The organism is Aeromonas sp. sif2416, from assembly GCF_019218665.1.
In the GTDB taxonomy this organism is placed as follows: Bacteria; Pseudomonadota; Gammaproteobacteria; order Enterobacterales; family Aeromonadaceae; genus Aeromonas; species Aeromonas encheleia.
In genome coordinates this window covers 1-115,343 of the sequence record NZ_JAHUXC010000004.1, presented here as the reverse complement: position 1 = coordinate 115,343, position 115,343 = coordinate 1, and the positions used below count along the sequence as shown (strand labels likewise).

The window sequence follows — 115,343 nt, the reverse complement described above, 5'->3', positions numbered from 1 at the left end:
TCACAGGCCTGCTCGGCGATGCGAGCGAGGTGATCGGGGCTGAAATAGAGGTGGAAGAAGCGAAACTCCTCGCGCACCAGCCACTCGGATCTGTGGTGATCCGGCATGATGCACACCTTGCCGGTGCCACCGTGGCCGCCGGGCCCGTCCAGCCGCTCGGTCTGCTCGCCCCCCTGCAGGTAGACGCTGACAGTATGATGGCCAGGTTTGTGGTAGCGGGTCTGATCGTAACAGTTGCGCCAGCTGGCGACCCCGAGCCCGGGCTCCAGCCAGCAGGAATCCTCCAGCCTTGCCCCCGTGCTGACCAGTGCATCGAATACTCCCGCCTGTCTCATCTGCTGCAACCCGCCTGTGCCTTGCGCCTCATCCTGCCCCATCTTACCCCTCCCCCTTGCCGCGCACAGCGGTCACGCCAAAAAAACCGCAAGATGCTGTAAGCCAGCGCACGCCGTCCGGCCCATGCTGATCCCCATGTCGTTTCCCTTTTCTGACCGGATCCCTTATGAACTTACTGCTGTATATTTCCACCGTCCTCATCTGGGGCAGCACCTGGATCGCCATCGCCTGGCAGCTGGGGCCCATCCCCATCGAGGTCTCCGTACTTTATCGCTTCGCGCTGGCGGCCCTGGCGCTGTTTGCCCTGCTCACCCTCAGTGGCAAGTTCCCGCGCCTGCCCTGGCAGGGCCAGCGTTACGCCGCCCTGCTCGGCGCCCTGCTGTTCTCCACCAATTTCCTCTGCTTCTACCACGCCACCCTCTACATCCCGAGCGGCCTGTCGGCGGTGATCTTCGCCAGCGCCAGCATCTTCAACGGCCTCAACCTCTGGCTGTTCGAGGGTAAAAAGCCGAGTCTGCGCTGGCTGCAGGGTTCCCTGTTGGGGCTGCTCGGCACCCTGTTGCTGTTCTGGCCGGTGCTGGCGGATGCGCAACTGGGTGCAAACGGCTGGAAGGGACTGCTGTTCGCCTCTGCGGGGACGCTCTGCTTCTCCCTGGGCAATCTGGTGTCGGCCCGCGGTCAGCGCCAGGGCTACCAGGTGCTGCAGATGGTGCCCTGGGGCATGGTGTACGGGGTGGCACTGCTGCTGGGCTGGGTCCTGCTGCTCGGCCAATCCCTGGTCCTGCCGACCGAGCCCCGCTACCTCGCGGCCATGGTCTATCTGGCCATCTTCGGCTCCGTCATCGCCTTCACCGCCTACCTCACCCTGGTGGGGCGCATCGGCGCCAGCAAGGCCGCCTACGCCACAGTGCTGTTCCCCCTGGTGGCGCTCAGCCTCTCCACCCTGTATGAGGGTTTCGTCTGGCAGACGGTGTCTGTGGTGGGGGTGGTGATCAGCCTGCTCGGCAACCTGGTGATCTTCGCCCCGCCCCTGAAGTCCTGGCGCTGGCCGCATCCCAAGGCGGCAGACGGCACTTGCCCCTGAGTCCACCAGCCCCTAAGGTAACCCCTTCCAACAGGTAGGATGGGAGGGGATATGTTACTGGAAGGGCTGGAGACACTCAGCTTGCTGGCGAGCGAGGGCACCATGGCCAAGGTGGCCAGCCGCCTCTACATCAGCCAGTCGGCGGTGAGCAAGCGCATCAATCAGCTGGAGTCGCGCCTCGGCAAGAAGCTGATCGAGCCGGATGGCCGCCAGATCCGGCTCACCCCCCAGGCTCTGGAGCTGCTCGCCCGGCTGGCTCCGAGCCTGGCGGAGATGAAGGGGGTGCTGGCGGACAGCCAGACCCTCACCGACAGTACCCCCCTGCCCGTCGCCTGCTCCGAGACCCTGCTGGCGGGCTACCTCGCCCGCTTCATGCACGACTACCTCAGCCAGGATCCCTGCCTCGCCCTCTCCACCCACCACACCCCCGTCATACTGGCGCGGGTGCGCGGGGGCGATGCCCTGCTCGGCATCTGTGCCGGTCGGCTGCCCCCCGGTCACGGCCTGTGCGCCGAGTTGCTGCTGGAGGAGCCCTTCTATCTGGTGGGCGACGCGGATCAAGGGGCGCGGCTATCTCATGATCAGGGGCAACCCATACTGACCATGGATCTGGATAATCCCTCCAACCGCTACCTGCGCGAGCCGCTGGCGGCGCTCGGGCTGGTGCCCAGCATGGAGCTGGACTCCTATCTGGCGCTGATCGAGCTGGCCAAGGCGGGCATAGGCCCGGTGCTGCTGCCGGCAGGCCTGCTGGCCCTGGTGGGCGAGCAGGGGGAACGGGCGCGTCCCCTGCCGGGGCTGGGGCGGCCGCTGCACCTGGTCTATCGCCAGAGCAGCCTGAAGCGGGAGCGCATCGGCCGGCTGGTCGAGGGGATCAGGGCCCACTTCGCCCGGCCAAGTTGAGCCCGAGGGTAACTGAAATGACAAGGCCGCGATCACGCGGCCTTGTCATCTGCAACGAAAGAGGTCTTTTAGCTGATCCAGCTAAACAGCTCGGGGTACTGGCTCCACACCAGCTTGGCCGACATCAGCAGGGAGACGGTGACCAGCAGCGGCTTGATCAGCTTCACACCCTTCTTCAATACCAGCTTGGAGCCGAAGCGGGCGCCGATGAACTGGCCGAGGGCCATGCAGAAACCGACGCTCCACACCACCTTGCCGCCGAGGGCGAAGAACAGCAGGGAGGCGATGTTGGAGGTGAAGTTGAGCAGCTTGGTATGGGCCGTGGCCCGCGCCATGCCAAAGCCCGCCAGCGCCACGAAGCCGATGGCGAAGAAGGACCCGGTGCCCGGCCCGAAGAAACCGTCATAGAAGCCGACCCCGCCACCCACCAGCAGGGCGAACAGCATGGGAGTGAGACGGCGAGCGCTCTCGGCATCGCTCACCCTGGGGGAGAAGAAGAAGTAGCAGGCAAAGGCCATCAGCAGGAAGGGCAGCAGCCGCTCCAGGATGGCGGCGTCTATGGTCTGCACCGCCAGGGTGCCGATGGCCGCGCCGATGAAGGTGCAGATCACCGCGGGCCAGATCATGGCCCACTCCAGCAGCCCCTTGCGGGCATAGAACCAGGTGGCGGAGAAGGAGCCGAAGCTGCTCTGCAGCTTGTTGGTGCCGAGCACCAGCGCCGGCGGCATGCCGGTCGCCAGCAGGGCTGGCACCGTCAACAGGCCGCCGCCCCCGGCGATGGCGTCGATAAAGCCGGCGATAAGGGCGACCCCGAACAGGGCGACCAGGGTAAGCAGTTCCAATTCCATCCATAGACCTCGTGTGATTGTGGTGCCCCGCGGCGACGCCAGGCGGGCACAGATGAGTAACGCTGGTCGCTATCCTAGCGGGCGCAGGCTCATGAGGCTAACGAAACAATGGCAGCCAATTGATTCCTGGTTTTCATCAATAGACGACCCCAGGCACAGACTCGTACAGCGAGCGAAACAGGGGCAGACGGTGGATCCGCTCCCCTATGTTCGTTGATCACCGGCGCAGCGGTTCAGGCGATCAGCCTGGCCGGCGCTGTCTCTCCCCTGCCCTTTATCGCGGGCCATTCTTGCCCCGAAGACTTCATCTTCGCCATGCAGCTGCCGAGCTGACGGTTAGGTGGCAACGCTGGGCTCGCCCGTCTCCACGGCAGGTTCGGCGACTCCCCCGTTGATCTCGTCAAGGGCCTGCAACAGCGGTGACTCGTCCTCGCCGGGAGCCCGGCTCACGCGGCCGGCCATATAGCGGCTGCTGAACAGATTAAACCAGAGCTGCAATGCCTGACCCGCCGCCAGCTCGCCGGCCACCTCCAGCACACAGGCCGCCACCTCGGCGGTGCAGAGGTGCTCGTCACAATTGGCCACCCGCATGCCATAAGTAGAGAGCGCATCCGGCCGCACCGACAGCACGGGGAAGCCATCCAGATAGGGGCTCATGTTGAACATCTTGCGCGCCTCGGGCCAGGTGCCATCCAGCAGGATGAAGAGCGGCTTCTTGCCAGGGGCCAGGGCCACCCGTTCGGTCACCCGCGCCGGGTTCTTCTCGCAGGCGGGGAACACCACATAGGGCTGCCAGGCGGGATCCGCCAGCAGGGCCAGCAAGTCGGGGTGGGGCTCGGTACGCTTCCAGAGGAAGGCCCAGGTCGTGTCAGGCAAGACGTCCGCGATGAGGCGGCCGGTGTTGGAGGGCTTCATCGGCTCGCTGTCGTACATCAGCAGGCAGAAACCGGCCTCGGCCTTGAGCTCGGGCCGCCATTCGCAGGCACACCAGGCATGGCGCAGCTGGCAGGCTTCACAGCGGGGCACGCTGCCGCCGCGGGCGAGAAAGGGTCGGGTCGAGATGCTCTTGCGCCAGATGCGCAGGCGGTTGACGGCGTGATCGGGGATTGGCTTCATGGCGGGCTCGGCGGCACAGTCTGGGGTGCGGTTTGCAGTACAAAAGGGGGCAGATTGTAGCGAGCGGGTCTGCGGGCCGCAAGCTGCGCGGCCCTCCCCGGTCAGACTCGCGAGCCCAATGAGTCGCTCTATACTTGGTCGTCACCCCATCATCCCACACCCGGGAAGGTCGATGGGACACAGGAGGAGAAGATGGCAGAACAAGACATGGCCAGGGAGCATGCCCTGGCCGAAGGCAAGACCTTCACCTGGCACGAGCTCTATGTGCCCGATGGTGAGGCCGGGGTCCGCTTCTACACCGAGGTGCTCGGCTGGCAGACTGAGCTCATGGAGATGGAGGGCGGCAACTACCCCATGCTGGTCGCCAATGGCCGACCGGTGGCCGGGGTGCAGGCCACCCGCGACAATCCGCAGATGGCCGGCGTGCCGCCCCACTGGGCGACCTACATAGCGGTGGATGACGTCGATGCCAGGCTGGCCAAGGTGACGGCCCATGGGGGCAGCGTGGTGGTGCCCGCCATGGACATCCCCACCGTCGGGCGCATGGCCCTGATCGCCGATCCCTAGGGCGCGCACATCTGGCTGTTCACCTCGGCACCTATGTGAGTTGTCGCGCCGGATATGACAGAGGGGCCAACCGGCCCCTCTTCATTTCACCACTGCCGCCTCTCAGGCGGGCTTGCGCAGGATCTGCTCGAGGAAGCGGGCGAAGCTGTGACCGTGATGCTCCAGCAGTTTCGGGAACATGGAGATGGAGGTCATGCCGGGGAAGGTGTTGATCTCGTTGAGCAGTATCTCCCCCTCCTCGGTCAGGAAGAAGTCGATACGCGACAGATGGGTCAACTTCAGCTGACGGAATGCCTTGAGGGCATAGGCCTGGATGGCATCAGACTGAGCCAGGGTCAAACCTTCCGCATGCAAGGCGGTCTCGGTGTGGCTGGCGCTGCTGTATTTCTCTTCGTAGGTGTAGAACTTGTCGGTCGGCACGCAGATCTCGCCCGGATAGGTCGCCACCAGCTCGTCACCGTATTGGTAGACCGCCACTTCCAGCTCGCGCGGCTTGACAGCCTTCTCGATCAGCACCTGCTCGGAGTAACCGAAGGCGTCCTTGATGCCCTGCACCAGCTCGGCTTCGTTGCTGGCGGAGTAGCAGCCAACGGAGGAGCCCTGAGAGGCGGCCTTGATGAACACCTTGCCCCACTTGGCGAGGGCGGCTTTCGCCTCGGCGATCCCCGCCTCATCCTGCTCGGTCAGGAACAGATAGGGGGTGTTGGGGATACCGAGGGCGGAGAACCACAGCTTGGTGCTGATCTTGTTGAAGCAGATCTTGCTCGCCTCGGCGTCGCAACCCAGATAAGGCAGGCCCGCCAGCTCGAGGAAGGATTGCAGATCGCCGGTCTCGCCAGGATAGCCGTGGATGCAGGGCACCACGTAATCCACCGGGCGGGCCACGCTGTCGAAGGAGAGCAGCTTGTCCAGCCCCAGCTTGCACTCGCGGCCGTCGGCACTGAGCCAGCGATCGGCAAACATCTCGACCCGGGTCACTTCGACATTGGGCAGGAGGGCGAGTTGTTGCTCGAGGAAATTGGCACTACGCAGAGAGACTTCGTGTTCGGCGCCACCGCCGCCGCACAGCAGCAAAACATGCATGTTCTTCATTAGATATGATCCCTTGGGAGAAGCGGCTTCGTCATGATCCGTGATGAACCACCGCACGAAAAAAAACCGGACGAAGCCAGATACGAACATTGAGTGCGGCCAGTGTAGCAAGGGAGGCAAAGCCTTGTCAGCCGATGGAAGCCCTCTTCCCCCGCTTGGGGCCACAAAGGCCTCGATTGTGGCAACCCCTGTGTCAGAAAAGGTCTCGCGGTTTCAATCAGCGAGACGGATCGACCCGGCCGACGCCGTTGCCGTTGACCCTGAACCAGCCGGCGATGCTGTAACGCTCCTGGCTCGCTGGCAACACCTCGTGGGGAAACTCCTCGGACAGGAACAGCACCAACCGTCCCCCCTTGGGTGAGACATCCATCAGAAACTGCTCGTCGTTGTCGTAGACGCGCAGCACTCCGCCCGCCTCCGGTTGCCAGCCGTTGTTGAGGTAGAACACCGAGGTGAGGCGGCGATTGGAGCGACCGGCGAAGGCGTCCCTGTGGGTGGCATAGAAGTCACCGCTGCGATAACGGGCGAAGTGCGCCTCGTAGTCGAACAGCCCCAGCATCAGGCTGCGATTGGCGGCCAGGCGCAGGGACTCCATGCGCGCAAGGTAATCCACCACAGGCGCACCGAGATCAGCCTCGAGCCAGTGGATCTGATCACGGCGGATATCGGGGTTGCCCTGATGCAGCGCTTCCCGCCCGATCCCTGCCGGTTGCCAGTCCCCCGGCAGGCAGGCACGCAGCGCCTCCACCTCGGCGGCGGTTAAAAAATCATCCACTATCACCCATCCTCGGGTGTAAATGGCATCCATGACGGCTTGATAGTCCAAGATGGGCTCGCAACGAGTGGAGAGAGTGCGCTTTGTAGCGACTTAGTCCCCCTGGCACAAACCGGATTGCTTCTCCTGAGAAGTCCCACCATCAATACGCACAAGGGCGCAGGCGCCCGCCCCCGATTTCCCCTTGCCCCACCGCCCCTAGCCAGCTAACGTGCCCATAGAGCCCGATAGTGGCCTCAACCTTTGACCCTGTCACCCCTTCAGGAGCTCGCCATGTCCCTTCCCTCCCTCACTCTGCAACGGCTCGATGGCAGCGACTTTCCCCTGGACGCCCTGCAGGGCCAGGTCATTCTGGTGGTCAACGTGGCCAGTCGCTGCGGTTTCACCCCCCAATACCAGGGGCTGGAGGCGCTCCATCGCCAATTTGGCCCGACCGGGCTGGTGATCCTGGGCTTCCCCTGCGATCAGTTCGGCCATCAGGAACCCGGCGATGCCGAGGAGATAGCCCGCTTCTGCTCGGTGGATTACCCAGTCAGCTTCCCGCTCATGGCCAAGTGCGAGGTCAACGGCGAGCAGGCCCACCCCTTCTACCGCTGGCTCAAGCAGCAGAAGCCGGGTCTGCTCGGGAGCGAGGCCATCAAGTGGAACTTCACCAAGTTCCTGATCGACCGCGAGGGCCGGGTGGTGGACAGAGCCGCCCCCCAGACCAAGCCCGAGGAGCTGACCGACAAGATCCGGGCGCTGCTGCCAGCCTGAAGAGGCTGCGCCGCAGCTTTCACAGGCCGGGATCCCCTCTCCCCTTGGCGAGCGCGGCAGGATGCGGGGCTTGCGGCGCGAGGCCCGGCCCCGTAAAGCACTCGTTGCCCACAGGATTACTGCGTGCTCGCCGCAGTTCTGCTATATTACGCGCCCATAATCTTTTCCATGTCGTGACGGGCCCTCTGGCTGCCGTCACCCGTTGAGCCCAAGGCTCGGAGTTTCTCTCGAACATGTCATTCAATGAACTGGGTCTGTCACCGCACATACTGCGGGCCGTCAAGGAGTTGGGTTACGAACAGCCAACCCCCATCCAGCAGCAAGCCATCCCGGCCATTCTGGCAGGACAGGACGTGCTGGGCGGCGCCCAGACAGGCACAGGCAAGACGGCCGGTTTCACCCTGCCCATGTTGCATCGTCTGATGGCCAACCACGGCCGCGGCGGCCGTCGCCAGGTCCGCGCCCTGGTGCTGACCCCGACTCGCGAGCTGGCCGCCCAGGTGGGTGAAAGCATCATCAAATACGCCCACCACCTGCCGTTCCGCACCCTGATCGCCTACGGCGGCGTCAGCATCAAGCCGAACCTGGACGCCATCAAACTCGGGGTCGACATCCTGGTCGCCACCCCGGGCCGCCTGCTGGATCTGCTGACCCAGCGCGCCCTCACCCTGACCGAGCTGGAAGTGCTGGTGCTGGATGAAGCGGATCGCATGCTCGACATGGGCTTCATCACCGACATTCGCCGCATCATGAAGGCGCTGCCGGAAGAGCGGCAGACCCTGCTGTTCTCCGCCACCTTCTCGGACGAGATCAAGGCACTGGCCGACGATCTGCTGAAAAATCCGGCCCTCATCGAGGTGAGCCCGAGCAACAGCACCGCCGAGCAGGTCAACCAGCGCATCATCAAGGTCGATCGCGAGCGCAAGCGCGAGCTGCTCTCCCACATGATCGGCCGCCATAACTGGCAGCGGGTGCTGGTGTTCGTGCGCACCAAGCAGATCGCCGACCGCCTCGCTCACCAGATGGTGAAAGATGGCCTGGATACCGTCGCCATTCACGGCGACAAGACTCAGGGGGCCCGCAACCGGGCGCTGGCCGACTTCCGGGAAGGCAAGGTCCGGGTGCTGGTCGCCACCGACATCGCCGCCCGTGGTCTGGACATCGATCATCTGCCCCACGTGATCAACTTCGAGCTGCCCCAGGTGGCCGAGGATTATATCCACCGCATCGGCCGTACCGGTCGGGCCGGCCGTGGCGGTGAGGCCATCTCCCTGGTCAGCCTGGATGAACAGGATCAGCTCAAGGCCATCGAAGCGCTGATCGGTCTGAGCATTCCGAGCGAGATCATGGAAGGCTACGAGCCGAGCGGCAAGCCGACCCGTCAGACCCTGCCGGGCAGCAAGCCGGTGCAGAACCCGCCGCGCGACCGTGGCCACGCCAACGCCAAGCACAATGCCAAGTCCGCCAGCGAAAAATCCGGCGCCAAGGGCAAAGGCAAGCCCGCGGCCAGGGGCGATGCCGCCAGGAAGCCAGCCCCGGCGCGCAAGCGCGAGGTCGTGGGTGAAGACATCGGCTTCACCCCCATGCGCCGTCTGCCCAAGACCCAGCGTGACAGCTATCAGGACGACTCCGCCGAGGAGTAAGACGCCGGTGCCTGAAGCCAGGTGCCCGCAATGAAAAAACCGCCCTCGGGCGGTTTTTTGTTTTTCGACGGCCTCAACCGGCGGCGAGCACCATGTGCAGCAACGGATAGGGCTTGCCCTGGCCATCCAGCGGCGAGCGCCCCGTCACTACAAAGCCCATGCGTCGATAGAAGCCGAGCGCCTGCTCGTTCTGCTCGTTGACGTCCACCCGGGTCGCACCTTGCCTGCTGATGGCATCGGCCACCAGCAGGCTGCCGACCCCGCGCCCTCGCGCCCTGGGGTCGACGAACAGCATCTCGATGTTGCCATCATGCACCCCGCAAAAGCCGGCGATCCCCTGCTCGTCTCGGGCATGGGTCAGCGTCACGGCGGCAAAGTAGTGCTCCAGAATGAGCGGCCTGAGGGCAACAATCTCTTCCTCTGGCAAGAAGTGATGAGTGGTGCGCACCGACGCCTCCCAGATGGCGATCAGGGTCTGATAATCCCCGGGTTGCGCTTGTTCAATTTTCATTCTTTGTTGACTCCGTCTATTGGTTGGCGGGCTTAATGCCCTGCACGATCGGCCTGCCAGCACCTCGGCATCGACTTGCCTGATGACAACCCAAGCCGATGCCTGACCATCCGTACAATCGGCGGGTGGCCTTGTGCCCTCCCCGGTGTCTGGCCCTAGGCCTGACGCGGCGCAAACATGATGATGGCCATGCCAAGCAGGGCTACCCCGGCACCGACCAGATCCCAGAGCGTGGGCCTGATGCCATCCACGGCCCAGAGCCAGAGAATGGCCACGAAGATATAGACGCCGCCATAGGCGGCATAGACCCGGCCGGCCGCGGTGGGATGCAGCGACAACAGCCAGGCAAACAGCATGAGGCTTAAGGCCGCGGGCAGCAGCAACCAGGCGCTCTTGCCCTGGGTCAGCCACAGATAGGGCAGATAGCAGCCCAGGATCTCGGCGACCGCCGTCACCAGAAACAGGGCTATGGTTTTGAGTTCAATCATGTGAGGTGCAGTGATCCTTGCCGATGAGGGCGCTTCTTTTGGCAAATCATACTGTTATATCGGCGCGCTTCAATCCGCTTCTCATGCTGTCCATGGGAAGGTGGCAGGATCGCGGCAGCCCTTGAGGAGGCGCAAGCAATGCGGGGATGGCTGCGAGGCACAAATAACAGGCCCTCCCCCAGGAATGGGGAGGGCCCAGGGGATCAGCGGGTCTTGACCGCCTGCAGCAGGGCCGAGACGTCCGGGCCGAAGGTGCGACGACGAATGGCGTCCTGGATGTCGAGCTCGCCGTAGCGGCTGGCCGGGTAGACCACCACGCAGGAGGTGTCGCCGGGCCTGAGGAAGTGAGTCTCGCCGAAGGGGGTGTAGCGGGTGGCGCCTATGCTGATCAGCGCATGGGCCGGGCGGCCCGCCTGGGACAGCAGCCCCTGGATGTGCTCGGCCGGGCCCTCGTCCTGCTGATGGTTGAACTTGTCGATGGCCCAGGCCAGCAACTGCTGATGGAAATAGCTGTAATCCACCGCCGCGCTGTCGACCCCGTAGCCATGCAGCTCACCATCGCGCTCCAGGTAGCAGGCGATGCGATAGTCATCGAGCTCGCAACCGGCGGCAAATGCACTGAGCGGTAGCAGGTTCTCGGCCAAGCCCTTGCTCTCGGGGCCCCAGTTCTTCTTCTCGCTGATCTTCCTGGCGTTGGGGCGACGGATGGAGCAGTCGTTGTAGGCGCCGAAGGCGCGGGGATGGATGGCCACCACCTGCTCCCCCGCGTACTCCAGCTCGCACCAGAGCGCCACCTCAGGCTCGATCTGCACCTTCTCATCGCCGCTCACCGCCGCCTCTGGCAGGAAGATGGCATCGCCGCTGAGCGGGAAGACACCGAGCTGGCCCGGATGGGACGGCACATAGAAGGGGAACAGCGCCTTGGGGGCGACCTTGTCCGTGACCTTGACGGCGACAAAATCGGCCGCCTCACCCGCCTGCTCCAGGTGGCCCGCGAAGTTGCCCGCCACCCCCAATCCGATAAAGTTGCTCAATTGCGTGATCTGCATCTATGGCTCCACTCGCGTCGGCCCATTCACCGCCGCTGTCGTTGTTCATGGGCGGCACCCTACCGCCAAAGAGGGAGCTTATTAGAGCACAACCCCGCCACGGCGCCCAGTCACCCTGCCACGGGCTGTGCGCCAGCCCAACTTTTCAGGTGCCGACTGCGCACAAAGACGGCGATCGCTCCCAAGCTGTGATCCAGGCGCTTGGGCAAGCCCCGCACTTTTGCTAGTCTGCACTATTCATTTGCCGTTTGAGCGCCAAGTGCACCTCATGAGTACACATTTTCAGGGTCGTTTCGAGGTGGAATTCAAATACCGCCTGACGGATCGCGCCGCCTTCCTCACCGCCCTCAAAGCCCTCAATCCCGAGGTGATGGTGGAGGATAATCATGAGCGGGACTGCTACTTCGACACGCCGCAGCGGCTCCTGGCCGAGCAGGGAAAGAGCCTGGTGATCCGCACCATGCAGCCCTCCGGCATCCGGCTCTGGATCGTCAAGGGACCGGGAGCCGATCGCTGCGAGGCCGTCAACATCACCGATGCCGACAAGGCCATCAGCATGCTGCACAACCTGGGTTATCAGCAGGTGCTGACCCTCACCAAGCGGCGCAGCATCTATTTCGTCGGCCCCTTTCACCTGACCCTGGATCATCTGGACGGGCTCGGCGACTTTGCCGAGCTGGCCATCATGACCGACGAGGAGGCCAAACTGCCTGGCTATCGCCAGCAGTTGCAGGGGCTGGCGGCGCAACTCGCGCTCTCGGCCGACCAGCTGGAGACCCGCTCCTATCGCACCCTGTGCGAGCAGCAGAGCGCATTTTGACAAGAGGAACTTGCCCCATGATCGATAAACTCGCCTGGCTGAGCTTCAAGGATGGGCAGCTGCTGTGCGCCCGCTCCCACGGCAAGGCCATCTACTACATTCCCGGCGGCAAGCGCGAGCCGGGTGAGAGCGACGAGGCCGCGCTGCGGCGGGAGATTGAGGAGGAGCTGGCCGTCGCCCTGCAGCCTGAGACGCTGCGCTTTGCCTGCGAATTCAGCGCCCAGGCCGATGGCAAGCCAGAAGGGGTACTGGTCAACTTGCGCTGCTACACCGGCGAGGCCAGCGGCACCCCCGTGGCCTCGGCGGAGATCGCCGAGCTGCGCTGGCTGGACAGCCGCCATCTGGACCAGGTGTCCCCGGTCTCCCGCCTGCTGTTTCACTGGTTGGCCGAGCAAGACCTGATCCGTTAATACCCGATGTGAGTAGCAAGAGAGATGAGTCATAGACGATGAGGAGTTTCAATGGAGATCATTGAGGTCGATAGCACCAGAGGCATCAAACCGGCGCTGATCACCCTGTTGCAGGACTGCGTGGCCAGTGGCGCATCTGTGGGCTTCCTGCCACCACTGCCAGAAGAGCTGGGGCTGGAATATTGGCAGGGTATAGAAGCAGATCTGGCCGACGGGGTACGCAGGCTCTGGGTGGCCTTCGATCAGCACCACCTGGTCGGGGCGCTGCAACTGGCGCTCTGCACCAAGGCGAACGGCGGTCATAGAGCCGAGGTGGAGAAGCTGATGGTACACAGCGAGGCCCGCGGCAAGGGGGTCGGTCGCGCCCTGATGAACGCCATGGAGCAAGGCGCCCGCGACGCCAAACGCACCCTGCTGGTGCTGGACTCCCGGGTCGGCGACGTGGCCTCCACCCTCTATCGCCAGCTGGGTTATCAGGAGGCGGGCCAGATCCCGGACTTCGCTCGCAATGGCGACGGCTCCCTGGCGGCGACCCAGTTCTTCTACAAGCAGCTCTGAATCAGAGGCGGCGTACGGCCAGACGCTCGCAATAAACAAGGCCAGCCGCGAGGCTGGCCTTGTTTATTGGCGCATTCATTGCTGAAATGGCCCCTCCATGGAGACAGGCAAGGAGCCAGCATGATATTGGAAGTCGCCCCACTGCAGATCATCCCGGGTCAGAGCGCCGCCTTCGAGCTGGCCTTCGCCCAGGCCCAGCACATCATCGGCGCCATGCCCGGCTATGGCGGCCACCAGCTGCAGCGTTCATTGACCGACCCCCATCGCTACCTGCTGCTGGTCAACTGGCGGCGGCTCGAGGATCACACCCGGGGTTTTCGGGGCTCCCCCCAGTACCAGCAGTGGAAGGCGCTGCTGCATCACTTCTACGATCCCTTCCCCACCGTCGAGCATTTTCAGGCCGTCACAGTGGGCGGACCGGCGGTCAGCTGATCAACCGCCGACAAGGCTAGCTGATCACGCCATCCCTCAGGCCAGCCGCTCTGCACGATGTTCAACCTTAGGCTCGGCGAAGGCGGCCTGCGCCGCGATCAGCTGCAACTCGTAGGCATCCGCCTGCCAGGTGCACAGCAGCACCGCATCCACCGCCGCATTGGTGCGCTCGAAGGCCGCCACGGCATCAAAGCCGGCCTGCAGGTTCGCCAGCATCAGGGCGCTGATGAGATCCCCCACCCCGACTGGTTGGCGGGCAAATTCGTAGAGCGGCCGGGCGATCAGGTAATCCCCCTCGGCCGTGGCCAGCAGCATCTCGAAACGGCCAGGCTGGCTGGCGGCGCGGCCCAGGTGCTTGACCAGCACCATCTTGACGCCCCTGGCCAGCAGCCGATGAGCGGCCTCGCGGGTCTGGCTCAAGTCGGCCAGGTGAGTGTCGCACAGGGTCTCCAGCTCCAGCAGGTTAGGCGCCATGATGTCGGCCACCGGCAGCGCCTGTTCGGTCAGGAAGCGGGTCACGCCGGGGGCGACGATGCAGCCCTTCTCCGGGTGACCCATCACGGGATCGCAGAAATAGATGGCCTCGGGGTTGGCCGCCTTGACGGCCGCGACCACCGCCAGGATCTCGTCCCCCTGCTCGGCCGAGCCCAGATAGCCGCTCAGCACCGCATCGCACTGCCCCAGCACCTCTATCTCCATCAGCCCCTTGCAGAGGGCGCCGATGTGACCGGCCGGCATCGCCATCCCCTGCCATCCCGCCTCGTACTGGGTATGGTTGGAGAACTGCACAGTGTTGATGGGCCACACTTCCATGCCTAGACGGCGCATGGGGAACACGGCGGCGCTGTTACCGGCACAACCAAAAACCACGTGGGACTGGATAGAGAGAATGCGTTTCATGGAAACCACCACAGAAGAAGCATGAGGAAAGCAGGCAATATATCGGATGAAGAGAGCCCTCTTCCAGCGATTCGCGGCGCCTACCGCCATTTGAGCCGAAATAACTGCGGCCCCATGACGGATTTTCCACCCTGCTTCCCGCGCAGCTGACCCCTCTGCCTTGCCGCTTGGCCGGCTGGCACCTCGTCTGCCGGGTGTCTTATGGTGTCTCAATCTTCTTGTTTGATGGCATATGAGAACGATATTTCAACACCCAGGCCGGATTGGGCATTGAGGCAAGGGGGAACAGACGAGGAGAAAAGACAGGGGCTGCCAGCGAGGGAATGCGGCAGCCCGTGTTGAAGGCTTAGTTCGAAGGCTCAGTCCCGGACGAAGTGATAGACCCAGCCTTCGTCCAGCGGGAAATCGGCGGGAGCCGAGACCAGCGGCGGCAGAGCCGAGACGCCTCCCCTGGCGGCATACTGCAGCGCCATCAGGGCGCAGAGGGCGGCATCATAGCGATCCGTCCCCGCCATGACATCCGCCGGCAAACTGGCCGCGATCTCGTCTCTGGCCAGGGAGGCTCTGCCACCGGCCTTGGCCAGCGCCGGATAGACCTCCAGCACGGCGCGATCGGCCAGTAGCACCTGTCTTGGCACCGGTTGCAAGTCCGCTAGCCGCGGCAGCATGGCGATCGCCAGGGTGGCGTTGTTGCCCAACCTGTCGAAGGTGGCCGAGAGCGGCTTCTTGCCATATTGCCGGTGTAGCCAGCGCTCGCAGTCGCGGTAGGCGTAAGGGTTGTCTATCTCCCGCTGCGGCACGGCGCACTCGCCTCCCCTGCCCGCCAGCAGATCGGCGAACGCCCGTGGGAAGGCGAGCGGCGCATCTATCCCCAGGGCCAGCTGCGGACAGGCCAGCACCTGCATCAGGCTCATCTCGTCTTGCAACGCCGGGCGCAGCAGTGCGTCAAGATCCGGGGCAACCCGGGAGCTCAGTCGAAACAGGGGGGAGACGCCAAACCAGTGCAGCCGCTGTTCGCGGGCCTGCCAGCCCACCACGGCCACCGCCTGGGCGTTGCCCTGCCAGCCTCTCACATCCCAGCCGATACCGATGGCATCCATATGCTCAGTTGTCATCTCAAGATCACTTCTCTGCACTGTCGATGCTGCACAGGGTAATGGTTGCCTTCGCTAATGCAAGGCTGGGCCGCGCCTTAGAAGGATTTCTTGAAGTTGATGAGCGGCAAGATGGGGAAGATGCCGTTCTCGGCGTAGTTCGCCAGACCGATCTGCAAGCCATCGAGATGCTTGGTGGCGTTGACGAAGCCAATCTGGAAAGTAGTGCGTTCGGCATAGTTGACGAAGCCGACGTTGGCCAGGGCGTTGCCCTGGGCGATGTTGACCGCGCCCCAGTTCAGCCCCCGCACGTTGTTGGTCAGGTTGACGAAGCCCAGGTTGAGCCCGGTGTCCTGCCCGCCATGCCAGTTGACGGCGTTGATGGCGACCCCGCCAAACTGGTGACGCACCCGAGCCGCACCGAAGAAGATGCCGAGCTGCAAGCCGGTGAACTGATCCACGTCAGAGAGGGCGAAGACGGGCAAGTCTATTCCCTTCACCTGGCCGGTCCGGCCGTACAGGAAGGAGGCGCGCGCCCCCTCGACCTGATGAGACGCCGGCAGGTTGATGCCGGGCAGCGAGATCTGGACCGGGGTACTGGCCTGGGCGGCGCCACAGAGGGCCAGCGTGCCGCTGCCAAGCAGCAGGGTGAGCGATTTCATCGGGGATTCCTTGAGGATCTGAGCATCGGGGCAGCCTACCAGTGCCCGGCCCGGGGTTCGAGGCCGCACCGGCGGCGCTGCGTCACAGCTCGTCTGAATCCACTCTCACCAAAGACAGCCAATAAATACAGATGAAATTAAAATTCAAACTGAAATTAACATTTCTGTTATTTACATCAAACCACATCTTGTAACAATATAGTTAAACGTGTGTTTGAACAGAGCAAGCAACACGTGACCATGGATGACAAGTTGTACCCACTCAGGGCCAGTTGGCTCATAACAATACAGTTCTGCCGAAATGGAGACGCATGATGAATATGGACATACTCAAGAGCTTTACCGAGCAGATGCAAGGCTTTGCCTCCCCCCTCACCCGCTACAACCAGTTGCTGGCCAGCAATATTGAACAGCTGACCCGTCTGCAACTGGCCTCCGCCAACGCCTATGCCGAGCTGGGCCTGAACCAGTTGCAGGCGGCGGGCAAGGTGCAGGATGCCCAGAGCCTGGCCGCCCTCGGCACTGTGCAGCTGGAAACCGCCAGCCAACTCTCCCGCCAGATGCTGGATGACATCCAGAAGCTCAACGCGCTCGGTCAGCAGTTCAAGGAAGAACTGGACGTGCTGACCGCTGATGGCATCAAGAAGACCACGGGCAAGGCCTGATAACCCTGGCTGCCCGCTCGGGCAGCCACATCTCCCCATGACTCGATATGACGGGCTAGTCCCGCCACGGGCGTGGGTGAAGGAGAGAACATGAGCCAATCATCGTACGGCCCGCTGTTCGAGGCCCTGTCCCACTATAACGACAAGCTGCTGACCATGGCCAAGGCCCAGACCGAGCGCACGGCCCAGGCCCTGCTGCAGACCAATCTGGACGATCTGGGCAAGGTGCTTGAGCAGACCAGCCAGCAGCCCGGACAGCTGATCCATGCCCAGATGAACTGGTGGCAGGATCAGCTCAAACTGGTGCAGCACACCCTGCTCAAGAGCGCGGGTCAGGAGAGCGAACCGGTGATCCAGCCGGAACAAGGGGATCGCCGCTTCAAGGCCGAGGCCTGGAGCGAGCAGCCCATCTACGACTATCTCAAACAATCTTATCTGCTGACGGCCAAGCACCTGCTGGCGTCGGTCGACGCGCTGGAAGGCGTGCCCCAGAAGAGCCGGGAGCGGCTGCGTTTCTTCACCCGCCAATACCTCAATGCCATGGCCCCCAGCAACTTCCTGGCGACCAACCCTGAGCTGCTCAAGCTGACCCTGGAGTCCGACGGTCAGAACCTGGTGCGCGGGCTGGCGCTCTTGGCCGAGGATCTGGAGCGCAGCGCCGATCAGCTCAACATCCGGCTGACCGATGAGGCGGCCTTCGAGCTAGGGCGGGATCTGGCCCTGACGCCGGGCAGGGTGGTGCAGCGCACCGAGCTCTACGAGCTGATCCAGTACAGCCCGAGCACAGAGACCGTGGCCAAGACCCCGGTGCTGATCGTGCCCCCCTTCATCAACAAGTACTACATCATGGACATGCGTCCCCAGAACTCGCTGGTCGCCTGGCTGGTCGCCCAGGGACAGACGGTGTTCATGATCTCCTGGCGCAACCCGGGGCCGGCCCAGGCCAACATCGATCTCGACGACTATGTGGTCGACGGTGTGCTGGCCGCCCTGGATGGCATAGAGGCGGCGACCGGTGAGCGGGAGGTGCACGGCATCGGCTACTGCATCGGTGGCACCGCCCTGTCCCTGGCCATGGGCTGGCTGGCGGCGCGCCGTCAGAAGCAACGGGTGCGCACCGCCACCCTGTTCACCACCCTGCTGGACTTCTCCCAGCCGGGCGAGCTCGGCATCTTCATCCACGAGCCCATCATAGCGGCGCTGGAGGCCCAAAATGAGGCCAAGGGCATCATGGATGGCCGGCAACTGGCGGTCTCGTTCAGCCTGCTGCGCGAGAACAACCTCTACTGGAACTACTACATCGACAGCTACCTCAAGGGCAAGAGCCCGGTGGCCTTCGATCTGCTGCACTGGAACGGCGACAGCACCAACGTGGCGGGCAAGACCCACAACAGCCTGCTGCGCCGTCTCTACCTCGAGAACCAGCTGGTGAAGGGGGAACTCAAGATCCGCCAGACCCGGATCGATCTCTCCAAGGTGAAGACGCCGGTGCTGCTGGTGTCGGCCATCGACGACCACATTGCGCTCTGGCAAGGCACCTGGCAGGGCATGAAGCTGTTCGGTGGCGAGCAGCGCTTCATCCTGGCCGAGTCGGGCCACATCGCCGGCATCATCAACCCACCGGCCGCCAACAAGTACGGCTTCTGGCAAAACGATGCCCCCTGCGAGAGTCCGGAGGCCTGGCACGCTGGTGCGACCCACCAGGGCGGCTCCTGGTGGCCCGAGATGACCACCTTCATCAAGGCACGGGACGAGGCGTCGGAGCCCATCCCGGCACGCGAGCCCGGCGAAGGCCTGGCGGCGGCCCCCGGCAGCTACGTCAAGGAGCGCCTCAACCCCATCTTTACCAAGGCAGCAGAAGAGGTAACAACATGAGTGCAGCAACAACCCCCCTGTTCGTCGGCCAGAAGGCCAGCCTGAGCAAGCCGTTCGGGCCGGCAGAGGTCGGCGCCTTCGCCGGCTTGTCGGAGGATTTCAATCCGCTGCACCTGGACCCGGTGTTTGCCGCCAGCACCCCGTTCGAGCGCCCCATAGTGCACGGCATGTTGTTGGTCAGCCTGTTCTCCGGGCTGTTGGGCCAGCAGTTGCCGGGGAAAGGGAGCGTCTACCTGGGGCAGACCCTCTCCTTCAAGCAGCCGGTATTTGTCGGGGAGGAGGTGCTGGCGGAGGTCGAAGTGATCGCCATTCGCGATGACAAACCCATAGTCACCCTGGCCACCCGCATCTTCACCCAGAGCGGCGCCCTCGCCGTGACGGGAGAAGCCGTGGTGAAGTTCGGCTGAGATAGGCTCGACATCGCGTAATAATTCAGCCCGGCCCTCGCCGGGCTGAATTATTTGCCTTGCGCCGAATGTTCCCTTTTTCTGCCCAATCCGGACCTAACCCTTTCCCTGCCGGCCCTAACTGCCTAAAATGGCCGCCCTGCCACGTCAGGCATTCATTTAAGCAAGAGGATTTTCCATGGAGACGTTTCTGCTCGAAGGCCACCCCTTCGTTGCCTTGTGTGACCTGATCAAGCATCAGGGTTGGGCCGATTGCGGCGGCGCGGCCAAGGCACTGGTCGCCGAGGGACTGGTGGAAGTGGATGGTCAGATCGAGACCCGCAAGCGCTGCAAAATCGTCGCCGAGCAGGTGGTCAACTTCAACGGCATGAAGGTCGTGGTGAAGGAAGGGGTGAGCCCGGAGATCCTCTGAGCCCGGCTTGAATAAGGGCGCCGACGCGCCCGTTAGCATTCAGCTGGCCTTGATCGACAGGGTCAGCACGAAGCGCGCCATCGCCTCATCCCCGTTGAGCGACGGACAGGTGGCCACCACCTGGATGGGGCGGTTGATGCGCTGCCCCGTCGCCAGCGATTCGTCGATCATGGCATCGATCGCCTCCCCCGCGGCGCAGTCAAACTGCACATCCGCCTCGGGTCGCTTCAGAAACTCCCCCTGTACATCCTTGAAGGCGAAGTGCACCTTCTTGCGCCTCGTCCGTCCCTTCTCCATCACCAGCAGGCCCCCCACCAGATCGGCGCCGGTCGCCAGCGCGCCGAAATACATGCTGCCGAGGTGGTTGCGGGTGCGCCAGCCGAGCGGGATGCGAATGCGCAGCGCCTTGGCATCCATGCTCTCGATGACGGGGGAACAGAATCCGATGACAGGAATATAGCGCCAGGCAAACAGGCGCAGCGCCAGATTGGCTTTGAAGCGTTGCAAGTCCATATGCAAACTGATCCGATGAGTGAGCGTGACGGAAATGTTGCCAGCATCACACCCCATAGGCAAGCACCCTTTTCACACCCTGCGCCTCCCGTCAGGTGGTTTTCGAGCCAGAGGGGCGCCCGTTACCCCGCCCTGGCCGTCTCTCGCCAAGGTACTTTTTCCCAGATGAAGGAGGGATCTCATCTATGTGGAAAATCGTAAAACGGGGCGCCATGACCCCGATGGCGAGCATGGTCAGCCCCTCTCTTCCCTTATTTTTAAAGCTTGGCGCCACTGTGTCAGCCAGATGACAACCCTAGCCGAATGAAAGCTAAGGACTAATCCTGCCCTCGCCGGCGCTAGTCGGCGCTCCTCAGGTCGCCACTGACATAAGTCACAGTAACTATCCGTCTCATCCCTCACTAGGTTGTTCTGGCCCGCGAATGGCCGTACGGCAACGGGCCACCTTTTCACACAACTGAGCACAAGGATAAAGAGATGGGTAACAATCAACAGTTGTTCAACGGCGGCGAGAGCGCCGGCACCTTCCAGCTCAATTTCAACAACAACCGCGCTTATGAGCTGTTTGGCCGGGAGTACCTCAAGTGCTACGCCAACCTGGCGGTCAAGGGCAAGATGAGCAAGCCGCTGCCCTCAGGCCAGCTCAGCTACGCCGTCGACTTCGCCATGGATTGCGGTTGCAGCTCGGTGCTGATCGATTTCAATCTCGCCTACAAGAAGACCTTCAGCAACCAGACACAGGCCCCGCTGTGGCGCGAGTCCGATTACGAGGCCGAGATAGTGCTCTGCCACCTGGTGCGCGAAGCCCCCGCCAGCCGTCTGAACAACCGGGATCAGTTCGCCGAGGCCGAGGCCTTCTTCAACGACGTCAACCTGCCCACCACCGCCAGGAATGTGGCAAACGATCCCTATGCCGACAAGGATGGCCTGGTGGAGTTCATCGTGGCCAACGAGCTGCTCGATGATCCCGCCGTGATGGCCAGGCTGGCCGAGCAGAAGGCCTATCTCATCGCCATCACCTCCGTGGTCACCGCCTATATCAACCGCTACGCCGAAGCCTATGGCGAGCAGTACAAGACGGATGCGGATCTCTGGGCCAGGGCCCTCGCCAAGATCCCCCTGATGGGGCCGAGCAAGATCGATCAGCAGAGCTACAGCCGCCACATCAAGGGGCTCAGCATCGCCACCGACTTCATCAACTTCATCATGGACGTGGTGGTGAGCCAGGGCACCACGGCGCTGGCCAGCTTCAACAAGTTCCTGCAAAAGCAGGGGGATGCCATCCGCTTCGGGGTGGAGAACAACAAGGACTTCTACAAGACCATCACGGTGGGCATCACGGTCGAGGTGTTCAAGGTGGGCAGCGAGCTGGTCTATGTGCCCAAGATCAAGCAGTACCGCATCAACTTCGACCGCCAGAACAGCAAGTTCACCTCTGCCTGTGCCAGCGCCGAATTTGTCGACATCTACTTCAACTATCTCTATGCCGCCAACGTGTTCGACTACGAGGCGTTGAAGGATCCGGAGATCAAGCGCGACTTCGACAACTTCATCCAGAAGCAGCGCAAGGCGCAGATCGACGAGGCGGACACCTTCTTCAACGATGACTTCCCGCCCCTGCAACCCAAGCAGATCGCACGGGGCAAGGCCACGGTCTGATCCTCCCACACAACAGAGACAACACAGCCGGCATCTGCCGGCTGTTTTTTTATGGGGAGCGGGCTCAGGCCCGCTTCTCTTCCAGCCAGGCGCCCTGGCTCTGCATCTCGAACAGCTGGGCGTAGTGGCCCCCCAGCGCCATCAGCTCGGCGTGGGTGCCGCGCTCGTTCACCTGACCGCGGGAGAGCAGCAGGATCTCGTCGGCATCGACTATGGTCGAGAGCCGGTGGGCGATGGCGATGGTGGTGCGGCCACGGCGGGCCGCCGAGAGCGCCTGGGAGAGCGCGAACTCGGTCTGGGAGTCCACGCTGGCGGTCGCCTCATCCAGGATGAGGATGCGCGGATCCCCGACCAGAGCCCGGGCAAACGAGAGCAGCTGGCGCTGACCGGCGGAGAGGTTCTTGCCCCCCTCCTCCATCAGGGTGCCCAGCCCGTCGGGCAGGCTCTGCACGAACTCGGCCAGCTGCACCTCGGTCAGTGCCTGCCACAGCCTGGCCTCGTCGATGCCGGCGCGGCCGAGGCGCAGGTTCTCGGCCAGGGTGCCGACGAAGATGAAGGGATCCTGCTGCACCAGGCCGATGCTGCGCCGCACAGCCGCCAGGGAGAGTTCCCCCAGGGGGTGATCGTCGAAGCGGATCTGCCCGCTCGCCAGCGGATAGAAGCCCATCAGCAGGCTGATGATGGTGGACTTGCCGCTGCCGGTGTGGCCCACCAGCGCCAGCATCTGGCCGGGACGGGCGTTGAAGCTCACCTCCCGCAGCACGGGTTGCTGACCATCGTAGGAGAAGCTCACCCGATCGAAGCTGACCCGCCCCTGCAATGCGGGGCTCTCCCCCCCGGTGCTCTCGCGGGTCTCGTCGAGCAGGGCAAACACCCGCTCCCCCGCCACCATGGCCTGTTGCAGCTGGTTGAGCTGGTTGGTCATCTCGATGAGCGGCTCTATCATCCGTCCCAGATAGCTGATGAAGGCGTACAGCACCCCCACCTGGATGGCGCCATTGGCGCTCAGCCCTTCCTGGGCAAAGAGCGTAAGCAGGCCGATGAGCACCATCATGTAGAACAGATCGATGAGCGGACGCAGCAGTATGCCGTTGATCTTGAGGCTCTTGAGCCGCGCCGACCAGTGCTGCTGGTTGATGTCGGCGAAGGCGTTGGCAAAATGGCGCTCCTGCACCATGGCCTGGATCACCGGCATGCCCTGCAGCGACTCGTTGAGCCGGCTGTTGATATCGGACAGCAGGCTGCGGGTCGTCCGCACCACAGGCACGCTCAGGCGCTGGTAGAGCCACATCACGGCGCCCACCGTCGGCAACAGGGTCGCGCACACCAGCATCAGCCGCAGATCCAGCAGCGCCATGGAGATGAGGATGCCGCACAAGAGCACCACCTTCTGCACCAAGAGCCCTATCACCTGCACATAGAGGTTCATGATCGCCTCGGTGTCGTTGGTGATGCGGGAGATGAGGGATCCCGAGCGATGCTTGTCGAAATAGCGGGCCGGCAGCCGGATGGCGGTGGCGAATACCTGCTCGCGCAGGGTCTGCACCACCGCCTGGGCGATACGGTTGAAACGCAGGGACTGCAGGTAGAAACCGGCGGCCGACAGCAGTTGCAGACCGAGATAACCCGCCCCGAGCGCCGCGATGGCCGGCCACACCAGCTGGCGCGGTGCCAGGTAGTCATCGATGAACAGCTTGATCAGCAGCGGTCCCGCCACCTCGGCGCCGGTGGCCAGCAGCAGACAGATGCCCGCCTGGATCAGCCAGCGGGGGTAGCGAGCGCAATAGGCCAGCAGGCGTTTAATGGTTGGATTCACAGACTTGCCTCCAGCGCAGCGTTCCCAAGGAATTGACACTCTTTGCTCCCTTCTCCCCTCGTGGGAGAAGGGTTGGGGATGAGGGGAACCACTCGTCTCATCATCACGCTCACAGGCTCTCCTCCACATCTTGCTCCAGCCGTTGGTAACGCACCATGTCCGCGTACCAGCCGTTGTGGGCCATCAGGGCACCGTGACGACCCCGCTCACTGACGCGGCCCTGCTCCAGCACCAGGATCTCGTCCGCCTGCTCCACCGCCGTCATGCGGTGGCTGACCAGGATCAGGGTGCGTCTATGGGCCTTGAGCGCCTGCAGGATCTGTTGCTCGGTATGGGCATCCACCGCCGACAGCGCATCGTCCAGCACCAGGATAGGGGCCGGCAGCAGCAGGGCCCGGGCGATGGCGAGGCGCTGTTTCTGGCCGCCGGAGAGGGTCACCCCCTTCTCGCCCACCTCGGTGGCATAGCCCATGGGGAAGCGGCTGATGTCATCGTGCACGCAGGCGATGCGGGCCACCCGCTCGATCTCCTCCTGGCTGGCCTCGGGCCGGCCGAGGGCGATGTTGGCGGCTATGGTGGTGGAGAACAGGAACGGCTCCTGGGGCACATAGGCGAACTGGCTGCGCAGATCGGCCAGCGCCAGTTGCTGGATGGGCACGCCGCCCATGGTGATCTGGCCGGCGCTGGGGTTGGCCAGGCGCATCAGCAGCTTGAGCAGCGAGCTCTTGCCCGCCCCCGTGCGCCCCACCACCCCGAGCATGCCGCCCTGCTGCAGGCTGAAATCTATCCCCTGCAGCAGGGTGCGTTGCTCCAACCGGTAATCCACCCCCTTCATGCAGAGGGGGAAGCTGGCAGTGAGGGGCTGCGGCGCCGCGGGATCCTGAATGTCGCTGCGCTCGGCCAGCAGGCTCTCGATGCGGGAATAGGCGGCGCTGCCGCGCTCTATGATGTTGAACAGCCAGGCGATGGCGAACATGGGCCAGATGAGCTGCCCCAGGTACATGGTGAAGCTGGTGAGCTCCCCCAGGGTCAGCTTGTCTTGCAGCACCAGGGCGCTGCCGCCCGCCACCGCCAGGAAATAGGAGCAACCTATGCAGAGGTAGATCACGGGATCGAACTTGGCATCGATGCGGGCCACCGCCATGTTGCACTCCCCCGCCTGCCGGGTCAGTTCGGCAAAGCCCTGATCCTCGAGGGATTCGACCGCATAGGACTTGAGCACCCGCACCCCGGAGAGGGCCTCCTGGGTCTTGTTGTTGAGCCTGGAGAAGGCCCCCTGCGCCGCCTTGAACTCCTTGTAGATCTGGGTCCCGAAGCGGTTCATGAAGAACGCCATCACCGGCAACGGCAACAGAGAGAGCAGGGTCAGCTGCCAGGAGTACTGGCTGCACATGATGGAGAGCACCAGGATCCCGACGATGAAGGAGTCCACCAGGGTCAACACCCCCTCGCCGGCTGTCATCTCCACTGCCTGGATGTCGTTGGTGGCGTGGGCCATCAGATCGCCGGTACGGTGACGCTGGTAAAAGTCGGGGCTCATGCGGGTGAAGTGGTGGAACAGCCGGTTGCGCAGCACATAGGCGAGCCGATAGGAGGCGCCAAACAGCATGACCCGCCACACGTAACGCAGCAGGTAGATGAGCAGGCCAAGGCCAAACAGCCCCGCCAGATAGCCCATCAGGGTGCCATGATCGAGCTCGCCCTTGGCGACCCCGTCCACCACCCAGCCCACCACCTTGGGCGGGATCACGGTCAGCAGCGCCACCATCATCAGCAAGGCGATGGCGGTCAGATAACGCCGCCACTGCTCCTTGAAAAACCAGCCAAGCCGTAGAAATACGCTCACATCAACATCCTTTCTCGCGGCGCCCAGGGGGCCGCCGTTGGTCATAGTTGGTCATAAGAGAAGCTCAATACAATCGCCCCCGAGGCGGGGGCGATGCAAATGGGGCCATCATAGCCTGAAAGCGGCCAGCTTGAGAACGATGGCTATCCGCCCCGCGTCACAGCCGCTCATCCCGCGGCTCGAACAGTATGCCGGCGGACTCCTGCTGCTCGCCGGTCAGCAGGAAATGGGACACCTGCTCCCGGGTCTGATTGAAGACTTGCTGCAACTGGATAAGCTCGCTCTCGCCCAGCTCCTCTTTCAGCCGCAACCGCCATTCCAGCTCACCGGCCAGCAGTTGCAGGCGGGAGGCGGAGATGTTGGCCGACACCCCCTTCAGGGTGTGCAGCAGGCGGCAAGCCACCTCGGGTTGCTGACGGCGCAGGGCGGAGCGGATCTCCCAGAGATCGTCCTTGTGCTCGGACAGGAACAGTTTGAACAGGATCTGCAACGCCTCCCTGTCCTGCTCCAGCCGGCGCAGCGCATCCTCCAGATCCAGCACTCCCATCAGAGCCGGCGGCTTCACCTCGAGCGGTGCCCGTCGCTCGCCGTTGGCGTTCTTCACCCACTGCAGCAGGTTGTTGTAGAGATCCAGCTTGCTGACCGGCTTGGTGACATAGCCGTTCATGCCGACGCCGAGGCAGCGCTCCTTGTCCCCCGGCATGGCGCTGGCGGTCAGCGCTATGATGGGCACATCGTGTTTGTCCACCATCTTGCGGATCTGGCGCGTCGCGTCCAGGCCATCGAGTACCGGCATCTGCAGGTCCATCAAAATAACATCGAAAGGCTGCTCCGCCACCTGCTCCACCGCCTCGCGGCCATTGTCGACCACGGTGACCACCGCCTCCACCCGGCGCAGGTACTCCATGATGAGCTGCTGGTTGACCCTGTTGTCTTCCGCCAGCAGTACCCGGGTGCCGTGCAGCAGATCGCGAAAGTGCTGCTGATCCCCCTGCGCCTCGGCCTGACGCACGTTGCGATCATGGGAGCTGCCATTGAGCAGCTCATCCACCTTGGCCAGCAGCGCATTCTCGGTCATCGGCTTGGCCAGGAAGTGGGTCAGCCCCATGCTCTCCATACGCCCGTGCAGCCCCTCCCTGGCCCAGGCGCTGGTCATCAGGACCGGCAACCGCCGCCACTGGCTGTGCTGGTACATCTCGAGGGCAAGATCCAGGCCATCCTCCTGACCCATGCGCCAGTCGAGGATCGCCAGCCGGATATGGTGGCCCTCCTCCCGCAGCACCTGGCGGGCGCGGGAGATGCTGTTCACCGTCATCACGGTGGCGCCGGCCCGGCTCAGGATGTCCTTGGCCAGCTCCAGCACCAGCTCGTTATCGTCCATCATCAGGATCAGGGGCTGCTGCTCGAAGAAGACCCGCCGCCCGGAGACCCCATAGACGGCCTGGGACAGGGGGATCTCGAACTGGAAGGTCGAGCCCACCCCGGGTTTGCTCTGCACGCCTATCTCGCCTCCCATCAAGCCCACCAGCCGCTGTGAGATGTTGAGGCCGAGGCCGGAGCCGCCGTATTTGCGGGTGTTGCCCGCCTCCAGCTGGGTGAACGGCTGGAACAGCTGCGCCTGCTTCTCTGGCGCTATGCCGATGCCGGTGTCGCGCACGCTGAAGCGCACCCGCATCGGATGTTGGTTGACCAGGGTGATGGCCACCTCCACCTCCCCCCGCTCGGTAAACTTGATGGCGTTGTTGACCAGGTTGACCAGCACCTGGCCGAGCCGGAGCGGATCGCCGCGCAAGAAGTCAGGTACCGCCGGTGACTTGTTGATGATCACCTCGATCTGCTTGCGCTCGGCCAGATCGGCGAACATGGCCGCCAGCGAGTCAAGCTGCTCGCTCAGGTCGAAGTCGATCTCCTCCAGGGTCAGCTTGCCGGACTCCACCTTGGTCAGGTCCAGAATGTCGTTGATGAGCAGCAGCAGGGTGTCCGACGAGGATTTGATCTTGTTGAGATAGTCCCGCTGCTGCTGACTGAGATCCGTCTGCAGCGCCAGGGCGCTGAAGCCGATGATCGCATTCATGGGGGTGCGGATCTCGTGGCTCATGTTGGCCAGAAAGTCGCTCTTGGCCTGGGCCAGCAGCCCGGTATGACGGGACAGCTCGCTCAGCTTCTGGTTGCGGCGCCACAGGGTGGCGGCCACCAGCGAGAAGCTGAGCAGGGCGCCGCCCAGCACCATCAGGTAGAACCGGCTCTTGAGGGAGGAGGCCAGATCCAGCTTGCTCTGCTTCCACAGCGGCAGCGAGTTCAACTCTTTCATCTCGATGATCTGGTTGCGCAGGCGGTGATACTCCATCACCTGGCGATTGAGCTCCTGGCTGAGCTGATTGATCGCCATGACCTGGGGCTGCTGCCCATAGCTCTCCTTGATGCGCTGCTGCAGTTGTTGCAGCTGGCGCTGATCACTCATGTCCCAGCTGCGTCTGAGATAGTGGCTGAGCCTGACCAGATCGGTGAGATCGTTGTGCAGCGCCGTCTCCCGCGGCATGGTCGCCGTCAGCGACTTGAGCTGGCTCTGGAAGCGGGGCTCCAGGTATTCGATGGTCATCTCCATGGTATAGAGCTTGGCCAGATCGAGCAGGTAGCCATCGATGTCCCGCTGCAACGCCTGGGACTTGGGATCATCGGCCGAGTCCGGATCCTCGCGCACCCGGCTCACGAAGTTGTCGAGGCTGCTGGACAGCTGGCTGAGCCGCAGCTGCACGCTGCCATCGCTGGCCTTCTCGCGGCCCAGCAGATAGACGGTGTCGGTATTGATGCGGTTCAAGACCAGCTCCGCGGCCACACTCAGCTCGGAGGCGCGTTGTTGCTGGCTGAGCAGTTGCCAGCAATAGGTCGAAAACGCCAGCAGCGATATGATGATAAGGCTCAGGACAACGCGATTGACGCGTGCAACACTCTTCATCCCGTCTCGATTCTCATGTCATGGCCGGCCACCCGGTGATGGATGCCACCGCAGAAAGCCAACTGTGAAAAATAACTGACGGCTATGTTACCGTTAGTCAGTTCTATATATGCAATAAAGATGTTGCCGGGCCTTATGGAGGAATCAATTATGTCACTTATCACCACCTATTGTAGCCACTGCTTTACCCGCAACCGCCTGCCCAGCGATAAATTGGATTCAAATGCTAACTGCGGTCGCTGCCGCGCCGCGCTGTTCGGCGTCACCCCCCTGGTGGGGCGCACGGCGCAGTTCGACATCCTGATCGGCTCCGACATCCCGGTCGTGGTCGATTTCTGGGCCAGCTGGTGCGGCCCCTGCCTGCAGTTTTCCCCTGTCTTTCAGCAAGTTGCCAAGGAGCTCGAGCCGCGTATCCGCTTCGTGAAGGTCGACACCGAACAGGAGACAGCCATCGCCAGCCGCTATGCCATTCGCAGCATTCCCACCCTGATGGTCTTCAAGCGAGGCGAGATCCTGGCCCAGCGCAGCGGCTCCCTGCCCCCCAGCCTGTTGCGGGAGTGGCTGCTCTCCCTGACCAATAGGGATGAATGATAAATAATTGTTTAATTTATGTTTACGATTAGATCCATTTTCACTTGACTCTGTGAGTCGCGACATGGTTTGACGACTTCCCCCTGTTTCAAACGGGGGGATAAATGTAACCTCGGCAACACAACAACAACCATAAATTAACCGAGAGAACAACATGCATACCTCTGCAGTCCCTTCCGCCCCCTCACGCTGGCTGGACATCAAGGCCGGGATCGTCATTCTCGACGTCCTGCTGCTCTGTGCCATGCTCGCCTGGCTCCCCTTTGACCCCATGGTCAACAAGGGGCTCGGCATCCTGATCTTCATCGCCATTCTCTGGCTGACCGAGGCGGTGAACATCACCATCACCGCCCTCACCATCCCGGTACTCGCCACCCTGCTCGGGGTGTTCGACATGAGCAAGTCGCTGACCGACTTCGCCAACCCTGTCCTGTTCCTCTTCTTCGGTGGCTTCGCACTGGCCGCCGCCCTGTCCAAACAGGGCCTCGACACCCAGATCGCCGCCAAGGTGATGCAGCTCGCCAAGGGCCACCTCGGCTGGGGGGCCATCGTGCTCTTCACCATCACGGCAGCGCTCTCCATGTGGATCAGCAACACTGCCACCGCAGCCATGATGATGCCGCTCGCCCTCGGCATGCTCAAGGGGCTCGATATCCACAAGGAGCGCCGCACCCTGGTCTTCGTCCTGCTGGGCGTGGCCTACAGCGCCAGCATAGGCGGGATTGGCACCCTGGTCGGCAGCCCCCCCAATGCCATCGCCGCCGCCCAGATGGGCCTCGGCTTCACCGACTGGCTGAAGTTCGGCATCCCGGTGGTGCTGATCTTCATGCCGGTGGGAATTGGTCTGCTCTATTGGGTGACGCGCCCCAACCTCTCCCATCGCGTCAGCACCGAGAAGGTCACCATCCAGTGGACCGGCCAGCGCAAGGTGACCCTGCTCATCTTCCTGGCAACAGTGCTGTTGTGGATTGGTTCGCAGCCCATCGCCGCGGCGCTGGGCGGTATTCCCCAGTTTGATACCCTGATCGCCATGGCCGCCATCCTGGCCATCGCCGTCAGCCGGGTCGCCAACTGGGACGATATCAACCAGAACACCGACTGGGGTGTGCTGCTGTTGTTCGGGGGTGGCCTGACCCTGAGCTCCATCCTCAAGCAGACCGGTGCCAATGCCTTCCTGGCGGAACACCTGTCCGGCGCTCTCTCCACCATGCCGATCTTCATCATCCTGTTGTGCCTTGCCGCCTTCGTGGTGTTCCTGACCGAGCTGGTGTCCAACACCGCCACCGCCGCCCTGCTGGTGCCGCTGTTCGCCGGTGTGGCCGAGGCGCTGGGCGTCTCCCCCATAGTGGTATCGGTGCTGATCGCCGTCGGCGCCTCCTGTGCCTTCATGCTGCCGGTGGCCACGCCGCCGAATGCCATCGTCTTCGCCAGCGGCCACATCCAGCAGCGCGAGATGATGCGGGCCGGTCTGGTGCTGAACCTGGTGTTCACCGTCATCCTGACCCTGCTGGCCTATTTCTTCGGCGATATACTGCACTGAGAGGAGAAAATACCCTCCCGCTCGACAAGGCCCCTGACGGGGCCTTTTTTATCTCTGCTATCTCCTGCCCCTCTGCCCCATAGACCGCCTTCCACTCAAGCTCGCCCTCACCCGCCATGGGTGGAGCTGGTGCGCTCGGTCGCGTCAACGCAACCTGTTATCGGTCTGGCCTCTCCTGCCCCTGACCCTGCCTCCGCTGGCCGCCTTCGACTCAAAACCGCCGCCAGCGGCCATGGCGGGGAGCACACTAGTTTGCGTTCGGTGCGCAACGGGCACAAAAAAACCCCGCGATGCGGGGTTCTTTCATATCGGGCGTTTATCAGCCCACGTTGCAGCTCTGCAGGCTCCAGATCTTGTCCACGTAATCCTGGATGGAGCGGTCGGAGTTGAACTTGCCCATGGTGGCCGAGTTGATGATCGCCTTCCTGGCCCAGAGCGCCGGATCCCGATACCAGGTATCGATCAGCTTGTGCGCGTCCGAGTAGGCGGCAAAATCGGCCAGGGTCAGGTAGGGATCGCCCCCTTCCAGCAAGGAGCGCTTGATGGCGGAGAGCTCGCCCGGACGACCCGGCGTGAAGTAATCGGTATCGAACCAGTCCAGCACGGCCTTGAGCTCGGAGTTGGCATAGTAGAAGTCGTACGGGTTGTAACCGCGCGCCTTCAACGCCTTCACCTCGTCCACGTTCAGGCCGAAGATGGCGCAGTTCTCGACCCCCGCCTCCTCCGCGATCTCGATGTTGGCCCCGTCCAGGGTGCCTATGGTGATGGCGCCGTTCAGTGCCATCTTCATGTTGCCGGTACCGGATGCCTCGTAACCGGCGGTGGAGATCTGCTCTGAGACATCGGCGGCCGGGATCAGCTTCTCGGCCAGGCTGACGCGGTAGTTCGGCATGAACACCACCTTCAGCTTGCCCTGGATGCGGGCGTCGTTGTTGACCCGCTCGGCCAGCTTGTTGATGGCGTAGATGATGTCCTTGGCCAGCTTGTAACCGGGCGCCGCCTTGGAGCCGAAGATGAACACCCGCGGGTGCATGTCATAGTCGGGGTTCGCCAGCAGGCGACGGTAAAGCGCCATGATGTGGATGAGGTTCAGCTGCTGGCGCTTGTACTCGTGCAGGCGCTTGATCTGCACGTCAAAGATCGCCTCGGCGCTGACATCGATGCCGGTCTCGCCCTTGATGACCTTGACCAGCTTCTCCTTGTTGTGGCGCTTGATGCGCATGAACTGCTGCTGGAATGCCTGATCGTCGGCAAATTTGGTGACGGCACGCAGCTTGTCCAGCTGCAGCGGCCACTCTTTACCCACCACTTCGTTATAAAGTTCGGCCAACTCGGGGTTGCAGGCCAGCAGCCAGCGCCGGGGGGTCACGCCGTTGGTGACGTTGCACATCTTCTGGGGCCACAGCTCGGCATACTCGGGGAAGAGATCCTCCTTCACCAGCTTGGAGTGGATCTCGGCCACGCCGTTGACTTTGGAGGAGCCGATCACGCACAGGTTACCCATGCGCACCTTGCGCACGTCCCCTTCTTCGATGATGGAGAGCTTGGCCTTGATGGCATCGTTGCCCGGCCACTTGGGTTCGACCAGCTCATCCAGGAAGCGGGCGTTGATCTCGTAGATGATCTCGAGATGACGGGGCAGCACCTTCTCGAACAGGCTGACGCTCCACTTCTCCAGCGCCTCCGGCAGCAGGGTGTGGTTGGTATAGGAGAAGACCCGGTAGCAGATGCCCCAGGCGGTATCCCAGTTCAGGTCTTCTTCGTCCACCAGCACCCGCATCAGCTCGGGGATCGCCACGGTCGGGTGGGTGTCGTTGAGCTGAATGGCGATCTGGGCGGCAAAGTTGTCGAAGTTGCTGCCATGAGCCCGCTTGTAGCGGCGCATGATGTCCTTGATGGAGCAAGCGCAGAAGAAGTACTGCTGGATCAGGCGCAGCTCCTTGCCCGCATCTGTCTCGTCATTCGGATAGAGCACCTTGGAGATGGTCTCGGCCTGGGCCTTCTCCGCCTGGGAGTCGATATAGCCGCCGGCGTTGAACACATCCCAATCGAAGAACTCGGAGGCGCGGGACTCCCACAGCCGCAGGATGTTGACGGTGTGACCGCCAAAACCCACCACAGGGATATCCCAGGGCACCCCTTTGATCTTGCGACCGGCGTGCCACACCTTCTTCAGACCGCCGTTGTCACCAAACACCGTCTCGACGTAACCGTACAGCGGGATCTCCTGCACGGATTCCGGGCGGCAGATCTCCCAGGGGTTGCCATATTCGCGCCAGGAGTCCGGGCGCTCGATCTGGCGGCCATCCTGGATCTCCTGGCGGAACAGGCCGTGTTCGTAATGAATGCCATAGCCCACCGCCGGGTAGTTCAGGGTGGCCAGGGAGTCGATGAAGCAGGCGGCCAGGCGACCCAGGCCACCGTTGCCGAGCGCCATGTCGGGCTCTTGTTCACACAGGTCGGTCAGTTCCAGACCGAGTTCGCCAAGAGCCTCTTCGCAGACCTTGTACAGGGAGAGGTTATGCAGGTTGTTGGAGGTCAGGCGCCCCATCAGGAATTCAGCAGAGAGATAGTGAATGGCACGAGTATCTTTCTTGAAGTGAGTCTGCTGAGTGCGGGTCAGGCGCTCGTACACCTGTTCGTTGACGGCGGCCGCGGTCGCTTTCCACCACGCTTCTGGCGAGGCTTTCTGTTCGCTTGTCCCCAAGGTAGAACGCAGGTGACGCACGATACTCGCCTTGAGCTGATCTTTATCCAGTTGGAGATCCTGGTCTGTCTTCTTCTTGGTAGCCATAAACCATTTTCCTTCGTTACAAATAAAAAAATGTTATCCCATTCGGGACCGGCGCTGTTGTTATCTCAGAATATGTTCCGGCGTGGGCATACTAGCTAAAGCCGATGGTTCAAACGTTAACATGAGTCACACTTTAACGCATGAAAATGACAGTTCAAGCATGAAAACCCTTTCCTTAAACTTGCCTGAATGAAATAAAAATAACGATAAAAATCATCAAGTTGCTTATTAATGAAAAATATACATCCATGAATAGGTTTTCAATGATTGCCAGTGGCTGAAAATACGTGAAAATAACCCCAAGGACGGCGCTCGTTGAAACCGGTTTCAATAATCGACGGGGCCATGCATCAATTAAGAGAAGGTGCCCCGGTTGGGACACCCTCCGTGACCGAATTAGCCATGAGCCTTGAACTGATTGCTCATGGGATCATAGTGATAGCCAATCTGCTGCAGGCGCGTGGCCAACTGATCCTCTGTCATGTCGTAGTAGGCCAACAACTCTTCCAGACCATCGCACTCCAGCCGCAGCTTCTCGTTGATGATCCCGAGCAGAATATTGGCGTCCAGCCGTTGCAAGGTGCTGACATCCATCTTGGTCTCTCCTCTTCCCATACATACTGTATAACCATGGGCGCCTGCCCTGGCTTTGTCCATAGCGCAAAAAACACCCAATTCGGTTTGAATGTAAATTTCCTTTTTATTCAATCAACTAGCTCATCGCGTTGTTAATCCGCTCACATTTTTGACCATAAATGACTTGTCACTGGCACGAGTTACAACTACTGTATGTGCATACAGCATGGTTATTCATACAGGACAAACATATGAGCCAGCCCCTGAGTCACCGCCCCCTCGTTTCTACCGTCGGCCTGATCACCCCCTGGCCCACCCGCCATCAGGGCAAGGGAGAGCACGATCACCGGCTGGCGACCCATGCTCATGAAACCCAGCTGCTCGACGAACTGGGGCGACTGAGTCAGGACAAGGGTGGCTGGATCCTGCTCATAGCCCCGCCGGGCTTACCCGCCGCCGAGCAGTTGCAGGCACAGGGGATCGATCCCGCCCGGGTGCTGGTGGTGCACGGCGCCAAGATCAAGAACTGGCAACGCATGCTGGAGCAGAGCCTAGGCAACGGCCACTGCGCCGCCGTGCTGACCTGGTTGCCCGAGCAGATCGCCCTGGATCGCGCCAGATTGAACAAGCTGGGGCAACGCTTCGGGGTGCTGACCCGCTTCTTCGAACCCAAGGGAGCCCTGCCCGCCCAGAGCGGCCCCCTCTGCTACGGCGGGCAGGATGTCTACCTCAATCACTGAGAGTCGACAGAGCGCGATGGGCGACGTCTAGGAACTGGTTATCCCGCCCTTCCTCACATCCTGCGGACACGAAAAAGGCGACCCTGGGGTCGCCTCTTGTCACATCGGTTTTTATCACAGCGGGGCTTGCCACGAGGCGTGCACCCGCACAGGGTCATCACCGAGCGGACGACCCTCGCCATGCCGGATCAGGAGAGCTTGACATCCAGCTCGGCGATCCTGGCCGACCAGTAGGCCGGGCCGGTTTCATGGATGTTGTTGCCCTGGGAGTCGACGGCCACTGTCACCGGCATGTCCTCCACCTCGAACTCGTAGATGGCCTCCATGCCCAGATCGGCGAAGGCCACGACCCGTGCCTTCTTGATAGCTTTCGCCACCAGGTAAGCGGCGCCACCGACGGCCATCAGGTAGACGGCCTGGTGCTCCTTGATGCTCTGCACCGTCTTGGGGCCCCGCTCGGACTTGCCGATCATTCCGATGAGGCCGGTCTCGCCCAGCATCATGTCGGTGAACTTGTCCATTCGGGTCGAGGTGGTGGGGCCTGCCGGGCCGACCACCTCGTCACGCACCGCATCGACCGGGCCCACGTAATAGATGAAGCGGTTGGTGAAGTCGACCCCTTCTGGCAGCCCCTCACCCTTCTTGAGCATGTCGGCGATGCGTTTGTGGGCCGCGTCGCGACCGGTCAGGATCTTGCCGGAGAGCAGCACGGTATCGCCGCTCTTCCAGCTGGCGAGCTCGGCCTTGGTGATGCCATCGACGTTGACCCGGCGCACATTGCCACCCGCTTCGCGGGTGATCTCCGGCCAATCGCTCAGCTTCGGCGGCGTCAGCTCGGCCGGGCCAGAACCATCCAGCTCGAAGTGGACGTGGCGGGTGGCGGCGCAGTTGGGGATCATCACCACCGGCTTGGAGGCGGCGTGGGTCGGGGCAGACTTGACCTTCACGTCCAGCACTGTGGTGAGGCCTCCCAGCCCCTGGGCACCGATCCCCAGCTTGTTGACCTTGTCGTAGAGCTCGACCCGCAGCTTCTCTTCGGTGGTCTCGGGACCACGGGCGATCAGCTCCTGAATGTCGATGTGCTCCATCAGGGCTTCCTTGGCAAGCACCGCGGCCTTCTCGGCGGTACCGCCGATGCCGATACCCAGCATGCCGGGCGGGCACCAGCCGGCCCCCATGGTCGGCACCGTCTTCAGCACCCACTCGACCACGTCATCGGAGGGGTTGAGCATCACCATCTTGGATTTGTTCTCGGAGCCGCCGCCCTTGGCCGCGATGCTCACCTCTACCTTGTTGCCTTGGATCATGTCGATGTGCACCACGGCCGGGGCGTTGTCCTTGGTGTTCTTGCGGCTGCCGGCCGGATCGGCCAGCACGCTGGCACGCAGGGGGTTGTCCGGATTGGTGTAGGCGCGGCGCGTCCCCTCATCCACCATCTCCTGCACCGTCATGTCACTGTCCCACTGCACCTGCATGCCGATCTTGACGAAGCAGGTGACGATGCCGGTGTCCTGGCACAGGGGACGGTGCCCTTCGGCTGACATGCGGGAGTTGATCAGGATCTGGGCCAGGGCATCCTTGGCGGCCGGGTTGATCTCGCGGTCATAGGCGGCCTTGGCGGCCTGGACGAAGTCGAGGGGGTGGTAGAAGGAGATGTACTGCAGGGCGTCGGCAATGGAATCGATAAAGTCCTGTTTTCTAATGATGCTCATATCATCCTCACTGGTCCTTGTCTTCGCAAACGCGAGCAAGGGCTTCCATATGAGCCGGGCTCTCGGCCTGCGAAAAGCGTCCGCGGGACCGAGAGACAACGGCGTGTTTTTTCTAAAAATTCCGGCGGCTATGATACGCTTGAGCTCCCATACCGGCTAGGGAGCTGGGTGCAAACTGTTGCCTGTGTAACAAAAAATGAAACCAAGACTGCATATCCACCATTTCGACCCGCAAAGATCGCTCCACGAGCTGTTTGGCCAGTTGCAACCGCAACCCTGGGCCATCTTGCTGGAGTCAGCCGGTGCCCAGGGCGCCGACAACCGCTTCGACATCCTCAGCGCCGATCCCCTCGCCACCCTGGAAACCCGCGGTGCCAGCACCTGTCTGCGCCGTGGCAACACCGTCGAGCAACATGATGGCGATCCCCTCAGCCTGCTCGCCAGCACCCAGCGCGCCTTGCTGGGGGAGCTGACGCAGGAGGCCTGTGCACTGCCCTTTATCGGCGGTGCCCTCGGGCTCTTTGGCTATGATCTGGGGCGGCGGTTCGAGCGTCTGCCAACGCAGGCCCGCGCCGACATCCGGGTGCCGGACATGGCGGTGGGGATCTACGACTGGGCACTGCTGCGGGAGGTGGCGAACGGCGCCTGGCAGCTGGTGCATTGGGGGGACGAAACGGGGCTCGCCAGCCGGCTGCAATGGCTAGAGGCGCAGCTGGCGCAAACGGCGCCCCCCTGTGCCTCGCGAGAGGCCTTCTCGTTGCAAGGGCCCTGGCAGAGCAACATGAGTCGGGCCGAATACGGTGAGAAATTTGCCCGCATCCAGGCCTATCTGGCGGCGGGGGATTGCTATCAGATCAACCTCACCCAGCGCTTCAGCGCCCCCTATCGAGGGGATGAGTGGTCCGCCTATCTCAGCCTCAGCGCGGCCAACAGGGCCCCCTTCTCTGCCTTCATCCGGCTGGAAGAGAGTGCCATCTTGAGCCTGTCGCCGGAGCGCTTCCTGCTGCTCGACGGCCGCCATATCGAGACCAAGCCCATCAAGGGGACCCGCCCACGGCTTGCCGATCCGCAGCAAGATCAGGCCAGTGCCCTCGAGCTGGCCAGCGCCGACAAGGACAGATCGGAGAACCTGATGATCGTGGATCTGCTGCGCAACGACATCGGCAGGGTGAGCCGCCCCGGCAGCGTCAGCGTGCCGCACCTGTTTGCGGTGGAGTCCTTCCCCGCCGTGCATCACCTGGTCTCCACCATTCATGGCGAACTGGATGCCCGTTGGCAGGGGGTGGATCTGCTGCGCGCCTGCTTCCCCGGCGGCTCCATCACGGGGGCGCCCAAGATCCGGGCGATGGAGATCATCGAGGAGCTGGAGCCCCAGCGGCGCAATGCCTATTGCGGCAGCATCGGCTACCTGAGCCAGCACGGCCGGATGGACACCAGCATCTGCATCCGTACCCTGATCGCCGAGGCCGGACGGCTCCATTGCTGGGCGGGGGGTGGCATCATCGCCGACTCGGACGCAGACAGCGAGTATCAGGAGACCTACGACAAGGTCGCCCGTATCTTGCCGCTGCTGGCTGCCCTGCGCCAGTGACGGCCCCTTGCACCGCCCACGGGGAGGGAAACATCAAGATGGACAGTGCCGAACTGCTGACCCGGTTTCTGCTGCAGCGCCCTGCCCCTGCACATCGGCTGATGCTGGCCGGGCTCAAGCCGGCGGCCGTGCTGCTCCCCCTGGTGGAGCGCCCCACCGGGCTGCAGCTGCTGCTGACCCGTCGCAGCGCGCAGCTGCGCCACCACCCGGGGCAGATCAGCTTCCCCGGTGGGCGTCAGGATCCGGAGGACGAGAGCCTGATCCACACCGCGCTGCGAGAAACCCGGGAGGAGCTGGGGATCCCCTCATCCAAGATCCACGTCATCGGCAGCCTCACCCCGCTCAACACCATCTCCCTCTACGACGTGTTGCCGGTGCTGGCCATGGTCGACGCCGATTACCAGCTCACGCTGAGCCCCGATGAGGTGGAGCAGGCTTTCGAGGTGCCGCTCAACCATGTGCTGGATCTGGCGCACCACATCGCCCTGACCATCCCCAGGGCCGGCAAGCACCACACCATCTACTGGATCCCCTGGCAGCAATCTTTCATCTGGGGGGCGACCGCCAGCATGATCCGCCAACTCTCCGCGCACCTGTCAAAATAACATCCCAATAACCTCGTCGGATGAAAAATTATCCAATTAACACTCAACTAACATTGAATATGATAAAGAGATTTTGATTTTTTATTCTTTTGATCACATTTTTATAAGAAAGTACGGGGTTGCGCCTCATAAAGGTGAATCTGATCAACATTTTTGATTAAAAAAAAAGTATTCTTGCGCCGACTCAATCAAAACTACACATTCGGGGTAAGACACATGTCTAATACTGTCACCGGCGCACAAGACGTCGCGGCCACACAGGAGCAAGGTACCCGCTCCCTGCAATCTCGCAGTTGGAACAAGCAGGACACCACCTGGGTGATCAGCCTGTTCGGTACCGCCGTCGGGGCCGGTATCCTGTTCCTGCCCATCAACGCCGGCATGGGTGGCTTCTGGCCACTGGTGGTGATGGCCCTGCTGGTGGGTCCCATGACCTACCTCGCCCACCGTGGGCTGGCCCGCTTCGTGCTCTCCTCCAAGAACCCCAATGCCGACATCACCCAGGTGGTGGAAGAGCATTTCGGCGTCGGTGCCGGTAAATTAATCACCCTGCTCTACTTCTTCGCCATCTACCCGATCGTGCTGATCTACGGGGTGGGCATCACCAACACGGTGGAAAGCTTCTTGGTCAACCAGTTGCAGATGACGGCACCTCCGCGCTGGATCCTCTCCATCGTGCTGATCATGGGGATGATGTCGGTCATGCTGGCCGGTGAGAAACTGATGCTGAAGGTCACCGAGATGCTGGTGTACCCGCTCATCGCCATCCTGGCGGGCATCTCCCTCTATCTGATCCCGGACTGGACCGGTGCCGCCCTGGCCCAAGTGCCTTCCACCAAGGACTTCGCGACCACCCTGTGGCTGACCATCCCGGTGCTGGTGTTCTCCTTCAACCACAGCCCGGCCATCTCCAGCTTCGCCCTGGCCCAGCGCCGCGACTACGGTGACAATGCCGTCGCCAAGTCCGATGCCATCCTCAAGCGTACCGCAGCCATCCTACTGGGCTTCGTGATGTTCTTCGTCTTCTCCTGCGTGATGAGCCTGACCCCGGCCCAGCTGGCGGAAGCCAAGTCCCAGAACATCGCCGTGCTCTCCTACCTGGCTAACCAGCACTCTAGCCCGATCATCTCCTACTTCGGTCCGCTGGTCGCCTTCGTTGCCATCGTCTCCTCCTTCTTCGGCCACTATCTGGGTGCCCGTGAAGGTCTGCGCGGCATGATCAACCAGCAGATGCGCAGCGCCGGCAAGACGGGTACAACCTCCAAGAAGGTTGAGCTGTTCATCATCGCCTTCTTCATCCTGACCCTGTGGGGCGTGGCCGTGATCAACCCCTCCATCCTCGGCATGATCGAGTCACTGGGCGGCCCCATCATCGCCACCATCCTGTTCCTCATGCCGATGTACGCCATCAAGCGTGTGCCGGCCATGGCGAAGTATCAGGGTCATATCAGCAACCTGTTCGTCACCATCATGGGGCTGATTGCCATCTCCGCCATCCTGTATCAGCTGTTCGGCTAATCCTCTCGGCCTAGCCAACAAGCAAATGCCCGCCAGTGATGGCGGGCATTTTTTATTGCCTGTCTTAGCACCATGGCCTGCGTGCTCTGGATTGGCGATCGTTCCCTGATCGCGACACTCCTACGCCCCCCGCTCTGCTATTGGGATCCTGGCAGCCCTTCTTTAAGCGCCAGTCGCCGAACCCTGGCCCCATACCCTAAAGCACCCGACATCCGAGAGGGACAAGGGATGTCATCGAGAACATGGAAAGGGCGGGGCGCTTGGCACCATAAGTGACAGAAGAGCCATATCCTCTCCCCCACAGCCAGCGCCCCTAAGACCTGTCGCAGCCCATCTCCATGCGCAGTGCTGGTGCGAGTCCCCGGCTCGAAACCCATAGAGCCCCAGTCGAGATGGGATGTCAGCGGGGCACTCGTGCCACTGAGCCGCTTGCGGTTAGCTGCCCCCCAAGACCCCAGCTGGTGGCATCTAGGCCCACCTAAGTGACGGGTTCAAGGCAAGGCGAACAACGAACAGCCACCGGCTAGCCTGCCAGGGCAAATCCCCCATCCCCTCGCCCTCTTTTGCGGCCATAAAAAAACGCCCTCCGGAGAGGGCGTTTCTGGCGGTTTGACGCGCGCTTATCAGGCTTCGCGGCGAGAGAGCGGCGCTGCATCCAGCAGGGTCTCATCCTCGGCCATACAGGCGGCCGCGGTAAACAGCACGTCGGTGGAGCTGTTGAGCGCGGTCTCGGCGGAATCTTGCAGCACCCCGATGATGAAGCCGACGGCCACGACCTGCATGGCGATGTCATTGCTGATGCCAAACAGGCTGCACGCCAGCGGGATCAGCAGCAGGGAGCCACCGGCCACGCCGGAAGCGCCGCAGGCACTGATGGTCGCGACCACGGAGAGCAGAACGGCGGTCGCCAGATCCACTTCCATCCCCAGGGTGTGCACCGCCGCCATGGAGAGCACAGTGATGGTGATGGCGGCACCGGCCATGTTGATGGTCGCCCCCAGCGGAATGGAGACCGCATAGGTATCTTCCGGCAGACGCAGTTTTTCACACAGCGCCATGTTGACCGGAATGTTGGCGGCAGAGCTGCGGGTGAAGAAGGCGGTCACACCGCTCTCTTTCAGGCAGGTCAGCACCAGCGGATAGGGGTTGCGCTTGATCTTCCAGAACACGATGAGCGGGTTGACCACCAAGGCGATGAACAGCATGCAGCCAATCAGCACCACCAGCAGCTGGGCATAGCCGAGCAGGGCACCGAAGCCGGTCTCGGCCAGGGTGGATGCCACCAGACCCAGGATACCGAGCGGCGCGCAGCGGATCACTGCCCTGACGATGGTGGAGACCCCGTGGGACAGATCGGAGATCAGTACCTTGGTGCTCTCGTTGGCGTGACGCATGGCGATGCCCAGACCGATGGCCCAGGCCAGGATGCCGATGTAGTTGGCGTCCATCAGCGCCTTCACCGGGTTGGTGACCACGTTGAACAGCAGGGTCTGCAGCACTTCGGTGATGCCACCCGGCGGGGTGATATCGGCGCTGTTGGCGACCAGATGCAGGTTGGAGGGGAACAGGAAGCTGGCAACCACGGCCACCACGGCGGCGGCGAAGGTGCCAAACAGATAGAGGGCGAGCAGCGGGCGAATGCTGGTCTTCTGACCCTGTTTGTGGCCGAGGATCGCCGCCATCACCAGCACGAAGACCAGCAGCGGGGCGACCGCCTTCAGGGCACCGACGAACAGGCTGCCAAGCAGACCCGCCGCCTTGGCCCATTCCGGCATGAACATAGCAAGTAGGATACCGAGTACCAGACCGACCAGGATCTGGCTAACCAGACTGGTGCTGTTGACCAGTCGTATGAGGGGGTGTTGTTGTGTCATCAAATAGTCCCTGTGCACTCAAGGTGCGTGAATCAATAGTCCTGTTGGCAACCTGCCACACGCCGGGATGCCGGCACACTGACGGCGATCCCTCTTGGCAGATCTTCTTCTGGATCCGTCCAAATACGCGCGGGGCTGCGGACAAGGAATATCCCATCTGCCACCGTTTTTTTCCACATAATCACTGAAAAATATCAGGGTCACCTCACAAAAAATCTACAACAAGGTGATAACACAATATCAACTACGGTCAAATAATAGCCATTCCAGTCCGTTCATCGGCCGAGCCGACGCCAACGTGCTATCATGCCGCTCTTTGTGCTGGAGCCCTGCCATGATCCCCACCCTGTTGACCCGACACTTCGGCTTCGATCAATTGCGACCCGGCCAGGAAGCGGTGATCAGCCGCCTGCTGGCTGGCAAGAGTGCGGCGGCCATCTTCCCCACCGGCTCCGGCAAGTCCCTCTGCTATCAGCTGCCGGCACTGGCATTGCCTCATCTGACCCTGGTCATCTCCCCGCTGATCGCACTGATGCATGATCAGCTCGCCTTCTTGCGCGGCAAGGGCATTGCCGCCGCGACCCTGGACTCCAGCCAGACCGTGGAGGAGAGCCGCCGCGTGATGCAGCAGGCCAGTGACGGTCAGCTCAAGATCCTGATGATCTCGGTGGAGCGGCTCAAGAACGAGCGCTTTCGCCGCTTCATCGCCCAGGTGCCACTCTCCTTGCTGGTGGTGGACGAGGCGCACTGTATCTCCGAGTGGGGCCACAATTTTCGCCCCGACTACCTGAAGCTGCCGGATCATCGCCGCGAGCTGAATATTCCTCAGGTGTTGTTGCTCACCGCCACCGCCACCCCGGCGGTCATGGCAGACATGCAGGCCAAGTTCGCCATCGAGGAAGAGGATCTGGTGGTGACAGGTTTCTATCGCGCCAACCTGGATCTCGCCGTCATCCCCCTGGCTGGCCCGGCGCGCGATGGCTGGTTGCGCGACGAACTGCAACGAGACCCCAAGTCCCCCACCATCGTCTACGTCACCCTGCAACACAGCGCGCAGCAGTGTGCCGAGCAGCTGCAGGCCATCGGCATCCGCGCCAGCGCCTATCACGCAGGGCTGGATCCTGCCATTCGCAGCCAGATCCAGCATGACTTCATGGCGGGTCGACTGGATTGCATCGTCGCCACCATTGCCTTTGGCATGGGCATCGACAAGGCCGATATCCGCCGGGTCATCCACTACGACTTGCCCAAGTCCATCGAGAACTACAGCCAGGAGATCGGCCGTGCCGGGCGGGATGGTCACCCCTCCCGCTGCACCGTGCTGGCCAGCCGCGCCCAGTTGCCGGTGCTGGAGAACTTCGTCTACGGGGATACGCCGGACAGGACCGCCATCCTGGCCTTGCTCGAGATCCTGCGCGAGAGCGGCGGCGAGTGGGAGTTTGGCCTGCTGCGCCTCTCCAACGAGACCAACATCCGCCAGTTGCCGCTCAAGACCCTGCTGGTCTACCTGGAGATGGCGGGGATCATTACCCCGGCCTACAGCTATTTCGCCGAATATCGCTTCAAGTTCGTGCTGGACAAACAAGAGATCCTGGCCCGCTTCAATCCGGATCGGCGCCAGTTCCTGGAGCAGCTGTTTGCCTGCGCCCCCCAGGCGCGCAGCTGGTGCACCATGGATTTCGATGCGCTCTGGCAGGGTTATCAGGGGGAGCGGCAGCGCGGTGCGGCAGCGCTGGATTATTTGCAGCAGCAAGGCTGGATCGAGCTGGAGAGCAAGCAGATGACGGATGTCTATCGGGTATTGCGCCAGGAGCTGGACATAGCGCCGCTGGCCGATCAGCTGCATGCCCTGTTCGAGCAAAAGGAGCGAAGTGAACTGGCCCGGCTGCAGGCCCTGCTGGCCTTCTTTACCTCGACCCGTTGCCTGAGCCATGAACTGGCCCACTACTTTGCCGATGAGCAGGCGCCGAGCCACTGCGGCCACTGCTCCGTTTGCCGGGGCGAGATTGCCATCCTGCCCCAGCTGCCGACCCTGGGCTTGCCCAACGAGTCCGGCTTGCGCGCCTGGTGCGATCCCCTGGTGGCCCTGTGCCAAACCCAAGATCCCCGGGTCCTGACCCGCTTCCTGTGCGGCATCGCTACCCCGCTGACCACCAAGGCCAAGGCAAAAAGTCTGGCCGGTTTCGGCCGGTTGGCCGCGCATCCCTTCGCCGAGGTGCTGACGGCGGTCTCCCGCCTGTACCCCACCGCGCCTTGATGGCGCAAGTTTGCCGGACGCCGAAAAAATAAGACCCTCGCGGATGCGAGGGTCAAGCCAACGGAAACGTGCTTAAACAGAGCTTAGTATCTGCACAGCCACCCACTCTCTTGCTAAAGCGATGACTGCTCGACACAGGGCCAATCTAGTGCAGCCAGAATGTAGCGTCAATGTAAAAATTAGAGCTTAAACACAAAACAGAACACATTACGTTAACGTAAACGAAAATCAAATATCTCTACTTCCCCCTGTCAGCCTTGTCCCGCCTGACATTCCGTAAATCAGAAGCGAACGCCGCCGCTTTCCCTGCCTGCCACACAAACATTTATTTTTTATGTCTTTGACATTTACATCACTGTCGTGGCAAAAATAATTTAACAGTCAGTAACATAGGTATGTCATTGACTGCACCTTCCCGCACAAGGATCGGGAAGCCCCGTGCAAACTTAAACCAATGATGGCGATGGATTACTGGGGGCTGTTGACTAGGCTTAAGAGGAAAACAGAACAAAAGTAGTGATCCACTCTTTTTCAGGGTAAGCGACTATAACGAGGGCTAAGTTATGGGCATCTTCGAGCACTATCAACAGCGGTATGAGAAAGCCAGAGAGGAGGAGTACAGCATCCAGGAGTTCCTGGACATGTGCAAACAGGATAAATCCTGCTATGCCTCCGCCGCCGAGCGTCTGCTGGTTGCCATCGGCGAACCGGAAATGGTCGATACCTCGGTCAATCCGCGCCTCAGCCGCCTTTTCTCCAACCGCGTCGTCGCACGCTATCCCGCTTTCAAAGACTTCTATGGCATGGAGGAGGCCATCGAGCAGATCGTCTCCTACCTCAAACACTCCGCCCAGGGGCTGGAAGAGAAGAAACAGATCCTCTACCTGCTGGGGCCTGTCGGTGGCGGCAAGTCATCGCTGGCCGAAAAACTCAAATCCCTGATGCAGAAGGTGCCTATCTATCGCATCAAGGGTTCACCGGTCAACGATCACCCCTTCTGCCTGTTCGACATCGAGGAAGATGGCGAGATCTTGGAGAAAGAGTACGGCATCCCGCACCGCTACCTGCGCCCCATCATGTCGCCCTGGGCGGCCAAGCGGCTGCACGAATTCGGCGGTGATATTTCCAAGTTCAAGGTGGAGAAGGTCAACCCCTCCATCCTGGATCAGATCGCCATCGCCAAGACCGAACCCGGCGATGACAACAACCAGGACATCTCCTCCCTGGTCGGCAAGGTCGATATCCGCATGCTGGAGCACTATGCCCAGGATGACGCCGATGCTTATTCCTACTCAGGCGCGCTGTGCAAGGCGAACCAGGGGATGATGGAGTTCGTGGAGATGTTCAAGGCTCCCATCAAGGTGCTGCACCCCTTGCTGACCGCGACTCAGGAGGGGAACTACAACGGCACCGAGGGTCTCTCCGCCCTGCCCTTCGACGGCATCCTGCTGGCTCACTCCAACGAGTCGGAATGGCAGCAGTTCCGCAACAACAAGAATAACGAGGCCTTCCTCGACCGGGTGTACATCGTCAAGGTGCCCTACTGCCTGCGCGTCTCGGAAGAGGTGAAGATCTACGAAAAACTGCTGATCAACAGCGAACTGACCGATGCCAAGTGTGCCCCTGGCACCCTGGAGCTGCTGGGTCAGTTCTCCGTGCTCTCCCGCCTGAAGGAGCCGGAAAACTCCAGCCTCTACTCCAAGATGCGGGTCTATGACGGCGAGAGCCTGAAAGACACGGATCCCAAAGCCAAGAGCTATCAGGAGTATCGCGACTATGCCGGCGTGGATGAGGGCATGAACGGCCTGTCGACCCGCTTCGCGTTCAAGATCCTCTCCCGGGTATTCAACTTCGATCACGCGGAAGTGGCCGCCAACCCGGTGCACCTCTTCTACGTGCTGGAGCAGCAGATTGAGCGGGAACAGTTCGCGCAAGAGCTGCACGATCGCTACCTGGAGTTCATCAAGGGCTACCTGACCCCGCGCTACGTGGAGTTCATCGGCAAGGAGATCCAGACCGCATACCTCGAGTCCTATTCGGAGTACGGTCAGAACATCTTCGACCGCTACGTCACCTATGCCGATTTCTGGATCCAGGATCAGGAATACCGCGACCCGGAGACCGGCCAGCTGTTTGATCGGTCGTCGCTAAACAGCGAGCTGGAGAAGATCGAAAAACCGGCGGGGATCAGCAATCCGAAAGATTTCCGCAACGAAATCGTCAACTTCGTGCTGCGTGCACGGGCCAACAATGCAGGTCGTAACCCCAACTGGACCAGTTACGAGAAGCTGCGCACCGTGATCGAGAAGAAGATGTTCTCCAACACGGAAGAGCTGCTGCCGGTTATCTCCTTCAACAGCAAAACCTCGGCCGAGGAGCAGAAGAAGCACGATAACTTTGTCGAACGGATGATGGAGAAGGGCTACACCCGCAAACAGGTGCGCCTGCTCTCCGAATGGTATCTCAGGGTACGCAAGTCATCCTGACCCTGATCGGTTCAAGGGGGAGTTATGGCGCATTTTATCGACCGCAGGCTCAACGGCAAAAACAAAAGCGCTGTCAATCGGCAGCGCTTCATCCGCCGTTACAAGAAGCAGATCAAACAAGCGGTCTCGGATGCTGTCTCCAAACGCAGCATTCAGGACGTGGACAAGGGCGAGAGCATCAGCATCCCGACCAAGGACATCGGTGAGCCCCATTTCCATCAGGGGCAAGGCGGTAAGCGGGAGATGGTGCATCCCGGCAACGACCAGTTCGTCTCCGGCGACAAGATTGACCGGCCCAAGGGAGGGGGCAGCGGTCAGGGTGGCGGAGAAGGCCAGGCCTCGGATCAGGGCGAAGGGGCGGATGACTTCGTGTTCCAGATCTCCAAAGACGAGTATCTGGATCTGCTGTTTGAAGACTTGGAGCTACCCCGCCTGCAGAAAACCCAGCTCAACCAGCTGATGGAGATGAAAACCTATCGGGCGGGCTACACCTCCAACGGGGTGCCGGCCAACATCAACGTGGTGCGCTCCCTGCAAAACTCGCTGGCGCGGCGCATGGCGCTGCAGGCGGGAAAGAAACGCCAACTGCGCGAACTGGAGGAGAGACTCGCACAGCTCACCAGCGCACCCAACGATCACTTTGCCGAAATCGCCCAGCTCGAGAAGGAGATCCGCGAGCTGAAACGGCGGATCGAGGCCGTGCCCTTCATCGATACCTTCGATCTCAAGTTCAATAACTTCGTCAAACGCCCGGTGCCGTCCAGCCAGGCGGTGATGTTCTGCCTGATGGACGTGTCGGGCTCCATGGATCAGGCGACCAAGGAGATGGCCAAACGCTTCTACATCCTGCTCTACCTGTTCCTTAGCCGGACTTACAAGAACGTGGAGGTGGTCTACATCCGCCACCACACCCAGGCCAAGGAGGTGGACGAGCACGAGTTCTTCTACTCCCAGGAGACCGGCGGCACCATAGTCTCCAGCGCCCTCAAGATGATGAACGACATCATCAACGAGCGTTATCCCGCCAATCAGTGGAACATCTATGCGGCGCAGGCATCGGATGGGGATAACTGGGCGGATGACTCGCCCCAGTGCCGGGAGATCCTGATGCGCGACATCATGCCGCGGGTGCGTTATTACTCCTACATCGAGATCACCACCCGTGCCCACCAGACCCTGTGGCACGAATACGAATCTGTGGCTGGCCAATTCCCCCACTTCGCGATGGAGCACATCCGCAAGGTGGAGGATATCTATCCGGTCTTCCGTGAGCTGTTCAAGAAGCAAGCGGCTTGAGGGACGTCATATGGTAGAAACCGCGAGAAAAATAGCGCCGCTGGACGATGGTCCTGACTGGAACTTTGATTTGCTGGAGATCTATCACCAGGAAATTGCCCGGGTCGCCAGGTTTTATCGGCTGGATACTTATCCCAACCAGATCGAGGTGATCACCGCCGAACAGATGATGGATGCCTACTCCAGTGTGGGCATGCCCATCGGCTACCAGCACTGGTCGTTTGGCAAGCGCTTCATTCACACCGAGCGCAACTACAAGCGCGGCCAAATGGGGCTGGCGTATGAGATCGTCATCAACTCGGATCCCTGCATCGCCTACCTGATGGAGGAGAACACCATGCCGATGCAGGCACTGGTGATGGCCCATGCCTGTTATGGCCACAACTCTTTCTTCAAGAACAATTACCTGTTCAAGGCCTGGAGCGATGCCTCCTCCATCATCGACTACCTGCTGTTTGCCAAGAACTACATCACCGAATGCGAAGAGAAGCACGGCATCGATGCCGTCGAGCGCTTGCTCGACTCCTGCCATGCCCTGATGAACTTCGGGGTGGATCGCTACAAGCGCCCCCAGAAGATCTCTCTGGCCGAAGAGAAGCGACGTCAGAAGGCGCGGGAAGATTACCTGCAGACCCAGGTCAACGAGCTCTGGCGTACCCTGCCCAAGCAGCACAAGGCCTCCGGGGTCGAGGACAGGCGCTACCCGCCCGAGCCGCAGGAGAACATCCTCTACTTCATCGAGAAGAATGCCCCCCTGCTGGAGCCCTGGCAGCGCGAGATTGTGCGGATAGTGCGCAAGATCAGCCAGTACTTCTATCCGCAGAAACAGACCCAGGTGATGAACGAGGGCTGGGCCACCTTCTGGCACTACAGCATCCTCAACCATCTGTATGACGAGGGGAAGATCAGCGATCGCTTCATGATAGAGGTGCTGCACAGCCACACCAACGTGGTCTATCAGCCCCCCTACAACAGCCGTTACTATTCCGGCATCAACCCCTATGCCCTGGGCTTTGCCATGTTCACCGATCTGCGCCGCATCTGTGAACACCCCACCGAGGAGGACAGATACTGGTTCCCCGACTACGCCGGCACCGACTGGGTCGAGACCCTGCACTTCGCCATGCAGAACTTCAAGGACGAGAGCTTCATCAGCCAGTTCCTGAGCCCCAAGGTGATGCGCGACATGAAGTTGTTCGCCATCGACGATGACGATCTGAAGAACTACCTCAAGGTGTCCGCCATCCACAACGAGGAGGGCTATCGCCTGGTGCGCAATACCCTGTCGGCCCAATACAATCTGAGCAATCTGGAGCCCAACATTCAGGTCTACAACGTGGCGGTGAAGGGCGATCGATCGCTCACCCTGCGCTATGTGCCCCACAACAGGATCCCGCTCGGCGAGTCGCGCCACGAGGTGCTCAGGCATTTGCATCAGCTGTGGGGATTTGATGTGGTGCTGGAGCAAGATAACGGAGAACTGCCTGCCGACATCATAGGGCGTTGCCCGGAACGCAAGGGGGTCACCTGACATCGAGGCATAAAAAAACGCGCCAGTTGGCGCGTTTTTTCTTGGCAGCAAGGGATCAGTTATCGCACAGGTTGCTCGGCATATCCTGACGAAGACGAGTCCACAGCTTGCCGGACTCGATGCCGTACTGGCGCACCGTCATAAACACGGCTTCGTGATTCTTGGTCTCGGCCAGCCCCAGCAGGGTCTTGTAATAGGCATCCGCCGTCTCACGCGCCTGCTTGTCGGAGAAGTAATAACGCCCGACCCGGCTGTACAACCCTTTGAAGCCATTGAGGATCAAGGCGTAGATAGGGTTGCCGGAAGCAAATGAGAGCTGATGGTGCATACGGTAGTCAAACTCGGCATACGCCTCAGGGGAGTTGTCAACCCCATCGGCGCCACGCAAGATCTCGGCCGCCTGCTCGGGATTATTCCGGATGGCGCCACGAATGAAGATGGTGCAGATGTTGGTGCGGGCCGACAGCAACTGAGCCACCAGGTCCGGTACCTTGTCCTGATCCAGCCGAGCCAGGGTCTCCAGGATGTTCAGACCAGAGGTCTCCCAGAAGTTGTTGACCTTGGTGGGTTTACCATGCTGGATGGTGAGCCAGCCATCACGGGCAAGACGCTGCAGCACTTCACGCAAGGTAGTGCGAGTCACACCTATCAATTCGGACAGCTCGCGCTCCGCCGGCAGAATGGATCCTGGAGGAAAGCGATTGTTCCAGATGGACTCGATGATGTATTCCTCGGCAAACCCTGCGGGGCTCTGCGCTTTTATGACCATGTAGTGACTCTTGTAGTGCGTAAAAAGGCTCACGAATAATAGCAAAGCCGGACATGCTGGCAAGCAGAAGGTCGGTCCTCTGCTCACATTAACCCGATCTTTTTGTTAAAAAAATGTATATGGAATCCAGATAGGTGTCAGTCAACACCAAAGGGGGGTGATAAACCGGCAACGCGTCTGGGCAAGCGCCACCCCGTTATTTATAGTTAGCGCTCCTTTGATTAAAATCATGTGCAATTAATTTGATAAAGGTGAATATCCGGAAGCTCGACTGCATTGACGCAGATACCAATCAACAGAACAGAGAACCATCATTATGCCAATCAGCCTAGGGCGCGCGTTTGCAAAGAATTTTTTGGGCAATGCCCCCCGGTGGTACAAGCTTGCCATCGTCTCATTCCTGCTGATCAATCCTATCGTCTTCCACTATGATCCCTTCCTGGCAGGCTGGTTGCTGGTCGTTGAGTTCATCTTCACCCTGGCCATGGCGCTCAAGTGCTACCCGCTGCAGCCAGGTGGCCTGCTGGCCATAGAGGCGGTGCTGATCGGCATGACCTCGGCCAACCAGGTCAAGCACGAGCTGGTTGCCAATATCGAGGTGCTGCTGCTGCTGGTGTTCATGGTGGCCGGCATCTACTTCATGAAGCAGCTGCTGCTCTATGTCTTCACCAAGATGCTGATCCGCATCCACTCCAAGACGCTCCTCTCCCTCGCGTTCTGCCTGGTATCGGCCTTTCTGTCCGCCTTCCTCGATGCCCTGACCGTGATCGCCGTGGTGATCAGCGTCGCCACCGGTTTCTACGCCATCTACCACAAGGTGTCATCGAGTGATGAGTCCGGTAACTTGCACAATGACGAGGGGATCGACGAGCTGACCCGCCAGCATCTGAATGAGTTTCGCGGCTTCCTGCGCAGCCTGATGATGCATGCCGCCATCGGGACGGCGCTCGGGGGTGTCTGCACCCTGGTGGGCGAGCCACAGAACCTCATCATCGGGGAACAGGCGGGCTGGCATTTTGGCGAGTTCGCCATTCGCATGGCCCCGGTGACCATCCCGGTCTTCCTCTGTGGCCTGCTCACCTGCATCCTGGTGGAGAAGTGCCGCTGGTTTGGCTATGGCACCAAGCTGCCCGAACCCGTGCGCCGCATCATGGAAGCCTACGGGCGTGACGAAGATGCCCAGCGCTCCCCGCAAGAGAAGGCCAAGCTGGTCGTCCAGGCCCTGATCGCGCTCTGGCTGATCACCGGGCTGGCCCTGCACCTGGCCGCCGTCGGCCTGATCGGCCTGACCGTCATCGTCCTGGCCACCTCCTTCACCGGCGTCACCGAGGAACATGCCCTCGGCAAGGCCTTCCATGAGGCACTGCCCTTCACCGCCCTGCTCACCGTCTTCTTCAGCGTGGTGGCGGTGATCATCGATCAGCAGCTGTTCAAGCCGGTGATCCAGTGGGTGCTGGCCGCCAAGCCGGAGGATCAGCTCGCCCTCTTCTATCTGGCTAACGGCCTGCTCTCCATGGTGAGCGACAACGTCTTCGTCGGCACCGTCTATATCAACGAGGTGAAGACGGCGCTGCTCAATGGCGCCATCAGCCGCGAACATTTCGATCTGCTGGCGGTCGCCATCAACACCGGCACCAACCTGCCTTCCGTCGCCACCCCCAACGGCCAGGCCGCCTTCCTGTTCATGCTGACCTCGGCCATTGCCCCCTTGCTGCGACTCTCTTACGGTCGCATGGTCTGGATGGCGCTGCCCTACACCATTGTGCTGGGGCTGGTGGGGTTCTTCGCAGTGGAGCAGCTCCTCGCACCGGCCACCGAATGGTTCTACCAGGCCGGCTGGCTGACGCAGGGCGCCGCCATGCCGGCCCTGGCACCGGCGTCACATTGATGATGGAAGGGCCCATGGGGGCCCTTTCCTTTTAGAGCCTGCTCTGCTCTAATTCAGCCACTATTTTTATCAGTGAGATCAATCAGATGATCGGATTTCTGCGTCGTATTGCCAGCCATCGTCTGGCCTGGGGGTTGCTGGCCGCCTCCGCCCTCAGCTTCGAGCTATGCGCCCTCTTCTTCCAGCATGTGCTGGGTCTGCATCCCTGCGTCATGTGTATCTATGAGCGGATCGCCATTCTCGGGGTGTTCGCGGCCGGCCTGCTCGGCATGGTGGCGCCAGAGAAGTGGTATCTGCGCTGGAGCGCCCTCTTGTTGTGGGGCTATAGCGCCTTCTGGGGCCTGAAACTGGCACTCAAGCATGTGGATTACCAGATAAACCCCTCCCCCTTCAATGTGTGCGAAGGCTTTGTTGACTTTCCAAGCTGGGCCCCGCTCGATCAGTGGATTCCCTGGCTGTTCTTCCCGGATGGCGACTGCAGCGAGATCACCTGGCAGTTCCTCAGCTTCTCCATGCCTCAGTGGCTGGTCGTCATCTTCGCCGCCTACCTGCTGGTGTTCGTGGTGGTGGCGGTCGGCAATCTGGTCAAGGGCCGCTGCTGCAGCTGAATCCTACACCGCCATACAAGAAAGGGAGCCACTGGCTCCCTTTTTACATTTCACATGATGGTCGACAGCGATCTCAGCCCTTAGCAGACGCAAGAGCCAGCCTCTCCATGCCGCTCCTCATCGGGCTGGTTGCCATCCTCACCGCCCATCTGCGGGTGTTCCTGATGGTGGCGGTTGGCAACCTGGTCAAGGGCCGCTGCTGCGGCTGAGTCACACGCCGCAATATAAAAAGGGGAGCCAGTGGCTCCCCTTTTTCATGCTTGATGATCGGCTCAGGAGGCGGTCTTGCCCCTGCTGCGCCTCGCCTTCACCATGCCGACGATCATCGGCAGCAGCGAGACGGCTATGATGCCGAAGATGAGCAGGGTGAAGTTATGGCGCACCACCGGCAGGTTGCCGAAGAAGTGGCCCGCATAGACGAAGGAGAGGACCCACAGCAGGCCGCCCACCAGGTTGAATGCCAGGAAGCGCGGATAGGTCATGGCCCCCATCCCGGCCACGAAGGGCGCGAAAGTGCGCACTATGGGCAGGAAGCGGGTGATGATGATGGTCTTGCCACCGTGCTTGGCATAGAAGGCGTGGGTCTTGTCCAGATAGTCACGGCGGAAGATTTTCGAGTCCGGATTGCGGAACAGCTGCTCCCCGAAGAAGTGGCCTATGGTGTAGTTCACCACGTTGCCGAGCACCGCGGCCACGATCAGCACGGCCGCCAGGGTGTGCACATCCAGCACGCTGCCGACGGTGAGTGCACCAGCGGCAAACAGCAGGGAATCGCCGGGCAGGAAGGGCGTCACCACCAGGCCGGTCTCACAGAAGATGATGAGGAACAGGATGGCGTAAACCCAGACGCCATAGTGCTCAAAAAGCTCTTTCAGATGCACGTCGACGTGCAGAATAAAATCAATCGCAAACAGGATCAGATCCATTTTTTCCATACCCATGAAGTGAACCGCGTGGAGTCTACGCCAATGGCTTGCGCGCCACAATCAGCGCCGCCGGTCGCCCTAGGGGAAAGCCCAACCCCTAGTGGTGGCGACGTCAATTCCCGCCATCGGCAGAGGCATCCGGGTGACAAGGCCCGCCTATTCCAGGGCATCCAGCCCCTGCCTGACCGCCGCCGGCAGGCAGGACTCCCAGCCCCAGAGCAGCAACAACAGCAGGCTGATGTCATCGAACCAGCCAAAGATCGGCACCAGGTCCGGGATGAGATCCACCGGACTGATGCCATAGAGCAGGATCAGGATCACCAGCCCCTTGGCCCACCAGGGGGTCGCGGGGTGGCGAAAGCCGAAGTAGAGGCGGCGCAGACGCCGCCAGAGGAGCCAGCGCTTGCCGCTCGGCTTCTTGCCAAACCCGGCACTCAACTCTCGATCAACTCGCTGCGCAGCCGCTGGATCTGATCCCGCATGGCGGCCGCCTGCTCGAACTCCAGATCCCGCGCATGCTGGAACATCTGCTCTTCCATCCGTTTGATCTCCTTGGCGATCTCGCTGGCGGAGCGGGCGTGGTACTCCCCTTGCGGCTCGGCCGCCTTGCGACCGCCCCTGCCCGCCTTGCCAGCCGTGCGGCTGCCGCCCATGTCCATCGCGTCCCCCACCGACTTGTTGAGGCCCCTGGGGGTGATGCCGTGTGCGAGGTTGTGGGCATGCTGCAGGGCGCGGCGTCGATCCGTCTCTTCGATGGCGACCCTCATGGAGTTGGTGATGGTATCGCCGTACAGGATCACCCTGCCGTTGAGGTTGCGGGCGGCGCGGCCTATGGTCTGGATGAGGGAGCGGGTGGAGCGCAGGAAGCCCTCCTTGTCCGCATCCAGGATGGCCACCAGGGAGACCTCCGGCATGTCGAGCCCTTCCCGCAGCAGGTTGATACCCACCAGCACATCGAACTTGCCGAGCCGCAGATCGCGGATGATCTCCACCCGCTCGACGGTGTCGATGTCCGAGTGCAGGTAGCGCACCCGCACGTCGTGATCCGCCAGATATTCGGTCAAGTCTTCCGCCATCCGCTTGGTGAGGGTGGTGACCAGCACCCGCTCCTCCACCGCGACCCGCAACCGGATCTCGGACAGCAGGTCGTCTACCTGAGTGGTGACCGGACGCACCTCGATCTGTGGATCGAGCAGGCCGGTGGGGCGCACCACCTGCTGCACCACATCCTCACCGGACTTCTCCAGCTCGTAGGGGCCCGGGGTGGCCGAGACGAACACCGTCTGCGGCATCAGCGCCTCGAATTCGTCGAACTTCAGGGGTCTGTTGTCCAGCGCCGAGGGCAGACGGAAGCCGTACTCCACCAGCGTCTCCTTGCGGGATCTGTCCCCTTTGAACATGGCGCCGATCTGCGGCACGGTGACGTGGGACTCGTCGATGATGAGCAGGCCATCCCCCGGCAGGTAGTCGAACAGGGTGGGCGGCGGCTCGCCGGGGGCGCGCCCCGACAGATAGCGGCTGTAGTTTTCGATGCCCGAGCAGTAACCCAGCTCCTGCATCATCTCGATGTCGAACTGGGTGCGCTGGCTGATCCTTTGCTCCTCCACCAGCTTGCCCAGGCTCAGCAGCTGCTCACGGCGCCCCTTGAGCTCCTCCTTGATGTGGTCGATGGCACCCAGGATGGTTTCGCGCGGCGTGGCGTAGTGGGTCTTGGGATAGATGGTGTAGCGCACCACAGTCTGCTCTATGGCCCCGGTCAGGGGATCGAACTGGGAGAGCCGCTCCACCTCCTCGTCGAACAGCTCCACCCGCAGGGCCAGCTTGTCCGATTCGGCGGGGTAGATGTCGATCACCTCCCCGCGCACCCGGAAGGTGCCGCGGCCAAACGCCACGTCGTTGCGGGTGTATTGCAGCTCGGCGAGGCGGCGCAGGATGTCCCGCTGGTTGATGATGTCCCCCACCTTGAGGTGCAGCATCATGCTGAGGTAGGCCTGGGGATCCCCCAGACCATAGATGGCGGAGACGGAGGCGACGATCACCACGTCGCGCCGCTCCAGCAGCGCCTTGGTGGCCGACAGCCGCATCTGCTCTATGTGATCGTTGATGGAGGCATCCTTCTCGATGAAGGTGTCCGTGGTCGGCACATAGGCTTCCGGCTGGTAATAGTCGTAGTAGGAGACGAAATACTCCACCGAGTTCTCAGGGAAGAACTCCTTCATCTCGCCATAGAGCTGGGCCGCCAGGGTCTTGTTCGGCGCCAATATCATGGTGGGCCTGTTGAGGGTGGCGATCACGTTGGCCATGGTGAAGGTCTTGCCCGAGCCGGTCACCCCGAGCAGGGTCTGGTGGGCAAGCCCGGACTCGATGCCATCGAGCAGCCGGGCGATCGCCTCTGGCTGATCCCCCGCGGGTTGAAACTGGCTGGCCAGCTTGAAAGGCTTATTCATGACGACTCCGGACAAAAAACAGCAAGAGAGAAGTGTACTCCGACTTGGGGTGACCTGGGTATCCACTCCATATGGCCAAGCGGCTATTGACCCCGAAAAGCGAGCTCTGTATAGTGCGTCTCCTTGCCTGATGTTCCCCCGTAGTTCAGTCGGTAGAACGGCGGACTGTTAATCCGTATGTCACTGGTTCAAGTCCAGTCGGGGGAGCCAATTCCTCACCATCTCGGTGCAAGTTATCCACTTTAGTGCTTTCCTCTGCCGATTTTAATGCACAAGCCGCGCCTCGCGGTGACACTCCCATTTGATCCCCTCCCCCCGACCAGCAGCGTTTTGTTCTGCTGCGTATAACTATATGATTTTTATAGAAACATTTTTCTTTCGGTATTTTTTGAACAGTGCTTGCATCCCAGTATTGGCGCGGCCTGCAGGCTGATCGCCAAGTTTCATGAACAGGGTTATCCACAGTTTCTGTGGGTAAGTCGACCAAAGCCAGTCGCGGCCTAGGTTGGCAGCCTGTCCCGCCGACCGGGCACCGGTTGCGCCCTTCTTCCCCATTTTCTGCTGTTTTTGCCACCCCCCCTAAATGGGTCGAATGCTGACATTCCGGCCCCTTGGTCCTGTGCTTTTTTCGCCATGCCTCATGGCATGGGTCACCATCCGGGTCATGGCCGGGAACGGTGTCGGACAGCCCCCGGCTCCCCTCAGTCAAATATGCTGAAAAGCGTGCTCAGATGTGCCACTTGCAGCAGGTAATAAATTGTCCACAGGGGCCAAGCCCTCTCCCCCGTTGATAGCAGAAATCACTAATTGACAACGGGATCGGCAGTGCGAAAGAGAGGGTTTTCGCCCCCGATACCCCCCTCTCCTATTCCCTGACAGGAGGGGAGCCACTTAACTGTCTATTAATCCGCTTTGACGCTTCTTTCTTGGTGAGGGATACGGCACAATATCGGCCCCACTTTTTTCCTCGGTTTTTCCGGGCATGACCATAGATTTCGTGACTCTGCTACACCAAAGCGACTCCCTGCTGCTGTTCGTGGTACTGGCCTTCGGCCTGCTGCTGGGCAAGGTACGTCTCGGCAACTTCCAGATTGGCAACACCATAGGCGTACTGTTCACCGCCCTGCTGTTCGGCCAGATGGGCTTCGAATTCACCGCCACCACGGAGAATGTCGGCTTTATGCTGTTCATCTTCTGCGTCGGTATAGAGGCGGGGCCCCACTTCTTCAGCGTCTTCCTGCGCGATGGCATCCACTACATCACCCTTACCCTGGTGATCCTGCTGACGGCCCTGCTGCTGACGGTGGGGCTGGCCAAGTTCTTCAACCTGGGACCCGGCATGGCGGCCGGGATCCTGGCGGGCTCGCTTACCTCGACCCCGGCGCTGGTCGGGGCCCAGGATGCCCTGCGCAGCGGCCTGCTCAACCTGCCCCATCAGACCGACATGCAGTCCGTGCTCGACAACATGGGGATCGGCTATGCGCTGACCTACCTGGTGGGTCTGGTGGGGCTGATGCTGGTGGTGCGCTACCTGCCGTCTCTGGCCCGGCTGGATCTGAACACCGAGGCCCAGAAGATCGCCCGCGAGCGGGGGCTGTCCGATAACGAGAGCCGCAAGACCTATCTGCCCATCATCCGTGCCTATAGAGTCGGCCCCGAGCTCGCGGCCTGGATCGGTGGTCGCACCCTGCGCGAGACCGGCATCTATCCCCACACCGGCTGCTATGTGGAGCGGATCCGCCGCAACGGCATACTGGCGAGCCCGGATGGCGATGCCGTCATCCAGGAGGGAGACGAGATCGCCCTGGTCGGCTATCCGGAGAGCCACGAGAAGCTGGACGTCAACTACCGCAACGGCAAGGAGGTGTTCGACCGCAACCTGCTGGATCTGCAGATCGTCACCGAGGAGATAGTGGTGAAGAACGATGCGGTGGTGGGTCGCCATCTGGTGGAGCTCAACCTCACCGAGAAGGGCTGCTTCCTCAACCGGGTGGTGCGCTCCCAGATCGAGATGCCGTTCGATCGCAACATCATGCTGCAGAAGGGTGACGTGCTGCAGATCAGCGGCGAGAAGCAGCGGGTCAAGCTGCTGGCCAACAAGATAGGCTTCATCAGCATCCACAGCCAGACCACGGATCTGGTGGCCTTCACCACCTTCTTCGTGCTGGGCCTGCTGATCGGCTCCGTCTCCCTGGTGTTCGGCCAGATCGAGTTCGGCCTCGGCAACGCGGTCGGCCTGCTGCTGGCGGGGATCCTGATGGGCTACCTGCGGGCCAACCACCCCACCGTCGGCTATGTGCCGCCCGGCGCCCTGCGCCTGGCCAAGGATCTGGGTCTGGCGGTGTTCATGGTGAGCACCGGCCTCAAGGCCGGTGGCGGCATCCTGGATCACCTCAGCGAGGTGGGGGTGGTGGTGCTCTTCTCCGGCATGCTGGTGACCACCCTGCCGGTGCTGGTGGGCTACCTGTTCGGGGTCTGGGTACTGAAGATGAACCCGGCGCTGCTGCTCGGCGCCATCACGGGGGCCCGAACCTGCGCCCCGGCCATGGACGTGGTGAACGAGGCGGCCAACAGCTCCATCCCGGCGCTCGGCTATGCGGGTACCTATGCGGTGGCCAACGTCATGCTGACCCTGGCGGGCTCCTTCATCATCGGCTTCTGGTTCTAACCCGGGCCGACGCACATCGACAGAGGGAGCCTGCAGGCTCCCTCTTCATTTGGAGGATGGTCCACTCTCCTCCCATCCCATCAGACGACCCACCCCCATTTGATAGTGAGAATCGTGCTATCGGCTTCTCGCGATCAAACCCAATGAGCTAAAGCGCCCTCGGCCCGCCGCTTACACTCAATGAAATGAGTGAGGTGATCGTCATGAAATACTTATGGATTGTCATGATCTGGGTACTGGGTTCCCTGCCGGCCTGGAGTGCCGACGCCGACAAGACAACGACCAAGGAGAATGAGGAAGAAGATCGCAGCGCCCTGATCTTCGCCAGCGAGGATCTGGCCAAACCCATGCTGGGGGATCTCGATGCCATGCTGGAGCGACGCACCATCAGGGTGCTGACCACCTACAACAAGACCGGCTACTTCATCCACAAGGGGGTGCAACGGGGGATCACCTACGACGCCTTCATGCAGGTAGAGAAACGCTTCAACGAGCAGCTGCGCAAGGACAAGGCCATCAAGCGCCACCTCAAGCTGAACTTCGTCTTCATCCCGGTCGCCCGCGAGGCCCTGCTCCAGGCCCTCATGGAGGGCAAGGGTGATATCGCCGCCGCCAACCTCACCATCACGGACAAACGCAGGCAACAGGGGGTGGAATTCACCGCCCCCCTGCTGGAGAACGTGCGCGAGCTGCTGATCTCGGGGCCGGACTCCCCCAAGGTGGAGAGCGCCGCCGATCTCGGGGGCAAGAGCGTCTATGTCAGGCCCTCCTCCAGCTACTTCGAGAGCCTGGTCGCCTATAACCAGGCGCGCAAGGAGGCGGGCGAACCGCTCATCGACATCCAGCCGGCCTCGGAGGTGCTGGAGGATGAAGATCTGGTGGAGATGGTCAACGCGGGCTTGCTGCCCTTCATCGTCATGGATGAACACAAGGCCCGCTTCTGGCAGAAGATCTTCCCGGCTATCCAGATCCACGAAGAGCCGGTATTCCGCGACGGCGGTATCATCGCCTGGGCGGTGCGCAAGGAGAGCCCCCAACTGCTCGCCATGCTCAACGAGCAGATAGCCGCGCTGCGGGGCAAGTCGACGGGAGAAGCGCTCCTGGCCCGCTATCTCAAGCAGAACAAGTTCATCAAGAGCGCCGCCGCCGAGGCCGAGCGCAAGAAATTCCTGCAGGTGGTGGAGCTGTTTCGCCAGTATGGGGAGCGCTTCGACGTGGACTGGCTGCTGATCGCGGCCCAGGGCTATCAGGAGTCGGCGCTCAATCAGAAGGCCCGCAGCCGGGTCGGCGCCATCGGCATCATGCAGATCATGCCCGCCACCGGGAAGGGGCTGAAGGTGGGTGACATCCGTCAGCTCGAGCCGAACATCCACGGCGGCGTCAAATACATGCGCTGGATGATCGACCACTACTATGCGGACGAGCCCATGACCGCCCTCGACAAGGCCTTGTTCTCGTTTGCCTCTTACAACGCCGGCCCCGCCCGGGTGGCACGGCTGCGCGCCGAGGCCAAGAAGCGGGGGCTGGATCCCAACGTCTGGTTCCATAACGTCGAGTACGTGGCGGCGGAGAAGATAGGCCCCGAGACCGTGACCTATGTGGGCAACATCTACAAGTACTACATCGCCTACAAGCTGGTGATGGAGCAGGTCACCCTCAAGCAGAAAGCCACCGACGCCATCAAGCAGCAGGAAGCGGCGGACAAGCCGGTCTCAGGGGCAGAGAAATCCTAGCCAGGACCCAGTGACACCAGGCCGGGCTCTCCTCTGTTCAAGAGAAGAGCCCGGCTCCGTTAAAGATGGACAGCGGCTCGCGCCGAGCCGGTCAATGGCAGCAAGCAGACCAGTGCAGGCAGGCAGGCAGGAAGGCAGGAAGCGTCTTTGCAACCCGAGTCTCATGCCTCCTTGTCACCTCGCAGCAGGTCCAGCAGCAGGCTGCCGTCGCGCAGGGCCTTGTGCACCTGCACCGAGGTGGGCTTGGTGGGGTCTTCGTAGAAGTGGGTGGACTCGATCTGCAGGCGCACCAAGTACTCGGCCGGCAGCTGACTGGCGAGCGACTGATGCAACATGGGGAACAGCAGCCGATCGGCGCGGGTGATCTCCCCCCCCAGCAGCAGCTTGCCCGGGTTGAGCAGGCAGATGAGGTTGGAGAGCACCCGGGAGAGCCGGCCGGCGGCCTGATGCAAGATGTCCTGGCACAGGCTGTTGCCCGCCAGCGCCAGCTCGCACAGCTCGCGGATATTGACGCTCGCCGGCAGATCGTGCTCCTGCATGCGCTCGCGCAGATCCCGGTATTGCGCCTCCAGCGCCTGGTTGGTCACCAGCGTGCAGGCACAGCCAAAGCCGCCGCAATAGCAGCGCTGGCCGTAGGGCTCGAGCTGCAGATGGCTGAGATCGCCGAGCAGGGCCGACTCGCTCTCGATGAGCTGGCCGTTGACCACCATGCCGACCCCGATGTCGTTGTGCACGAACACCAGCACCGCATCGGCGCAGTTCTTGGCGGCGCCCCATTCGCGCTCGGCCTGGATCCAGGTGCGCACGTCGCCGCTCACCAACACCGGCACCTCGAATGCCTGCTGCAGGGTGGGGCCCAGGGGCCAGTTGCGCAGATCGTAGAAGGGGAAGTGTTTCACCATGCCGGAGTGGCGCTCCACCTGCCCCGGCAGGCAGAGGGCGATGCAGGCCAGCCGCAGGGACTTCTTCGGCAGGAAACCGTCGATGGCCCGCACCAGGCTGGCCAGCAGATCGGCGCGCTCCGCCTCGCTGAACAGGTGGCGATGGCGCGCCAGGGAGCGGCCCGCCAGATCGAACAGGGCCATGTCCACATAACCACGGCCGAGGCGCATGGAGAGAAACTGGAAACGGCGCTCGTTGATGCGCAGCAGGGTCTGGCGCCGGCCACGGCCCACCGAGCTCTCGCCACAGGTCACCACCAGGCCGCCATCGAGCAGCTCACGGGTGATCTTGGTGATACTGGCCGGCGAGAGGCCAGTCAAACGGGACAGATCGGTACGGGACAGCTCCTTGTGCTCCTCCAGGCTGGCATAGACCAGGCCATAGTTGAGCTGACGGATCAAATCGATACTGCCTTTCACGATCTCATTCATAGGGTATGGGTTAACGAAAAGAGCGGATGCCCAGATTTTCCCACATTCTGCGCCGATCCCCAAATTTGCTGGCGGGAAATCCCCACCTGACGGCAAAAACGTGACGGCTAACGAGAGGGGGAGCCAGGCCGGCGCAATTTATCGCCCATGCCGGCCAAGTCGCCCCGTGGCAGGGCGGTCAGGCCGGCAAACCGGCGCTGAGCACTGGCCGAGCGGGGGCCCCTTTCGCTACAATCCCGTCCTCCTCACTCTTGACCCTATGAGCTGACTCATGAGCACCTGTCCCTGCGGTTCTTCCCTCTCACTCGCGCTGTGCTGCGGCCCACTCCATGACGGTCAGCCGGCCGCCAGCGCGGAACAGTTGATGCGCTCGCGCTACAGCGCCTTCGTGCTGGGGCTCGGCGACTACCTGGTTCATAGCTGGCATCCTGATCACCTCGGTGGTCTGACGGCGGATCAGCTCTCCCACACCGATACCCGATGGGACGGGCTGGAGATCCTCGCCGCCCGGGGCGGCCCCGCGGACGACACCGGCATGGTGGAGTTCAGGGCCTGGTTCAAGGAGGAGGATGAGCGTCACTGCCTGCATGAGCGCTCCCGCTTCGTGCGCCATCAGGGGCGCTGGGTCTACGCCGATGGCGAGCAGGATCCGGCGCCGCTCAAGATCGGCCGCAACGACCCCTGCCCCTGTGGCAGCGGCAAGAAGCACAAGAAATGCTGCGGCTGAGCTGAGCCGCACGCCATGTGACGAGGGGCCCCAGGGCCCCTCTCTTGTTGGGCTGTCAGGTGTTGGGCTGTTAGGTCGATGTGACAAAAGTCACAATTTGCTCATTCACTCGCCTTTTGTGAGCGTTTGCGAACATTAACTTGGCCCATATCAAACATTTTTGCCGCAAGAGGCGCCACACTGGCCCCATCTGGACGAGATGAGACGGGCAAGAATGAAAAGAATAACCACACAAGTCGTCATCATAGGCGGCGGCGCCACCGGCGCCGGCATCATGCGCGACTGTGCGCTGCGCGGCATCGACTGCATCCTGCTGGAGCGGGATGACATCGCCGCCGGCACCACCGGCCGCAACCACGGTCTGCTCCACTCGGGCGCCCGCTACGCGGTGACGGATCCGGAATCCGCCCGCGAGTGCATTGCGGAGAACCGCATCCTCAAGCGGATCGCCAGCCACTGCGTCGAGGACACCGGCGGCCTCTTCGTCACCCTGCCGGAAGATGACATCCATTTTCAAACCACCTTCATGGCCGCCTGCGCCCAGGCGGGCATCGACACCCGCCAGCTTGATCCCCGCGAAGCGCTGCTGCTCGAACCCAACGCTAACCCGGCGATGATCGGCGCCATCCATGTGCCGGATGGCACGGTCGATCCGTTCCGCCTCGCCGCCGCAAACGTCTTGGATGCCAAAGAACATGGCGCGCGTATCTTCACCCACAGCAAGGTGCTGGGGCTGCTGCGCAGTCAGGATCGGGTACACGGGGTCAAAGCGATCAACACCCGTACCGGCGAAGCGTTCGAGGTGGAGTGTCAGGAGGTGATCAACGCCGCCGGCATCTGGGGCCAGCAGATCTGCGAATACGCGGATCTCGGCATCCGCATGTTCCCGGCCAAGGGCTCCCTGCTCATCATGGATTACCGCATCAACCAGCTGGTGCTCAACCGCGCCCGCAAGCCGGCGGATGCGGACATCCTGGTGCCGGGCGATACCATCTCCCTCATCGGCACCACCTCGAGTCGCATCGACTACCACAAGATCGACCAGCTCAGCGTGGATCCGCAAGAGGTGGAGGTGCTGCTGCGCGAGGGGATCAAGCTCTCCCCCATCATGGCCCGCACCCGCTTGCTGCGCGCCTACGCCGGAGTGCGCCCGCTGGTGGCGGTGGACGGTGACGAGACCGGCCGCAACATCAGCCGCGGCATAGTGCTGCTCGATCACGGCGAGCGCGACGGCCTGCAGGGCTTCAACACCATCACCGGCGGCAAGCTGATGACCTACCGGCTGATGGCGGAGATGGCCACCGACCTCATCGCCAAGAAGATCGGCAACAAGGCCCCCTGCCTCACCGCCGAGCTCAGCCTGCCCGGCTCGCGGGAGCCGGAGAAGGTCTCGGCCCCCGGCCTGTCGGCCCCGGTCGAGGGCTCGGCCCAGTATCGCCACGGCGAGCGGGTCATCGCCTTCTTCCGCGACAACCCCAAGGCCAACGCCCTCATCTGCGAGTGCGAGATGGTGACCGCGGGCGAGATCGAATACGCCCTGCGCGAGCTGGACGTGGACAACCTGGTGGATCTGCGCCGCCGCACCCGCCTCGGCATGGGCCCCTGCCAGGGTGAGCTGTGCGCCTATCGCGCCGCCGGCCTGATGCAGGAGTACGGCAAGGCGGATGGCCGCCAGGCCTGCGTCATGCTGCGCCAGTTCCTGGAGGAGCGCTACAAGGGCACCCGCCCCGTGCTCTGGGGGGACGCCCTGCGGGAGGCGGAGTTTACCTACTGGATCTACGAAGGGCTGTTTGGCCTGGGAGAGTGGACAGCGCCCCATCTGGTGGCCGAGCCCCCCTTCCCGCTCGACACGGCGGCCAAGAGTGCCAAAGAGGACGCTAGCCAGGCCTTATCGACTCAAGGAGAGCCATCATGAAATTCGACAGTATCGTTATCGGCGGCGGCATGGCGGGCCTGTCGGCGGCGCTGCGCCTGGCCGAAGCGGGTCAGAAGACGCTGCTGATGGCCTCCGGCCAGAGCGCCCTGCACTTCTCCTCCGGCTCCATCGATCTGCTGGAGAGCGACGGGGATCCCCGCGCCGCCCTGCCCGCCTTCCTAGCCGCGCACCCGGAGCATCCCTACGGCAAGGTGGGGCTCGCCAACATAGAGGCGAGCCTCGCGGATCTGCAGCGCCACTGCGCGGAAGAGGGCCTGCCGCTGTTTCGCCAGGAGCGCAATCACCAGCGGCTGACTCCCATCGGCACCCTCAAGTCCACCTGGCTCTCGCCCGCGACCTGCGCCTGCCTGACCGATGCCCCGGCCCCCGCGGCCATCCTGCTGGCCACCCTGGCCGGCTTTCGCGACTTCCACCCGGCGCTGGCGGCGGCCAATCTCGCGGCCCAGCCACGTTTCGCCCATTGCCGCATCCTGACGGGCGAAATTCGCCTGCCCCAGCTGGCGGAGTTCAGCCGCAATCCCCACGAGTTTCGCTCCGCCGACATAGCGCGGTTGTTCGATAAACAGCAGCACGACAAACAGGATCTGCTGGCGGATCTGGCCCGCGAGATCGGCCGCATGGTGCAGGAGTGTGGCGAACCGGGCTGCCGTCATATCGTGCTGCCCGCCTGCCTCTCCCTCGGCCTGGTCGGCCCGCACCTGGCGGAGCTGGAGCAGCGCACCGGCTGCACCATCAAGGAGGTGGCCACCATGCCGCCCTCCCTCATCGGCATGCGGATGCAGGAGGCGCTCAAGCGCCGCTTCATGGCGCTCGGCGGCACCTTCCTCACCAGCGAGCGGGTGCTGGGCGCTCGCTTCGACGACGACAAGGTGATCGGGGTTCATAGCCAGAACGGCGACGATCAGCTGTTCGAGGCGGACCACTTCGTGCTCGCCTCCGGCAGTTTCTTCAGCCGTGGCCTGGAATCCCGCCTCGGCGGCATTCGCGAGCCCATCTTCGATGCCGACGTGCTGAGCCTCCCCGAGCGCGACGCCTGGGCCGGCCGCCGCCTGTTCGACCATCACCCCTTCATGGGCTTCGGGGTCAAGACGGACGCGCAGTTGCGAGTGCTGCGCGGCGGCAAGCCCCTCGTCAACCTCTATGGCGCCGGCAGCGTGCTGGCCCATTACGACCCCGTGCGAGAGGGGTCAGGATCCGGGGTCGCCGTCGCCACCGGCTGGCAGGCTGCCGGCCATATTCTGGCAGGGGTGTGAGATGCCCACCCTGCATTTCCTGACTGCGGGCAGCCCGCTGCCTGCTCGACAATCCCATTGCCGCGTCCCTTGCGCTTTCAATCCGGCCCGGGAGGAGTAAATCATGCTACTGGATCACGCCAATCAAACCTTCGATCAGTGCATCAAATGCACCGTCTGCACCGCCTACTGCCCGGTGGCCAAGGCCAATCCCGCCTACCCGGGCCCGAAACAGGCCGGTCCCGACGGGGAGCGACTGCGGATCAAGAGCCCTGAGCTGTTCGACAGCGCCCTCAAGCACTGCACCAACTGCAAACGCTGTGAGGTGGCCTGCCCGAGCGGGGTGCGCATCGGCGACATCATCGCCAAGGCCAAGGACAAGTACAGCGGCTTCAAGCCGGGGATCCGCGAGTTCGTGCTCTCCCACACCGATCTGATGGGCGGCATGTCCACCCTGATGGCGCCCCTGGTCAACTTCACCACCGGCCTCAAGCCCATGAAGCTGGTGCTGGACAAGGCGCTCGGCGTCTCCTCCCACCGCGATCTGCCCAAGTACTCCCAGGGCACCTTCCGTGGCTGGTACAAGAAGCAGAAGGCCACCCAGGCCAGCTACAGGCGCCAGATAGCCTACTTCCACGGCTGCTACGTCAACTACAACCACCCGCAGCTCGGCAAGGAGCTGGTGCAGGTGCTCAACGCCATGAACATAGGCGTGCAACTTCTGGATCGGGAGAAGTGCTGCGGCGTGCCGCTCATCGCCAACGGCTTCATGGACAAGGCCAAGCGCCAGGCCGCCTTCAACATCCAGCAGCTGGAGAACACCCTGCTCGGCAACGAGATGCCGCTGTTGGCCACCTCCTCCACCTGCGGCTTCACCCTGCGCGACGAATACCCCCACCTGCTGGAGCAGGACAACCACAAGGTGCGGGATCGCATCTCGCTGGTGACCCGCTTCCTGTGGAACGAGTTTTACCGGGGCAACAAGCCGGCCATGAAGCCGCTCAATCTGCACATCGCTTACCACACCCCCTGCCACATGGAGAAGATGGGGGGCGTCATCTACACGCTCGAATTGCTGCGCGCCATTCCTGGGGTCAGGGTGACGGTACTGGAGTCCCAGTGCTGCGGCATCGCCGGCACCTATGGCTTCAAGTCGGAGAACTACCAGACCAGCCAGGCCATAGGCGAAGGGCTCTTCGATCAGATAAACCGCCTCAAGCCTGATCTCGTCATCACCGACTGCGAGACCTGCAAGTGGCAGATAGAGATGAGCACCGCCTTCCGTTGCGAGCATCCCATCCATCTGCTGGCGCAGGCGTTGGTGTGAGGGCTGGCATGGCAACAGGCGAATCGAGATGAGCACGCCGATTTACCGCTGCGGGCATTCCATCCACCTGCTGGCCCAGGCGCTGATATGAGGGCTGGTATAGCAACAGGCGAATCGAGATGAGCACGCCGATTTACCGCTGCGAACACCCCACCCATCTGCTGGCGCAGGCGCTGGAGTGAGAGCTGGCATGGCAACAAGCGAATCAAGATGAGCACGCCGATTTACCGCTGCGAACACCCCACCCATCTGTTGGCGCAGGCGCTGGAGTGAGAGCTGGCATGACAGGTTGTTTGGAGGCATAGGCAGAGAGATAGCAAGACCAGCACGCCAAGGTATCGCCGTGCTGGTCTCACCGACTCGAGGGCCAGGTGCAGGCCCGACGAAAGAAGCAAAACAACGCATCCACGCAGAAAAACAAAAGAGCCGGCAAGTGCCGGCTCTTTTCATACTCACTGATGCATCAGGGATGCTGGATGATCAGGCTGTGGTTATCCAGCATGGACTGCAGGATGTCGTGGGAGGAGGAACCGCTCAGGTTCCAGCTGTTGAGATCCACATCCTTCAGGGTGATCTGCTGGGTCACCTGGCCATCCCCCGCCGGTGAGACCGACAGGCTCACGTCGCTCAGCCCGCCACTGCCGGTGGCCACGCTGGCGGAGAGGTGATTGAGCAAGCCATCCACGCTGTTGTCGGTCACCCCTTGCAGCAGATCCGCCAGGTCGATCTTGTCCCCCTCTTCCGGGTGGAAGTCGGTGATGGTGTCGATGGCCGGTTGCCCCGTCGTCCCCTCATCGCCACTGCCCCACACGAAGAGATCGCTGCCGGCGCCGCCGGTCAGGATATCGTTGCCATGGCCGCCCCTGAGCACGTCATCCCCCAGGCCGCCCAGAATCCGATCGTCGCCGCTGGAGCCAAACAGCCAGTCATTCTGATCCGAGCCCAGCAGATCGTGACCGCTCTGGCTGTGGACCGTGACCGTATCCGGCGTCGAGCTGAGGGTCGAGCCACCCGCGCTCGACTCGGCGCTCAGGGTCAGGGCGTGATCCCCCATCGGCAGATCCTTGAGATAGATAGGCACGGACTGATCCATCGGCAGCAACCAGTCACCGTTGCTGTCGGCATGACCCACGCTCTGGCCATGCTCGTCCACCACCTGGGCACCGCCCAGATTCTGGATCCGCACCGAGAGCTCACCCGGCGCCGGGTTGGCCACGCTGGCACTCAGGTTGAGCGGCACCCAGGCCCCCTGCAGGGCGTGGATATCGTGGGTACCCAGGCTAAGCTGCGGATCGTCCGCCTCGGCGGTCACCTGGATGCCGACCTGGGTGCTGTCGGTCAGCGCCCCACCCGACCCACTGTTGCCCTGATCCGAGGTGGTGATGGTCAGGTTGTCCTGTCCCCAGAAGTCCTTGGCCGGCTCGTAATGCAGGCTGCCATTGATCAGGCTGTTCAGGTCGCTCAGTGAGCCCACCAGGGTGATCTCGCCGGTGCCCGCCCCCTGCACCGAGACGGCGCCCGCCGCCCCCAGCAGGGTCAGCACGCCGTGCTCGACCCGCAGCACCATGGAGAGCGGCGCACTGCCCGCGTCCACGTCCTTCACGCTGATGCCGGACAGCGACAGCGAACCATCCTCCTTCACCGACATGGCCGCCGGTACCTGGTTGATCGGCGCATCGTTGACCGGTTGCACCTCGATGGGCAGCACGTCGCTGTCGCCGAGGGCGCCACCGCTGCCGGTGTTGCCCAGATCGTCGGTGACCATGGTGAGCGCATCCTGGCCATTGAAGTCCTGCTCACCCTGATAGGTCACGCCACCCGCCAACAGGGCGTTGATGTTCGCCTGGGAGCCACTCAACACCAGGGTGTCGCTGCCGCCCCCCGTCACCGTCACGCCGCTGCCCGCCGGCAACTCCAGGATGCCGTGCATGACCGACAGGGTCACCTTGATGGGGCTGCCGCCCGCATCCACGTCGTTCACCTGCAGTCCCTGGATGCGGAAAGGCGTGTCCTCCTGCGCTATCTGGGGTTCGGTGGGCAACAGGTTGACCGGGGCGTCGTTGACCGGTTGCACCTCGATGGGCAGCACGTCGCTGTCGCTCAGGGCGCCGCCGCTACCGGTGTTGCCCAGATCGTTGGTGGTCATGGTCAGGGCATCGTCGCCATGGAAGTTGGCGCTGCCTTTATAGTCGATGCCGCCATTGAGCAGGGCATTGATCTGGGCCAGGGTGCCGTTGAGCACCAAGGAACCGCTGCCGTCGCCGCTCACCGCCACCCCGGCGGCATTGAGCACGGTCAGGGTGCCATGGTTCACCGAGAGGCGTACCTCTATGTTGCCGCTGCCCGCATCCACGTCCTTGACCTGCAAACCCTGGATGGTGAAGGGCTTGTCCTCCTGGGCCACCTGGGGATCGCTGGGCAGCAGGTTGATGGGCGCATCGTTGACCGCGCTCACCTCCACCTGGATGTGGCCATTGACCTCGGGGCCGAGGGCGCCGTTGTCCAGGCTCTGGGCCGTCACCTTGAGGTCCAGCACCCCGTTGGCATCGTTGGTCACCAGTTCGATGGCGTCCAGCTTGCCGCCATCCGTGGTGATCTGCCAGCGGCCGCCGCCGAGATCCACGACACTGCCGTCCACCCCGCTGGGCAGACGGATCTCGGCGCCGTCGGGTACCCCTTCCAGGGTGACTCGCACCTGTTCGGGGCCATTCTCATGGACGTTGCCGGCACTGCCGCCGGTGGCCTGGGTATCCCGGGTCTCCAGCCCAAGGTTCAGGGTGATCACATCCCCCTCGGTGCCGCTCGCCTTGTCCTGCATGTCGGCGATGATGGCATCCCCCACCGGATTGACGGTGACGGTAAAGTTCCCGCTGGTCTCGAGGGGCACGGTGAGCCCCTTGTCCAGGGTGAAGACGCTCAGGCCGAGATCCAGGCTGCCACTGAAGTTCGCCGGCGGGATCAGGCTCAGCTTGGCGAAGTCGGTGCCGACAGGCACCTGCCATACGCCGCCAACGTTGTTGACCGCGGGAGCCGACAGGGTGAAGCCATCCGGCACCCCCTTGATCTGCAACGCCACTATCTGCTCGGAGCCGTCGTTGTCGATCAGGCTGGCGCCGAAGCCGGCCAGGCTGACGCGGCCATCTTCGTTGCCGTTCACGTCGTGCACGCTGATATTGGCCGGATCATTGACCGGCTTGACCTCGAAGCCCACCTGGCCGCTCCAGCTGCCGCGATCCTCGCCTGTGGTGGCGGTGTCGAGGATATCGACCTTGATATCGAGGGGCACCTGGCCGCTGAAGTGCTCCCTGGGCACGAACACCAGATCCTTGAGCGCCGCCGGATCCTTCACCACCAGGCTGTTGGTCGGCTGGCCGTTGCCATCGAGGAAATGGCCGTACTTGGCATCGACGGTCAGGGTGACCGACTCCACCGTTTCCAGACCACCGTCGGCCACCGTGGGGCTGATGTCCGCCAGCTTGACCGAGAGATCGAGGTGGATCTCGGTGTCTTCCAGGTTGTCAGGCTGGCCGTCGCCATTCACATCCTTGATCTGCAGTTGCAGCTCGGGCAGGCCATCGGCACCGCCGTTGATGTCGACCTCGGGGGTGATGGAGAGGGAAACATCCTTCTCCACCACCTTGGTATCCCCGCTCACCGTGTCGGTGTTGACCAGCCGCACGTTGAAGTCCAGGTCGTTGCCGGCATAGTCCTCTGGCAGGGAGAGGGTCAGCTTGTCGAGGTCGTCCAGTCCACCCGGCAGCTTGATGAGGTACTCGCCGTTGGCGAAGTCAAAGGTCAGCCCCTGCACGCTCACGCCCTGCGGCAAGCCGGTGATGACGATGCTGAGTTCGTCATCGCCGCCGTCTACCGAGCCCAGGGTCACCATGCTCTTGAGCTGGCTGCCGAAGTTGACGCCGTGATCCTCCACCCCTGTGATGGGGGCACTGTTGTCGAAATCGATATCGGCGGCCTTCTGATCCGGGGTGGTCACGGGACCGAAGTCGGCACTGGCATTGAGATCCTTGCGCACCGAGGCGCTGACGTCGCCGTCATCGCTGAGATCATGCACCAGGGCACTCACCTTGAACTCGACCTTGCCGGTAAAGCCATTGGGAGCATGCAGGGCATAGCTGCCCAGGGCACCATTGGGCACGGTCCAGTTGCCCTTGCCGTCGCTGATCCCCCCCACCACCACGAAACCGGGCGGCAGATCGCTGATGACCAGATAGTCGATGGTCTCGACGCTGCTCGGATCCAGATCCTGGAATTCAAACACCCCGCCCAGCGGGATATCGTGACCATCCGGGCTCTCCAGTGTCCCGCCGGTCTGCACCAGGTTGCCATCCGGCTCGACCACCGCCTGGATATCCACATGCAGCTGGCCGTCGATCACCTTATCGACCACCACGCTGGAATCCACGTCGTGCTGGGTCACGGTCACATGACTCTGGATATTGGTGTCCTTGTCACTGTCTTGTGGCGCCTTCACCAACAGCTTTCCGCCGTTAAGCAGGCTCTGCAGATCCACATCGCTCAGGTCGACGGCACCACCGTTCAGGTTGAGCTGATGGGTACCCTTGGCATCCGTTACCCAGATCTCATAGCCGGGTTCGATGCCGGAGAGACTGAGGTGGGTCACCTGCTCGGCGCCGTCGGTCAGATCTGGATGCCAGTCGAGCACGACAAACTGATCCTCCAGACCATGGCTGCTCTTGTCATAGTTGCCGGCATCGATCTCGGGCTCCACCTTGATGGTGAGCGGCACATCGAAGCCCTTGCTGTCGCCGTCGTTCTCGGTCACCACCACGTGGGCGATGAGGTGGATATCGGCGGTGCTGTTGGCCGGCGGCTGGATCTGCAGGTTGCCCAGATCCGATACATCGACCTGGTAGGTCGGCTTGCCTTGGGCGTCGAGCCCGGCGAAGGTCAGGGTGAGCTCGTTGCCGTTGCCATCGAACACCTTGGCCCCCTCCGGCAAGCCTTCCAGCACCAGGTTGAGGCTCTCGGAGTTATCCAGCGGAGTATCTGTCTTCTCCCCCGATTCGAGCCTGAAGTCGAGCGGCGCCCGACCATCCTCCTGGATGGTGGTCGTGTAACCATTGCCCTCGGCCGTCCAGCCGGTGGTGCCGAGATCGAAGTGAGGCTGATCCACCACCCCGATGAGATCCACGTGCAGGCTCTGGGAGCCGGTCTCCTTCTCGCTGACCACGATATGGGTCTGGCCATTGGCATCGGTCAGGGTCGCCGAGTCTTTCACCACCCCCTTGATGGTGAGATCGAAGTCGACGTTGCTGTTCTTCGGCGGCTGCAGTTTGAGCTCGCCGATGCGATCGTAGGGCACCTCGTAGTAACCCTTGGCATCCTGACTCACCACCACGCCACCGAGCAGCAAAGTGGCACCGGCGGGCAGGCCTTCGATACGCACGAAGAGTTTCTCGGAGCCATCGCTCAGATCCCCGAGGTGGGCGAGCGAGATCTTGCTGCCCAGATCGAGTTGGCTGTCTTCCTTGCCCTGGATATCACGGATGCTGAGCTTGGCGTCATCCGCCTGCGGATTGACGTTGATCACCAGCTCGATGGGATCGCCGAGCGCCTTGTCCTGACCGCTGACAACCGGCGCCTTTTCGGTACTGACCGGCGTCACCGTGAGCTTGATGTCGCCGCTGTAATCCTTGTCGGGCACCACTGTGATCTTGTTGATGTCGCCCGCCTTGACGGTGTAAAGCCCATTGCTGCCGGGTTGGAGCACTTGACCGTTCAGGGTCAGGCTGCCATGACCGGACTCCCAGTGGATCTGGTAGCTCAGGGTCTCGGATCCATCAGTGTCAGTCAGCTCGGCCTTCACATTGAGCGCTATGCCGTTGCCGTCTTCGTTGATGCTGTAATGCTGATCGGTACTGCCAGAGACCCAGACCGGCTTGTCGGCGATGCCCTGCACCGTGATGGCGAGATCGCCGTTCACGGCGGGCGGCGGCGTCCCTTCGGTCACCCCGACCTGCACCTGCACCTGGAAGTGCAGCGGTTGCTTGTTGTTGCTCCAGCTCGACCAGTCATCCGCCGGCACGAAGCTGAGACCCGAGGTGCTGTAGTTGACCTTGTCCGTGGTCACCATGGCTTCGGGCGGCACGATAAACCACTTGCCATCGGCCGTGGTGGTGAGCGCCACCCCGTTGTAGTAGAAGGTACCGTGAGCGTTGGCCGGGGCCTGGATCAGCAGCTGATCCACGTGCTCGCCTCGGTCGAAGTCGCCGATATCCAGGTTCATGTGGATGGCAATGCCCTGACTCGGATCCTGCGCTCCCTGATCTTCCTGGCCCGTAGCCCCGTTCACGGTGAAGCGCACCGCCTCATCCTGCAGGTTGAGGGTCAGGGTGCTCTTGGCGGTGTCGCCATCGCCATCGACGATCTGGGCGGTGATGCGCTGGCTGAGGCTGGCATCATCGTGATCAAATCCTGGCCTTGGCGTGAAGCTGTAGTTGCCATCCTGGCCTATGGTCAGCGACCCCATCACCTGCTTGCCATCCGGGCTCATCACCTCCAGGGTCAGGCTGCCGTTGATGTCATGGACCTGACCGTTGACGGTGACCGAGGCCACCCTGGCACCATCTGCCCCCTCGTTGGCCGGCGGCAACAGATCGCCGCTCACGACGCTGCCGGCCTCGCTCAGGTTGTGAGCCAGCTCGGTGCCGATGGGCATGTCATCCTGCACCGTCACCTCGACCGTCACATTGGGGCTGCGATCCCCATCAAAGTCGGTCACGAACAGCGGCAGCTCGATGCCAAGCTCGTCCTTGCCTTGGGAGCCATGATCGAGCTGACCCACCAGATGGAAGCTGTAGTTGCCGTTGACGTCGAGATGCACCCAGAACACCGGCTTGCCGCCTTCGGCACTGGCCAGATACCAACCCGGGCTATGGGCCGCCAGGGTGACCTCCTTGCCCTCCGAGGTGAGGTGGTTGGCCTGGTTGAAGGCCGCCACGTCCAGCTCGAGGGAGGCAATCCTGTCCGAGCCAGCGCCGATGGTCACCTTGCCACCGGCAGCCTCCCCATTCTCGGCTGGCGTGGTGCCCGGATGCTGGGAACCGCTCGCATCCAGATCCGCTTCTTCGACCCGAACGGAGTCGATGGCCGAGATCAGAGGATCGGCCGCATCGGTGATCACCACTGTGGTGTCGCCGCTGATCACAGAACCATCGCTGTCGGTCACCTGCAGCGGCAGGGTCAGCTCAAGGTTGTCGCTCGCGCCGTGATCCAGGTTGGTGTGGACTGTGACCTCGTAGTCGAGGGTCGCCGAGTTGTGGGCTTCGATGCGACCCGGCACGCTCGGCAGGGTCACCGTCAGCACCAGGGTGCCGCTGGCGGTCAGCCCCTGGAAGCTATGGCCGTTGCTGCCCGGCACTTCCTGCCAGGTCAGAGTCTCACCGTTGTGGGTGATGGGCTGGCCGCTCGCATCGACCACCTGACCGCTCAGGGTCAGCCGCACATCCACCACGGGATCCGAGTCGGCGGTGATGGTCAGGGTGCCGGTGGCATGCTCATCATCACCGGTCGCACCGTGGGCGGCGCCATCGAAGCGCCCTTCATTCAGGGTCACCCCGGTCAGGGTGATGACGGGCTTGTTCCCCTCGCCGATGCTGACGTTGAGGGTGCCTGTGGTGCTGTCGTTGTTGCCAGCCCCCTTGTCGCTGTCGACGATATTGAGCTTGAACGGCAGCTCTGTGCTGCTGCCGTTGGCCTGGTGCACCCCTTCAAACAGGGTCACCTTGTAGTCGAAGTCATTGCTGGCGGCACCCTTGAGGTCGCCGCTGATCTCGACCTGCAGCACCTCGACCCGCTGGCCGTTGACCTCGACGTAGCCTTTGAGGATCTGGTTACCAGGGATACTGGGGTCGCCATCGACCAGCTCGTACTTGACCTGCTGGCCCAGCGCGGTCAGCGCCGGTTGCTCCGCGACCTCGGCGAACGACACCTCGCTCACCCGATCCGAGCCGGCGTTGACGCTGAAGTGACCGGTGCCGGTCAGGGCATTGCTGCCATCGAGGTTGCCCTCATCCAGGCTCACCCCGCTGCCCGCCACGAAGCCGGGCGCATTGCCATCCTTGATGACCAGCGGCAAGGTGGTGGACGCGCTGTCCCCGTCCTTGTCGGTCAGGGTCACGTTGAGCGGCAGATCGAGGGATTCGTTGCCTTGGTGATCCAGCTCGCCACTCAGGGTCACCTTGGCCATGACGCTCCAGTTGCCGTTGTTATCCACCAGGCTCAGCTCGGCGCGCAGCACCTCACGGCCGTCGGCGCTGGTGCCCACCAGGGAGCCATCGGCATCCAGGCTGAAGGTGATCGGGCTGCCGTGGCTGCTGAACTTGCCATCCAGGCTCTGCTGGATGGCGCCGAGGTCAAACCTGAGGCTGTCGGGTGCCAGGGCATCGGAGCCGTGGCTCACGGTGAAGCTCATGTTGCCCACCACGGCGCCATCGCCCTGATCCGCCTCGGTCAGGCTGGTGCCGGTCACGGCGCTGATCACCGGGTTGGCACCATCGCCGACAGACACGCTCAGGGAGGAGGAGACCTTGTCGCCATCCGAATCGGTGAGGGTGAAGCCCGCCAAAAGCCGACTGTCGGCACTGCCCTGATCCAGCGGCTGGTTGAGGGTGAAGACGTAGTGGCCTTGTTGATCCAGGGTCAGGGTGAAGACATTCTGGCCGTTGACGCTGCCGCTGATGCTGTTGCCGCTGACGCTGATCAGCACAGGCGCACCGCCGCTGGTGAGCCCCTGCAGGCCCGGCTGGCTGGCGTCGAAGCTGATATTGGCGAGCGGATCCGTGCCGGCGCTGATGTTGAGATCGCCGGAGAGGGTCTGACCCGCGCTCCAATCGCTGTCTTCCACCAGGTTCAGTGAGACCGCATCCACGCCCGGCAGGGCGCCGTCGGTGATGGCGATATTCAAGGTGCCGAGGTTGCTCTGATCACCGTCGAAGTCGGTGCCCTGCACCTGCAGCCCCAGGTTGACGCTGTCGGTATTGACCGGTTGATCCAGCACGCCATTAAGCTGCACATGGTACTTGCCATCCAGATCCAGGGTGACGGTCAAGATGGTCTTGCCGCCGGCATCCAGCAGGGTGATCTGATTGCCGTTCACCTGATAAGTGGTCGGTTTGCCGCCGCTGGTCAGATCGTCCAGACCGGGCTGGCTCGCCTCAAAGTTCAAAGAGACCAGACGATCGCTGCCGACATGGACCGGCAGCTGACCATCCAGGCTCTGGCTAGGGCCGCCTTCCTGCAGGCTGATGCCGGCATCGATACCAAGGCTGGGATCGGCGGCATCGGTGATCACCACTGTGGTGTCGCCGTTGATCAGGGTGCCGTCGCTGTCGGTCACCTGCAGCGGCAAGGTCAGCTCAAGGTTGTCGCTCGCGCCGTGATCCAGGTTGGTGTGGACTGTGATGTCGTAGTCGAGGGTCGCCGAGCTGTGAGCCTCGATGCGACCCGGCACGCTCGGCAGGGTCACCGTCAGCACCAGGGTGCCGCTCGCGGTCAACCCCTGGAAGCTATGACCGTTGTTGCCCGGCACTTCTTGCCAGGTCAAGGTCTCGCCGTTGTGGGTGATGGGCTGGCCGCCGGCATCGACCACCTGACCACTCAGGGTCAGCCGCACGTCCACCACGGGATCCGAGTCGGCGGTGATGGTCAGGGTGCCGGTGGCGTGCTGATCATCCGCAGTCACGCCGCTGGCGGCGCCGTCGAAGCGCCCTTCACTTAAGTTAACCCCGGTCAGGGAGATGATCGGCTTGTCCCCTTCCCCGATGCTGACGTTGAGGGTGCCTGTGGTGCTGTCGTTGTTGCCAGCCCCCTTGTCGCTGTCGACGATATTGAGCTTGAACGGCAGTTCTGTCGTGCTGCTGCCATTGGCCTGGTGCACCCCTTCAAACAGGGTCACCTTGTAATCGAAGTCGTTGCTGGCGGCGCCCTTGAGGTCGCCGCTGATCTCGACCTCCAGCACCTCGATGCGCTGGCCATTGACCTCGACGTAGCCTTTGAGGATCTGGTTACCAGGGATGCTGGGGTCGCCATCGACCAGCTCGTACTTGACCTGCTGCCCCAGCGCGGTCAGCGCCGGTTGCTCCGCGACCTCGGCAAACGACACCTCGCTCACCCTATCCGAGCCGGCGTTGACGCTGAAGTGGCCGGTGCCGGTCAGGGCATTGCTGCCATCGAGGTTGCCCTCATCCAGGCTCACCCCGCTGCCCGCCACGAAGCCGGGCGCATTGCCATCCTTGATGACCAGCGGCAAGGTGGTGGACGCGCTGTCCCCGTCCTTGTCGGTCAGGGTCACGTTGAGCGGCAAATCCAGGGATTCGTTGCCCTGATGATCCAACTCGCCACTCAGGGTCACCTTGGCCGTGACGCTCCAGTTGCCGTTGTTATCCACCAGGCTCAGCTCGGCGCGCAGCACCTCACGGCCGTCGGCGCTGGTGCCCACCAGGGAGCCATCGGCATCCAGGCTGAAAGTGATCGGGCTGCCGTGACTGCTGAACTTGCCGTCCAGGCTCTGCTGGATGGCGCCGAGGTCAAACCTGAGGCTGTCGGGTGCCAGGGCATCGGAGCCGTGGCTCACGGTGAAGCTCATGTTGCCCACCACGGCGCCATCGCCCTGATCCGCCTCGGTCAGGCTGGTGCCGGTCACGGCGCTGATCACCGGGTTGGCACCATCGCCGACAGACACGCTCAGGGAAGAGGAGACCTTGTCACCATCCGAATCGGTCAGGGTGAAGCCCGCCAAAAGCCGACTGTCGGCACTGCCCTGATCCAGCGGCTGGTTGAGGGTGAAGACGTAGTGGCCTTGTTGATCCAGGATCAGGGTGAAGACATTCTGGCCGTTGACGCTGCCGCTGATGCTGTTGCCGCTGACGCTGATCAGCACAGGCGCACCGCCGCTGGTGAGCCCCTGCAGGCCCGGCTGGCTGGCGTCGAAGCTGATATTGGCGAGCGGATCGGTGCCGGCGCTGATGTTGAGATCGCCGGAGAGGGTCTGACCCGCGCTCCAATCGCTGTCTTCCACCAGGTTCAGTGAGACCGCATCCACGCCCGGCAGGGCGCCGTCGGTGATGGCGATATTCAAGGTGCCGAGGTTGCTCTGATCACCGTCAAAATCGGTGCCCTGCACCTGCAGCCCCAAGTTGACGCTGTTGGTATTGACCGGCTGATCCAGCACCCCGTCGAGGGTGAGATGGTATTTACCATCCAGATCCAGGGTCACGGTCAAGACGGTCTTGCCGCCGGCATCCAGCAGGGTGATCTGATTGCCGTTCACCTGATAAGTGGTCGGTTTGCCGCCGCTGGTCAGATCGTCCAGACCAGGCTGGCTCGCCTCAAAGTTCAAAGAGACCAGACGATCGCTGCCCACATGGACCGGCAACTGGCCGTCCAGGCTCTGGCTAGGGCCGCCTTCCTGCAGGCTGATGCCGGCGTCGAGGCCGAGGCTGGGATCTATGCCGTCATCTATGGTCACAACGAGATCGGCGCGGGTCTCGTCGCCGTCGATCTCCTTGGCACAGACGGAGAGCCCCAACGAGAGCTCATCGCTACCCTGGTGATCGAGCGGGGCAGTGAGGGAGACGGTGACCTTCCCCTCGATGTCGCTGCCCGACTGGCTGGCGCTCAGCTCGGCCTTCAGCACCTCCACCCGGTTGCCGTTGTCATCCAGGTAATAACCGGTCAGCAGGCGATCGCCGCTGAATTCGAAGCTGAGCGCATGACCGTCGCTACGCAGATCACTGCCATTGAGGCGCGCCAGGGTGCCCGCCTGATCGGCGAAGGCGACGGAGTCCGCCAGCAGGGGATCGGCCTGATGGCCGACCAGGAACTGGCTCTGCCCGACCACGGCCCCCTGATCGGTGAAGGCATCCTCGGTCAGGGTGATGGGCGTCAGCGTGAAGTCGGGCGGGGTGCTGTCCACCAGCTTGATATCGAGGTTGGCATTGACCAGGTCCCCGTCGCTGTCGCGATACTCCAGCGAGAACGGCAGGCTCAGGCTGTCCTGGCCGTGATCCAGACTCTGGTTCCAGACGATGCGGTAGCTGCCGTCATTGGCCAGGGTCAGGGTGAACACGGTCGCGCCGCCGGCGGTGGCGGTGAGGGTCTGGCCGCTTAGCTGATAGCTCAGGGCCGAGCCCTGGCTGGTGAGGCCCAGATCCTGGAGCGCGCCTTGATCCGCGGCGAAGCCCACCTGCAGATTGCCATCCATGCCGGCGCCGGTATGCAGGGAGCCGGTGGCGCTGACGGGGCCGTCGGCCAGGTCGGCCTCGGACAGGGTCAGGGTGTCGCTCTGACCAATCAGCGGGGCACCGTCGATCACCCGGTTGCCCGCGAGATCGGTCACCTCGGCCCGCACCTCATAGGGGCCTGAGAGGCTGGAGAGGTCCAGCCCGTTCAGCTGCCAGCGGCCGTCGCTGCCCACCAGGGCAGCGCCGCTGTAGAGCGTCTGGCCGTTCTGGCCAATCAGGGTGATGGTGACGCTCTGGCCCGCCTCCACCTGGGTGGTGCTGCCACTCAGGGTGACGTTGTCGTGACCCAGGATGTTCTGGGTGTCGAGATCGTCGATGTCGATACCGGCCCGGGTATCGACGGTCACGGTCAGGATGTCGCTGGCCCGGTTGCCCGCGATGTCGACCGAGTCGACGCGAAAATCATAGGCACCGTCGGCCATGTCACTGGGGATCTGATATTGCCAGTTGCCGTTGCCATCGACGGTGAGCACGGTCAGAACCTTGCCCCCCAGGCTCAGGGTGACGGTGGCGCCGGGCTCCCCCTTGCCTTGCAGCAGCGGGGTGGTGTCGCGGGTCAGGTCGTCCACCTGGCTGGCGCCGGTGTCGCTCTCGTCGCTCAGGTCGAGGGTGATGGTGGTGATGGTGTCGAGCAGGGTCTGGCCGAGATCGCTGGCCCGGTTGCCTGCCGCATCCTGGGTATCGGCCTGGATGCTGAGGGGGCCGTCCACCAGCTTACCGGTGACGTCACCGAAATCGGCCTCCCAGACGAAGCCGGGCAGCACCACAGTGGTGGTGGTGAGGCGATTGCCATCCTGATCGATCAGGGTAACGGTGACGGTCTGGCCCACCTCGACGTCTTCGACCGTGCCGCGGATGATGACCCCGGTGGCCTCGTCGGCATTGATGATGTTGTCCAGGGTCTGGGGTTCGGTGATGGTGATCTCGGCGACCTGATCCTGATCTTCCACGTAAGGATCGTCATTGCCCTGAGGCAGGAGCTGGTGGTCGGTATCAAACCCGGCCTCGGCCAAGGTGGCATCGTTGGCTCTGTCCACCACCACGAAGCCGCCGGCACTGGAGCCGACGACACCGCCACCGGTGGCGGCGGCCGCGTTGCCGGCCGCGGTCTCTTCAAACACCGCGGTCGGGTCGGCCCCCTGGCGGATGGCCTCCTGCAGGCTGGCCAGCTCGGGATCCACCGCGGCGGTCTGCGCCCCCGGTACCGGGTCGGGTTGAGCAAGTTCATGAGTCTCGCCGGCGGGATCGGCCAGCTCGAATCGCCCATCGGATTCGGCGAGCAGACGCTCGCCAGGCTGCAACTGCATCCCCAGGGTGGCACGGCGCGTGGAGCCGTCGGCATCCATGACAAGCACGGTGCCCTCCAGTTGCGTGATAAGGGTCGGTTTCTCGATTCGCAGCTCAGCCATATATCCTCCAACTCATGAACACGGACTCCTTCGTCTTGATATGAAGGAAGGCGTGGTAAATAGACGGCTATTTTACCGTCTCGAGCCGCAGAGATCCCTTCGACATTTTCGAAAATATCGAAAGAAAACCCCCTCTAACGTCCTATTTAATTCAGCAAAACGTTCGCGTCAGCGCAAAATAACCCTGGAGTGATTAATTTAGCCGCTATTGGCACCGAACATGGCTCTCTTGGCACCCATTTATACGACAACTACTGACATCGAGCTCATTCGGAGATGGTTCTCCATTATTTCAACAGCCTGACTGGAGCCCCTGCCAAGCGGCATGGAAAGTGAATTTAAATTCAAACAGGCCTGACGATTCAGAGAGGCGAACACAGCCCGCACGCCCCTGGCCTCCATCGGCAGCGCCTGCGTCCCTCCTCTACCTGCACGTCTCTCATTGCGGCGCGACATTCGGCACTAAAGCCTCAATACAGTTAAAGAATTAAACCTGGATCTCATTTCTGGCATTTGCCTGCATCGGCAATTGATCTAGCGCAAAGGCGCCGGTGATTAATCATCATCCATATTACCCATTTGGTATCATCCCCCTCGAGCAATCGTATAAAAAGCATTGTTTATGCATCAATAACAATTAATCGACCTGCCATGCCCATCGCCGATGAGCACAGATGTCCACGCAACAAGATGGAACGGTCAGGTCCGGCAATGATATTTATCTGGGAGTGATGACCGTGGGTTCACACAACAAGCTATTCAGGCCGGGCCTCGCCGCCCTGCTACTGACCACCCTGCTGAGCACCGGCAGTTGGGCACAGGCCGATGAGGCCAAGGGCAAGATCGAGGCGCGCAGCGAGCTGTTTGCCAAGGATCACGCCGATCAGTTCAACAGCTGGGAGTCGACCAGCGAGAGCCGGGAGCGCACCGACGCCCTGGCCGAAGATCCCCAGATGGTGGTGCTCTGGGCCGGCTACCCCTTCTCCAAGGATTACAACAAGCCGCGCGGTCACTTCTACGCCCTGACCGACGTGCGGGAGAGCCTGCGCACCGGTGCCCCCAAGACCGCCGAGGATGGCCCGCTGCCCATGGCGTGCTGGAGCTGCAAGGGACCGGACGTCGCCCGCGTCATCGATGAGAAGGGCGAGGATGGCTACTTCAAGGGGATGTGGGCCAAGGGTGGCCCCGAGATCGTCAACACCATCGGCTGCGCCGACTGCCATGACACCGCCTCGAAGGAGTTCAAGGAGGGCAAACCCGCCCTGCACCTCTCCCGTCCCTATGCCGACAGAGCCATGACCGCCATCGACAAGCCGTTCAAGCAGCAGGGTCGCTTCGATCAGCAGTCCCAGGTGTGCGGCCAGTGCCACGTGGAGTACTACTTCAACGGCCCCACCAAGGCGGTGAAATTCCCCTGGGACAAGGGCACCACGGTCGAGCAGATGGAAGAGTACTACGACGAGATCGGTTTCTCCGACTGGGTCCATGCCCTCTCCAAGACCCCCATGCTCAAGGCACAGCACCCCGAATACGAGACCTGGCGCGCCGGGATCCACGGCCAGAACAACGTCGCCTGCGTCGACTGCCACATGCCCAAGGTGCAGAACGAGCAGGGCAAGGTCTACACGGATCACAAGGTGGGTAACCCCTTCGATCGCTTCGAGCAGACCTGCCGCAACTGCCACACCCAGAGCAAGGAGATGCTGCAAGGGGTCGTCAAGCAGCGCAAGGATGCGGTGACCGAGATCAAGCTCAAGGTCGAGAAGCAGCTGGTGCACGCCCACTTCGAGGCCAAGGCGGCCTGGGATGCCGGTGCCACCGAGGCCGAGATGAAGGACATCCTGCAGGACATCCGTCACGCCCAATGGCGCTGGGACTTCTCCATCGCCTCCCACGGGGTGCAGATGCACGCCCCGGAAGTGGCGCTGCGCATGCTGGGCACCGCCCTGGACAAGGCCGCCGATGCCCGCACCAAGCTGGCTCGCCTGCTGGCCGCCAAGGGGATCAGCCACGAGATCGCCATTCCTGACATCTCCACCAAGGAGAAGGCCCAGGCCGCCCTCGGCATGGACATGAAGCAGATGAATGCCGACAAGGCCCAGTTCCTCAAGACCACAGTCCCTGCCTGGGAAGCCGAGGCCAAGGCGGCCGGACGGCTCGCACAGTAACGAGGCCTGCGGGCCCGCAAGCCGGGCCCGCAGCTGGATGGAGGCTTCCTATGGGTGATTTAACGATGGATTTCTTACGATTGATGCTGATGGCAGCCATGCTGCTCACCAGCCTGCAGGGCCAGGCCGCGGACAGCGCCGCCGCCCCGGCCGCACTGCCCCAGACACATGAAGTGGAGTTCTTGCGCAACCCCGACAAGGCCTGCACCGACTGCCACAAGGAGCAGCAGGAGGGCATGCACGGCAAGCATGGCCAGGCGACCAACCCCAACAACCTGGCGCCTGTGACCTGCACCAACTGTCACGGCAACCCCTCCCCCCAGCACCGGGAAGGGGTCAAGGATGTGATGCGCTTCAGCGACAGCTTCAATGAGAAGCAAGGTGACAATGGCTATCCCATCGCGGAGCAGAACGGGGTCTGCATGAGCTGCCACGAGCCCAAACCGCTGCGCGAGGCGCTCTGGGCCCACGATGTGCACGCCAGCAAACTCAGCTGCACCAGCTGTCATGCTCTGCACCCGGCCAAGGAGCCCATGGTGGGCATCCCGGAAAAATCCCGCATCAAGCTCTGCGTCGACTGCCACAGCAAGCAGCATGAAGCCAAGGCGGCCGGCCTGCAGGTCAATGCGGGCAAGGAGGCACCATGAGCTGCTCTCGCCGTCAGTTTATGGCTGGCATGGGAGCGGGTGCGCTGATCATGATGACGGGCCCTGCTCGCGCCAACGCCGGCACCCTCGCCCACAGCCAGACCATAGACGGGGTGCGTTACGGCATGCTGCACGACGAGACGGCCTGCATCGGCTGCACCGCCTGCATGGATGCCTGCCGGGAGGTGAACCAGGTGCCACAGGGGGTCTCGCGCCTCGAGATCCTCCGCACCGGCCCCGTCGGCGAGTTCCCCAACGCCGACTACCACTTCTTTCGCAAGTCCTGCCAGCACTGTGACAACGCCCCCTGCGTGCACGTCTGCCCGACCGGCGCCTCCCACATTCGTGCGGAGGACGGCATCGTCGACGTGAACCCGGATCTCTGCGTCGGCTGCATGTATTGCCTGGCGGCCTGCCCCTATCAGGTGCGCTTCATCAACCCGGTAACCCGGGTCGCCGACAAGTGCGACTTCTGCCGCAAGACCAACCTGGCCCAGGGCAAGGAGCCCGCCTGCGTGGCCTCCTGCCCCACCAGGGCGCTGGTGTTCGGCAATCTGGATGATCCGGGCAGCCCGATTGCAAAACGGCTGGTGAAGGAGACCACCTATCGCTACAAGCAGGCGCTCGGCACTTCGCCCAAGATGTACCGCGTGCCCAAAGGGGAGATCAAGTCATGACGATGCAAGCCGCATTTCACTTCCCTTCACTAGTCTGGGACTGGCCAATCGCCATCTACCTGTTCCTGCTCGGCATCTCCGCCGGGGCCACCAGCCTCTCGGTGCTGCTGCGCAGGAAAGGGGCCGGCAGCGAGAGCGGCATCATCAAGGCGACCGCCCTGTTGGCGCCGCTGTGCGTGATGCTGGGGCTGTTGATCCTCATCTTCCACCTGGCCCGCCCCTGGACCTTCTGGAAGCTGATGTTCCACTACCAGTTCGATTCTGTGATGTCGATGGGGGTCATGCTGTTCCAGCTCTATATGGCGGTGCTGTTCGCCTGGCTAGGGGTGGTGTTCAGGGCCGAGATCGAGGCGCTGCGCAGCCGCTTGTTCAAGCAGAAGTTCGCCTTCGTGGACGGCCTGATAGGCCTGCTGGCCCGGGTCGAGCGGTTGATGGCGCCGCTGCTGTTGTTGCTGGCGGTGCTGCTCGGTGCCTACACCGGCTTCCTGCTCTCGGCGCTGAAGACCTATCCGCTGCTGAACAACCCCGTGTTGCCGGTGCTGTTCCTGGTGTCCGGCATCGGCTCGGGGATAGCCGCCACCATCCTGCTGGCGGTAACGCTCTTTAAAGAGGATCACCACAGTGCGGGGGTGCACTTCGTGCATCGCTTCGAGCGCCCGCTGCTGGCGGTGGAGATACTGCTGCTGATCTGCTTCTTCACCGGCCTCTATTTTGGCGGCGGTCAGAAGGAGGTGGCCATGTGGGCCGCCATCGGCGGCGGCTTCTGGTCCCAGGTGTTCTGGGTCGGGGTGGTCGGCATCGGCATGCTGTTGCCCCAGTTGCTCGGCCTGCTCACCCCGGCCCCATTGCGGGAGAGGCGCGGCCACCTGGTGCTGGTCTGCAGCCTGACCCTGCTCGGCGTCTTGCTGTTGCGTTACTTCGTGCTCTATGCCGGCCAGATGACGGTGGTATAAGGAAAAACCACAAGCGCCAGTCGCCCCGGGCGGCTGGCGCTTGTCCATTGTTGAAGCCCCGCGGTTTCTGGTCATGCCACAGCCTCTGTCACCTCAGACGGCGGATGCGGCATGACCTGATTGGATTCTGGATGTTGGAGGTTGTGTGCTGGCCGAGCTGGGCTATCTCTCACTGTTGTTGGCGACGGCGCTGTCTCTGGTGCAAGGCACCCTGCCCTGGCTGGGGCTGAGACTCGCCTCGCGCCCGCTGCTCGGCTGCGCCAAACCGCTGGCGCTGCTCAATGCCGCCCTGCTCGGGGCGGCGCTGGGGCTGCTCGCCATCGGTTTTGGTCAAAACGACTTCACCCTGGTGTATGTGGCCCAGCACGCCAACAGCGCCCTGCCCATGGGCTTCAAGCTCGCGGCCGTGTGGGGCGGCCACGAGGGCTCCATGCTGTTCTTCGTGTTTGCGCTGGCGCTTTGGGGCGCCTTGGTGGCGCTCTGCTCGGCGCGGGTTGATCCGCTGATCAGCGTGCGGGTGCTGGCCATCATGGGGCTCATCGTCGGGCTGTTCGGCCTCTACACCCTCGCCTTCTCCAGCCCGTTTGACCGGCAGTTCCCGGGGCCGCTGGAGGGCCGCGATCTCAATCCCATGCTGCAGGACATCGGCCTCATCATCCATCCGCCCCTGCTCTACCTCGGGTACGTGGGTTTCGCGGTCAACTTCGCCTTCGCCATGGCGGCGCTGCACTCGGGCCGGCTGGATGGCGCCGTCGCCCACTGGAGCCGCCCCTGGGCACTCGGCTCCTGGGTGTTTCTCACCGCCGGCATCGTGCTTGGCTCCTGGTGGGCCTATTACGAGCTCGGCTGGGGCGGCTGGTGGTTCTGGGATCCGGTGGAGAATGCCTCCCTGCTGCCCTGGCTGCTGGGAGCCGCCCTCTTGCACGCCCTCGTCGTCTGCGAGAAGCGCGGCGCCTACGGCCACGGTGTGCTGCTGCTCTCCATCTTCACCTTCTCCCTGAGCCTGCTCGGCACCTTCGTGGTGCGCTCCGGGGTGCTCACCTCGGTGCATGCCTTCGCGGTGGATCCCAACCGCGGCCTGACCCTGCTGTTGCTGCTCGGCCTGCTGCTCACCACGGCGCTCACCCTGTTTGCGCTGCGGGCCGATACCCGCGCCCCCTACGCCCGCTTCGGTTTCTGGTCAAAGGAGGGGCTGCTCGGCGCCGCCGTCCTGCTGCTCTGCGTGGCCTGTGCCAGCGTGCTGCTCGGCACCTTCTACCCCATGGTGTTCAAGTCGCTGCACCTGGGCTCGCTCTCGGTGGGCGCCCCCTATTTCAATGCCATCTTCGTGCCGCTGGCGCTGGTGCTGATGACGCTGATGACCCAGATCCCGCGCCTGCGCTGGCAGGGACTGAAGGCCAGCTCCCCCATCAAGACCTTGCTGCCACTGCTGCTGGGCATGCTGGGGGGCGGCCTGCTCAGCCTCGGTTATCGCGAGCAGGGAGCGCTCAGCTGGACTAGCCTCGCCGCCAATGTGGTCAGCCTCTGGCTGCTGGCGAGCCTGCTGCTCAACTTCCCTTTCAAGTCGGGCGCCCTGAGTGCCGTCCGGCTGGGGAGCCTGCTGGCCCACCTCGGGGTGGCGGTGTGCGCCCTCGGCATCAATCAGGTGAGCCACCACAGCCAGGAGGGGGGCACGGTGCTCAAGCCGGGCAGCCCTTACTCGCTCGGTGCCTATGAGTTTCGTTATGAGGGGAGCGAGCCGCTGCTCGGCCCCAACTACACCGCCGAGCGCATCACCCTCAGCGTGCACCGGGAGGGCAAGGAGGTGGCCCGGCTGCAGCCGGAGCGACGCCACTACAGCGTGCGCACCATGAACATGAACGAGCCCGGCATCGCCTGGGGCCTGTTTGGCGATCTCTACGTGGTGCTGGGGGAGAAGATGGGGCCGGACGCTTATGCCATGCGCCTGCACCACAAACCGCTGGTGCGCTGGATCTGGCTGGGGGGCCTGCTGATGATGACGGGCGGCGCCCTGCGTTTGCTGGGTCGCCGCCCGCTGCTGGCGGCCCAATGTCCCTCCGCCAGTCAGGCATGCAATATCTCGCCGGGCCAAACCCGCCAACCCGAGGAGGCACAATGAGCCGGCTACGCCTCTTTATCCCTCTGCTACTGACCCTGGGCCTCGGCACCCTGCTCTGGCTCGGGCTGGGCAACGATCCCTACGGCCAGGACGAGGCGACCCTGGGCCGCGGCCTGCCCGACTGGCAGAGCGCGGATCTGTTTGACGGTGATCCCATCCACACCCAGGCCCTCAAGGGGGAACCCTTCGTGCTCAACGTCTGGGCCAGCTGGTGCCCCAACTGCCGCGCCGAACACCCGCTGCTGGCCGAGCTGGCGGGCACAGTGCCGCTCTATGGCCTCAACTACAGAGACAAGGGGGACGCGGCCCGTGCCTGGCTGAAGGCGGCAGGCAACCCCTATAACGCCGTGCTGGCGGATCCGGACGGCAAGTTGGCGCTGGAGCTCGGCGTCTATGGCACCCCTGAGACCTATCTGTTCGATGCGGACGGCACCCTGCTCAGCCGTCACACCGGCGAGCTGACCTGGGAGATCTGGCAGCGCCAGTTTGTACCGCTGTTGGCTCAAGCCCAGGCCAAGGCCCGCACCTGGGCTCAACGCCGGACCAACCCAGCGGAGGCTACCCCATGAGACGCGGCGCCATCCCCCGCTTCCTCGGCGCCTGGCTGGGCCCCCTCTCTCTGACCGCCCTGCTCCTTGGCATCAGCCTGACGGCCCTGGCCAGCGGGGTCGATACCTATCAATTCCGCCACCCCGAATTGCAGAGCCGCGCCCAGGAGCTGGCCCGCGCCCTGCGCTGCCCCCAATGCCAGAACCAGAACCTGGTGGAGTCCAACTCCCCCATCGCCCGGGATCTGCGGCTCGAGGTCTACCGCTGGGTGGACGAGGGGCAGAGCGACGAGCAGGTGATCGCCCACATGACGGCCCGCTTCGGCGACTTCGTGCGCTACGATCCCCCCCTCAAGGCCGGCACGGCGCTGCTCTGGGCCGGCCCGCTGCTGCTGTTGCTGCTGGCACTGCTGCTCCTGCGCCGCAGCCTGCAGCGCAGGTACCAGGCGCGGGCCCCCTTGCTCGGCTACCAGCCGCAGGGGGCTCCCGCCCAGGATCCCAGGGCCGAGCTCAATCGGCTGATCATGGTGGAGCAGCAGGCCGGACTGGCCCCGCACTCGCGCCTCCATCGGGAGCTGGAGCAGGCACGGCTCGCCAATGCCACCCCAGCTGCCGAGCAAGCCTTGCGGGCCAGACTCGCAGACTCGGGCCCCCTCAGGCCCCTGCCCTGGCTGCTGCTGGGCATGGTGCTGCTGGCGCTGGTCATCGGTTTCTATGCCAGCACAGGCCGCTATCAGGTCTGGCAGGCCTATCAGTCGCGCCCCGATCCCCTGGCGGGGCTGAGCCCCCGGGATCTGCAGGACAAGGAGCTCGGCGCTCTGCATCGGCGGCTGCAAGACAACCCCCGGGATCTCGATGGCTGGGCCGAGCTCGGTCAGCTCTATCTCTATCGGGACGAATACGAGGACGCCTGGCTCGCCTATCAGCGGCTCGCCCTGTTGGAAGGGGGTGCCAGCGCCGCCACCCTGGCCGCCCAGGCCACGGTGCGCTACTACCAGGCGGGCCAGCGGCTCACCCCGGAGGCCAGCCGCCTGCTCGATGCCTCGCTCGCGCTCGACAGCGGCGAAGTGAGCGCCCTGATGTTGCAGGCCTCCGATCACTTCCTGCACGGCCGCTACGGCGACGCCATCGCCCTGTGGCAGCGGCTGCTCGATGGCGAGCGCCAACGCATCAACCGCGCCGCCCTGATCCAGGCCATCCAGACCGCCCGCATCATGGGGGGATAATCGAATTGGGAGATGCGGATGCAGAAGATGGCGCAAGCGCATCGATCAAATCCATAATGCACACCCTGATTGAGCAACCCCAAGGTGCCCACATGATCCCCATTCGCTGTCATGCCGTTGCCGGTGTGGCGCTATCTGAAATCGATGGCCAGACCAAGATGCTGCTGATGAACAGGGTCAAGGGCGGCTTCTGGTGCCATGTGGCGGGTACGGTCGAGGCGGGGGAAACCGGCTGGCAGACCATAGTGCGCGAATTTGGCGAGGAGACCGGCATCGCGGTCTCCGAGCTGTATAACGGCGAATATCTGGAGCAGTTTTACGAGGCGGCCTCGAATACTGTGATGGTGGTGCCGGTCTTCGTGGTCTATTGCCCACCCAACCAGCGGGTGCGGCTCAACGACGAGCACACCGAGTATCGCTGGTGCACCCTGACCGAGGCCAAGACGCTGGTAAGCTTTCCCGGCCAGAAGGCGCTCTACGACCACGTCTGGCACTACTTCGTGGCCAGCCGCCCCTCGGCGCTGATGAAGGTCAATATCGACCCATAGCCCCGAGCGCCAGCGGCCATGCCTGCCCTGTGCGGCATCTCTCGCTCCATCTCCTCGAGGCAAGGATATGCCTCCCGCCAGGGACTATGGGCGTGTCATCTTGCCACGGTTTTTTCAATCCCGAGTGACATTCAGGGACCTGGCTGGGGATGAGGCGACAAGGGGCGTAAAGTGGTAACGGATGGCCATAACAGGCATAAAGATAGTGCACCGCCATGGCGGTGAAAACCCGGGGTCATCAGACCCATCCATGGCCCTGTATTGCCGCATGGGATGGCGCCGTAGTCGCCAGGCGGCTTATTTCAAGACGCGCCACCCCATAAAAATGAAAAAAGGGAACTTTTGGCATTGTGAAGCGTCAGTTCCCGTCATATAACTTAGCCAAATATCCCTGTGAGTCGTAGTAGAGCCCAATCATGAACCTTCGCCCTTTTCTTCCTGTGCTGCTCGGTGCCTTCCTACTTCCCGTCAGCATGGAAAGCGCCCATGCCAATCCATTTTCTGCGACCTCCTCCTCCACCAACAGCCTGATCCAGACACGCAACAACCTCTCATTGAGTTCGGATGCGTTCGTGGTTGCCAACTCCCGCACCGGCGAGATCCTGGCCGAGCGCAACGCCGACCGGGTGATGCCGATCGCCTCCATCACCAAGCTGATGACGGCGCTGGTGGTGCTGGATGGCAATCAACGCCTCGCCGACCCCATCACCGTCACCATGGACGATGTGGACAGGATCAAGGGCACCGGCTCGCGCCTGGCCATCGGTTCGCGCCTGAGCCGTGCCGACATGCTGCACATCGCCCTGATGTCGTCGGAGAACCGCGCCGCCTCGGCCCTGGCGAGGCACTACCCGGGTGGCCGCCGCGCCTTTGTCGAGGCGATGAACGCCAAGGCTCGCATGCTCGGCATGTGGGACACCCACTTCGCCGACAGCACGGGGCTCAATCCGCGCAACGTCTCCAGCGCCCACGATCTCGCCAAGCTGGCGGCCACCGCCTCCAGCTACCCGCTGATCCGCCAGTACACCTCCACCGAACACAGGCTGGTGCGCAACGGCAAACGCCAGATGCAATACCACAACTCCAACCGGCTGGTGCGGGAGGGCAACTGGCCCATTCTGGTCTCCAAGACCGGCTATATCCGCGAGGCGGGCCGTTGCCTGGTGATGGGCACCACCGTCAGCAACGAACCCGTGATCATGGTGCTGCTGCACGCTGATACCACAGCCGAGCGGGTCGCCGATGCCAAGCGGATCAAGACCTGGCTGGAGACTTCTGGCCGCATGACCCTGACCGCCCAATCCACGCCGCAGACCAAGCTCTTCTCGGCGCCCTAAGCCCTCAGACTCCCCGCCAACACCGCAGGCCATACGCCCTGCGGTGTTTTGTTATCTGCTCGCCAGGCGGGCGCCCTCGGCCAGCGCCCGGCGGGGTCGCCTGCATTGGCCGATCTCGGCCTGCCTCTCCCCCGTTTTTCCGCAGCATCAAACATCAACGAAACATGAATGGCCATGATGAAGCACTGGCGTTGAATGTTAAGGTGGTGATAAATCACATTTTCAAGCCATCGGATTTGCCGATCCCGCTACCGATGATAACGTGATGGGCAACCGGCGATCTCGGCTCGCAGTCGGCGAGGTTGCAGCAGGATTCAACATGCACAAAGGATGATGTGATGAAGATTGTCGTATTGGGTGGCGGGGTGATTGGGGTGACCAGCGCCTGGTATCTGGCCAGGGCGGGTCATCAGGTGACCCTGCTGGAGCGACAAAGCGGTGTCGCGCTCGAAACCAGCCATGCCAATGCGGGCCAGATCTCCCCCGGCTACGCCTCCCCCTGGGCGGCGCCCGGCATCCCGCTCAAGGCGGCGAAATGGCTGCTGCAGAAGCATGCCCCCTTCACGGTCAGGCCCACCTCGGATCCCTTCCAGCTCAGCTGGATGCTGAAGATGTTCGCCAACTGCACCCCGGCGGCCTATGCCACCAACAAGGGGCGCATGGTGCGCCTCGCCGAGTACAGCCGTGACTGCATGAAGCAACTGCGCGATGAGCTGGCGCTGGACTATGAGGGGCGCCAGCTCGGCACCCTGCAGCTGTTTCGCAACGCGGCGCAACGGGAGGCCAGCAAGCGGGACATCGCCGTGCTGGAAGAGTACGGCGTCCCCTATCAGGCGCTCGATGCCGACGGCTGCGAAGGGGCCGAGCCGGCCCTGGCCCGGGTGCGCGGCAAGATAGTCGGCGGTCTGCGGCTGCCCGGCGATGAGACCGGCGACTGCTTCCGCTTCACCCAGGCACTGGCGGCCGAGGCGCAACGGCTGGGCGTGGAGTTTGTCTTCAACTGCGCCATCGATGAGGTCGAGCTGGCGGCGGGTCGCGCCGTGGCGGTGCGGGCCGGCGAGCGACGCTGGCAGGCCGATGCCATCGTCTGCGCCCTCGGCAGCTACGGCACCGGCTTGCTGCGCCCGCTCGGGATAGCGCTGCCCGTCTACCCGGTCAAGGGCTACTCCCTCACCCTGCCGATGATCGATGCCGAGGCGGCGCCGCGCAGCACTGTGCTGGACGAAACCTACAAGGTCGCCATCACCCGCTTCGATGAGCGGATCCGGGTCGGCGGCATGGCCGAGCTCAGCGGCTTCAACCTGGCGCTCAATCCCAAGCGTCACGACACCCTGGCCATGGTGGTCAGGGATCTCTTCCCGGGCGGTGGCGATCTCGCCCGGGCCGAATTCTGGACCGGGCTGCGCCCCATGACGCCGGACGGCACCCCGCTGGTGGGCCCCAGCCCTATCCCTGGGCTCTGGCTCAACACCGGCCACGGCACCCTGGGCTGGACCATGGCTGCGGGCTCGGGCCAGCTGCTGGCGGATCTCATCGGGGGCAAGGTGCCCGCCATCAGTGACGAGGGGCTGACCCTGGCACGCTATGGCTGAGCCCCTGGCGGCCCCCCACAGAGGCCATGACGCCTTATGCAAGAGGGAGTGCCTGGCACTCCCTCTTGTCATCCCGCCCATTCTGCTCCTTCAAGCTCCCCTCGCCGTCAGCCCGGGCAGCGACTGCCAGACCCGCTCGGGATCGGGCTCCTCGATGGCCGCCGCCACCAGCCGCTCACTCCAGCCGCGATGCAGCAGCCAGACCCGCTGCCCCAGCGCTCCCTGCTCCTTGGCGTACTGCTTCACCACGTCCGCCGTCCGGTAGAAGTAGCGCACCAGCACCTCCAGCTCGGGATCGGGCCAGCGGCAGCCGAAATGACGCAGCCGCTCGGACCAGAAGGCAATCTGGCCCCGCTCGTGCTCCTGCTCGACCTCGTGCAGAGCCGGGATCAGATCCATCGCCTGCCAGAGCGCGCCATAGCCGACGAAGCGGCTGTCCAGCGCGTCCAGCGCCTGATCCAGCAGCAGCAGGGTCTGCGGCCAGCTATGGGCCTGTTGCCGGATCTCCTCCTGCGCCTGACAGACCGCCGCCAGCCAGTCCATGGCGAGCCGGCAGATGATGGCCTCCTTGTTCGGGAACAGGTGATAGAGCGACTTGATGCCCACCCCGGCGCGGGCGGCGATGGCATTGGTGTTGAGGGCCGCAAACCCCTGCTCATGCAGCAGCGTCAGGGTGGCCTGCTCGATGCGGGTCACGACCTCCTGGCTACGTTGCTGCCTAGGTTGGCGCCGCATGCACAGCGCGCTCGGCAATGAATGATCCGGCATTGGCTTCCCTACTCCATGGCGACTGGTTGTCATAACTACATGATGAGACAAGGTAAACACAAGTCAAAAAAAGTGCAGTAATCACTGGCATTTTTCAGAATAGCTGCAATAAACATAAGTGCTCATATATGCAGTAAAAACTGCAATTAACTAAAGGAGAGCATGCAATGGATAGCAAACAGACCAGATTCAGGCTGAGTGTCGCCGCCATGTTGGTGGGCGGCCTGCTCGGCTGCCAGCAGGACAGCAGTGAGCCCCCGCAGGAAAATACGCTCTATCTCAACGGCAAGATCCACACCCAGGACGGGCAGCGCAGCCAGGCCGAGGCCATGGTGGTCAGCGAGGGCAAGTTCACTTACGTGGGCTCCCGCGAGGGGGCCGAGGCCCTCAAGACCAGCGCCACCAAGGTGGTGGATCTGAACGGCAAGATGGTGCTGCCTGGCCTGCACGACAACCACATCCACCTGCTCGGCACCGTAGCACTGGACATGTGCGATCTCGACGGCCAGAGCATCGATCTGGACCAGCTGGCCGCCAAGGTCAAGGAGTGCTTGCCCCGTTATGCGCCGAAACCCGGTGACTGGCTGGTGATCAATCAGTGGTCCCCCTACGATGGCAACACCCCGACCCCGAGCTATGCCACCCTGCTGGCGACCCTGGATGCCATGGCACCGGACAATCCGGTGATGCTGGCCGGGGTCGACGGCCACGCCGGCGCCTACAACTCCCGGGCGCTGGCGCTGGCGCAGGACAAGGATGGCAATGTCGTCGGCCTCAACACCACCACCCTGGCGCCGGGCGGCGTGTTCGCCGACTTCATCCCCTATGTGGACCTGACCAGCGGGGTGATCCGGGACGCGGCCCGCAGCGCCATTCCGGTGCCCGACAGCGGTGTGCTGAGCGCCAGCGGCGATCAGGCCGCCGCCCAATACGACAAGATCCTGCCCGCCATCTCCGAGCTGATGGCCTCGCGCGGCATCACCGGGGTGCAGGATGCCTGCTCCTCCGACTTCATCCGCCAGCGACTGCTCAACATGGAGGCGCAGGATCTGCTGCACATGCGCGTCACCGCCGCCACCTGCTTCCACGACGATGATTTCAGCGGCAAGCTCGATCTCGCAGGCCACCTGGCCAAGGCCAAAGAAGTCAGGGAGAGCTTCGCCGAGGATCCGCTGATCAAGGCCGACGCGGTCAAGATCTTCCTCGATGGCGTGATCGAAGGGGATCCCTTCACGGACCCCGTCTTCCTGCCCAATGCCGGCATGCTGGAGAACTACCACCGTCCCCATCTGGCCATGGATCCCGACAGTGCCGAGGTCACCATCACCGCCGACAGCGAGGACGCCGGCAGCAACGGCATCGTCAACTACAGGGATGCGGATCTGAAGCGCTACGTCGGCGCCCTCGACGAGGCGGGCTTCAGTATCCACATGCACAGCATCGGCGATCGCAGCACCCGGATGGCACTGGATGCACTCGAGGCGGCCCGCGCCAGCAACGGCGATCACGGCATTCCCCACACCCTGGCTCACTTGCAGGTGGTTCATCCCGACGATCAGAAGCGCCTTGGCGATCTCGGGCTCTATCTCACCTTCACCTACGCCTGGACCACGCCCCAGCTCGCCTACGACATGCTGGTCAGCCCCTTCATCCAGCCGACCAAGGTGGGACAAAGCTTGAGCGAGGCGATCTACGATCCCCTTGGCTATCTGCATGAGGCCCTCTATCCGGTCGAGAGCACCCGCAAGGCCGGCGCCGTGCTGGTGGCGGGCAGCGATGCGCCGGTGGACAGCCGGGATCCCCGCCCCTTCGAGAACATGGCCGCCGGCATCATGAAGGCGGCGGATGGCAAGGATGACTATCGTGCCAACCAGCGCATCTCCCTCTCCGAGATGCTGGCCGCCTACACCATCAACGGCGCCAAGGCGGTTCGCCAGGGGGACATCACCGGCTCCATCGAGGTGGGCAAGTCGGCGGACTTCATCGTGCTCGATCGGGATCTGTTCGCCCTGGTCAACGCCGGGACGCCGGATCAGATTGCAGAAACCCAAGTCGAGCGGACGGTGTTTCAGGGGGAGACGGTCTACGGCACCCAGTGACCCAAAACGAAACGGGCCCCGCGAGGGGCCCGTTGCTTATGTGCCTGAGGAGGCAGGTTCATCGACCAAGCCGGGCTGCAGGGCCAGGGTAAAGAGGGCGGCCACCATGTCCGACTGGGTCAGGATCCCCACCAAGCGTTCCCCGTCCATCACCGGCATGTGGTGCAGCCCGCCATCGGAGAAGGCCGCCACCAGATCGTAGAGCGGCTGATAGCGCCGGGCCATGCGCACCTCCCGGGTCATCAGATCCCCCACCCTATGTTGCTCGAAGCAGGCGGCCGCCCTCGGCAGCTGCCGCTCCCGGTCGATCATGAGATCGTGCAGGGTGAGGATGCCGACCAGCCGCTGCGCCTCATCGACCACCGGCAGCGCCTTGACCCTGTGCCGGGAAAGCAGCTCCCATGCCGCCATGGCCGACGCCTCCGGCGAGGTGACGATGAGATCCCGCGACATCACATCCTGACAGCGTACCGTGCCCACCCGCTCGCGCAGGGCGTGCAACTGCGCCTCCTGCAGCAGCTCCTGCAGATCCTGGCGGCTAATGTCGAGCAGCTCGCCGTGCTTCTCCAGGGCGAAGTCGATGTCCGTGGCCTGGGTCGCCAGCCGGGCGCTCGGCTCGGGATCCGCCGTCTGGTGGCGGTTGGGGGCCGCCTTGCCGCCGTTGGGGTAACGGCGCCCCAGCAGGCGGTTGTAGAGCAGGCCGAGGCTCAGCAGCAGGAGCGAATTGATCAGCACAGGCAACAGCACATAGCCCAGTCCGAGCTGGCGGATCCCCTCACCGCCGATGACGGCGGTCAGCGCCACGGCCCCGCCGGGGGGATGCAGGCTGCGGGTGAGGAACATGGCCGCGATGGCCAGCATCACCGCCAGCGCCGCGGCGAGCGCCGGATCCGGGATCAGGCTGGCACTCACCACCCCCATCAGCGCCGAGACCCCGTTGCCCACGACGATGGACCAGGGCTGGGCCAGCGGACTGGCCGGGGCGGCGAACAGCAACACGGCGGAGGCGCCCATGGGGGCGATCAGCCAGTGGGCATCTATCCCCAGCGCCCACTGACACAGCCAGCCGGTGCCGAGCAACCCGAGGAAGGCGCCCATGGCGCCGTAACCACACTCTTTGAGGCCGGTATTGGTCGATACCGGAAAAAAATCCCTGAACTGCATCCTGCTCCCGCCGACGATAACATCTATTTAAAATGCGCAATTTTAGCGAGAAGCCGTGGCAAAAGGCCAGCCCGTCGTGCGCGGCATTGCATGAAGGCTGCAAAGCCCGCCCTGCCCCACATGCTGGCCTCCTCGTCTCGGCCCCTCGCCTCTGCGCCTTCGGATCAAGAAAGAGGGAAGGCCTTGGCCTTCCCTCCCTCGTTTATCCCATCGGCTCTGGTGTTGGCGCCTATACGCCCCGGCGCCTCTCGACTCAGGCCAGCTCGGCGCGCAGCGCCCTGGTGGCATCGACCATGACTTTCAGCGCCGCCTCCGTCTCTTCCCAGCCACGGGTCTTGAGGCCACAGTCCGGGTTGACCCAGAGCCGGTCGGCCGGGATCTGTCTGGCCGCCTTGCGGATCAAGTCTTCGATCCAGCCCTGGCTCGGCACGTTCGGTGAGTGGATGTCGTAGACGCCCGGCCCGATCTCGTTGGGGTAGTTGAAGCGCTCGAACGCCTCGAGCAGCTGCATCTGGCTGCGGCTGGTCTCTATGGTGATCACGTCCGCATCCAGCGCCGCCACCGCCTCTATGATGAGGTTGAAGTCGCTGTAACACATGTGGGTGTGGATCTGGGTGCTGTCCACCACCGGGCTGGCGCTCAGGCGGAAGGCGCGTACCGCCCAGTCCAGGTAAGCCTGATGATCCTGCTTGCGCAGGGGCAGCCCCTCGCGGATCGCCGGCTCGTCGATCTGGATGATCTTGATGCCGGCGGCCTCCAGATCCGCCACCTCGTCGCGAATGGCCAGCCCAATCTGCAGGGCGGACTGCTCGCGGCTCACGTCTTCCCGCGGGAAGGACCAGCAGAGGATGGTCACGGGCCCGGTCAGCATGCCCTTGACCGGTTTGTCGGTCAGGCTCTGGGCGTACTGGGTCCATGCCAGCGTCATGGGGGTCGGGCGGTCGATGTCACGGGTGATCACCGGCGGCTTGACGCAGCGCGAGCCGTAGCTCTGCACCCAGCCGAAGCGGGTGATGGCAAAGCCGTCCAGCAGCTCGCCGAAATACTCCACCATGTCGTTGCGCTCGGCCTCGCCGTGCACCAGCACGTCCAGCCCGATGGCTTCCTGGCGCAGGATGGCATCCTTGATCTGGGCCTGGATGCCCGCCTCGTAGGCCTGGTCGTCGATGCGACCGGCCCGCCAATCCTGGCGCAGCACCCGGATCTCCGAGGTCTGCGGGAAGGAGCCTATGGTGGTGGTGGGCAGCAGCGGCAGCTTGAGATCCGCTCGCTGAGCCTCGGCCCGCAGCGGATAGGCGCTCAGGCGGTCGAAGTCGCTGTTGGTGAGGCTGGCCAGGCGCGACTGCACCGCCTTCTTGTGCACCCTGTTGTCGGACTCCCGATCGACGATGGGTTGGCTGTAAGCCGCAATCTTGTCGAGCTCACCACCATCCAGCTCTTTGCTGTCCAAATAAGCCGCCAGCAGGCCCAGCTCGTAGCACTTCTGCAGGGCGAAGGCGAACCAGCTGCGGGTCTGGGCGTCCAGCTCATGCTCCAGGGTCAAGTCCACCGGGCTGTGCAGCAGGGAGCAGGAAGAGGCGACCCAGAGCCGCTCGCCGAGCTTGGCTTTCAATGCTTTGAGCGTCGGCGCCAGCTTGCTCAAGTTGGCACGCCAGACGTTGCGGCCGTTGATCACCCCGGCGGAGAGGACCCACTGGGCCGGCAGATGAGGAACCAGCGTCTCCAGCTGCTCGGGGGCGGCCACCAGATCCAGGTGCAGACCGTCCACCTTCAGGCTGGTGATGATGTCGCGCTGATGGGCCACGGAGCCAAAGTAGGTGGTGAGCAGCAGCTTGCAGGGGCCGGCGAGGCGCTCATAGGCGTTGAGATAGGCCAGGCGCCACTCGTCCGGCAGATCCAGCGCCAGCGCCGGCTCGTCGATCTGCACCCACTCCACCCCCTGGGCGGCGAGTTTGGCCAAAATCTCCTGATAGACGATGAGCAGGCGGTCCAGCAGCTCGAGGCGGGAGAAGCCGCTCTCTTTCTCCTTGCCGAGCCACAGATAGGAGACGGGCCCCAGCAGCACGGCCTTGACCGGCAGCCCCAGCGCCTTGGCCTCGATCACCTCGTCAAACAGCTGGCTCCAGCCCAGCTTGAAGCGCTGATCCCGGCTGAACTCGGGCACCAGATAGTGATAGTTGGTGTTGAACCACTTGGTCATCTCGGCGGCGGCGGCGGTGGGGCCTGTGGGGGCGCGGCCACGGGCCACCCGGAACAGGGTATCGAGGTTGGTGTCGCCATGGCGATGACGCTCGGGGATGGCGTCCACCAGCAGGCTGGTGCCGAGCACCTGATCGTACCAGGCGAAATCCCCCACCGGCAGCAGGTTGACCCCGGCTTGCTGCTGTGCCTGCCAGTGGCGCTCACGCAGGCTCTTGCCGGTGGCGATCAGTTCCGCCTGGCTGGTTTCACCACGCCAGTAGGATTCGAGGGCAAATTTCAGCTCGCGCTTGGCGCCGACACGGGGGAAGCCCAGGGTGTGTGCTCGGGTCATAGGTCCAATTCCTTATGCTCATTCATCTGATGGGAAACTGGATGATTTAGCCATCCAGATGTTTACACATCTAGAATGGCGAGATAAGGTGGCCCTGGCTATTGAATCCTCTTCAACTGGCCCTCAAGAAATCCTCAACTGACGCTCAAGTCCATCTTCGCCCGATAGGGAAAGAAGCCGTCGACGGAGCTGAGAGAGGATCTGCAACCGCTGCAACAAGGAGTCATGCATGGCAGTGCCCGGTAATTCGACTATCGATATCAAACACTTGAAGACGATCACCGCACTGGCCGAGCAGGGATCCCTGGCGGGCGCGGCGCTCGTTCTCAACCTCACCCAGTCCGCTCTCTCCCACCAGCTGAAAGAGCTGGAGACCCGCCTCAACCTGGAGCTGTTCCTGCGCAAGAGCCGGCCGCTGGTGCTGACGGCGGCGGGCCAGCAACTGCTGGGCCTGGCCCGTCAGGTGCTGCCCGCCCTGGCCCAGACCGAGCGCCAGCTGCAGGCCCTGCACAGCGGCGATGCGGGCCGGCTGCACCTGGCGCTCGATTGCCACAGCTGCATCCAGTGGCTGCTGCCGCTCTTGCCCGATTTTCGCCGCCAGTGGCCCGGCGTGGCGCTGGAGGTAGAGTCGGTGCCCGGTTTCGATGCGATCAATGCCCTGCTCGGCGGCCAGCTCGACTTGCTGCTCACCTCGGACGTGCAGGCGCGCGGGGATCTGCACTTCGAGCCGCTGTTCGCCTTCGATCTCACCCTGGTGATGGCCCCCGATCACCCCCTCTGCCATCAGACGCAGATAGTGCCGACCGATCTGCGGCAGGAGGTGCTGTTGGTCTACCCGGTGGAGCGCAGCCGCATGGATGTGTTCAGCCGCTTCCTGCAGCCGGCCGGGGTGGAGCCCGCCCGCTGCAAGCCGGTGGACAACACCTCCGTCATGCTGCAGATGGCCGCCGCCGGGCTGGGGGTCGCCGCCCTGCCGCGCTGGGCCAGCGAGGAGTTCGTGCGTCAGGGGCTGCTGGAGGCCCGCCCGCTGGGCCAGGGGGTACGCCGCCACATGTATGGGGCCGTGCGCGCCGCCGACAAGGATCAGGCCTGCCTGCAGAGCCTGTTCGAGCGCATTCGCAGCAAGATGGGCGCCTGACTCAGGACATAAAGCAAAGGCCGCCCAAGGGCGGCCCTACCAACCGTTCAATCCTTTATTCCTGTGCGTGCGCCACCCCATCGCCACAGCGGGCCTGAGGATCCTGCTGCCTTGGGCAGTTGTCGCACAGGCTGCCGTCGCTGCGCTTGTGGTGCAGGCAGCAGCGCTGGCGCACATAGCCCGGCGCGGCGCTCGCCCCACCGGCCGGATCCGCCGCCAGGCGCCAACCCGCCAGATGCTCGGCCGGCAGACCGCAGGCGGCCAGCCAGAGCGGCGCATCGGCCGCGACCTGTTCGCGGCTCACCTCGTCGAAGAAATCCGGCACCCGCACCAGGGCCGCCAGCAGATCGTCCGCCAAGAGCGGACGCACGAAGCCGGGCCTCAGCCGCTGCCCGCTGGCCATCGCCTCGAACAGCGCCTGCCAATGACGGCGCAGCCGCCTGCCCGCCGCCTCGATCAGCACCTCCCGCTCTCCCTTGATCATGGGCACCAGTGGCAGACTGAAACCGGACACCAGCCCTGCGTTATAGCCCTGCCCCATCCGATCCAGGGCGGGCACGGCGCCGATCCGATAGACGGCGACCATGGCGAGATAGATGGACTGCCAGCAGAGCATGCCCCAGCTGCGGGTCAGCCAGTAGGCGGGGCCTGCCTCCGGGTGTGCCAGCCGCCAGTGATCGTGCAGCGCCAGCGTCACCGCGCCGGGGGCCATGTCGGCACCCGCCATCGCCAACAGCGGCATCTCCCCGGCCACCAGCCGCCCCTTGAGGGAGGGAATGAGCTGCACGGCGGCGGCGAACAGGGCATCGTGCTCCGCCTGGTGACGGGCCTGCCGATTGGCGGTCAGACCACCGAACCCCGGCGGCGTGCTGCCAGAGGAGCCGCCACGCGCCGGCATCCCGTGATGAGAGGGCCCCGGCGTCTGGCCGGGGCGCAGGCTTAGAATACGTATTTGAGTCGAGCCTCCACGTTACGCTCGGCGCCGAACCAGCAGTTGTTCTGGTCGTAGCAGGAGTAGTAGGTCTTGTTGAACAGGTTGCTGGCGCTGAGGGATGCCCCCACCCCCTTCAGGCTCGCGCTGAGGGCGGCGAGATCATAGGAGGCGGACATGTCCATCAGCACATAATCCGGCACTGTGTCGGTGTTGGCGGCGTCGAGCTGGGCCTCCCCCACGTAGCGCAGGCCGGCGCCGATGCGCATCCCCTGCAGGCTGCCGCCCGCCTGGTAGTTGCTCCAGAGCGACGCCATCTGCTTGGGTACCCAGACCGGAGTCTTGCCCTGCAAGTCTGTGGTGTCCCTGGTGATCTCCATGTCCTGGCGGGTATAGCTCAGCGCCAGATCCAGGTTATTGGTGAGATCGGCCCGCCCCTCCAGCTCGATCCCCTTGGAGACGATCTCGCCGGTCTGCAGCTTGGGCCCGTAGATGTTGTCCGGATCCGTCACCAGGGCATTCTCCTTGGTGATGTGGAAGGCGGCGACGGTGAAGGTCTTGCTCATGTCCTCGGAGAGGAACTTGAGCCCCCCCTCCCACTGCTGACCGGTGGAGGGATCGAAGGCCTTGCCGCTCTTGTCCGCCCCCGGCACCGGCTCGAAGCTCTCGGCATAGCTGACGTAGGGCGAGAAGCCGTAATCGAGCTCGTAGAGGGCGCCGAGGCGGAAGGAGAGATTGTCCTGATCGATCCGGGCGAGGGACTGGCTGGCGGCGCCCTGGTAGAGGGTGTCGCTGTCGGTGTCCATCCGGTAGCTGTCATAGCGGGCGCCGCCGATGGCCACCAGCCGGTCCAGACGCACCTGATCCTGCAGATAGACGCCGGTCTGGGACTGGCGAATAGTCTTTTTATCCTGGTAAGGGAAGCTCAGGGAGTCCGGCACTATCTGGTCGTGGTTCGGGTTGAAGATATCGATGGGGGGTGCCGAGTAGTCGAGCGTGTCCTGATAGAGGATGTGCGCATCCAGATACTGGTAGTCCAGCCCGAGCAACAGGTTGTGCTGGGCCGCGCCGGTCTTCAGCTTGCCCGCCAGCTGGTTGTCGATGACGAAGCCCCTCGAGTCTTCATCCGTCAGGTAGGCGTTGCGGGCCAGGGTGCGGTTGTCCGCCGCCAGCGGCGCGTTGTAGGTATTGCGCTGATAGGCGGAGGCGTCCATGTAGCGGGCGTTTTGCAGCACCTGCCAGTTGTCGCTGAAGTCGTGGCTCAGCTTGTAGCCGAGCAGGGTCACGTCCCGGTTGTACTCATTCCAGTTCTCGTCGCCGAGGAAGGTATCGCTGCCCAGCTGCCCCAGGGGGTTGCTTTTGACCGAGCCGCTGGCCGGCACCGTGGTGTAGATGCCCGCCTCCGGGTCTTTCTGGTAGTAGAGGTTCAGGTTGAGCAGGGTACGCTCGCCGAGCTGCCAGTCCAGGGAGGGCGCAAAGACATAGCGCTCCTCTTCCGAGGTCACCGCCTGCCCCTCCTTCTGGCGGGCCAGCCCCACCACGCGGTAGGCGAGCTGCTCATTGATGGCGCCCGTGCTGTCGAGGCTCATCTCCTTGAGGGTGCCGGTCCCCGTGGCCAGGCTGACGTTGTGCTTGGCTTCCCGCTGCGGGCGCTTGGCGATCAGATTGACCATGCCGCCGGGCGGCATGCTGCCGTACAGCACCGAGGTCGGCCCCTTGAACACCTCCAGCTGCTCTATGGCCACCGGATCTATCTGGGGTTGCAGGTTCCACTCGTTGTACTGCAGCAGCAGGCCGTCATAGAAGTTCTGGTAGTTGTCAAAGCCGCGGATGTTGAACAGGTCCAGCCGGTTGACAGCCCCGCCGCGCAGCTCGGTGTTGACCCCCGGCACGTAGCGCAGCGCCTCGCTCACCGAACTGACGCCCCGCTGCTCCAGGGTCTCGCTGTCCACCACCGAGATGGCCTGGGGCGTCTCGATGGGATCAAGCTGGGTCTTGGTCGCGGTGTTGCGATAGGTCTGACCCAGCACGATCAGGGTCTCGTCGACCGCGCCCTCCTGGGACTCCAGGGGGGCGGCGGCCAGTGCTGAGCCTGCCAACAGGGCGGAAATGGTCGCGGCGACCACGGTCAATGGGGGGTGAACAAGTTGCATCTGATCCTCGACTGCCTACTGCATGTGAATAGTAACAAATCTCATTTGCATTTTATTGTTCTATTTTGCCCCTGAATTAACAATTTGGGGCATGTTGGCAGGCAGAGAGGGGAAAAATGGGCGAGAACAGCCTCAGTCGACAACATGCTGTGTCGACGAGAAAGGGCTATGAATTCAAATGGCTATCTTTTCTGAGGGCGGGCGTTTATTGGGTTTGTTATCAACATCTAGGCGGCTTCGTGCCTGTGCTCCGAGTGGATTTAGCTAATGGGGGTGCCAGGACTCAGCCCTGGCAGGGGGCGATGGGCAGCCAGTACTCCATGCGGGCATCGGCCTGCTGGCCATCGAAATGGGGATCGTAGCGCTCCAGCTCGAAGCCATCCAGCCCCCGGTAACAGGAGGCGGGCAGCCAGTGCAGGATGAACCAGTTGAGGGTCTCCGCCAGCCGCGCTATGGGACCCACGTGGCTGAGCACCGCGTACTCCTGGGGCGGCACCAGCAGCCGGGCCAGCCCCGCCGGCAGGGTCGTCTCCTCCTCGACCGCCACCCCCGCCCAGTAAGGCAGTGACGCCCCCGCCCCCGACACATCCACCACCCCGAGCCAGTCGCTGGCGGCGGGCAGACCGCCGGCCTCCCGCACGGCACGCCAGATGGCGGGCACCGTCTGCTGAAAATCGGGCTCGTCGGCGAACAGGCCGCGGATCTGCCCCTTGACTCCCTGCAGAGTGAAGCCAGGCCGGCTCTCGACCCGCACCTGTACCAGTCTGGGCATGCTCGCGAGCGGCATGGGTGCCCGCACCAGGGGAGTGCGCAGCCCCAGCCGCACGCCGCGCTTGCGGTAGGCCAGCGGCGAGCAGCCAAACTGCTGCTTGAAGGCTCGGCTGAAGCTCACCTCGGAGCCGAAGCCGTAGATCAGCGCCAGATCCAGCACCCGCTGCCGGCTCGAGAGCAGGGCCTCCGCCGCCAGGCTCAGCTTGAGCTCGCGCACATAGTGGGCCACCGTCAGCCCAGTCTCGTGCAGGAACACCCGCTGCAACTGCCAGCGGGACCAGCAGCTCTGCTCGGCCAGCTGCTCCAGCGACAGCGGCTCATCCAGATGGGTGTGGATGTAGTCGAGCACCCGCTCGATGCGGGTGAAGTGGGAGCGGGCCTGGGGCACAGGGCCCGGCAAAACGGGGGGAGCGGATGTCATGATGGGTTCGGATCTCTGCCGGCACGGGCAGTGGCTGTCCAGGTGGGCCCATTAAACATGGCCGTGGTGCCGGCGGCAAGCCTTCTGCCGGCACGGCCAGCCATGAAGGTGCTCTGCCGCCCCCCACGGACTTGGTCGTTCAGGACGATAGCCCTGTACCCCAGTCGCAGTGCGCTCCCTGCTCTATCCCGCAGACTCATAGCGGGCGGGACGAGGCGGTGCCCTGCCCCTCGGCGAAGTGGCTGCGCAGGGCATCGATCACCCGCCGCACCTTCTCCGGGATCTCCCGCTGGGGGGTGATGGCGTGGATCTCCATCGGCGCCACCCGGTAGCCGGGCAGCAGCTCCAGCAGGCGGCCAAGGGCCAGATCCTCGGCGATCTCCCCCTCGGGTTGCAGCGACACCCCCTGCCCCGCCAGGGTGAACTGGCGCAGCGGCAAGACGTTGTTGCACAGCACCCGCGGCTTGGGCTTGACCCTGTGCCCCAGCCCCTTCTCGTCGAACAGGATCAGCCCCCCGCTCTGCATCTCCGCCGCCAGCCAATCGTGGGCCAGCAGATCGGCCGGGCTGCGCGGGCTGCCCTTGCGCGCCAGATAGGCGGGCGAGGCACACAGCAGCATGCGGGTCTGCCCCAGTCTGCGCGCCACCAGGCTGGAGTCGGACAGGCTGCCGACCCGCAGCGCCACGTCGATGCGATCCTTGATGAGATCCCGCTTCTCGTCGTCGGCGATGATCTGGATGCAGAGGCCGGGATGGGCCTGCAACAGCGGCGACAGGGCCCGGGCCAGCGGCTGGCCCGCCATCCCCACCGGCGCTGTGATCCGCACCTCGCCGAGCAGACTGTCGCGCACCTCCGAGAGCCGCAGCTCGGTCTGGTTCAGGGTCTGTTGCAGCGACTGGCATCCCTGCCACACCACCTCCCCCGCCTCGGTCAGGTTGAGCCGGCGGGTGGAGCGGTGCAGCAGGCTGAGGCCAAGCAGGCTCTCCAGCTGGCTGATGTGCTGGCTGACGGCGGAGGGGGTCATGCCGAGGGCCTTGGCGGCCCCCGTCATGCTGCCCGCCTCCACCACGGCGGCGAAGATGGCGTAGCGTCTGAGCTGTTCCATTATTAAATCCAGCTTACAAGTGAATGCATTTTATGATGGATTATTAAATCATATCCGGGGGCGTAGGATGAGCTCATTCCAACAGTGAAGGAGAATCCCCCATGAAAATTGCCCTGATCGGTGCCAGCGGTTTTGTCGGTACAGCCATCCTCAACGACGCCATCAACCGTGGCCACAGCGTCACCGCCATCGTCCGTGATCTCAGCAAGATCAAGCCCCACCCGCTGGTCACCGCCGTCGCCGTGGATGCCCAGGACCCGCAGGCACTGGCCGAGGTGCTCAAGGGGCACGACAGGGTGATCAGCGCCTACAACCCGGGCTGGGCCGCGCCCGACATCCATGATCAGTACCTCAAGGGAGCCAAGGCCATCATAGCGGCGGCCGTGACCGCCCACAGCTGGCTGCTGGTGGTCGGCGGCGCCGGCAGCCTGGAGATAGCCCCCGGGGTGCAGCTGGTAGATACCCCGGACTTCCCGGCCGAGTGGAAGCAGGGCGCCCTGGCGGCCCGCGACGGTCTCACTGCCCTGCGCCGTGAAACCGCCCTCGACTGGCGCTTCGTCTCTCCGCCGGTGTTCCTCGAGCCCGGCGAGAAGCGCGGTGGCTATCGACTCGGGGACGATCGGGTGCTGTTCAACGGCGACCAGCCTGCCGGGATCACGGTGGGGGATCTGGCGGACGGGATCCTCGTCGAAGTGGAGAAGCCGGCCCACCTGCGCCAGCGCTTTACCCTGGGCTACTGATCCGGCCCATGATCAGGGGGGCCATGCCTCCCTGATCACCTTTATCTCACTTGCAGCTAAGCTACCCTCATCACGCCCCCGCCCGACCTTGCCCGCACACCGTCTTCCCTCCCCAGCACTGGGCATTCGCCAGCTTCGCACGGCAAACCAGAGTAAAATCCGCACAGGATTCGAATTCCATTTCGATTTTTGTATATAACTAAGAATATTTTGTTGTTTCCGTCTTATAACCCAGAACCGTAGCATCACCTCAAGCCAATTGGCGCCATGCGGTGCCAACCAGCCGGATACCGACATTTCGTCAGCGGGACCAATACCCCGCCACTGGGACAGGAAGAGGTGCACATGGAACATTCATCACTGCCAATCATCGACTATGCCGCCCTGGGTGGCGCCCCCGAGGCTCGTCGCCAGATGCTGGCCAAGCTGGGCCAGGCGGCGCGGGAAGTGGGCTTCTTCTATCTGACCGGACATGGTCTGAGCGAGGCGCAGCAGAAAGAGACCCTGGCGCTGGCGGCCCGCTTCTTCGCCCTGCCCGAGCAGCAGAAGCGCGCGGTGCAGATGGTGCACAGCCCCCATTTTCGCGGCTACAACCAGGTAGGTGCCGAGTTGACCCGGGCCCGGCCGGATCGGCGCGAGCAGTTCGATATCATGGGGGAGGCAGCGGCGCTCGCCGCAGCGGAGATCGGCCATCCCTGGCAGCGGCTGATCGGCCCCAACCAGTGGCCCGCCGCCCTGCCCGGGATGAAGGACCAGTTGCTGGCCTGGCAGGCACGCTTGACCGACATCACCCTCAACCTGCTCTCGGCCTTCGCCGAGGTGCTGGAACAGCCGCAGGGGGTGTTCGATGCCAGCATAGCCGGCGGCCCCTATCAGCACATGAAGCTCATCCACTATCCGGGGCGCGAGGCCGGCGGCAGCGCCCAGGGGGTCGGTGCCCACAAGGATCCGGGTTACCTGACCCTGGTGATGCAGGACGACCACTCCGGGCTCGAAGTGGAGAGCGCCGCGGGCTGGATCCCGGCGCCGCCCCTGCCGGGGGCCCTGGTGGTCAACATCGGCGAACTGCTGGAGCTTGCCTCGAACGGATACCTCAAGGCGACCCTGCATCGTGTACAGAGCCCGCCGCCCGGGGTATCGCGCCTCTCCTGCGCCTTCTTCATGGCGGCCAGGCTAGATGCCACAGTGCCGCGGCTGAGCCTGTCGCCGGCGCTGGCGGCCCAGGCCGAGGGACCCGAGAGCGATCCCGCCAACCCGCTCTTCTATCAGGTGGGGGAGAACGTGCTCAAGGGGCGGCTGCGCTCCCACCCGGATGTGGCGGCGCGCCACTATGCTTCGGAGCAGACACAGAATACCGTGCGGCGGGAGCCCGAGCCGGCCTGACCCAGGGGAGCCTGCCTCCCTGTCATTCCATTCGACGGGGGATGCCATGGCGTCCCCCGGCAAACCTAAAACAAGCAGATCAGCCAGAGCCTGGCAACACGGAGTAAAACGATGAAATTCAAGACCATGAGCGTGCACAGCGGCCAGCGGATCGATCCCCAGACCGGCGCCCTCACCACCCCGCTCTACCAGAGCAGCACCTTCAGCTACGTCAACGCCCAGGCGGGCAAGGAGCGGTTCGCCGGCCAGGCCCCCGGCTTCATCTACAGCCGCTTCGGCAACCCCACCACCGCCGAGCTGGAGCAGAAGCTGGCGGCGCTGGAGGGGGCCGACGAGGCGCTGGTGCTGGCGAGCGGCATGGCGGCGGTGAGCGCCATCCTCTATGCCCTGGCGGACAGCGGCGATGAGGTGGCCTACATAGGCCCGCTCTACGGCGGTACCGATGCCTTCCTCAAGCAGACCTTCAGCCGCGCCGGCATCAGGGTCACCGCCTACGACAGCGATCAGGATCTCTTGGCCAACATCAGCCCCGCCACCAAGGTGGTGCTGTTCGAGACGCTGACCAACCCCACCCTCAAGGTGGTGGATCCGCGGGTGGTGGTCGAGGCGGCCCGCAAGGTCGGCGCCATCAGCGTCTGTGACAATACCTTCCTCACCCCCTATCTGCTGCGCCCCCTGGAGCTTGGCATCGATGTCGTGATGCACAGTGGCACCAAGTACCTGGGCGGCCATGGCGACATCATCGCCGGGGTGGTGGCCGGTCGCCACGAACTGATGAAAACCATTCGTACCGTGGCGCTCAAGCACATCGGCTCCCCCATAGGACCGCAGGAGGCCTACCTGCTGCAACGGGGGGTCAAGACCCTGCCGCTGCGCATGGATGCCCATCTGCACAACGCCCAGAGGGTGGCCGACTTCCTCGCCGCCCACCCGGCGGTGAAGAAGGTGATCTACCCGGGACTCGCCAACCACCCGGGCCACGACGCCCTCGGCGCCTTCGCCAGCGGCTTCGGCGGCATGGTGAGCATAGAGCTGGAGGGGGGATTCAAGCGCTGCGCCACCCTGCTCGACAACCTGCAGCTGTTCGTGCAGGCGGTGAGCCTGGGGGATCTCGAGAGCCTGGCCTGCCACCCGGCCAGCACCACCCACGCCGCCATGGACGAGGCGAGCCGGCTGGCGGCCGGGGTGAATGATGATCTCATCCGCTTCAGCATTGGGGTGGAGGATGCCGACGATCTGATCGCCGATCTGGCGGCGGCGCTGGCCATCAGTTGAGAGCCCCCTGCGAAGGGGATATGGATGATCGGAAACAATAAAGGGAAGGCCAGGCCTTCCCTTTTATCTTGCATCGCCCCTCGCGTGCACGGCGCCGGTGCCGATCAGGCGTCGTGGTAATCCTGACAGGCGCTCAGGGTGTTCTCCATCAGGCTGGCCACCGTCATGGGGCCCACCCCACCGGGTACCGGCGTGATAAAGGCGGCGTGGCTGCGCGCCGTTTCAAACTCCACATCCCCGACCAGGGAGCCGTCGGCCAGGCGGTTGATGCCCACGTCGATCACCAGGGCGCCCGGCTTGATCCACTCACCGGGAATGAAGTTCGGCTTGCCCACCGCCACCACCAGCAGATCGGCGCGGCGAACCTGGGTCTCCAGATCCTGGGTGAAGCGATGGCAGGTGGTGGTGGTGCAGCCCGCCAGCAGCAGCTCCAGGGTCATCGGGCGCCCCACTATATTGGAAGCACCGACCACCACCGCATGCAGGCCGTGGGTCTTGACCCCGGTCGCCTCGATCAGGGTCATGATGCCCTTGGGGGTGCAGGGACGCAGCGCCGGGATGCGCTGTGCCAAGCGGCCCACGTTATAGGGGTGGAAGCCATCCACATCCTTGTCGGGGCGAATGCGCTCCAGCACCTGAGTCGTGTCACAATGGGCCGGCAGGGGCAATTGCACCAAGATCCCATCCACTTCTGCGTCCTCATTGAGCCGATCGATCAGGGCCAGCAACTCTGCCTGACTCGCGGTGGCACTCAAGTCATAGGAGCGGGAGACAAAGCCCACCTCTTCACAGGCGCGGCGCTTGCTGCCGACATAGACCTGAGAGGCCGGATCCATCCCGACCAGGATCACCGCCAACCCCGGCGCCCGCTTGCCCAACGCCAACCGCTGTTGGACCTTCGCAGCGACCTGACTGCGAATCGTTTGCGCAACCTGTTTTCCATCAATGATTTTGGCAGACATCGTTCTTCACTCACCATGTGTTCAACTGCCGCGCATTGTCGCATTTTTTTGGCACGGATGTTAGCGGCTCGCGCTGGGCGGGCAATAAGTAGGCATTTGAATTTACTGACGGAAAAAGTCGTTGACGCTGCGTTTGTCGCTTGGGTATGATGCCCGCCCGTTGCCCAGTAGCCTCGCCCTGAGTATGCTGGGACGGATAATTTCTCGGTGATTAGCGCAGCCCGGTAGCGCATCTGGTTTGGGACCAGAGGGTCAAAGGTTCGAATCCTTTATCACCGACCAAGTTCATCGAGGTGTCAGATAGACTTCTCGATACAGAGCGCCCTTAGCTCAGTCGGATAGAGCAACGGCCTTCTAAGCCGTGGGTCGCAGGTTCGAATCCTGCAGGGCGCACCATTAATGTTTACCCTCGTCTGGGTGTGTTCATTAACGGACAATTTCAGTGGTGGCTGTAGCTCAGTTGGTAGAGTCCCGGATTGTGATTCCGGTTGTCGTGGGTTCGAGCCCCATCAGCCACCCCATTATTTTCTGTTTGTGCCTTAGCGCCAACAGAGATCAGTCTGACTGACCGCGTGCACGCCTCGTCGCACGCTCAAGAACCGGCCATGTGCCGGTTTTTTTGTTTTTGGCGCCGGCTACCGCGAAGGCGCCAGCCGCCCTCTTCCTCTTTCTCACTTGCCCGCCGTGCCCTCCCCTGCGCGTATGTCCCTCTGCCTGATCCTGTCGGCACCGCCCTAAGCGCCTCTGGACCCATCCTCTATCCCGGCGAGAGCATCGAAAAAATAACCAATGATTCATGTAGTTAGCCTGAGGTCACAGAAATGAACTGGGCCATACTCCCTGCCTGACCTATCCCTAGGCACCATGACGCAGCGCAAACTTTGCCGCCCGGCACTGTGCTATTGCTGCAGGAGAGCATGCATTCTGTTCACATATTGCCAACCGGGAGCGCTCGCCCAGGCAGAGCCATGCCGGGCACCGCGGTGAGGGTGCAAGAGAGTCGGATCAAGAGTTATCGGGGACGCCGCGCCACCTGGGGGTAGCAATCGTGAATATATTGTTAAAATAGATAGGCTTAATCCAATTCTTCGCGCGCCACGCACGAAAGGAATGAACAACATAATGATAAATAAGGATTAATGGATAAGGGCCCTGCCAGGTGATGACGATGGCCGTGCAATAACCACAGATAGCAAAGTGGAAATCTTCCCCATAATGAGTTGTTAGCCTTACAAACGACAGCCAAGGAGAGACTGAGATGAGTGAAGAAAGCAAATGCCCCTTCAACCACACCGCCGGCGTCGGCAGAACCAATCGGGACTGGTGGCCGAGCCAGCTGCGGCTGGATCTTCTGCACCAGCATTCCTCCAGCTCCGATCCCATGGACAAAGACTTCGATTACGTCAAGGCGTTCGAGAGCCTTGACTACAAGGCGCTCAAGAAAGACCTGGTCAGGCTGATGACCGACTCTCAGGAGTGGTGGCCGGCGGACTTCGGCCACTACGGACCGCAGTTCATCCGCATGGCCTGGCACGCCGCGGGGACCTATCGCACCACAGATGGTCGCGGCGGCGGCGGCCGCGGCCAGCAACGCTTCGCCCCCCTCAACAGCTGGCCCGACAACGTCAACATCGACAAATCACGGCGCCTGCTCTGGCCGATCAAGCAGAAGTACGGCAGCCAGATCTCCTGGGCCGATCTGCTGATCCTCGCTGGCAACGTCGCCCTGGAGTCGATGGGCTTCAGGACCTTCGGTTTTGGTGGCGGCCGCGCGGACGTGTGGGAGCCGGATCAGGACGTGAACTGGGGCGATGAGATCGCCTGGCTCGGGGTTGATCCCGATCGGGTCAAAGGCGACCGCGAGCTTGCGGCCCCCTTTGGTGCCACCCACATGGGGCTGATCTACGTCAACCCCGAAGGCCCCAATGCCAGCGGCGACTACATGGAGGCGGCCAAAGACATCCGCTCCACCTTCGGCCGCATGGCCATGAATGACGAAGAGACGGTCGCCCTCATTGCCGGTGGCCACACCTTCGGCAAGGCCCACGGCGCCGCCCCCGAGTCCCACAAGGGGCCCGAGCCGGAAGCCGCGCCCCTGGAAGCCCAGGGCCTGGGCTGGATGAGCAATTACGGCAGCGGCCATGGCAAGGACACCATCTCCAGCGGCATCGAGGTCACCTGGACCAAGACCCCGGCGCTGTGGAGCAACAACTTCTTCGAGAACCTGTTCAACTACGAGTGGGAGCTGACCAAGTCACCGGCCGGCGCCAAGCAGTGGGTGGCCAAGGATGCGCCCGAGATCATCCCCGATGCCCATATCCCGGGCAAGTTCCACAAGCCGACCATGCTGACCACCGACTTGACCCTGCGGTTCGATCCGGAATTCGGCAAGATCTCCCGCCACTTCTACGAGGATCCGCAGGCCTTCGCCGACGCCTTCGCCCGCGCCTGGTTCAAGCTGACCCACCGCGACATGGGCCCCGTGGCTCGTTATCTGGGCCCGGAAGTGCCGAAGGAAGAGTTGATCTGGCAAGACCCCATCCCCGCCGTCAATCACGAGCTGGTCGATGACAAAGACGTCGCCACGCTCAAGGAAAAGATCCTCGCCTCGTCCCTGTCCGTCGCCGAGCTGGCGTCGACCGCATGGGCTGCGGCCTCGAGCTTCCGTGGCTCAGACAAACGCGGTGGCGCCAACGGTGCGCGCATCCGGCTCGCCCCGCAAAACCAGTGGGAAGCCAACCAGCCGGCACAGCTGGCGAAGGTGCTGAAGGTGCTCGAGGGCATCCAGGCGGACTTTAACAAGGAGGCCAAGGGCGGCAAGCGGGTATCGCTGGCCGATCTGATTGTGATCGCGGGCGGTGCCGGCGTCGAACTGGCGGCGAAGAAAGCCGGTGTCGTGGTGACGGTGCCGTTCAGGCCAGGCCGCATGGACGCCTCCCAGGCACAGACCGACGTCGAGGCGTTCGCCGTGCTGGAACCCCTCGCCGACGGTTTCCGCAACTATCTGGGCGGCGACTACGCGGAGCTCTCGGAGGCCATGCTGATCGACAAGGCTCAGCTGCTGACGCTCACCGCGCCCGAGATGACGGTGCTGGTCGGTGGCCTGCGCATGCTGGGGGCCAACGCCGGCGCCAAACACGGGATCCTGACCTCAACACCTGGGACGCTCTCCAACGACTTCTTCGTCAACCTGCTCGACATGGGCACGGAGTGGAAGCCGGCCGGCGCCAAAGGCGTCTACGAGGGAATAGATCGCAAGACGGGCAAGGCGAAGTGGACGGGGACGCGTGTCGATCTCGTGTTCGGCTCGAACTCCCAGCTGCGGGCACTGGCCGAGGTCTACGCCAGCGCCGATGCGAAGGAGAAATTCGTGAATGACTTCGTGGCGGCCTGGACCAAGGTGATGAACCTAGATCGCTTCGATCTCGCCTGAGTTTGAAAGAGTAGCGACCAACGCTCCGGTTTCCGCGGATGGCATTCAGGCCATCGCGGGCATCGGAGCGTTGTTTTTGATGGACTAGACAGGCCCCAATGCAAAAAGCCCGACCATATGGTCGGGTTTTGCTATTTGGCGGCGGGTCGGGATTGACTCGCGCCATCCCTGGCACTTGCCCTGCAGGCAGCCTTCAGCTGTCCAAGCGGGCTATCCTGCCCGCTTGTCGAACAGGGTTCGAACCGAGCCGCCCGTCACCGGAAAAAGTAAGAGGGCCTGTCTTGCGACAGGCCCTCTTACTTTATTTGGCGGTGAGGGAAGGATGATTCGCCACTGCGTGGCTCACCCCTTCGGGGCGGCCTACGGCCGTTCATCGCAGCAAGCTGCTATGCTCGAACCCGGCGAGGGTTCTCACCCTCCCTCTATTGGCATCAGGGAATGTGGTGTTCCCGGATGCGAAAAACCGACCCTGAGGTCGGTTTTTCAATTTGGCGGTGAGGGAGACCGCCAAGTTAAAATCCTAAAAGCCACAAACCACGCCAATCATACATTTTAATTCAATCACTTACACTCACCACTCTGCCAAGACTGTCCGATGAAGTTTGAAGAGAATCAGCTTTAAATGGCATACTGGCTGGCATATCAATTACGCACCTGGAGCACCAATGGCACAACTCTCAGACGCCAAAGCCCGTAACATTAAACCTGACGATACACCACTGCCTCACGGAGGCGTCACCGGCTTAACCCTTCATCCATCCACGACAAAAGGTCGTGGTAAGTGGGTATTCCGTTTCGTCAGCCCGGTCACCAAAAAGCGCAGAAATGCAGGCTTAGGCACGTATCCGGATGTGTCTATTGCTGATGCTGGTAAGCAAGGGCAGTCCATGCGTGAACTCCTGGCCAAAGGGATCGATCCGCTTGACCATAAGCTGCTGGAAAACAGTAAACCAGCAATCCCCCACTTTGCTGATGCTGCACGTCAAGTGCATGAAGACCTCAGGGGCGGATGGAAAAATCCCAAACATGCTACCCAATGGCTGAAGACACTCGAGGACTATGCCTTCCCTTTCATCGGACATGTGAAGGTTGATCAGTTAACGCCTTCCCATTTTGCAGAGTTGCTCAAACCAATCTGGCTATCTGTCCCTGATACAGCCAAGCGCGTCAAACAACGCATGCACGCGGTAATGGACTGGGCTTGGGCCCATGAGTACTGCAACTCAAATCCAGTGAAGGTGGTCCACAAACTGCTGCCGATGCAACCAACTAAAGATGAAAGTATCATTCATCATCCAGCTATGGATTGGCGACATGTGCCCGCTTTCGTCCATCAACACCTGAGCAAGATAGATCGGTTTGATGCAGGAAAATCCCTGATGCTATTTGTCATGCTTACAGGATGCCGCTCTCAAGATGCTCGTGAAATGACGTGGGATGAAATCAATTGGGACAAATCCATTTGGCTTATTCATGGCGAGCGAATGAAGGCCAAGCAAATGCATAGAGTTCCTCTGTCTCGGCAGGCTATTAACATTCTGCTAAGCATGAGAGGATTACATGACAAATGGGTGTTTCCATCACCCAGAAAACGAGCTCCATTGTCAGATATGGTTCTCACATCCTTTTTGAGACGGGTCAAAGCACCCAGCACAACGCCAGGAAGATATGCAACCGCTCATGGCTTTCGCTCAACCTTACGGGATTGGTGCAGTGAACATGGGTACCCGAATGATTTAGCCGAGCAAGCATTAGCTCATAAAAGAAAAAATAAAGTTGAAGCAGCGTATCATCGTACTGACTTGTTAGATCAGCGTCGACCCATGATGGACGCATATGCAACGTTTGTTGTTGGTGGTTTACCGACCGAGTAAAAAATGAAACGGCCATACTGGTAAGAGCCTGTAAATCCAATTGTGTAACCGCCCACGAATAAGTAACTTTTTCAAAAGGATACCTTCGTGGGTAAGCAAATGGACCAAGACAAACTCAAAGCACTGGCTGCTGAGCTGGCCAAAGACATC

82 protein-coding genes, 4 tRNA genes and 1 other RNA gene (1 of these 87 running past the window's edge) are annotated in these 115,343 nt (G+C 62.8%); 53 read left to right on the top strand and 34 right to left on the bottom strand.

All coding sequences use genetic code 11. The features are described from left to right. On the bottom strand, positions 1 to 335 hold the 5' portion of the coding sequence (locus KW821_RS09725) for a helix-turn-helix domain-containing protein (protein ID WP_370302239.1). It extends 544 nt beyond the left edge of the window; the window shows 335 of its 879 coding nt (coding positions 1–335); it begins with the start codon at positions 333 to 335; the stop codon falls past the left edge of the window. Positions 336 to 502: 167 nt separating this feature from the next. Here KW821_RS09725 and KW821_RS09720 point away from each other — a divergent pair, with 167 nt between their 5' ends. Both KW821_RS09720 and KW821_RS09715 read left to right on the top strand, forming a co-directional pair. Beyond that, complete coding sequence (locus KW821_RS09720; RefSeq protein WP_218291297.1) at positions 503 to 1,420, top strand: DMT family transporter; 918 nt, start codon at positions 503 to 505, stop codon at positions 1,418 to 1,420. A 51-nt stretch (positions 1,421 to 1,471) separates the two neighbouring features. Beyond that, positions 1,472 to 2,323, top strand: coding sequence for a LysR family transcriptional regulator (locus KW821_RS09715; protein WP_218291296.1), 852 nt, complete (start codon positions 1,472 to 1,474; stop codon positions 2,321 to 2,323). Positions 2,324 to 2,391: 68 nt separating this feature from the next. On the opposite strand, the gene KW821_RS09710 is transcribed toward KW821_RS09715, so the two are convergent. Both KW821_RS09710 and KW821_RS09705 read right to left on the bottom strand, forming a co-directional pair. Next, positions 2,392 to 3,171 carry a TSUP family transporter gene (locus KW821_RS09710; RefSeq protein WP_042652264.1) on the bottom strand — a complete coding sequence of 260 codons (780 nt, stop codon included), beginning with the start codon at positions 3,169 to 3,171 and terminating at the stop codon, positions 2,392 to 2,394. Between the two features lie 336 nt (positions 3,172 to 3,507). Further along, a complete protein-coding gene (locus KW821_RS09705; RefSeq protein WP_218291295.1) occupies positions 3,508 to 4,287 on the bottom strand; it encodes a tRNA-uridine aminocarboxypropyltransferase in 780 nt (259 codons plus the stop codon). 192 nt (positions 4,288 to 4,479) lie between these two features. Here KW821_RS09705 and KW821_RS09700 point away from each other — a divergent pair, with 192 nt between their 5' ends. Further along, a complete protein-coding gene (locus KW821_RS09700) occupies positions 4,480 to 4,854 on the top strand; it encodes a VOC family protein (RefSeq protein ID WP_218291294.1) in 375 nt (124 codons plus the stop codon). Positions 4,855 to 4,956: 102 nt separating this feature from the next. Here the strand turns inward: KW821_RS09700 and KW821_RS09695 are convergent, their stop codons facing one another. Then, on the bottom strand, positions 4,957 to 5,946 hold the full coding sequence (locus KW821_RS09695) for a D-alanine--D-alanine ligase (protein WP_218291293.1): 990 nt from the start codon (positions 5,944 to 5,946) through the stop codon (positions 4,957 to 4,959). A gap of 217 nt (positions 5,947 to 6,163) precedes the next feature. Next, positions 6,164 to 6,772, bottom strand: coding sequence for a 2OG-Fe(II) oxygenase (locus tag KW821_RS09690; protein ID WP_218291292.1), 609 nt, complete (start codon positions 6,770 to 6,772; stop codon positions 6,164 to 6,166). 222 nt (positions 6,773 to 6,994) lie between these two features. Here KW821_RS09690 and KW821_RS09685 point away from each other — a divergent pair, with 222 nt between their 5' ends. Next, positions 6,995 to 7,477, top strand: coding sequence for a glutathione peroxidase (locus tag KW821_RS09685; protein ID WP_218291291.1), 483 nt, complete (start codon positions 6,995 to 6,997; stop codon positions 7,475 to 7,477). Positions 7,478 to 7,710: 233 nt separating this feature from the next. Then, positions 7,711 to 9,120, top strand: coding sequence for a DEAD/DEAH box helicase (locus KW821_RS09680; protein WP_218291290.1), 1,410 nt, complete (start codon positions 7,711 to 7,713; stop codon positions 9,118 to 9,120). 73 nt (positions 9,121 to 9,193) lie between these two features. Here the strand turns inward: KW821_RS09680 and KW821_RS09675 are convergent, their stop codons facing one another. The 3 genes from KW821_RS09675 to KW821_RS09665 all read right to left on the bottom strand — a co-directional run bounded on the left by KW821_RS09675 (position 9,194) and on the right by KW821_RS09665 (position 11,168). Continuing rightward, on the bottom strand, positions 9,194 to 9,631 hold the full coding sequence (locus KW821_RS09675; protein WP_218291289.1) for an acetyltransferase: 438 nt from the start codon (positions 9,629 to 9,631) through the stop codon (positions 9,194 to 9,196). Positions 9,632 to 9,786: 155 nt separating this feature from the next. Next, positions 9,787 to 10,119, bottom strand: coding sequence for a YnfA family protein (locus KW821_RS09670; protein WP_218291288.1), 333 nt, complete (start codon positions 10,117 to 10,119; stop codon positions 9,787 to 9,789). Positions 10,120 to 10,322: 203 nt separating this feature from the next. Continuing rightward, on the bottom strand, positions 10,323 to 11,168 hold the full coding sequence (locus KW821_RS09665; RefSeq protein WP_042652273.1) for a DUF5718 family protein: 846 nt from the start codon (positions 11,166 to 11,168) through the stop codon (positions 10,323 to 10,325). Positions 11,169 to 11,436: 268 nt separating this feature from the next. Here KW821_RS09665 and cyaB point away from each other — a divergent pair, with 268 nt between their 5' ends. The 4 genes from cyaB to KW821_RS09645 all read left to right on the top strand — a co-directional run bounded on the left by cyaB (position 11,437) and on the right by KW821_RS09645 (position 13,388). Beyond that, entirely contained in the window at positions 11,437 to 11,988 is a 552-nt protein-coding gene (gene cyaB, locus KW821_RS09660; RefSeq protein WP_218291287.1) for a class IV adenylate cyclase, read from the top strand. 17 nt (positions 11,989 to 12,005) lie between these two features. Continuing rightward, the gene (locus tag KW821_RS09655; RefSeq protein ID WP_218291286.1) at positions 12,006 to 12,398 is read left to right on the top strand and encodes an NUDIX domain-containing protein; all 393 of its coding nucleotides are present in this window, start codon (positions 12,006 to 12,008) and stop codon (positions 12,396 to 12,398) included. Positions 12,399 to 12,449: 51 nt separating this feature from the next. Next, on the top strand, positions 12,450 to 12,956 hold the full coding sequence (locus tag KW821_RS09650; RefSeq protein WP_218291285.1) for an N-acetyltransferase: 507 nt from the start codon (positions 12,450 to 12,452) through the stop codon (positions 12,954 to 12,956). Between the two features lie 120 nt (positions 12,957 to 13,076). After that, a complete protein-coding gene (locus tag KW821_RS09645; protein WP_218291284.1) occupies positions 13,077 to 13,388 on the top strand; it encodes an antibiotic biosynthesis monooxygenase in 312 nt (103 codons plus the stop codon). Positions 13,389 to 13,424: 36 nt separating this feature from the next. Here the strand turns inward: KW821_RS09645 and pdxY are convergent, their stop codons facing one another. From pdxY to KW821_RS09630, 3 genes are all read right to left on the bottom strand, one after another. Continuing rightward, positions 13,425 to 14,288, bottom strand: coding sequence for a pyridoxal kinase PdxY (gene pdxY, locus KW821_RS09640; protein ID WP_218291283.1), 864 nt, complete (start codon positions 14,286 to 14,288; stop codon positions 13,425 to 13,427). A 359-nt stretch (positions 14,289 to 14,647) separates the two neighbouring features. Further along, on the bottom strand, positions 14,648 to 15,403 hold the full coding sequence (locus tag KW821_RS09635; protein ID WP_218291282.1) for a DUF429 domain-containing protein: 756 nt from the start codon (positions 15,401 to 15,403) through the stop codon (positions 14,648 to 14,650). Between the two features lie 77 nt (positions 15,404 to 15,480). After that, positions 15,481 to 16,044 (bottom strand): VC2662 family protein, encoded by a 564-nt coding sequence (locus KW821_RS09630; protein WP_218291281.1) that lies wholly within the window; start codon positions 16,042 to 16,044, stop codon positions 15,481 to 15,483. Between the two features lie 314 nt (positions 16,045 to 16,358). On the opposite strand from KW821_RS09630, the gene KW821_RS09625 reads away from it, so the two are divergent. The 4 genes from KW821_RS09625 (at position 16,359) to ybcJ (ending at position 19,403) form a co-directional block, all read left to right on the top strand. Further along, the gene (locus tag KW821_RS09625) at positions 16,359 to 16,709 is read left to right on the top strand and encodes a phasin family protein (protein ID WP_042652281.1); all 351 of its coding nucleotides are present in this window, start codon (positions 16,359 to 16,361) and stop codon (positions 16,707 to 16,709) included. A gap of 90 nt (positions 16,710 to 16,799) precedes the next feature. Beyond that, the gene (locus tag KW821_RS09620; protein WP_218291280.1) at positions 16,800 to 18,584 is read left to right on the top strand and encodes a class I poly(R)-hydroxyalkanoic acid synthase; all 1,785 of its coding nucleotides are present in this window, start codon (positions 16,800 to 16,802) and stop codon (positions 18,582 to 18,584) included. Next, positions 18,581 to 18,991, top strand: a complete 411-nt coding sequence (locus tag KW821_RS09615) for a MaoC family dehydratase (RefSeq protein WP_218291279.1) — start codon at positions 18,581 to 18,583, stop codon at positions 18,989 to 18,991. The genes KW821_RS09620 and KW821_RS09615 overlap by 4 nt, the downstream gene beginning before the upstream one ends. A 178-nt stretch (positions 18,992 to 19,169) precedes the next feature. Beyond that, positions 19,170 to 19,403, top strand: coding sequence for a ribosome-associated protein YbcJ (ybcJ, locus tag KW821_RS09610; protein WP_042652284.1), 234 nt, complete (start codon positions 19,170 to 19,172; stop codon positions 19,401 to 19,403). Positions 19,404 to 19,442: 39 nt separating this feature from the next. On the opposite strand, the gene KW821_RS09605 is transcribed toward ybcJ, so the two are convergent. Further along, positions 19,443 to 19,916, bottom strand: coding sequence for a DUF4442 domain-containing protein (locus KW821_RS09605; RefSeq protein ID WP_042652285.1), 474 nt, complete (start codon positions 19,914 to 19,916; stop codon positions 19,443 to 19,445). A gap of 477 nt (positions 19,917 to 20,393) precedes the next feature. Between KW821_RS09605 and KW821_RS09600 the strand changes: the two genes are divergently transcribed. Continuing rightward, entirely contained in the window at positions 20,394 to 21,575 is a 1,182-nt protein-coding gene (locus KW821_RS09600) for a hypothetical protein (RefSeq protein ID WP_218291278.1), read from the top strand. 64 nt (positions 21,576 to 21,639) lie between these two features. On the opposite strand, the gene KW821_RS09595 is transcribed toward KW821_RS09600, so the two are convergent. The 3 genes from KW821_RS09595 to KW821_RS09585 form a co-directional block, all read right to left on the bottom strand. Next, positions 21,640 to 23,391, bottom strand: coding sequence for an ABC transporter transmembrane domain-containing protein (locus tag KW821_RS09595; RefSeq protein WP_218291277.1), 1,752 nt, complete (start codon positions 23,389 to 23,391; stop codon positions 21,640 to 21,642). A gap of 109 nt (positions 23,392 to 23,500) precedes the next feature. Next, positions 23,501 to 25,237, bottom strand: a complete 1,737-nt coding sequence (locus KW821_RS09590) for an ABC transporter transmembrane domain-containing protein (RefSeq protein WP_218291276.1) — start codon at positions 25,235 to 25,237, stop codon at positions 23,501 to 23,503. Between the two features lie 157 nt (positions 25,238 to 25,394). Then, positions 25,395 to 28,193, bottom strand: a complete 2,799-nt coding sequence (locus tag KW821_RS09585; protein WP_218291275.1) for a response regulator — start codon at positions 28,191 to 28,193, stop codon at positions 25,395 to 25,397. A 150-nt stretch (positions 28,194 to 28,343) separates the two neighbouring features. Between KW821_RS09585 and trxC the strand changes: the two genes are divergently transcribed. Both trxC and KW821_RS09575 read left to right on the top strand, forming a co-directional pair. Next, complete coding sequence (trxC, locus tag KW821_RS09580) at positions 28,344 to 28,784, top strand: thioredoxin TrxC (protein WP_218291274.1); 441 nt, start codon at positions 28,344 to 28,346, stop codon at positions 28,782 to 28,784. Between the two features lie 154 nt (positions 28,785 to 28,938). Next, on the top strand, positions 28,939 to 30,324 hold the full coding sequence (locus KW821_RS09575) for a DASS family sodium-coupled anion symporter (RefSeq protein WP_218291273.1): 1,386 nt from the start codon (positions 28,939 to 28,941) through the stop codon (positions 30,322 to 30,324). Positions 30,325 to 30,643: 319 nt separating this feature from the next. Here the strand turns inward: KW821_RS09575 and KW821_RS09570 are convergent, their stop codons facing one another. Together KW821_RS09570 and KW821_RS09565 are read right to left on the bottom strand one after the other, a co-directional pair. Further along, the gene (locus KW821_RS09570; RefSeq protein WP_218291272.1) at positions 30,644 to 33,118 is read right to left on the bottom strand and encodes a glycogen/starch/alpha-glucan phosphorylase; all 2,475 of its coding nucleotides are present in this window, start codon (positions 33,116 to 33,118) and stop codon (positions 30,644 to 30,646) included. Between the two features lie 396 nt (positions 33,119 to 33,514). Next, positions 33,515 to 33,712 (bottom strand): DUF4250 domain-containing protein, encoded by a 198-nt coding sequence (locus KW821_RS09565; RefSeq protein WP_005323525.1) that lies wholly within the window; start codon positions 33,710 to 33,712, stop codon positions 33,515 to 33,517. 233 nt (positions 33,713 to 33,945) lie between these two features. On the opposite strand from KW821_RS09565, the gene KW821_RS09560 reads away from it, so the two are divergent. After that, positions 33,946 to 34,434 carry a cell division inhibitor gene (locus KW821_RS09560; RefSeq protein ID WP_218291271.1) on the top strand — a complete coding sequence of 163 codons (489 nt, stop codon included), beginning with the start codon at positions 33,946 to 33,948 and terminating at the stop codon, positions 34,432 to 34,434. Positions 34,435 to 34,622: 188 nt separating this feature from the next. On the opposite strand, the gene KW821_RS09555 is transcribed toward KW821_RS09560, so the two are convergent. Then, complete coding sequence (locus KW821_RS09555; protein ID WP_218291270.1) at positions 34,623 to 36,146, bottom strand: fumarate hydratase; 1,524 nt, start codon at positions 36,144 to 36,146, stop codon at positions 34,623 to 34,625. Positions 36,147 to 36,342: 196 nt separating this feature from the next. Here KW821_RS09555 and pabB point away from each other — a divergent pair, with 196 nt between their 5' ends. The 3 genes from pabB to KW821_RS09540 all read left to right on the top strand — a co-directional run bounded on the left by pabB (position 36,343) and on the right by KW821_RS09540 (position 39,860). After that, the gene (gene pabB / locus KW821_RS09550; RefSeq protein WP_218291269.1) at positions 36,343 to 37,737 is read left to right on the top strand and encodes an aminodeoxychorismate synthase component I; all 1,395 of its coding nucleotides are present in this window, start codon (positions 36,343 to 36,345) and stop codon (positions 37,735 to 37,737) included. Positions 37,738 to 37,775: 38 nt separating this feature from the next. Further along, the gene (locus KW821_RS09545; protein WP_218291268.1) at positions 37,776 to 38,342 is read left to right on the top strand and encodes a CoA pyrophosphatase; all 567 of its coding nucleotides are present in this window, start codon (positions 37,776 to 37,778) and stop codon (positions 38,340 to 38,342) included. A 216-nt stretch (positions 38,343 to 38,558) separates the two neighbouring features. After that, the gene (locus KW821_RS09540; protein WP_218291267.1) at positions 38,559 to 39,860 is read left to right on the top strand and encodes a serine/threonine transporter; all 1,302 of its coding nucleotides are present in this window, start codon (positions 38,559 to 38,561) and stop codon (positions 39,858 to 39,860) included. Positions 39,861 to 40,483: 623 nt separating this feature from the next. Here KW821_RS09540 and sstT read toward each other — a convergent pair. Continuing rightward, entirely contained in the window at positions 40,484 to 41,734 is a 1,251-nt protein-coding gene (sstT, locus tag KW821_RS09535) for a serine/threonine transporter SstT (protein WP_218291266.1), read from the bottom strand. A gap of 334 nt (positions 41,735 to 42,068) precedes the next feature. Here sstT and KW821_RS09530 point away from each other — a divergent pair, with 334 nt between their 5' ends. The 4 genes from KW821_RS09530 (at position 42,069) to KW821_RS09515 (ending at position 49,304) form a co-directional block, all read left to right on the top strand. Beyond that, positions 42,069 to 43,991, top strand: a complete 1,923-nt coding sequence (locus KW821_RS09530; RefSeq protein ID WP_218291265.1) for an ATP-dependent DNA helicase RecQ — start codon at positions 42,069 to 42,071, stop codon at positions 43,989 to 43,991. A gap of 563 nt (positions 43,992 to 44,554) precedes the next feature. Continuing rightward, positions 44,555 to 46,477, top strand: a complete 1,923-nt coding sequence (locus KW821_RS09525) for a PrkA family serine protein kinase (protein ID WP_042652300.1) — start codon at positions 44,555 to 44,557, stop codon at positions 46,475 to 46,477. A 24-nt stretch (positions 46,478 to 46,501) separates the two neighbouring features. Next, entirely contained in the window at positions 46,502 to 47,773 is a 1,272-nt protein-coding gene (locus KW821_RS09520) for a YeaH/YhbH family protein (protein ID WP_042652301.1), read from the top strand. 10 nt (positions 47,774 to 47,783) lie between these two features. Continuing rightward, a complete protein-coding gene (locus tag KW821_RS09515) occupies positions 47,784 to 49,304 on the top strand; it encodes a SpoVR family protein (protein WP_042652302.1) in 1,521 nt (506 codons plus the stop codon). A 55-nt stretch (positions 49,305 to 49,359) separates the two neighbouring features. Here the strand turns inward: KW821_RS09515 and fadR are convergent, their stop codons facing one another. Continuing rightward, positions 49,360 to 50,073: a fatty acid metabolism transcriptional regulator FadR gene (gene fadR / locus KW821_RS09510; protein ID WP_042652303.1), complete on the bottom strand. Its 714-nt coding sequence runs from the start codon at positions 50,071 to 50,073 to the stop codon at positions 49,360 to 49,362. Positions 50,074 to 50,389: 316 nt separating this feature from the next. Between fadR and nhaB the strand changes: the two genes are divergently transcribed. Both nhaB and dsbB read left to right on the top strand, forming a co-directional pair. Next, a complete protein-coding gene (nhaB, locus tag KW821_RS09505) occupies positions 50,390 to 51,961 on the top strand; it encodes a sodium/proton antiporter NhaB (protein ID WP_218291264.1) in 1,572 nt (523 codons plus the stop codon). Positions 51,962 to 52,047: 86 nt separating this feature from the next. Beyond that, entirely contained in the window at positions 52,048 to 52,569 is a 522-nt protein-coding gene (gene dsbB, locus KW821_RS09500) for a disulfide bond formation protein DsbB (protein ID WP_218291263.1), read from the top strand. Positions 52,570 to 52,841: 272 nt separating this feature from the next. Here the strand turns inward: dsbB and KW821_RS09495 are convergent, their stop codons facing one another. The 3 genes from KW821_RS09495 to uvrB form a co-directional block, all read right to left on the bottom strand. Beyond that, positions 52,842 to 53,495 carry a DedA family protein gene (locus KW821_RS09495; protein ID WP_218291477.1) on the bottom strand — a complete coding sequence of 218 codons (654 nt, stop codon included), beginning with the start codon at positions 53,493 to 53,495 and terminating at the stop codon, positions 52,842 to 52,844. A 156-nt stretch (positions 53,496 to 53,651) separates the two neighbouring features. After that, positions 53,652 to 53,933: a YkvA family protein gene (locus tag KW821_RS09490; RefSeq protein WP_042652307.1), complete on the bottom strand. Its 282-nt coding sequence runs from the start codon at positions 53,931 to 53,933 to the stop codon at positions 53,652 to 53,654. Then, a complete protein-coding gene (gene uvrB, locus KW821_RS09485; RefSeq protein WP_218291262.1) occupies positions 53,930 to 55,942 on the bottom strand; it encodes an excinuclease ABC subunit UvrB in 2,013 nt (670 codons plus the stop codon). Before uvrB ends, KW821_RS09490 begins: the two co-directional genes overlap by 4 nt. Before the next feature lie 134 nt (positions 55,943 to 56,076). Between uvrB and KW821_RS09480 the strand changes: the two genes are divergently transcribed. The 3 genes from KW821_RS09480 to KW821_RS09470 all read left to right on the top strand — a co-directional run bounded on the left by KW821_RS09480 (position 56,077) and on the right by KW821_RS09470 (position 60,343). Continuing rightward, positions 56,077 to 56,152, top strand: a tRNA-Asn gene (locus KW821_RS09480). Positions 56,153 to 56,924: 772 nt separating this feature from the next. Further along, positions 56,925 to 58,610, top strand: coding sequence for an aspartate:alanine antiporter (locus tag KW821_RS09475; RefSeq protein WP_218291261.1), 1,686 nt, complete (start codon positions 56,925 to 56,927; stop codon positions 58,608 to 58,610). A 347-nt stretch (positions 58,611 to 58,957) separates the two neighbouring features. Beyond that, on the top strand, positions 58,958 to 60,343 hold the full coding sequence (locus tag KW821_RS09470; protein WP_371317604.1) for a transglycosylase SLT domain-containing protein: 1,386 nt from the start codon (positions 58,958 to 58,960) through the stop codon (positions 60,341 to 60,343). A gap of 161 nt (positions 60,344 to 60,504) precedes the next feature. On the opposite strand, the gene KW821_RS09465 is transcribed toward KW821_RS09470, so the two are convergent. Then, positions 60,505 to 61,716: an ROK family transcriptional regulator gene (locus KW821_RS09465; RefSeq protein ID WP_042652310.1), complete on the bottom strand. Its 1,212-nt coding sequence runs from the start codon at positions 61,714 to 61,716 to the stop codon at positions 60,505 to 60,507. A 271-nt stretch (positions 61,717 to 61,987) separates the two neighbouring features. On the opposite strand from KW821_RS09465, the gene KW821_RS09460 reads away from it, so the two are divergent. The 4 genes from KW821_RS09460 (at position 61,988) to glpC (ending at position 66,938) form a co-directional block, all read left to right on the top strand. After that, positions 61,988 to 62,443 carry a YchJ family protein gene (locus tag KW821_RS09460; RefSeq protein WP_218291259.1) on the top strand — a complete coding sequence of 152 codons (456 nt, stop codon included), beginning with the start codon at positions 61,988 to 61,990 and terminating at the stop codon, positions 62,441 to 62,443. 214 nt (positions 62,444 to 62,657) lie between these two features. Continuing rightward, positions 62,658 to 64,358, top strand: a complete 1,701-nt coding sequence (gene glpA / locus KW821_RS09455; protein ID WP_218291258.1) for an anaerobic glycerol-3-phosphate dehydrogenase subunit A — start codon at positions 62,658 to 62,660, stop codon at positions 64,356 to 64,358. Further along, positions 64,355 to 65,632: a glycerol-3-phosphate dehydrogenase subunit GlpB gene (glpB, locus tag KW821_RS09450; RefSeq protein WP_218291257.1), complete on the top strand. Its 1,278-nt coding sequence runs from the start codon at positions 64,355 to 64,357 to the stop codon at positions 65,630 to 65,632. The genes glpA and glpB overlap by 4 nt, the downstream gene beginning before the upstream one ends. Positions 65,633 to 65,735: 103 nt before the next feature. Continuing rightward, positions 65,736 to 66,938 (top strand): anaerobic glycerol-3-phosphate dehydrogenase subunit GlpC, encoded by a 1,203-nt coding sequence (gene glpC, locus KW821_RS09445; RefSeq protein ID WP_218291256.1) that lies wholly within the window; start codon positions 65,736 to 65,738, stop codon positions 66,936 to 66,938. Positions 66,939 to 67,401: 463 nt separating this feature from the next. Here glpC and KW821_RS09440 read toward each other — a convergent pair whose 3' ends face one another. Next, positions 67,402 to 80,628, bottom strand: coding sequence for a retention module-containing protein (locus tag KW821_RS09440; RefSeq protein ID WP_218291255.1), 13,227 nt, complete (start codon positions 80,626 to 80,628; stop codon positions 67,402 to 67,404). A 731-nt stretch (positions 80,629 to 81,359) separates the two neighbouring features. On the opposite strand from KW821_RS09440, the gene nrfA reads away from it, so the two are divergent. The 10 genes from nrfA (at position 81,360) to KW821_RS09390 (ending at position 92,443) form a co-directional block, all read left to right on the top strand. Continuing rightward, positions 81,360 to 82,796, top strand: coding sequence for an ammonia-forming nitrite reductase cytochrome c552 subunit (nrfA, locus tag KW821_RS09435; protein WP_218291476.1), 1,437 nt, complete (start codon positions 81,360 to 81,362; stop codon positions 82,794 to 82,796). Between the two features lie 50 nt (positions 82,797 to 82,846). Then, the gene (gene nrfB / locus KW821_RS09430) at positions 82,847 to 83,443 is read left to right on the top strand and encodes a cytochrome c nitrite reductase pentaheme subunit (RefSeq protein ID WP_042652316.1); all 597 of its coding nucleotides are present in this window, start codon (positions 82,847 to 82,849) and stop codon (positions 83,441 to 83,443) included. Continuing rightward, a complete protein-coding gene (locus KW821_RS09425; protein ID WP_042652317.1) occupies positions 83,440 to 84,120 on the top strand; it encodes a 4Fe-4S dicluster domain-containing protein in 681 nt (226 codons plus the stop codon). Before nrfB ends, KW821_RS09425 begins: the two co-directional genes overlap by 4 nt. Next, complete coding sequence (nrfD, locus tag KW821_RS09420) at positions 84,117 to 85,073, top strand: cytochrome c nitrite reductase subunit NrfD (protein WP_218291254.1); 957 nt, start codon at positions 84,117 to 84,119, stop codon at positions 85,071 to 85,073. The genes KW821_RS09425 and nrfD overlap by 4 nt, the downstream gene beginning before the upstream one ends. Positions 85,074 to 85,218: 145 nt before the next feature. Next, positions 85,219 to 87,192 (top strand): heme lyase NrfEFG subunit NrfE, encoded by a 1,974-nt coding sequence (gene nrfE, locus KW821_RS09415; RefSeq protein WP_218291253.1) that lies wholly within the window; start codon positions 85,219 to 85,221, stop codon positions 87,190 to 87,192. Then, positions 87,189 to 87,761: a DsbE family thiol:disulfide interchange protein gene (locus KW821_RS09410; protein WP_218291252.1), complete on the top strand. Its 573-nt coding sequence runs from the start codon at positions 87,189 to 87,191 to the stop codon at positions 87,759 to 87,761. The genes nrfE and KW821_RS09410 overlap by 4 nt, the downstream gene beginning before the upstream one ends. After that, positions 87,758 to 88,966: a heme lyase NrfEFG subunit NrfF gene (gene nrfF, locus KW821_RS09405; protein ID WP_218291251.1), complete on the top strand. Its 1,209-nt coding sequence runs from the start codon at positions 87,758 to 87,760 to the stop codon at positions 88,964 to 88,966. Before KW821_RS09410 ends, nrfF begins: the two co-directional genes overlap by 4 nt. Before the next feature lie 92 nt (positions 88,967 to 89,058). Further along, positions 89,059 to 89,514, top strand: a complete 456-nt coding sequence (locus tag KW821_RS09400) for an NUDIX pyrophosphatase (protein WP_218291250.1) — start codon at positions 89,059 to 89,061, stop codon at positions 89,512 to 89,514. 416 nt (positions 89,515 to 89,930) lie between these two features. Then, on the top strand, positions 89,931 to 90,851 hold the full coding sequence (gene pbpG / locus KW821_RS09395) for a D-alanyl-D-alanine endopeptidase (RefSeq protein WP_042652322.1): 921 nt from the start codon (positions 89,931 to 89,933) through the stop codon (positions 90,849 to 90,851). A gap of 338 nt (positions 90,852 to 91,189) precedes the next feature. Then, a complete protein-coding gene (locus KW821_RS09390; RefSeq protein ID WP_218291249.1) occupies positions 91,190 to 92,443 on the top strand; it encodes a D-amino acid dehydrogenase in 1,254 nt (417 codons plus the stop codon). Between the two features lie 90 nt (positions 92,444 to 92,533). On the opposite strand, the gene KW821_RS09385 is transcribed toward KW821_RS09390, so the two are convergent. Continuing rightward, the gene (locus KW821_RS09385) at positions 92,534 to 93,211 is read right to left on the bottom strand and encodes a TetR/AcrR family transcriptional regulator (RefSeq protein WP_218291248.1); all 678 of its coding nucleotides are present in this window, start codon (positions 93,209 to 93,211) and stop codon (positions 92,534 to 92,536) included. Between the two features lie 167 nt (positions 93,212 to 93,378). Between KW821_RS09385 and KW821_RS09380 the strand changes: the two genes are divergently transcribed. Continuing rightward, on the top strand, positions 93,379 to 95,310 hold the full coding sequence (locus KW821_RS09380) for an amidohydrolase (RefSeq protein ID WP_218291247.1): 1,932 nt from the start codon (positions 93,379 to 93,381) through the stop codon (positions 95,308 to 95,310). Positions 95,311 to 95,346: 36 nt separating this feature from the next. On the opposite strand, the gene KW821_RS09375 is transcribed toward KW821_RS09380, so the two are convergent. Further along, positions 95,347 to 96,474 (bottom strand): HPP family protein, encoded by a 1,128-nt coding sequence (locus KW821_RS09375; RefSeq protein WP_218291246.1) that lies wholly within the window; start codon positions 96,472 to 96,474, stop codon positions 95,347 to 95,349. A gap of 253 nt (positions 96,475 to 96,727) precedes the next feature. Further along, complete coding sequence (gene metE / locus KW821_RS09370) at positions 96,728 to 99,007, bottom strand: 5-methyltetrahydropteroyltriglutamate--homocysteine S-methyltransferase (RefSeq protein ID WP_218291245.1); 2,280 nt, start codon at positions 99,005 to 99,007, stop codon at positions 96,728 to 96,730. Between the two features lie 229 nt (positions 99,008 to 99,236). Between metE and KW821_RS09365 the strand changes: the two genes are divergently transcribed. Then, entirely contained in the window at positions 99,237 to 100,145 is a 909-nt protein-coding gene (locus tag KW821_RS09365) for a LysR substrate-binding domain-containing protein (protein ID WP_218291244.1), read from the top strand. A 55-nt stretch (positions 100,146 to 100,200) separates the two neighbouring features. Here the strand turns inward: KW821_RS09365 and KW821_RS09360 are convergent, their stop codons facing one another. From KW821_RS09360 to KW821_RS09345, 4 genes are all read right to left on the bottom strand, one after another. After that, positions 100,201 to 101,043, bottom strand: coding sequence for a siderophore ferric iron reductase (locus KW821_RS09360; protein ID WP_218291243.1), 843 nt, complete (start codon positions 101,041 to 101,043; stop codon positions 100,201 to 100,203). Between the two features lie 41 nt (positions 101,044 to 101,084). Further along, positions 101,085 to 103,229, bottom strand: a complete 2,145-nt coding sequence (locus KW821_RS09355) for a TonB-dependent siderophore receptor (protein WP_218291242.1) — start codon at positions 103,227 to 103,229, stop codon at positions 101,085 to 101,087. A 283-nt stretch (positions 103,230 to 103,512) separates the two neighbouring features. Further along, entirely contained in the window at positions 103,513 to 104,421 is a 909-nt protein-coding gene (locus KW821_RS09350; protein WP_218291241.1) for a helix-turn-helix domain-containing protein, read from the bottom strand. A 196-nt stretch (positions 104,422 to 104,617) separates the two neighbouring features. Continuing rightward, on the bottom strand, positions 104,618 to 105,526 hold the full coding sequence (locus KW821_RS09345) for a LysR family transcriptional regulator (RefSeq protein ID WP_218291240.1): 909 nt from the start codon (positions 105,524 to 105,526) through the stop codon (positions 104,618 to 104,620). A 101-nt stretch (positions 105,527 to 105,627) separates the two neighbouring features. Here KW821_RS09345 and KW821_RS09340 point away from each other — a divergent pair, with 101 nt between their 5' ends. The 3 genes from KW821_RS09340 (at position 105,628) to KW821_RS09330 (ending at position 108,924) form a co-directional block, all read left to right on the top strand. After that, entirely contained in the window at positions 105,628 to 106,266 is a 639-nt protein-coding gene (locus tag KW821_RS09340; protein ID WP_218291239.1) for an NAD(P)-dependent oxidoreductase, read from the top strand. 345 nt (positions 106,267 to 106,611) lie between these two features. After that, the gene (locus KW821_RS09335) at positions 106,612 to 107,649 is read left to right on the top strand and encodes an isopenicillin N synthase family oxygenase (protein ID WP_218291238.1); all 1,038 of its coding nucleotides are present in this window, start codon (positions 106,612 to 106,614) and stop codon (positions 107,647 to 107,649) included. Between the two features lie 111 nt (positions 107,650 to 107,760). Continuing rightward, complete coding sequence (locus tag KW821_RS09330) at positions 107,761 to 108,924, top strand: PLP-dependent aspartate aminotransferase family protein (RefSeq protein WP_218291237.1); 1,164 nt, start codon at positions 107,761 to 107,763, stop codon at positions 108,922 to 108,924. Positions 108,925 to 109,028: 104 nt separating this feature from the next. Here KW821_RS09330 and folD read toward each other — a convergent pair whose 3' ends face one another. Continuing rightward, a complete protein-coding gene (gene folD / locus KW821_RS09325) occupies positions 109,029 to 109,886 on the bottom strand; it encodes a bifunctional methylenetetrahydrofolate dehydrogenase/methenyltetrahydrofolate cyclohydrolase FolD (RefSeq protein ID WP_042652335.1) in 858 nt (285 codons plus the stop codon). 205 nt (positions 109,887 to 110,091) lie between these two features. On the opposite strand from folD, the gene KW821_RS09320 reads away from it, so the two are divergent. The 4 genes from KW821_RS09320 (at position 110,092) to katG (ending at position 113,319) form a co-directional block, all read left to right on the top strand. Next, positions 110,092 to 110,168 (top strand) — tRNA-Pro (locus tag KW821_RS09320). A 37-nt stretch (positions 110,169 to 110,205) separates the two neighbouring features. Further along, positions 110,206 to 110,282 (top strand) — tRNA-Arg (locus KW821_RS09315). 49 nt (positions 110,283 to 110,331) lie between these two features. After that, positions 110,332 to 110,407: transfer RNA gene (locus KW821_RS09310), tRNA-His, on the top strand. Positions 110,408 to 111,144: 737 nt separating this feature from the next. Beyond that, on the top strand, positions 111,145 to 113,319 hold the full coding sequence (katG, locus tag KW821_RS09305; RefSeq protein WP_218291236.1) for a catalase/peroxidase HPI: 2,175 nt from the start codon (positions 111,145 to 111,147) through the stop codon (positions 113,317 to 113,319). Between the two features lie 306 nt (positions 113,320 to 113,625). Here the strand turns inward: katG and KW821_RS09300 are convergent. After that, positions 113,626 to 113,754: non-coding RNA, RtT sRNA (locus tag KW821_RS09300), on the bottom strand. Between the two features lie 230 nt (positions 113,755 to 113,984). On the opposite strand from KW821_RS09300, the gene KW821_RS09295 reads away from it, so the two are divergent. Next, on the top strand, positions 113,985 to 115,193 hold the full coding sequence (locus KW821_RS09295) for a tyrosine-type recombinase/integrase (protein ID WP_218291235.1): 1,209 nt from the start codon (positions 113,985 to 113,987) through the stop codon (positions 115,191 to 115,193). Positions 115,194 to 115,343: the final 150 nt, after the last annotated feature.

What these genes read in the sequence shown, in the direction of transcription:
- KW821_RS09720 (WP_218291297.1), top strand. Translation starts at nt 503, where the DNA reads ATGAACTTACTGCTGTATATTTCCACCGTCCTCATCTGGGGCAGCACC.
- KW821_RS09715 (WP_218291296.1), top strand. Translation starts at nt 1,472, where the DNA reads ATGTTACTGGAAGGGCTGGAGACACTCAGCTTGCTGGCGAGCGAGGGC.
- KW821_RS09710 (WP_042652264.1), bottom strand. Translation starts at nt 3,171, where the DNA reads ATGGAATTGGAACTGCTTACCCTGGTCGCCCTGTTCGGGGTCGCCCTT.
- KW821_RS09705 (WP_218291295.1), bottom strand. Translation starts at nt 4,287, where the DNA reads ATGAAGCCAATCCCCGATCACGCCGTCAACCGCCTGCGCATCTGGCGC.
- KW821_RS09700 (WP_218291294.1), top strand. Translation starts at nt 4,480, where the DNA reads ATGGCAGAACAAGACATGGCCAGGGAGCATGCCCTGGCCGAAGGCAAG.
- KW821_RS09695 (WP_218291293.1), bottom strand. Translation starts at nt 5,946, where the DNA reads ATGAAGAACATGCATGTTTTGCTGCTGTGCGGCGGCGGTGGCGCCGAA.
- KW821_RS09685 (WP_218291291.1), top strand. Translation starts at nt 6,995, where the DNA reads ATGTCCCTTCCCTCCCTCACTCTGCAACGGCTCGATGGCAGCGACTTT.
- KW821_RS09680 (WP_218291290.1), top strand. Translation starts at nt 7,711, where the DNA reads ATGTCATTCAATGAACTGGGTCTGTCACCGCACATACTGCGGGCCGTC.
- KW821_RS09675 (WP_218291289.1), bottom strand. Translation starts at nt 9,631, where the DNA reads ATGAAAATTGAACAAGCGCAACCCGGGGATTATCAGACCCTGATCGCC.
- KW821_RS09670 (WP_218291288.1), bottom strand. Translation starts at nt 10,119, where the DNA reads ATGATTGAACTCAAAACCATAGCCCTGTTTCTGGTGACGGCGGTCGCC.
- KW821_RS09665 (WP_042652273.1), bottom strand. Translation starts at nt 11,168, where the DNA reads ATGCAGATCACGCAATTGAGCAACTTTATCGGATTGGGGGTGGCGGGC.
- cyaB (WP_218291287.1), top strand. Translation starts at nt 11,437, where the DNA reads ATGAGTACACATTTTCAGGGTCGTTTCGAGGTGGAATTCAAATACCGC.
- KW821_RS09655 (WP_218291286.1), top strand. Translation starts at nt 12,006, where the DNA reads ATGATCGATAAACTCGCCTGGCTGAGCTTCAAGGATGGGCAGCTGCTG.
- KW821_RS09650 (WP_218291285.1), top strand. Translation starts at nt 12,450, where the DNA reads ATGGAGATCATTGAGGTCGATAGCACCAGAGGCATCAAACCGGCGCTG.
- KW821_RS09645 (WP_218291284.1), top strand. Translation starts at nt 13,077, where the DNA reads ATGATATTGGAAGTCGCCCCACTGCAGATCATCCCGGGTCAGAGCGCC.
- pdxY (WP_218291283.1), bottom strand. Translation starts at nt 14,288, where the DNA reads ATGAAACGCATTCTCTCTATCCAGTCCCACGTGGTTTTTGGTTGTGCC.
- KW821_RS09635 (WP_218291282.1), bottom strand. Translation starts at nt 15,403, where the DNA reads ATGACAACTGAGCATATGGATGCCATCGGTATCGGCTGGGATGTGAGA.
- KW821_RS09630 (WP_218291281.1), bottom strand. Translation starts at nt 16,044, where the DNA reads ATGAAATCGCTCACCCTGCTGCTTGGCAGCGGCACGCTGGCCCTCTGT.
- KW821_RS09625 (WP_042652281.1), top strand. Translation starts at nt 16,359, where the DNA reads ATGAATATGGACATACTCAAGAGCTTTACCGAGCAGATGCAAGGCTTT.
- KW821_RS09620 (WP_218291280.1), top strand. Translation starts at nt 16,800, where the DNA reads ATGAGCCAATCATCGTACGGCCCGCTGTTCGAGGCCCTGTCCCACTAT.
- KW821_RS09615 (WP_218291279.1), top strand. Translation starts at nt 18,581, where the DNA reads ATGAGTGCAGCAACAACCCCCCTGTTCGTCGGCCAGAAGGCCAGCCTG.
- ybcJ (WP_042652284.1), top strand. Translation starts at nt 19,170, where the DNA reads ATGGAGACGTTTCTGCTCGAAGGCCACCCCTTCGTTGCCTTGTGTGAC.
- KW821_RS09605 (WP_042652285.1), bottom strand. Translation starts at nt 19,916, where the DNA reads ATGGACTTGCAACGCTTCAAAGCCAATCTGGCGCTGCGCCTGTTTGCC.
- KW821_RS09600 (WP_218291278.1), top strand. Translation starts at nt 20,394, where the DNA reads ATGGGTAACAATCAACAGTTGTTCAACGGCGGCGAGAGCGCCGGCACC.
- KW821_RS09585 (WP_218291275.1), bottom strand. Translation starts at nt 28,193, where the DNA reads ATGAAGAGTGTTGCACGCGTCAATCGCGTTGTCCTGAGCCTTATCATC.
- trxC (WP_218291274.1), top strand. Translation starts at nt 28,344, where the DNA reads ATGTCACTTATCACCACCTATTGTAGCCACTGCTTTACCCGCAACCGC.
- KW821_RS09575 (WP_218291273.1), top strand. Translation starts at nt 28,939, where the DNA reads ATGCATACCTCTGCAGTCCCTTCCGCCCCCTCACGCTGGCTGGACATC.
- KW821_RS09570 (WP_218291272.1), bottom strand. Translation starts at nt 33,118, where the DNA reads ATGGCTACCAAGAAGAAGACAGACCAGGATCTCCAACTGGATAAAGAT.
- KW821_RS09565 (WP_005323525.1), bottom strand. Translation starts at nt 33,712, where the DNA reads ATGGATGTCAGCACCTTGCAACGGCTGGACGCCAATATTCTGCTCGGG.
- KW821_RS09560 (WP_218291271.1), top strand. Translation starts at nt 33,946, where the DNA reads ATGAGCCAGCCCCTGAGTCACCGCCCCCTCGTTTCTACCGTCGGCCTG.
- KW821_RS09555 (WP_218291270.1), bottom strand. Translation starts at nt 36,146, where the DNA reads ATGAGCATCATTAGAAAACAGGACTTTATCGATTCCATTGCCGACGCC.
- pabB (WP_218291269.1), top strand. Translation starts at nt 36,343, where the DNA reads ATGAAACCAAGACTGCATATCCACCATTTCGACCCGCAAAGATCGCTC.
- KW821_RS09545 (WP_218291268.1), top strand. Translation starts at nt 37,776, where the DNA reads ATGGACAGTGCCGAACTGCTGACCCGGTTTCTGCTGCAGCGCCCTGCC.
- KW821_RS09540 (WP_218291267.1), top strand. Translation starts at nt 38,559, where the DNA reads ATGTCTAATACTGTCACCGGCGCACAAGACGTCGCGGCCACACAGGAG.
- sstT (WP_218291266.1), bottom strand. Translation starts at nt 41,734, where the DNA reads ATGACACAACAACACCCCCTCATACGACTGGTCAACAGCACCAGTCTG.
- KW821_RS09530 (WP_218291265.1), top strand. Translation starts at nt 42,069, where the DNA reads ATGATCCCCACCCTGTTGACCCGACACTTCGGCTTCGATCAATTGCGA.
- KW821_RS09525 (WP_042652300.1), top strand. Translation starts at nt 44,555, where the DNA reads ATGGGCATCTTCGAGCACTATCAACAGCGGTATGAGAAAGCCAGAGAG.
- KW821_RS09520 (WP_042652301.1), top strand. Translation starts at nt 46,502, where the DNA reads ATGGCGCATTTTATCGACCGCAGGCTCAACGGCAAAAACAAAAGCGCT.
- KW821_RS09515 (WP_042652302.1), top strand. Translation starts at nt 47,784, where the DNA reads ATGGTAGAAACCGCGAGAAAAATAGCGCCGCTGGACGATGGTCCTGAC.
- fadR (WP_042652303.1), bottom strand. Translation starts at nt 50,073, where the DNA reads ATGGTCATAAAAGCGCAGAGCCCCGCAGGGTTTGCCGAGGAATACATC.
- nhaB (WP_218291264.1), top strand. Translation starts at nt 50,390, where the DNA reads ATGCCAATCAGCCTAGGGCGCGCGTTTGCAAAGAATTTTTTGGGCAAT.
- dsbB (WP_218291263.1), top strand. Translation starts at nt 52,048, where the DNA reads ATGATCGGATTTCTGCGTCGTATTGCCAGCCATCGTCTGGCCTGGGGG.
- KW821_RS09495 (WP_218291477.1), bottom strand. Translation starts at nt 53,495, where the DNA reads ATGGATCTGATCCTGTTTGCGATTGATTTTATTCTGCACGTCGACGTG.
- uvrB (WP_218291262.1), bottom strand. Translation starts at nt 55,942, where the DNA reads ATGAATAAGCCTTTCAAGCTGGCCAGCCAGTTTCAACCCGCGGGGGAT.
- KW821_RS09475 (WP_218291261.1), top strand. Translation starts at nt 56,925, where the DNA reads ATGACCATAGATTTCGTGACTCTGCTACACCAAAGCGACTCCCTGCTG.
- KW821_RS09470 (WP_371317604.1), top strand. Translation starts at nt 58,958, where the DNA reads ATGCTGGGGGATCTCGATGCCATGCTGGAGCGACGCACCATCAGGGTG.
- KW821_RS09465 (WP_042652310.1), bottom strand. Translation starts at nt 61,716, where the DNA reads ATGAATGAGATCGTGAAAGGCAGTATCGATTTGATCCGTCAGCTCAAC.
- KW821_RS09460 (WP_218291259.1), top strand. Translation starts at nt 61,988, where the DNA reads ATGAGCACCTGTCCCTGCGGTTCTTCCCTCTCACTCGCGCTGTGCTGC.
- glpA (WP_218291258.1), top strand. Translation starts at nt 62,658, where the DNA reads ATGAAAAGAATAACCACACAAGTCGTCATCATAGGCGGCGGCGCCACC.
- glpB (WP_218291257.1), top strand. Translation starts at nt 64,355, where the DNA reads ATGAAATTCGACAGTATCGTTATCGGCGGCGGCATGGCGGGCCTGTCG.
- glpC (WP_218291256.1), top strand. Translation starts at nt 65,736, where the DNA reads ATGCTACTGGATCACGCCAATCAAACCTTCGATCAGTGCATCAAATGC.
- KW821_RS09440 (WP_218291255.1), bottom strand. Translation starts at nt 80,628, where the DNA reads ATGGCTGAGCTGCGAATCGAGAAACCGACCCTTATCACGCAACTGGAG.
- nrfA (WP_218291476.1), top strand. Translation starts at nt 81,360, where the DNA reads ATGACCGTGGGTTCACACAACAAGCTATTCAGGCCGGGCCTCGCCGCC.
- nrfB (WP_042652316.1), top strand. Translation starts at nt 82,847, where the DNA reads ATGGGTGATTTAACGATGGATTTCTTACGATTGATGCTGATGGCAGCC.
- KW821_RS09425 (WP_042652317.1), top strand. Translation starts at nt 83,440, where the DNA reads ATGAGCTGCTCTCGCCGTCAGTTTATGGCTGGCATGGGAGCGGGTGCG.
- nrfD (WP_218291254.1), top strand. Translation starts at nt 84,117, where the DNA reads ATGACGATGCAAGCCGCATTTCACTTCCCTTCACTAGTCTGGGACTGG.
- KW821_RS09410 (WP_218291252.1), top strand. Translation starts at nt 87,189, where the DNA reads ATGAGCCGGCTACGCCTCTTTATCCCTCTGCTACTGACCCTGGGCCTC.
- nrfF (WP_218291251.1), top strand. Translation starts at nt 87,758, where the DNA reads ATGAGACGCGGCGCCATCCCCCGCTTCCTCGGCGCCTGGCTGGGCCCC.
- KW821_RS09400 (WP_218291250.1), top strand. Translation starts at nt 89,059, where the DNA reads ATGATCCCCATTCGCTGTCATGCCGTTGCCGGTGTGGCGCTATCTGAA.
- pbpG (WP_042652322.1), top strand. Translation starts at nt 89,931, where the DNA reads ATGAACCTTCGCCCTTTTCTTCCTGTGCTGCTCGGTGCCTTCCTACTT.
- KW821_RS09390 (WP_218291249.1), top strand. Translation starts at nt 91,190, where the DNA reads ATGAAGATTGTCGTATTGGGTGGCGGGGTGATTGGGGTGACCAGCGCC.
- KW821_RS09385 (WP_218291248.1), bottom strand. Translation starts at nt 93,211, where the DNA reads ATGCCGGATCATTCATTGCCGAGCGCGCTGTGCATGCGGCGCCAACCT.
- KW821_RS09380 (WP_218291247.1), top strand. Translation starts at nt 93,379, where the DNA reads ATGGATAGCAAACAGACCAGATTCAGGCTGAGTGTCGCCGCCATGTTG.
- KW821_RS09375 (WP_218291246.1), bottom strand. Translation starts at nt 96,474, where the DNA reads ATGCAGTTCAGGGATTTTTTTCCGGTATCGACCAATACCGGCCTCAAA.
- metE (WP_218291245.1), bottom strand. Translation starts at nt 99,007, where the DNA reads ATGACCCGAGCACACACCCTGGGCTTCCCCCGTGTCGGCGCCAAGCGC.
- KW821_RS09365 (WP_218291244.1), top strand. Translation starts at nt 99,237, where the DNA reads ATGGCAGTGCCCGGTAATTCGACTATCGATATCAAACACTTGAAGACG.
- KW821_RS09360 (WP_218291243.1), bottom strand. Translation starts at nt 101,043, where the DNA reads ATGCCGGCGCGTGGCGGCTCCTCTGGCAGCACGCCGCCGGGGTTCGGT.
- KW821_RS09355 (WP_218291242.1), bottom strand. Translation starts at nt 103,229, where the DNA reads ATGCAACTTGTTCACCCCCCATTGACCGTGGTCGCCGCGACCATTTCC.
- KW821_RS09350 (WP_218291241.1), bottom strand. Translation starts at nt 104,421, where the DNA reads ATGACATCCGCTCCCCCCGTTTTGCCGGGCCCTGTGCCCCAGGCCCGC.
- KW821_RS09345 (WP_218291240.1), bottom strand. Translation starts at nt 105,526, where the DNA reads ATGGAACAGCTCAGACGCTACGCCATCTTCGCCGCCGTGGTGGAGGCG.
- KW821_RS09340 (WP_218291239.1), top strand. Translation starts at nt 105,628, where the DNA reads ATGAAAATTGCCCTGATCGGTGCCAGCGGTTTTGTCGGTACAGCCATC.
- KW821_RS09335 (WP_218291238.1), top strand. Translation starts at nt 106,612, where the DNA reads ATGGAACATTCATCACTGCCAATCATCGACTATGCCGCCCTGGGTGGC.
- KW821_RS09330 (WP_218291237.1), top strand. Translation starts at nt 107,761, where the DNA reads ATGAAATTCAAGACCATGAGCGTGCACAGCGGCCAGCGGATCGATCCC.
- folD (WP_042652335.1), bottom strand. Translation starts at nt 109,886, where the DNA reads ATGTCTGCCAAAATCATTGATGGAAAACAGGTTGCGCAAACGATTCGC.
- katG (WP_218291236.1), top strand. Translation starts at nt 111,145, where the DNA reads ATGAGTGAAGAAAGCAAATGCCCCTTCAACCACACCGCCGGCGTCGGC.
- KW821_RS09295 (WP_218291235.1), top strand. Translation starts at nt 113,985, where the DNA reads ATGGCACAACTCTCAGACGCCAAAGCCCGTAACATTAAACCTGACGAT.